This is a genomic window from Streptomyces sp. AHA2 (genome assembly GCF_036857595.1).
Taxonomy (GTDB): domain Bacteria; phylum Actinomycetota; class Actinomycetes; order Streptomycetales; family Streptomycetaceae; genus Streptomyces.
This window is the reverse complement of sequence record NZ_JAUQWJ010000017.1, coordinates 57,672-140,511: the sequence shown is the minus strand read 5'-3', so window position 1 is coordinate 140,511 and position 82,840 is coordinate 57,672. Positions and strand designations below refer to the sequence as shown.

General features: G+C 73.3%; 49 protein-coding genes and 2 pseudogenes (1 of these 51 running past the window's edge). 20 read left to right on the top strand and 31 right to left on the bottom strand.

Annotated elements, in window-relative coordinates; translation table 11 throughout:
• Positions 1–73: 73 nt before the first annotated feature.
• The 4 genes from Q5694_RS27335 to Q5694_RS27320 form a co-directional block, all read right to left on the bottom strand.
• A complete protein-coding gene (locus Q5694_RS27335) occupies positions 74–646 on the bottom strand; it encodes an acyltransferase (protein WP_333936045.1) in 573 nt (190 codons plus the stop codon).
• Positions 647–750: 104 nt separating this feature from the next.
• Positions 751–1,953: an FAD-dependent monooxygenase gene (locus Q5694_RS27330; protein WP_333936044.1), complete on the bottom strand. Its 1,203-nt coding sequence runs from the start codon at positions 1,951–1,953 to the stop codon at positions 751–753.
• 51 nt (positions 1,954–2,004) lie between these two features.
• On the bottom strand, positions 2,005–2,562 hold the full coding sequence (locus tag Q5694_RS27325; RefSeq protein WP_333936043.1) for a flavin reductase family protein: 558 nt from the start codon (positions 2,560–2,562) through the stop codon (positions 2,005–2,007).
• Positions 2,559–4,151, bottom strand: coding sequence for a 4-hydroxyphenylacetate 3-hydroxylase family protein (locus Q5694_RS27320; RefSeq protein WP_333936042.1), 1,593 nt, complete (start codon positions 4,149–4,151; stop codon positions 2,559–2,561). The genes Q5694_RS27325 and Q5694_RS27320 overlap by 4 nt, the downstream gene beginning before the upstream one ends.
• Before the next feature lie 258 nt (positions 4,152–4,409).
• On the opposite strand from Q5694_RS27320, the gene Q5694_RS27315 reads away from it, so the two are divergent.
• The 3 genes from Q5694_RS27315 to Q5694_RS27305 all read left to right on the top strand — a co-directional run bounded on the left by Q5694_RS27315 (position 4,410) and on the right by Q5694_RS27305 (position 7,456).
• Positions 4,410–5,870, top strand: a complete 1,461-nt coding sequence (locus Q5694_RS27315) for a class II 3-deoxy-7-phosphoheptulonate synthase (protein ID WP_333936041.1) — start codon at positions 4,410–4,412, stop codon at positions 5,868–5,870.
• A gap of 65 nt (positions 5,871–5,935) precedes the next feature.
• Positions 5,936–6,415, top strand: a complete 480-nt coding sequence (locus Q5694_RS27310) for a MaoC family dehydratase (protein ID WP_333936040.1) — start codon at positions 5,936–5,938, stop codon at positions 6,413–6,415.
• 309 nt (positions 6,416–6,724) lie between these two features.
• Entirely contained in the window at positions 6,725–7,456 is a 732-nt protein-coding gene (locus tag Q5694_RS27305) for a siderophore-interacting protein (protein WP_333936039.1), read from the top strand.
• A gap of 157 nt (positions 7,457–7,613) precedes the next feature.
• Here Q5694_RS27305 and Q5694_RS27300 read toward each other — a convergent pair whose 3' ends face one another.
• Positions 7,614–8,735, bottom strand: coding sequence for a 3-oxoacyl-ACP synthase III family protein (locus Q5694_RS27300; protein ID WP_333936038.1), 1,122 nt, complete (start codon positions 8,733–8,735; stop codon positions 7,614–7,616).
• The gene (locus Q5694_RS27295) at positions 8,705–9,475 is read right to left on the bottom strand and encodes a thioesterase II family protein (RefSeq protein WP_333936037.1); all 771 of its coding nucleotides are present in this window, start codon (positions 9,473–9,475) and stop codon (positions 8,705–8,707) included. The genes Q5694_RS27300 and Q5694_RS27295 overlap by 31 nt, the downstream gene beginning before the upstream one ends.
• Positions 9,476–9,688: 213 nt before the next feature.
• On the opposite strand from Q5694_RS27295, the gene ccrA reads away from it, so the two are divergent.
• Together ccrA and Q5694_RS27285 are read left to right on the top strand one after the other, a co-directional pair.
• Positions 9,689–11,038 (top strand): crotonyl-CoA carboxylase/reductase, encoded by a 1,350-nt coding sequence (gene ccrA, locus Q5694_RS27290; RefSeq protein WP_333936036.1) that lies wholly within the window; start codon positions 9,689–9,691, stop codon positions 11,036–11,038.
• Positions 11,035–12,807 carry a 3-hydroxyacyl-CoA dehydrogenase family protein gene (locus Q5694_RS27285; protein WP_333936035.1) on the top strand — a complete coding sequence of 591 codons (1,773 nt, stop codon included), beginning with the start codon at positions 11,035–11,037 and terminating at the stop codon, positions 12,805–12,807. The genes ccrA and Q5694_RS27285 overlap by 4 nt, the downstream gene beginning before the upstream one ends.
• Before the next feature lie 87 nt (positions 12,808–12,894).
• Here the strand turns inward: Q5694_RS27285 and Q5694_RS27280 are convergent, their stop codons facing one another.
• From Q5694_RS27280 to Q5694_RS27260, 5 genes are all read right to left on the bottom strand, one after another.
• Positions 12,895–14,790 (bottom strand): ABC transporter ATP-binding protein, encoded by a 1,896-nt coding sequence (locus tag Q5694_RS27280; RefSeq protein WP_333936034.1) that lies wholly within the window; start codon positions 14,788–14,790, stop codon positions 12,895–12,897.
• Positions 14,787–15,221 carry a lasso peptide biosynthesis B2 protein gene (locus tag Q5694_RS27275; protein ID WP_333936033.1) on the bottom strand — a complete coding sequence of 145 codons (435 nt, stop codon included), beginning with the start codon at positions 15,219–15,221 and terminating at the stop codon, positions 14,787–14,789. Before Q5694_RS27275 ends, Q5694_RS27280 begins: the two co-directional genes overlap by 4 nt.
• Positions 15,218–15,472 carry a lasso peptide biosynthesis PqqD family chaperone gene (locus Q5694_RS27270; protein WP_333936031.1) on the bottom strand — a complete coding sequence of 85 codons (255 nt, stop codon included), beginning with the start codon at positions 15,470–15,472 and terminating at the stop codon, positions 15,218–15,220. The genes Q5694_RS27275 and Q5694_RS27270 overlap by 4 nt, the downstream gene beginning before the upstream one ends.
• Before the next feature lie 82 nt (positions 15,473–15,554).
• Positions 15,555–17,393 carry a lasso peptide isopeptide bond-forming cyclase gene (locus Q5694_RS27265; RefSeq protein ID WP_333936029.1) on the bottom strand — a complete coding sequence of 613 codons (1,839 nt, stop codon included), beginning with the start codon at positions 17,391–17,393 and terminating at the stop codon, positions 15,555–15,557.
• Positions 17,394–17,419: 26 nt separating this feature from the next.
• Entirely contained in the window at positions 17,420–17,530 is a 111-nt protein-coding gene (locus Q5694_RS27260) for a keywimysin-related RiPP (RefSeq protein WP_107473153.1), read from the bottom strand.
• A gap of 579 nt (positions 17,531–18,109) precedes the next feature.
• On the opposite strand from Q5694_RS27260, the gene Q5694_RS27255 reads away from it, so the two are divergent.
• Positions 18,110–18,571 (top strand): SPW repeat protein, encoded by a 462-nt coding sequence (locus Q5694_RS27255; protein ID WP_333936053.1) that lies wholly within the window; start codon positions 18,110–18,112, stop codon positions 18,569–18,571.
• Positions 18,572–18,720: 149 nt separating this feature from the next.
• Here Q5694_RS27255 and Q5694_RS27250 read toward each other — a convergent pair whose 3' ends face one another.
• Both Q5694_RS27250 and Q5694_RS27245 read right to left on the bottom strand, forming a co-directional pair.
• Positions 18,721–19,095 (bottom strand): STAS domain-containing protein, encoded by a 375-nt coding sequence (locus tag Q5694_RS27250; RefSeq protein WP_333936028.1) that lies wholly within the window; start codon positions 19,093–19,095, stop codon positions 18,721–18,723.
• 31 nt (positions 19,096–19,126) lie between these two features.
• The gene (locus tag Q5694_RS27245; RefSeq protein WP_333936052.1) at positions 19,127–20,344 is read right to left on the bottom strand and encodes a PP2C family protein-serine/threonine phosphatase; all 1,218 of its coding nucleotides are present in this window, start codon (positions 20,342–20,344) and stop codon (positions 19,127–19,129) included.
• A 244-nt stretch (positions 20,345–20,588) separates the two neighbouring features.
• Here Q5694_RS27245 and Q5694_RS27240 point away from each other — a divergent pair, with 244 nt between their 5' ends.
• A complete protein-coding gene (locus tag Q5694_RS27240) occupies positions 20,589–21,164 on the top strand; it encodes a dihydrofolate reductase family protein (protein WP_333936027.1) in 576 nt (191 codons plus the stop codon).
• On the opposite strand, the gene Q5694_RS27235 is transcribed toward Q5694_RS27240, so the two are convergent.
• Positions 21,146–21,838: a helix-turn-helix domain-containing protein gene (locus Q5694_RS27235; protein ID WP_443040951.1), complete on the bottom strand. Its 693-nt coding sequence runs from the start codon at positions 21,836–21,838 to the stop codon at positions 21,146–21,148. The two genes, Q5694_RS27240 and Q5694_RS27235, sit on opposite strands and share 19 nt — an antisense overlap.
• Positions 21,839–21,956: 118 nt before the next feature.
• Positions 21,957–24,629 carry a SpoIIE family protein phosphatase gene (locus tag Q5694_RS27230; protein WP_333936025.1) on the bottom strand — a complete coding sequence of 891 codons (2,673 nt, stop codon included), beginning with the start codon at positions 24,627–24,629 and terminating at the stop codon, positions 21,957–21,959.
• 177 nt (positions 24,630–24,806) lie between these two features.
• Here Q5694_RS27230 and Q5694_RS27225 point away from each other — a divergent pair, with 177 nt between their 5' ends.
• Positions 24,807–25,934 carry a PP2C family protein-serine/threonine phosphatase gene (locus Q5694_RS27225; protein ID WP_443040948.1) on the top strand — a complete coding sequence of 376 codons (1,128 nt, stop codon included), beginning with the start codon at positions 24,807–24,809 and terminating at the stop codon, positions 25,932–25,934.
• Positions 25,935–25,979: 45 nt separating this feature from the next.
• On the opposite strand, the pseudogene Q5694_RS27220 reads toward Q5694_RS27225, so the two are convergent.
• Positions 25,980–27,131 (bottom strand): annotated as a pseudogene (locus Q5694_RS27220) (serpin family protein); the annotation flags it as partial.
• A gap of 463 nt (positions 27,132–27,594) precedes the next feature.
• Between Q5694_RS27220 and Q5694_RS27215 the strand changes: the two are divergent.
• The 3 genes and pseudogenes from Q5694_RS27215 to Q5694_RS27205 form a co-directional block, all read left to right on the top strand.
• Complete coding sequence (locus Q5694_RS27215) at positions 27,595–28,665, top strand: ABC transporter permease (protein ID WP_333936024.1); 1,071 nt, start codon at positions 27,595–27,597, stop codon at positions 28,663–28,665.
• 240 nt (positions 28,666–28,905) lie between these two features.
• Positions 28,906–29,061: a DUF6131 family protein gene (locus Q5694_RS27210; protein WP_333936023.1), complete on the top strand. Its 156-nt coding sequence runs from the start codon at positions 28,906–28,908 to the stop codon at positions 29,059–29,061.
• A 339-nt stretch (positions 29,062–29,400) separates the two neighbouring features.
• Positions 29,401–29,526, top strand: a pseudogene (locus tag Q5694_RS27205) (winged helix-turn-helix transcriptional regulator); the annotation flags it as partial.
• Positions 29,527–30,107: 581 nt separating this feature from the next.
• Here Q5694_RS27205 and Q5694_RS27200 read toward each other — a convergent pair.
• The 5 genes from Q5694_RS27200 to Q5694_RS27180 all read right to left on the bottom strand — a co-directional run bounded on the left by Q5694_RS27200 (position 30,108) and on the right by Q5694_RS27180 (position 35,204).
• Entirely contained in the window at positions 30,108–31,424 is a 1,317-nt protein-coding gene (locus Q5694_RS27200) for a PP2C family protein-serine/threonine phosphatase (protein ID WP_333936022.1), read from the bottom strand.
• Between the two features lie 201 nt (positions 31,425–31,625).
• Entirely contained in the window at positions 31,626–32,216 is a 591-nt protein-coding gene (locus Q5694_RS27195; protein ID WP_333936021.1) for a peptidase inhibitor family I36 protein, read from the bottom strand.
• Between the two features lie 166 nt (positions 32,217–32,382).
• Positions 32,383–33,033: a helix-turn-helix domain-containing protein gene (locus Q5694_RS27190; protein WP_443040947.1), complete on the bottom strand. Its 651-nt coding sequence runs from the start codon at positions 33,031–33,033 to the stop codon at positions 32,383–32,385.
• A gap of 567 nt (positions 33,034–33,600) precedes the next feature.
• Entirely contained in the window at positions 33,601–34,530 is a 930-nt protein-coding gene (locus Q5694_RS27185; RefSeq protein WP_333936020.1) for a PaaX family transcriptional regulator C-terminal domain-containing protein, read from the bottom strand.
• The gene (locus Q5694_RS27180; RefSeq protein WP_333936019.1) at positions 34,527–35,204 is read right to left on the bottom strand and encodes a GNAT family N-acetyltransferase; all 678 of its coding nucleotides are present in this window, start codon (positions 35,202–35,204) and stop codon (positions 34,527–34,529) included. Before Q5694_RS27180 ends, Q5694_RS27185 begins: the two co-directional genes overlap by 4 nt.
• A gap of 100 nt (positions 35,205–35,304) precedes the next feature.
• On the opposite strand from Q5694_RS27180, the gene Q5694_RS27175 reads away from it, so the two are divergent.
• The gene (locus Q5694_RS27175; RefSeq protein WP_333936018.1) at positions 35,305–36,369 is read left to right on the top strand and encodes an alpha/beta hydrolase family protein; all 1,065 of its coding nucleotides are present in this window, start codon (positions 35,305–35,307) and stop codon (positions 36,367–36,369) included.
• Positions 36,370–36,687: 318 nt separating this feature from the next.
• On the top strand, positions 36,688–37,497 hold the full coding sequence (locus Q5694_RS27170; protein WP_333936017.1) for a hypothetical protein: 810 nt from the start codon (positions 36,688–36,690) through the stop codon (positions 37,495–37,497).
• Positions 37,498–37,526: 29 nt separating this feature from the next.
• On the opposite strand, the gene Q5694_RS27165 is transcribed toward Q5694_RS27170, so the two are convergent.
• On the bottom strand, positions 37,527–38,405 hold the full coding sequence (locus Q5694_RS27165; RefSeq protein WP_333936016.1) for an SCO6745 family protein: 879 nt from the start codon (positions 38,403–38,405) through the stop codon (positions 37,527–37,529).
• A 300-nt stretch (positions 38,406–38,705) separates the two neighbouring features.
• On the opposite strand from Q5694_RS27165, the gene Q5694_RS27160 reads away from it, so the two are divergent.
• Both Q5694_RS27160 and Q5694_RS27155 read left to right on the top strand, forming a co-directional pair.
• The gene (locus tag Q5694_RS27160) at positions 38,706–39,041 is read left to right on the top strand and encodes an ArsR/SmtB family transcription factor (RefSeq protein ID WP_333936015.1); all 336 of its coding nucleotides are present in this window, start codon (positions 38,706–38,708) and stop codon (positions 39,039–39,041) included.
• Positions 39,042–39,043: 2 nt separating this feature from the next.
• Positions 39,044–39,766, top strand: coding sequence for a cation transporter (locus Q5694_RS27155; RefSeq protein ID WP_333936014.1), 723 nt, complete (start codon positions 39,044–39,046; stop codon positions 39,764–39,766).
• Positions 39,767–39,839: 73 nt separating this feature from the next.
• Here Q5694_RS27155 and Q5694_RS27150 read toward each other — a convergent pair whose 3' ends face one another.
• Positions 39,840–42,266 carry an excinuclease ABC subunit UvrA gene (locus tag Q5694_RS27150; protein ID WP_333936049.1) on the bottom strand — a complete coding sequence of 809 codons (2,427 nt, stop codon included), beginning with the start codon at positions 42,264–42,266 and terminating at the stop codon, positions 39,840–39,842.
• A 166-nt stretch (positions 42,267–42,432) separates the two neighbouring features.
• Here Q5694_RS27150 and Q5694_RS27145 point away from each other — a divergent pair, with 166 nt between their 5' ends.
• The gene (locus tag Q5694_RS27145; protein WP_443040950.1) at positions 42,433–43,209 is read left to right on the top strand and encodes a TioE family transcriptional regulator; all 777 of its coding nucleotides are present in this window, start codon (positions 42,433–42,435) and stop codon (positions 43,207–43,209) included.
• 387 nt (positions 43,210–43,596) lie between these two features.
• Here Q5694_RS27145 and Q5694_RS27140 read toward each other — a convergent pair whose 3' ends face one another.
• Positions 43,597–44,286, bottom strand: a complete 690-nt coding sequence (locus tag Q5694_RS27140) for a restriction endonuclease (protein WP_333936012.1) — start codon at positions 44,284–44,286, stop codon at positions 43,597–43,599.
• Positions 44,287–44,623: 337 nt separating this feature from the next.
• Here Q5694_RS27140 and Q5694_RS27135 point away from each other — a divergent pair, with 337 nt between their 5' ends.
• Complete coding sequence (locus Q5694_RS27135) at positions 44,624–45,829, top strand: cysteine desulfurase-like protein (RefSeq protein WP_333936011.1); 1,206 nt, start codon at positions 44,624–44,626, stop codon at positions 45,827–45,829.
• Between the two features lie 185 nt (positions 45,830–46,014).
• Here Q5694_RS27135 and Q5694_RS27130 read toward each other — a convergent pair whose 3' ends face one another.
• Together Q5694_RS27130 and Q5694_RS27125 are read right to left on the bottom strand one after the other, a co-directional pair.
• Positions 46,015–46,584 carry a hypothetical protein gene (locus tag Q5694_RS27130; protein ID WP_333936010.1) on the bottom strand — a complete coding sequence of 190 codons (570 nt, stop codon included), beginning with the start codon at positions 46,582–46,584 and terminating at the stop codon, positions 46,015–46,017.
• Between the two features lie 455 nt (positions 46,585–47,039).
• Positions 47,040–47,612 (bottom strand): hypothetical protein, encoded by a 573-nt coding sequence (locus Q5694_RS27125; protein WP_333936009.1) that lies wholly within the window; start codon positions 47,610–47,612, stop codon positions 47,040–47,042.
• A gap of 36 nt (positions 47,613–47,648) precedes the next feature.
• Here Q5694_RS27125 and Q5694_RS27120 point away from each other — a divergent pair, with 36 nt between their 5' ends.
• Together Q5694_RS27120 and Q5694_RS27115 are read left to right on the top strand one after the other, a co-directional pair.
• Positions 47,649–48,338, top strand: a complete 690-nt coding sequence (locus Q5694_RS27120; protein ID WP_333936007.1) for a response regulator transcription factor — start codon at positions 47,649–47,651, stop codon at positions 48,336–48,338.
• The gene (locus Q5694_RS27115) at positions 48,335–49,663 is read left to right on the top strand and encodes a sensor histidine kinase (protein WP_333936006.1); all 1,329 of its coding nucleotides are present in this window, start codon (positions 48,335–48,337) and stop codon (positions 49,661–49,663) included. The genes Q5694_RS27120 and Q5694_RS27115 overlap by 4 nt, the downstream gene beginning before the upstream one ends.
• A gap of 81 nt (positions 49,664–49,744) precedes the next feature.
• Here the strand turns inward: Q5694_RS27115 and Q5694_RS27110 are convergent, their stop codons facing one another.
• The gene (locus Q5694_RS27110) at positions 49,745–50,611 is read right to left on the bottom strand and encodes a CAP domain-containing protein (protein ID WP_333936005.1); all 867 of its coding nucleotides are present in this window, start codon (positions 50,609–50,611) and stop codon (positions 49,745–49,747) included.
• A 328-nt stretch (positions 50,612–50,939) separates the two neighbouring features.
• Between Q5694_RS27110 and Q5694_RS27105 the strand changes: the two genes are divergently transcribed.
• A complete protein-coding gene (locus Q5694_RS27105; protein WP_333936004.1) occupies positions 50,940–51,620 on the top strand; it encodes a hypothetical protein in 681 nt (226 codons plus the stop codon).
• 65 nt (positions 51,621–51,685) lie between these two features.
• Here Q5694_RS27105 and Q5694_RS27100 read toward each other — a convergent pair whose 3' ends face one another.
• The 4 genes from Q5694_RS27100 to Q5694_RS27085 form a co-directional block, all read right to left on the bottom strand.
• Entirely contained in the window at positions 51,686–52,198 is a 513-nt protein-coding gene (locus Q5694_RS27100; protein WP_333936003.1) for a GNAT family N-acetyltransferase, read from the bottom strand.
• A 107-nt stretch (positions 52,199–52,305) separates the two neighbouring features.
• Positions 52,306–52,509, bottom strand: coding sequence for an MbtH family protein (locus Q5694_RS27095; RefSeq protein ID WP_137304256.1), 204 nt, complete (start codon positions 52,507–52,509; stop codon positions 52,306–52,308).
• Between the two features lie 110 nt (positions 52,510–52,619).
• Positions 52,620–72,533, bottom strand: a complete 19,914-nt coding sequence (locus Q5694_RS27090; protein WP_333936002.1) for a non-ribosomal peptide synthase/polyketide synthase — start codon at positions 72,531–72,533, stop codon at positions 52,620–52,622.
• Positions 72,534–72,546: 13 nt separating this feature from the next.
• On the bottom strand, positions 72,547–82,840 hold the 3' portion of the coding sequence (locus Q5694_RS27085; RefSeq protein ID WP_333936001.1) for a non-ribosomal peptide synthetase. Its footprint extends 8,360 nt past the window's final position; the window shows 10,294 of its 18,654 coding nt (coding positions 8,361–18,654); its start codon lies off the right edge, out of view — the gene reads right to left on this strand; its stop codon occupies positions 72,547–72,549.

Here is an 82,840-nt window from a genome sequence, read left to right as displayed (position 1 = left end):
CCAGCGTCGCCACGAGTGCGGGACCGTGGGACTCCCCCGCGGTCAGCCAGCGCAACCTGCTCAACGGTGCTCCTCAGCGGGACCGGTACGCGTGCAGGGTGACGTGCTCGGGTTCTCCGGGCCGGGCGGGGGCTGACCTGGTGGCCCGCTCGGTGACGGCCTCACTCGCGTGCAGACCGGTGAGGCAGCGCTGGGCCAGCTTCTGGTACTGGGCCGTGCCGTTGCCCTTCCAGGTGACCTCGTCGGCGGTGAGCTCGCGCACGACCTTGGCCGGGCTGCCCGCCACCAGGTGCCGTTCCGGCACGTGGAAGCGGGACTTGACGAAGCTGCCGGCGCCCACGAACGCCTGCGTGCCCACCACGACACCGTCCATCAGTACCGACTTCATCCCGACGAGGCTGTCCCGGCCCACCCGGCAGCCGTGCAGCACACTGCCGTGCCCGACGTGGCCGTCCTCCTCGACGATCGTGTCGGCGCCCGGGAAGCAGTGCAGGACGCAACCGTCCTGGACGTTGGAGCCGGTCCGCAGTTCGATGTGCCCGAAGTCGCCCCGCAGGCTCGCGAGGGGGCCGACATAGCACCCTGGACCGATGTCGACCGAGCCGATCAGTACGGCGTCGGGGTGCACGAATGCCGTGGGGTGCACGACGGGAACGTTTCCTTCGAAGGAGTAGATCCTTGCCATGGTGTTTCTCACCGTTCGTCGATGGTCGTCGCGGTGGGGACCCGGCCGGTGTGCGGACCGGCGGTTCACGCCCGTGCCGGGGCCGAACGCAGGGAGCCGAGGGTGTCGTGCCCGTGGATCCAGGCGAGGTCGTCGGGCAGGGTGGCCAGCCTGATGTTGCGGGCGTCGGCCTCCGGCCCGTCGGGGAGCTGGAAGCAGCCGGCGTTCTTGCGGGAGCCCGTCTGGAGCAGCCGGGTGCGCGGTCGGCGCAGGCGCTCGTAGGCGCGCAGGGCCGGGGGCACACCTGCGGTGTCCGTGCGTGCCAGGAGGTGGGCGAGGACCACCGCGTCCTCCAGCGCCTGGTTGGCTCCTTGTCCGTGGTGAGGCAGCATCGCGTGCGCGGCGTCGCCCAGCAGCGTCACCCGGCCGGCGCTCCAGGTGCGCTGCGGCTCACGGTCGTACAGCGCCCAGCGGCCCGGGCGTTCGCAGGCACCGAGGACCTCGCTGACGAACGGGTGCCAGCCCTCGAAGGCGGACAGCAGCTCGGCCGCGTCGCCCTCCGTGGACCACGACTCGACGGTCCAGCCGTGATCGGGCACCACCGCCAGGAAGTTCAGCGCGCTGCCGTCGGCCACCGGGTAGGCGATGAAGTGGCGGCCCGGCCCGAGCCACAACCACAGGACGGGTTCGGCGAGTTCGGGCAGGTGCCGAAGCCGGTCCATCGGCACGAGGGCACGGTATCCGCTGGTGCCGGAGAACACGGCCTCGTCGGGGCCGAAGAGGCTGTGCCGCACGGCGGAGTGGATGCCGTCCGCTCCGACGACCGCGTCGGCTTCCACCTCGCTGCCGTCCTCGAAGCGGATCACGGCCGCGTCGGCCGTCGTCTCCACCTGGGTGCAGCGCGCGCCGAGCCGCACGTGCCGCGGGCCCAGTTCGGTGAGCAGGGCCTGCTGGAGGGCCGCGCGTTCCACGGTCCAGAAGGGGGCGCCGAAGCGTTCCTCGTACATGCCGGTCAGGCGGTGCGACACCATGGACCGGCCGGTCCGCCAGTGCCGGAAGTCGGCACGCACCGGCTGGGTGGCCGAGGCGGCCAGCCGTTGGGAGACGCCCAGTTCCCTGAGGGCCCGGTGTCCGTTCGCGCCGATCGCGATGCCCGCTCCCTGGTGGGCCAGTGTCCGCGCCTGCTCGTGGACGACCGCCTCGACGCCCTGCCGACGCAGTCCGAGGGCGAGGGCCAGACCGCCGATGCCACCGCCCACCACGGCCACGTACGGGTGTTTCCCCGACATGGGTCTTCCTCTCCTTCTCCTTGTCCGCCACCGCCGGACGGTGGCGGGTGCTCACGGCGCGGGTGCGACCTCGGTGAAGGTGCCGCGGTGGAAGACCAGCGGCTGGTGGTCCCGGTCGACGGCGCCCAGGACCTGTCCGACGACGAGGACGTGGTCGCCGAGTGTCTGGGTCAGGTGCAGGGCGCATTCGAGCGTTCCGGGGCCGTCCGGCAGGATGAGGCAACCGGTGTGCGGGCCGACGGCCCAGTCCGCGGCCTGCTCGACCGGGGGGCGCTGGGCCGCCGGCGTGGTGAGGACGTCGACCAGAGGGCGCGCCCGGCTGCCGAGGAACGACACGGCCCACTGGCCGGACGTGCGCACCCGCCGCAGGAAGGTGGAGTCGTCGCGCAGGTACATCGACACGAGCGGCGGGTCGAGGGAGACCGAGGTGAACGAGTTCACGGCGATGGCGTCGTGGCGCAGCCCTGATCGGGTCGCGAAACGGGTCGACACCGCGCACACGCCGGTCACGAACTGCCCGAGGACGCGCCGCAGATGGGCCTGGTCCGGCAGGACGGCGACCGCGGGCGGGGCGGCGGGACCGCCCCGAGCGGGGGTGCCGCTGCTCACTGCGCGGCCTCGACGGGAGCGGTCGTCCCGGTGCCCGGTGCGCCTGCGCCGATGACGGTGGTGTCCTTGGGGTTGATCAGGTCCGGGACCTTCCAGCCGTTCTCGTCGTACTCGGACAGGCACTGGTCGACCAGCAGCTTGTAGTCGTCGAACTTCCCTGAAGCCTGCTGCGCGTGGAGCGCCTCGAAGCGGATCTGCTCGTGGTTGCCCGCGTAGTTCATCTCGTACAGCTCCCAGCGCGCCCCGAACTCGGTGCCGACCGCGTCCCACGCCAGCTTCATCAGCTTCACCCGGTCGATCGCCTCCACGCCCAGGCCGCGGACGTACTTGTCGAGGTACGGGCGGGCCTCGGGGTCGGACCAGTCGAGGGCGTGGGAGTTGTTGTAGATCAGTGCGCTGCCGAGGTCGCGCAGGAAGATCTCGCGTACCTTGGGGAAGATCGACGAGGACAGGACGCGGAAGGCCAGTGCCGTCTCCCCGTTGGGGGTGACGGTGCCGTCGGGCCACTTGGTGGGGTTCTCGGCCATGGAGTCGACCAGGGCCCAGAACATGTTGCGGTAGGCCAGGACTTCTCCGAGCCGGCTCTGCACGCCGCGGAACTCCGACGTGCCCGTGGTCTCGAGGCACTTGGCGAGCAGCCCGGTCAGGAAGTCCATCTTGACCGCGAAGCGCACGCAGGCGTGGAACATGGCCCGGTAGAAGAAGCCGGACCCGTAGAAGAAGTTGTTGGCCTTGTCGACGTCGTAGCAGAAGACGTTCTCCCAGGGGATCAGCACCTGGTCGAAGACGAGGATTCCGTCGTTCTCGTCCAGGCGGCTGCTGAGGGGCTGGTCGAAGGGGCTGCTGACGGTGGCCGAGGCGAATTCGTACGACGGGCGGGAGATGATTCTCAGGCCGGGGCTGTTGGTCGGCACGATGAAGTACGCGGAGAACTCCTTGGCGCCCTTCGGTATGACCCCGTAGCTGCCGATGAAGATGTGCTGGGTGAGCGCCGCCCCGGTGCCGACGACCTTGGCTCCGGAGACCACGAGGCCGGCGTCGGTCTCCCGCTCCACCGTCAGCATCACGTCCTTGAGCTCGGTCAGCCCCCGGTTGCGGTCGATCGGCGGGTTGACGATGCCGTGGCCGATGAACAGCACGTTCTCCTGTGCGGTGCGGTACCACGCGGACGCGTTGTCCTCGAACGGCGCGTAGTGCTCCTTGTTGGAGCCCAGGGTGGACAGGAAAGCGGCCTTGAAGTCGGGGGTGCGACCCAGCCAGCCGTACGTCATGCGCGCCCACTCCTCCATGGCCCGGGCGGAGGCGCGCAGGTCGCCTGGGGTGTACGGGGCCTTGAAGTAGGGGTGGGTGAATCCGCCGTTACCGGTGTCGGTGGGGACCACCAGCCTGCTGTTGCGCTCGGGGTCGTGCAACGCGTCGAAGAGCCGGGCCACCATCCGGGAGTTGTTGCGGAAGGCCGCGTGAGTCGTGACGTCCTGCACCTTCTCGCCGTAGATCCTCACTTCCCGGCCGTCTCTGAGGCTCTCGAGGTACTCGTCCCCGGTCTGCGGACGGGACGCGGACCCGGACGGGCTGACGGTGCTGGTCATGCGGAATCACCTTTCGGGCGGGCGGCGTGGAGGGGTGTGCGGCGGACCGTGCCGGCCGTCACGTGCCGACGACCGGTTGCGCCTGCCGAAATGCTCCAGGAGTGCGCCCGGCCCCGACAGTCGGCCGCTGGGTCTAGTACCCGGGTAGTAGATCCGTCCTTCTAGCCACAACGACCCACTGCCGACGCCCGGTCGGCGCGTGTCAGGCTGCGCCCACCACACCCCCCTGCCCTCCCCTCGGAACAGAAGGCGTTGAGGTTGAGCGTGGAATACCTGGAAACGGACCAGAAGCCGGTCTCCGGACCCTCCGTCGAAGCGTGGCGGGCGCTGCCTGCCGCGCAACAGCCCCACTGGCCCGATCCCCCGGCGCTGCGGGCCGCTCTGTCGTCCCTGTCCGCCGCTCCGCCGCTGGTGTTCGGCAGGGAGTGCGACACCCTGCTCGACCGTCTCGGCGAAGTGGCCCTCGGCCGGGCGTTCCTGCTCCAGGGCGGCGACTGCGCGGAGACCTTGGACTCCGTCAGCGCGGAGTCGGTCCGCAACAAGCTGGAGGTCCTCCTCCAGATGGCCGCCGTGTTGACGTACGCGGCCGGCGTTCCGGTGGTCAAGGTGGGCCGCATCGCCGGTCAGTACGCCAAGCCCCGTTCCCGGCCCACCGAGACCCGCGACGGCGTGACCCTGCCCTCGTACCGGGGCGACGCCGTCAACGGGCTGGAGTTCACCGTCGAGGCCCGCACCCCCGACCCGGCCCGGCTCGGACGCGTGTACCACGCGTCCGCCGCGACGCTCAACCTGCTGCGCGCGTTCACCGCCGGCGGGCACGCGGACCTGCACCGGGTGCACGAGTGGAACCGCGACTTCGTGGCGCTGTCCGCCGCGGGACGCCGCTACGAGCGGCTGGCGGCCGAGATCGACGCGGCGCTCGCGTTCATCCGGGCCTGCGGCATGAGCACTTCCACCCTGCGCACCACCGAGGTGTTCGCCAGTCACGAGGCACTGCTGCTCGACTACGAGTCCGCCCTGGCACGCACGGACCCCGACACGGGACGGCGCTACGCCCTCTCCGGGCATCTGCTCTGGATCGGCGAGCGGACCCGCCAACTCGACGGCGCGCACGTGGCGTTCGCCGCGGGCGTCAGCAATCCACTCGGCGTCAAGCTGGGTCCCGACGCCGCCGTGGACGACGTCCTGTCCTTGGTGGACCGGCTCGATCCGCAGCGCACGCCGGGCCGGCTGACGTTCATCGCGCGGATGGGGCGGGGCCTGGTGCGTGACCGGCTGCCCGCCCTGGTGGAGGCCGTGCGCGCCGAGGGCGCCCGTGTGGTGTGGGTCTGCGATCCCATGCACGGCAACACGTTCACCGCGCCGAGCGGGCACAAGAGCCGGCGCTTCGAGGACGTCCTCGACGAGATCACGGGCTTCTTCGAGGTGCACCGGACGCTGGGCACGCATCCCGGCGGGGTGCACGTGGAGCTCACCGGCGAGGACGTCACGGAGTGCGTGGGCGGGAGCAACGCGGTCCTGTCCGACGACCTGCACCTGCGGTACGAGAGCGCGTGCGACCCCCGGCTGAACCGCGGCCAGTCGATGGACCTGGCCTTCCGGGTCGCCGAGTGGTTCAGCGCCGAGAAGCGCCGCCTCGGCCCGCCCCGCCCGGAGCCCGCCCCGGTCCGTTCGGCCGGGGCACGGACGGACGCGGCTCTTACGGCGTCCCTCCGCTGAGCGCCTTGCCCGATCCCGCGTGGTTCCCCGCCATCACCCAGACTCCCGGACGAAGGACCTCAACCGTGCGGCACTTCGAACACTTTCGCGTCGGCAGCACCTACGAGCTGGGGACCACCCGGCTCACCAGCGAGGACATCATCGGCTACGCCCGGACGTGGGACCCGATGCCCTTCCACGTGGATCCCGAAGCGGCGGCCCGCTCCTCCTTCGGCGGCCTGGTGGCCAGCGGCTGGCACACCGGCGCCGTGGTCATGGGCCAGTTCGTCCGTTCCCTGCTGGCCGACTCCGCCTGCCAGGGCTCCTACGGGATGGACGAGGTCCGCTTCCTGCGGCCGGTGCGCCCGGATGACGAACTGCACGGACGGGCCGTCGTGGAGGAGGCCGCACCGCATCCGCGGCGCCCGGAGACGGGCACGGTGCATTTCGTCGTCGAGGCGGACAACCAGCGGGGTGAGGCCGTGTACCGGATGCGTACGCGCCTTCTGTTCGGTCGCACGCGGAGCAGCGGCACTGCGCACGAGGAAGCGGACGCGCACCGCTGAGTACGCCCGACGGCCACCGACTCCCGTTTCCCTCCGGATTTCCCCCGGTCCGGAGGGAAACGGGTCGCCGTGCCGAGCACCGGACGCCCCCCCTTTGACTACACGCACCGTTGCGTCTAGTCTGCAGGGCATGCCACCCCGAGGCGACACCGACCACCTCGTCGCGGGGTCATCGGCACCGCGTGCGGCCGGGCGCCACACGTACGACAACCGCCGCCGCGGCTCGTCGAGCGCCCGGCCGCTGACCGTCCTCGGCCTGCCGGCAGCGTTTCCGGCAGGCAACCCCCGTCAGCTGAAGGGCTGTTCCGCATGTTCCGCACCCGCCGCGCCCGTTACACCGCCACGGTGGAGGCGGTTTCCCTGATCGCCCCGCGCATGGCCCGCATCACGCTGTCGGGGCCCGGGATGGCCGCCTTCCACTGCGACCAGCCGACGCAGTGGGTGAAGCTGTTCGTGACCGACCCCCTGGACGGACGGTCGGTGGGGCGTGCCTACACCGTGCGGCACCACTCCCCCAGCGAACCGCGGATCGACGTCGACGTGGTCCTGCACGGCAACGGCCCGGCCGCACGATGGGCCGAAGCCGCCCGGCCGGGCCAGGAGGTCTCCTTCGGCGGGCCGAAGGGGTCCTTCCGTCCCGTCCCCGACACCGGCTACTACCTCCTGGCAGGCGACGAGAGCGCTCAGCCCGCCATCCTCACCATCGTCGAGAGCCTGCCGTCCGGCCTGCGGGGAGCGGTCTACCTGGAAGTGGAGGGGCCCGAGGACGAGGTCGAGGTGGACCGCGCGGCCGGTCTGGACGTCGTATGGGTGCACCGGGGCGCCGGCCGTCCCAAGGGCGAGGCGCTGCGCGACGCCGTCCTCAAGGCAAGCGTCCCGGCCACGGGCGTCGCCGCGTGGGCGGCCGGCGAGTCCGGCGCCATCCGAGCCATCCGCCGCCACTTCACCGAGGCCCTCGGCCTGGACCGCGACCGCGCTTACGCGAAGGGCTACTGGAAGCGGGACGAGGCCGACCACCGCGACCCACTGGCCTCGGACTGAACGCTGTGGACGGCCGGCCTCCGGGGACGTTCCACAGGAACGACCACGCGCGTCGCGAGCGCTGCGCGTGCAAGCCGGTGGCGAGCCCTCTCAGGCCGGCCTGGTTCGACGGCGAGCGCTCCGGCCCTTCGGCCCGGGCGTGATCGCAACCCTCGGGTCAACGTCCCCAGCGCAGCAGCATCGTCCCCAGCGTCATCCCCCCGCCGAAACCGGCCAGCAGCACCAACTGGTCTGCTTCCAGCGGTCCGTGGCCCGCCCTCTCGTCCGCGCGGGCCGCGTGATCCAAGGCGAGCGGGATGGAAGCCGCACCGGTGTTGCCGTGCCGGTCCACCGGCAGATGCACGCGCGCCGCGGTGAGCCCCAGCAGATCGGTCACCGACCGCAGCATCTCCCCGTTGGCCTGGTGCGGCACGAAGTGGTCGACCTCGCCGGGCCGGACCGAGAACCGCTCCAGTGTCCCCGTGACCGCGGCCGGCAACTCCCGCTCGACGAACTCACGCACCGCACGGCCCTGCATCCGAAAGAAGTGCTCGCCGCGTGCCACGGATTTCTCCGTCGCCGGCTGCCTGCTCCCGCCCGCCTGCACCCCGATCAACGCGTGGAGCTGCCCGTCGGTGCGCATCGCCGTCCCGACCAGACCCCGGCCCTCGCCCACCGGCCCGATCACGACCGCACCGGCCCCGTCACCGAACAGCGGCGCCGTCCTGCGATCAGCCGGGTCGATGATCCGCGAATACACCTCCGCGCCGATCACCAACGCACAACGCCGTCGTCCACCGCTGTCATCGCCACCGCGGGACGCGGTGTTGCCTGTGCCGCTCTCACCGTTGCCGTCGCTGCTGTCGGCGGCCAGCAACCGGGCAGCGGTGTGCAGAGCGGCGACGAAGCCCGCGCACACGGCGTTGACGTCGAACGCCGCGGCCCCGAAAGCACCCAGCCTGTGCTGCACCAACGCGGCGGTCGCCGGCTGCGGATGGTCCGGCGTGGACGTCGCCACGACGATCCAGTCCAGTTCCTCGGCTCGCACCCCGGCATCGGCCAGCGCCCGGGCTCCCGCCCGGGCGGCCAGATCCGACGCCGCCTCGTGGTCGGCCGCGTAACGCCGTTCCACGATGCCGGTCTTGCGCTCGATCCATTCCGCGCTCACCCCGGCGAGCCGCCCCACCGCATCGTTGGTGACGACCCGCTCGGGCAGGTACGAGCCGGTGCCCCATACCCCGACGGTGCCCCGCCCCGGCGCATACACCGTCACGACACCACCGCCGAAGGCGCCGCACACCCCAGTTGCCGGCTCACGGTGGACAGCACTCGCTGCTGTTCCCCGACGAGGAAGAAGTGTCCGCCGGGCAGTACGTTCAGCTCGAAGGCGGACGTCGTGTGCGCCTGCCACGCGCGCACCTGGCCGGCCGTCGCCTTGGGATCACGGTCGCCGGTGAAGGCGGTGATGGGACAGGCGAGCGCCGGCCCGGGCCGGTAGCGGTAGCGGCGTACCGCACCGTAGTCGGCGCGCAGCGCGGGCAGGATCATCCGCAGCGTCTCCTGGTCCTCCAGCAGTTCCCGGCCTGTGCCGTCGAGCCGGGTTATCTCCGTCAGGACCTCCTGGTCGGTGACGGGCTGGTACTCCCCCGCGGTGTCCAGCGACGGCGCGCGGCGCCCGGAGACGAACAATCGCGACGGCCCCCGCCCGGCCGACTGCAGCCGGCGCGCCGCCTCGAAGCCGACGATCGCGCCCATGCTGTGCCCGAACAGGGCGTACGGCTTGTCCGTCCACGGCTCAAGGGCCTGCACGATCCGCTCGGCCAGGACGTCGAGATCGCCGATCGCATTCTCGCCGCGCCGGTCCTGACGTCCCGGGTACTGCACCGCCAGCACCTCGATCCGCGGGGACAGCGCACGCGCCACGGGGAAGTAGAAGCTCGCCGAACCGCCCGCGTGCGCCAGGCACACCAGCCGCACGGGCGCTCGGGGGGCGGGGAAGAAGTTCCTGAGCCACGGACTGTCACCGCGGTGTGCGGTCATGGGGTCTCCTCGCCGTCTTCCGGGCGTGCGTCACCGATGAAGGATGTGCCGCCCCCGCCCGCGTGCACCTCCCCTGACATCCCCCTGAACCACCCCCGCGGGAGCGGGCGGAAAGTCAGGGGGTGGTCCGGGGTGGTCCCGCACGACCGTGGGCCAGCACGCTGGCGGTGACGCAGCCGTTGTTCGCCGTGGCGAGAGGAATCGGAAGACACCGTGGACGAGATCATCCAAGCTGTGACCGGTGAAGCATCGCCGCACGACATCGCCGCGCTGCGCCTGCCCGAGTCCTACCGGGGCGCCGTGGTACGCCGCGAGGACACCGCCATGTTCGAGGGGCTGGCCTCCCGGGACAAGGACCCCCGCAAGTCACTGCACATCGAGCACGTGCCGGTACCCGAACCGGCCGCCGGTGAAGCACTCGTCGCGGTCATGGCCTCCTCGGTGAACTACAACACCGTCTGGTCCGCCATCTTCGAACCCGTTGCGACCTTCGGCTTCCTTCAGCGCTACGGCCGGCTGTCCGAGGACACCGCCCGGCACGACCTGCCGTACCACGTGATCGGCTCGGACCTGTCCGGCGTCGTACTGCGCACCGGCCCCGGCGTGAACCGGTGGAAGGTGGGCGACCGGGTGGTGGCCCACTGCCTGTCAGTGGAACTGGAATCGGCCGACGGCCACAACGACACGATGCTCGACCCCGAGCAGCGCATCTGGGGCTTCGAGACGAACTTCGGCGGCCTCGCCGAGATCGCCCTGGTGAAGTCCAACCAGCTGATGCCCAAGCCCGACCACCTGACCTGGGAGGAGGCCGCCGCTCCCGGCCTGGTCAACTCCACCGCCTACCGGCAGCTGGTCTCCCGCAACGGCGCCGGCATGAAGCAGGGCGACAACGTCCTGATCTGGGGCGCGAGCGGCGGACTGGGCTCCTACGCCACCCAGCTGGCCCTGGCCGGCGGCGCCAACCCGATCTGTGTCGTCTCCAGCGAGCAGAAGGCGGACATCTGCCGCTCGATGGGCGCCGAGGCGATCATCGACCGCACCGCCGAGGGCTACCGGTTCTGGAAGGACGAGAACACCCAGGACCCCAAGGAGTGGAAGCGCTTCGGCAAGCGCATCCGCGAACTCACCGGCGGCGAGGACGTCGACATCGTCTTCGAGCACCCCGGCCGCGAGACCTTCGGCGCGTCCGTCTACGTCACCCGCAAGGGCGGCACCATCACCACCTGCGCCTCGACCTCCGGCTACATCCACGAGTACGACAACCGCTACCTGTGGATGTCGCTCAAGCGCATCATCGGCTCCCACTTCGCCAACTACCGCGAGGCCTGGGAGGCCAACCGCCTCATCGCCAAGGGCAAGATCCACCCCACCCTGTCCAAGGTGTACTCCCTCGAGGACACCGGCCAGGCCGCCTACGACGTGCACCGCAACCTCCACCAGGGCAAGGTCGGCGTGCTGTGCCTCGCACCCCGAGAGGGTCTCGGCGTGAGCGATCCCGGGCTGCGAGCGCGCCACCTGACGGCCATCAACCGCTTCCGCCAGGACCAGGACCCCACCCCATGACCACACCCACACCCACCCCTGCGCCCACTTCCGCGCCCGCGCCGGTGATCGGCATCGTCGGCCTGGGCTCGATCGGTGAGGCCCTGCTGGGCGCGCTGCACACCGCCGGCCACCACGTCGTCGGCGTCGACACCGACCTCGACGTCCTCACCCGCCTGACACGGCGTCTCAAAGCGGCCGGCCCCACCGCCGTCCCCGGCCTCGAACCGGTCCTCTCCGACGACTACACCCTGCTGCGCGGAAGCGACCTGGTGGTCGAGGCCGTCCCCGAGGACTGGGACGTGAAGTGCGACGTGCTGGCCCGCATCCACGGCGTCTGCCCGCCCGGCACCCCCATGATCAGCACCACCGCCGGCCTCCCCCTGGCCCGGCTCGCCATCGCGTCGGGGCGCCCCGCCGACCTCGCCGCACTGCGCCTGTTCACCCCACCCACGGCCGGCGCCCCCGCCGAACCCGTGCACACCTCGCTGACCTCCCCCGGGGCCGCCCGCGCCGCACACCAGCTCCTGGAGGCTGCCCGGCTCACCGCGGTCCGGGTCGGCGCCCGGCCCGCCGCCGACGCCACCGCTCTCGTCCTCAACCTGCTCAACCGCGCCGCCGCGCTCTACGACACCGGATACGTCTCCCACCACGCCATCGACACCGCGATGCGCCTGGGCTGCGCCTTGCCCGCGGGTCCCCTGCAGACCCTCGACGCCATGGGCCTGGACACCGCCCACGCCTCCCTGACGGACCTGCACCGGCGCACCGGCGACCCTTCCCTCATCCCCGCACCCGTCCTCAGCCGCATGATCGACGGCGGCCACCTGGGCCGGAAAACCGGTCGCGGCTTCTACACGTACGACGACACCGCGACACCCCTGCCCGAGCACACCCCCACCCCCGACCCCGGCGCCGCCCGCGCCGTCCAGCAGGTCGGCGTCCTCGGCTCCGGCACCATGGCCCGCGGCATCGCCGAGGTCACCGCCACCGCCGGGCACCCCACCCTCCTGATCGCCCGCAGCGCCGACAAGGCCCAGGCCGCCCTGGGCGCCATCACCGACTCCCTCGTCCGCGCCGTACGCCGCGGCAGGATCACACCCGCCACCCGTGACCAGGCCCTGGCCGTCCTGCGCACCGGCACCGACGCCGCCGCGCTGTCCCACTGCGACCTGGTCATCGAAGCCGCCGCCGAAGACCCCCGCATCAAGCGAGACATCTTCACCGCACTCGGCCGGACCTGTGTCCCCGGCACGCTGCTGGCGACCACCACCTCCAGCTTGTCGGTCACCGACTGCGCCGAGGCCTCACGCCGCCCCGCCGACGTCATAGGCCTGCACTTCTTCAACCCGGCTCCCGCCATGCGGCTCGTAGAGGTCGCTCACACCGCTCACACCTCCCCCGCCGCCCTCGCGACAGCGCACGCCTTCTGCCATCGGCTCGGGAAGACACCCGTGCACTGCCCCGACCGGACCGGCTTCATCGTCAACAGCCTGCTCTTCGGCTACCTCGGCGCCGCCCTGGACCTCCTCGACCGCCCCGGCGCCGACGAGCACCTCATCGAGAACACCGACACCGCCGTCCAACAGGCGTACGGCTACCCCATGGGTCCCTTCAGCCTCCTGGACACCATCGGCCTCGACGTGAGTCTCGCCATCCAGCACCGCCTCCACGAGCACTCCCCCACCACCCACCAGCCCTCGAAGGCCCTCACCGAACTGGTCGCCGCCGGGCTGCTCGGCCGCAAGAACCGAGACGGCCTCCGCACCACCGCACACCCCACCCACTGACGGACGGTGCCCGTGCTCGTGGTGCGAACGGGGCGAGTGAGAGGCCGTTTCAGACGGTCGCTCCGGCCGAGCAGTGGCCCGACCCCGCTACAAGCCGGTCCGCGCGGTGCGGAGCGGGCCGGAGGCGGGACGCAGCATCTGCCCCGCCGCCAGCTCACGGTAGACGGGACTCCCGGCGAGCAGTTCCTCGTGGGTCCCGCAGGCGCTGGTGCGCCCCTGGTCCAGCACGACGATCTGGTCGGCGTGCTGCACGGTGGAGAGCCGGTGCGCGATCACCAGCAGGGCGCACTCCCGGGCCACGTCCGCCATCACGCGGGCGAGCGCGGTCTCGTTGATGGCGTCCAGATGGGACGTGGGCTCGTCCAGCAGCAGCAGCCGGGGGCGGGCCAGCAGGGCGCGGGCCAGGGCGACACGCTGACGCTCTCCGCCCGAGAGGGTGGTGCCGCGCTCGCCCAGCATGCCGGACAGGCCGCCGGGCAGCCGGCGTACGACGTCGTCGAGCCGGGCGAGCTCGACGACGCGTCGCACCTCGGCTTCGGTGGCGTCGGGCACGGCGTAGGTGATGTTGTCGCGGAGCGTTCCGTGGACGACGTGGGTGTTCTGGTCGACGACGGCGATCCGTGACCGGCACGCGGCGCGGGTCAGTTCGGTGGCGGGCCGCCCGTCGAAGAGGAGCGTCCCGGAGTCCGGTTCGTAGAACCTCGCCACCAGGGCGAAGACCGTGCTCTTGCCGGCGCCCGACCGGCCGACCAGAGCGGTCTGGCGGCGGTGCGGAACGGTGAGGGTCACGCCGCGCAGCACCGGCCGGCCGGGGTCGTAGCCGAAGGTGAGGTCCCGCAGGGCGAGTACGGGCTCCTCGCGGCGCGGTGCGGCCGGTGCGGCGGGCGTGCGCACCTGTCCGGTCGGCGCCCTCTCGGAAGCCCGGGGCCCGGCGGGTCCGGTGGGCTCGGCGGGCAGGGTCAGGGCCTGCTCGACGCGCGCGTAGGCGCCCATGCCCCGCTGGATCAGGCCGACCGCGCGGAAGACCGACGACAGGGGCAGGACGAGGTAGGAGGCGTAGAGCAGGAAGGCGACCAGGTCGCCGAGGGAGCCGGCGTGACCGCCGACGCGCAGGCCGCCGATCACCAGGACGATCAGGAACGAGCCCTGGACGGCGAGTTCGACGGCCGGGCTCATCACCGACGCCAGCCGTGCGGTCCTGACGCCCGCGCCGTAGGCCGCCTCGACCCGTTCGCCGATGCGCCCGGCCTCGCGCTCCTCGGCTCGGTGCACCCGCACCATCGGCAGGGCGCCCAGCGCGCGCTCCAGGTCGGCGGCGATCGCGCCGACGGCGGTCTGCATCCGCTCGGAGGCCGCCCGGATGCCCTTCAGCAGGGACGCCACGACCAGGGCCGCGACCGCGACCGTCGCCGCGACCAGGAGCAGCAGCAGGGCGTCCAGCCACAGCATCAGGGCGATCGCACCGGCCGCGACGAGCGCCCCGGTCACCAGGTCGACCAGGGCCTGGGAGACCACTTCCCGGAGCACGGTCGTGTCGACGGTCACCCGGGAGATCAGGTCGCCGGTGCGGTGCCGGTCGTACTCCCGCATCTCCAGTCGCAGCAGCCGCGCCACCAAGCCGTGCCGCAGCTGCCGTACGACGCCCTCGCCCATGCGCTCCAGGACGAAGCGCCCCACCGCGCCGGTCACCGCCTCGGTCACGAACAGACCGGCCAGCAGGAGCAGCAGGGGCCACGGCACCCGGCCGCCACCGCTGAGGTCCACGGCCTGTTTGGCGACGAGGGGCTGGGCCAGTCCCAGCGCGGAACCGGCCAGGGTCAGGGCGACGGCGACGGCGACGGCGGACCGGTGACCGGCGGTCAGCCCGTACAGGGTGCGGACGGCGGCCCGGGTGGAGCGGTCCGGCCCGGGCCCGGCCCGGTGGTCCTCCGCCGTGCCCGGCCCGGACCGGGCACGGTGTTCCTCCGCCGCGGGATCGCTCATCGGGCCGTGCGGCGGGCGGCGGGGACGGCGATGAGCCGGGCGAAGTAGTCGTCCGGTACGCCCTCGTCCACGGGACGGCCGTCCGCCTCGATCCAGGCGTGCGCGGTGAAGGGCGGGACGACGCGCACGCCGGTGCACCAGGTCGGCCAGGTGCCGCCGAGCCGACACAGCAGGGCGGCGCCCAGGGACCGCGGCAGGCAGCCCTTCGGGCCGGCGCAGCGCAGGCTGACCGCGCACAGGGCGTTCCGGGCGTTCCGGGCCTGTGCGGCGGTGGCCGGGGCTGCCCCGCGGCGCAGGACTGCGAGGACGGCCCGGATCCTGCGCGGGGGCAGCAGCGACAGCGCGAGGGCGGGAAGCAGCACCAGCCGGGCGGCCAGCCGCCGGGCGAACGGCACTCCGGTGGGACGCTCCAGGGCGCTGGGGGTCGTCATCGGACCAGTCCCGAGGCCCGCAGTTCCCGGACGAGGGCCGTGACGTCCTGTTCCGCGCGGGCCCGGTCGATGTCGAACCGCGCGACGAGCGCGTCGGCCGCCGCGGTCTCGTCGCCGCCCTCCAGGAGGGTGGTGACCACCAGGGTGGCGGTGGGGTTGAGTTCCCAGTAGTCGCCGCTGCGCTCGTCCAGCAGGACGGTGCCGTAGGCGGTCTCCGCGGTGGAGACGTCGGGGCCGAACCGCAATGCCATGGTGCGACTGCCTTTCTCCGGCGTGGCGTTCGTTCGCGTTCGTTTTCCGAGGGCCGCCCGGAGGGCGGTTCTCAGGGGGCCTTCAGAGGGCGGGGGTGCGGGACAGTCCGCGCAGCCAGACCTCGGCGGCGATGGTCGAGTACAGGATGGCGTCGCGCAGCCCGGGGGTGGCGGGGCGCCGGGCGAGGCGGCGCAGTGCGTCGCCGTCGACCAGGCCGAGTGCTTCGAGCCGGGAGTCCTCCCAGAGCGCGTGCAGGTCGGCGCGGTGTCTGCGCAGGCCTTCAGCGGCGTCCATGGAGGCGGCGGCCTTGTTGGTGCGCCGCAGGCACGTGTCGGGCACGAGGCCCCGCATGGCGGCGGTGAGCAGCGGCTTGTACCGCCAGGGCGAGACGCGTTCGCCCGGCCGGACGGCCAGGCACGCCTCGATGACCCGGTCGTCCAGGAACGGCGAGGCCATCGGCACCCCCGCCCGGGCGGCCATGCGGTCCCACTGGCGGATGATGCGGGTGCACGAGCGGATCTGCTCCAGATCGGCGTGCATCCCGCGGTCCGGGTGCAGCGGTGTGGCCGTCCCGGCCGCGTCGAGCAGTGCGCCGCGCACGGCCCGTTCGGCGTCGGGGGTGACCCAGTCGAAGAGGCGCGGGGGCATGCCCCAGCCGAGGCTGGTGGTGACGTTCGCCGAGCCGGGAGCGCGCAGCCGTCCCGCAGCGTCGGCCAGCCACCGGCCGTACGGGCGGGAGTCGGCCAGTGCCCTGACCGTGTCGCCCAGGGGCCACTGCCACAGGGCACGGAAACCGCGCAGCTGCCGCAGCGCGAACAGCGGCCGGGTGCGGGCCAGTCGGTGGTAGTACGCCTCGGAGCACCAGGCCACGTGATCGCCGCCGATGCCGGTCAGGTGCAGCCTGCTGCCCCGTTCGGCCATGGCCGGCAGATGGTGCAGGACCCGGGAGCGGTCCATGACGCCGATGGTGGGTTCGTCCAGCAGGTCGTCGATGGAGAGCAGGTTCTCGTACACCAGCGGCGAGGCGTCGGCGTCCCACACGACGTGTTCGACGTCCGGCAGGTGCTCGGCGGCCTGCTCGGCCCAGTACCGGTCGGTGTCGGCCGGGTCGCGCCCGGGCCAGGTGCTGGCCACCACGCGGGCCGCGGAGCGGTCGGCCAGGAAACAGAGCGAGGTCGAGTCCAGGCCGCCGGAGAGGTCGCAGCTGACCACGCCGCCCGCGCGGGTCCGGGCGTCGACGGCCGCGACGAGGGCCTCGCGGACCGCCGGGGCGCCCTCGGCGAGCGGGCGGACCGGCTCGGGCGGAGTCCACCAGCGCGCGTGCCGGGCGCTGCGCCCGTCCGCCCCGATGTACAGCGCGTCCTGCGGTGGCACGGCGGTGACCTCACGCCAGAGCGACGTCTCGGACAGGGGGTAGGGAGCGGGCCACAGCAGCCGCACCGCCAGCCGCTCCGCGTCCGGTTCGGCACCGAGTGCGTGGGCGAGCACGTCGGCGCGGGTGGCGGCCACCTGTACGTCGTCCACGGTGGCGTGGAAGACCAGCCGGAGCCCGGAGGCGGTGCCCTGCACCCGGAGCCGGCCGTCGAGGGCGGCGACCAGGTGGAAGCTTCCGGACAGGGAACGGGCCAGGGCGCCGACTTCGGTGAGATCGCGCAGCCGCTGCGCGTACCGGCGCAGTCGGGCGGCGTCGACCGGGCAGCAGCCGACGACGGCCAGGGAGGCGTGGCCGGCGTGCGCGGTGACGATCTCCTCGTCGGCCCACCGGCCGACCAGCCACGGCCGGCCCGAGGGGTGCGTCAGGGTTCGGGTCCCGGGGCGGGCGAAGGAGCGGGCCACGGCGGCCGCGTCCTCCCGGTCCGTGAAGACCGTGAAGTGCGCGTCGCCGCGGCCCGTCCCCGCACTCGCGTGCAGTTGCGTCATGACGTCGGATCGGCGACCGTCGCCCGTCAGTTCTTGCTGAGGATCAGCCGGTCGTTGCCGGAGCGCTGCAGGAGACCCGTCTTCTTGCGGAAGGTCCCGAGCCGGACGAGGGTCGGAGCTTCGTACGCCTTCTTCATGATCTCTCCTCAGGTGCGGTTGTACGACCGCTGAGGCGGCCGCAGCACCCAGCTATCCGCATGTCCGGCGTGCGGGACAAGACTGCGGGAGACCGTCAGATGATATGGAAAGTACGCACTGGTGTCGTGAGCCGCACCTCCCGGACCGGAATGCTGTCGACGTCGCACGGCGAAGGACCGGTCCGCCCCACGCACCTGCAGAAACGCTCCGACGTGCGCGCCGAAGCCGACGGGCGGACGGTGCCCGGCGAGCGGCGCCCGGTGGCCGGGGAAGGGAGCCTCCGGGCGCACGGGCTCGTGCGCGCGTGCTCCTGCCGCGCTTCCGGCCAAGCCCGCGCGACATGAGGGCCCCGGGCCGGACGCACTCCGATCCCATGGCCGCGCCCATGGGCTGGACCGGGGCAGGTGGGCTTGCCCGACCGAGATAATTGCCGCGAAAATGCGTAAAGGACGCATAAGGAGTCACTCGGCTGAGGCAGAGCATCACGGAGTCCCCGGACTGACGGGGCACACCCGTCAACCGCGGACCGAGCAGCAAGTGAGGTATCAGCCATGTCCACTTCCGCTTCCCGGCCGTCCATGGAGACGCACCCGGACCTCGTCGAAATGCGTGAGCGCCACGAGATGGCCGAACGTGCGACCAGCACGCCCCAGGGGCAGGCCGTGGGAACGCTGGCCTTCCTGACCGGCATCTACCTGGCCGCCTCCCCGTGGATCACCGGCTTCAACGGACTGTCGACGCTGGCCGTCACCAACCTGCTCGTCGGAATCGCCTACGCGCTGCTCATGAGCGGGGGCTTCGGCCGGGCCTACGAACGCACCCACAGCATGGCCTGGGGCGCCTGTGCCCTGGGCCTCTGGACGATCGTTGCGCCGTGGGTGGTGGCAGGCGACGTCAGCACCACCAAGACGATCGTCAACAACATCATCACGGGCGCGATCGCAGCCCTGCTGGCCCTTGCCGCCAGCGCCGCCACCCGCGCGGCCGAGAGCGGCAAAGCCCGATCAGGCATGACCGCACCGTCCACCCCGGGCAGCTGAGCCGGCCCGGCCCTGCGGGGGGCCGGATCGCCGAACACACCGCTCCTTCGGGCCCGCCTGTTACGGGCGGGCCCGAAGGAGCACGATCCGGCTGGTGCCCGACGCCGCCACGGCCGACGACGAAGCGCGCTGCCGAGGGTGGGGAGCGATCAGTCGGGCACGGCGTGCACGGTGGCGTAGCTGGGCAGGACCTGATCGGTGCCGGTGAGGGCCAGCATGGCGCGGACCCGTTCGCTGGGTGCGATCAGCGCCAGGCGGGCGCCGGTGGTCCTGGTCGTGCGGTAGGCCGCGATCAGGCTGGTCAGGCCGGTGGAGTCGATGAACTCCACGCGGGAGAGGTCCACCATCACCCGGTGGTCACCGTCGCGCAGCAGCGGCTGGAGGGTGTCGGAGAACTCCGGGGCGGTGTGCAGGTCGAGCGGGCCGACCGCCGTCAGGACGAAGCGGTCGGCGTCCAACGGGTCGACGTCGAGCCGGAGGGTGTGTGACTGGTCGTCGTGGGCCGGCCGCCGTTCACCGCTCATGATCGCCTCCTTCTCCGAGTCGGGGCGCGCTTCACGGGATCAGCTCGTGCTGGTGTCCGCCGCGCCACTCGGTGAGCAGCACGGTGGCATCGTCGTCGAGGGTTCCGTCACGGTGGTCCATGACGGCACCGATCAGTCGGCGCAGGGTCTCGTGCAGGGTGTGCCGGCCGGAGTGGTGACGCCGGACGAAGTCGACGAAGCGGTCCCGCCCGAACTCCCGTCCTTGCTCGTCGCGCGCTTCGACGATGCCGTCGGTGTAGAGCAGCAGGCGGTCGCCGGGCTGGAGTTGTTCGGTGGCCATCGTGATCGGCAGGCCGAGGTCGGCTCCCATGGGACCGGCCGGTGGGCAGGCCAGTTCGCTGGTCCAGCGGTTGTCGCGGATCAGGATGGGCAGGTGGTGACCGCGGTTGATCCAGGTCAGCCGGGCGCTCGACATGTCGAGGTCGGCCAGGACGGCGGTGACGTACCGGCTGTTGGCGAACTGCTCGAACAGGGTGCGCTCCACCTGGCGGCTGGTCTCGATCAACGACGCGCCTTGGCGGCGGGCGTTGCGGCAGGCGGCGACAGCGACGTTGGCGGTGATCCCGGCGGTGGTGTCGTGGCCCATGGCGTCGAAGACGCCCAGGTGCAGGGTGGTGCCGGACACCGCGTAGTCGAAGACGTCCCCGCCCACCTGGTAGGCCGGTTCCATGACCGCGCCCACGGTGACGGCGTGCCCGGCGTAGGCGGGTGGCGGGGTGAGGTTCCACTGCATCTCGGCGGCCACGTTCATCGGCTCGGTGCGCACCAGGCGCGCGTAGGAGTCGCTGAAGGACCGCTTGCTCAGCAGCAACAGGGCCGTCATGGACGCGAGGTCGCGCAGGGACTGGCGTGTGGCTTCGTCGCCGGTGTCGGTGTCGGCCCGCAGGACCCCGAGGCGCTCCACGCCGTCGGTGATGGCCACCCACCACCGCCGCCCACCGGAAGCACGGCCCCTGCCGGGCGGGTCCGGTTCGGGCAGCAGCTCCACGCGCTGGTAGGCCTGGCCGGGCAGGCTCCCCGCCACGGTGAGTTCCTGCCCGCCGTCGCCGGCAGCCTGTCCGTGGCCGGTGAGCCGGCGCAGCACGGTCTCCTGGATATCGACCACGAAGACCGCCACGTCGCGCATGCCCGCCGCGGCGGCATGCTCGGCGATCAGCTCCGGAAGTTCCTCCAGCGGGACCGTGTGACTGGCCTGCATCAGCCGCATCATCGACACCGCGCTACTCATCGTCACGAGCCCGGCCTCCTTATCCGCAGACCCACGGCAGGCCAACCCCTTGAGTACCCCCTCACCGCGCACAGACGCCCGGGACGGTCGAGCAGCGCCTTCGCCCGTGGGCGGGCGTGTCAGCACGTACCGAAACTTCGGTGCAGGTGCTCGTCGCCACCCGGTGTCGTTTCCGTCCAAGACGTCCGCCCCGGCGGCGACGTAGCGTGTGCCCAGAAGTTCAGCCCTTGGTGAGGAGAGACACATGCGCACGTTGGTCTACACCGGATTCATGTCGCTCGACGGCGTCCTGGACTCGCCGGGTGGGACCGAGGAGGGGCACCGCAGCGGCGGCTGGGTGGTGAAGGACCTGGAGTTCGTCCCGGAGGCCTGGTCGCTGAAGGCCGAGGAGCTCGCCGACACCACGGCGCTGATGTTCGGCCGTCGCAGCTACGAGGCCTTCGCGGCCGTCTGGCCCGCCTCGGAGGACCATGCCTCCTACAAGGATCTGCCCAAGTACGTGGTGTCGAGCACGCTGCCGGACGACGCCCTCGTCGACGGGTGGGGGCCGTCGACCATCCTGCGCACGACGGAGGACGTCGCCGAGCTCAAGGAGAGCGAGGGCGGCTCCGTCTACATCCACGGCAGCGCCGAACTGGCGCGGCGGCTGTCGGAGGCCGGCCTGATCGACCAGTACAACCTGCTGGTCTTCCCCGTCCTGCTCGGCGCCGGCAAGAGCCTGTTCCACCGAGCCGACCAGGACAAGCAGATGTTGTCGCTGCGGGAGTCGGAGAGCTACTCCAACGGGATCCTGAAGCTGATCTACGACGTCAAGCGCTGACCCAGGTCGAGTGCGATGGCGCCCCCCGTGCCCTCACGCAACTGTCCGGCGGTGCGCCCGACGTAGGTGCGCAGGGCCCGGGCGAGGTGCGGCTCGTCGAAGTAGTCGAGCTTGGCGACGACGTCGGCGGCCGTGTCACCGGCCGCCAGCACCTCCGCCGCCGTACGGGCCCGCTCGATCTGCCGTACCGCACCGCGTGTCAGACCGGTGGCGGCCCGGAAGCGGCGCTCCACCGTCCGTCCCGACACCGCCGGTTCGCGGCCCCGCAGAACCTCGGCGACGAGCGGGTCACGCACCACGGTCCCGGCCTCGACCAGCCGTTCCACCAGGATCTCGGCGTCGTCGGCGCGCGGGATCTGCCGGCGGGCGCCGTCCAGCCGGAAGGTCCGGCGTGTGGTGTCGGGGAGCTCCACACCACCGTCCACCAGCTCCGGTGCGGGCAGTGCGCGCAGCGAGGTTCCCACCGCGAACTCGATGCCGGTGAAGGCAGCGCCTTGCGGGACGGGGGCCGTGCTCGTCCGGGTCTCGGGGCCGGTGACAGCCGCGTGGAACCGGCCGTCCTGCTCCCAGAACACCAGGCCCCAGCGCACACCGGCGACGGACGTCATCGTCGTGACCTGCTCGCTGGTGCAGGTCCATACGCTGTCGACCCACGGTGAGTCCGACCGGCGCATGTCGAAGCGCAGATCCACACCGGCAGAATACGCGGGCGAGAGCCCGGGCGTCGGGCGGTGAGCGCCGGCCGGACGGAAGCGTCCGCCCCGCGCGGGACGCGGTGTCCGGACGCCGGATCTAGGGCAGGGCCTGTTCGGCCCAGATGACCTTGCCCTGCGGCGTGTACCGGGTGCCCCAGCGCTCGGCCATCTGCGACACGAGGAACAGGCCCCGGCCGCCCTCGTCCGTCGTCGCCGCGTGGCGCAGATGCGGTGACGTGCTGCTGCCGTCCGCCACCTCGCAGATCAGCGCACGGTCACGGATCAGCCGCACGTGGATCGGCTCGGAACCGTAGCGGATGGCGTTGGTGATGAGCTCGCTCAGGACGAGTTCCATGGTGAAGCAGAAGTCCGACAGGCCCCACTCGTCGAGCCGTCGGGACACGGCGTCGCGCATGCCCGCGACGGCGGCGGGGTCCGCAGGTACGTCCCAGTCGGCCACCCGATCGGGCGGCAGTCGCCGCGTGCGGGCGACGAGCAGGGCGACGTCGTCCTTCGGACGCTCGGGAAGCACCGCGTCCAGCACGTCCTGGCAGGTCTGCTCGGGTGGCCGGCCGGGGTGACCGGTGAGTGCCTCGCGCAACAGCTCGAGACCCACGTCCAGGTCGCGCCTGCGGTCCTCGATGAGACCGTCCGTGTACAGGACGAGCTGGGTTCCCTCGGCGAGGCGGACCTCCGCCGTCCGGAACGGCATGCCCCCGAGTCCCAGGGGCGGTCCGGCGGGCACGTCCGGGAAATCGACGGTGCCGTCGGGCCGGACCAGGGCGGGCGCCAGATGCCCCGCCCGCGCCATGACGCACTGGCGCGTCACGGGGTCGTAGATCCCGTAGAGGCAGGTGGCGCCGACGACACCCGCCGCGCTCTCCGTCGTCTCCCGCTGGTCGATGCTCCCCACCAGGTCGTCGAGATGGTTCAGCAACTCGTCGGGGGGCAGGTCGAGCGCGGAGAAGTTGTGCACGGCGGTACGCAGCCGTCCCATCGTGGCGGCGGCGTGGAGGCCGTGGCCGACCACGTCACCGACGGCCAGCGCCACCCGGCTGCCCGGCATGGGAATCACGTCGAACCAGTCCCCGCCCACCCCCGACTGGGCGGGAATGTAGCGGAAGGCGATCTCGAGCGCGTTCTGCTCGGGCATCGCCTGCGGCAGCAGGCTGCGCTGGAGGGTGACCGCCAGGGCGTGCTCGCGCGTGTAGCGGCGGGCGTTGTCGATGCTGATGGCGGCCCGGGCCACCAGCTCCTCCGCCAGTGACACGTCCTCCTCGGTGAAACGCTCATGCTGCTGCGCGCGCCAGAAAGTGGCCATGCCGAGCACGACGCCGCGGGCCTGGATCGGCGCGGTGATGAGGGAATGGATGCCGTAGTCGATGATCGCCCGGGCTCGCTCGGGATCCTGCAGGCGCCAGCCTGTGGCGGTCGCCAGATCGCTCACCAGCTGGGAGCGGCCGCTGCCGTAGCCACGTGCCTGTGGCGTCGAGGGCTGGTAGTCGAAAAGCCGGCCCTGTTCGGTGAGCGGATGGTCCTCCGCGATGCCGGACACGGCCGCACGTCGCATCTCCGTCCCCGTGGGGGCCGGCTCCTCGCCGTGCAGCACGGCGTCGGCCAGGTCCACGGTGACGAAGTCCGCGAAACGGGGGATCAGGACCCGCGCCAGTTCGTCGGCGGTGCGCAGCACGTCCAGGGTGGTGCCGATGCGCAGTCCGGCGTCGTACAGCAGCCTGAGCCGCTCACGTGCCACCTCCGCTCTGCCCGTCACCGCCTGGAGCTCGGTGGAGTCGCGCAGCGTCACCACCGTTTCCCTGGGGCGTCCTCCCCCGCGCCCCGTGGGCCGCTGGTTGACCGCGATGAGTCGTTCTCCCGCGAGGTGCACCTCGTCGGACGCCTCACGCCCGGAAGCGAGCAGCGCCTTCATGCCGGGGTCGAGGCCCGGCAGGTCCGAGACGAGTCGCCCCTCGATGTCCGGGGGAAGCTCCAGCAGTCGTCTGGCCTCGTCGTTCGCGAGCATCAGCCGCCCGTCGGCAGCCACGATCAGCACGCCTTCCCGAACCGAGTGGAGCACGGTGTCGTGGTGCTCGTACATCAGGGCCATCTCGTTCGGCGCGAGGCTGTGCGTCTGCCGTCGCAGCCGTCTGCCGACCAGGGCCGTCACGCCGGCCGACAGCACGAGCGCTCCGGCCCCCGCACCCAGGATGATCGGCAGTTGCCGGTGCAATTGCCTTTCGACGTTCTTGACCTTCATGCCGGCCGAGACGAGGCCCACCACCTGCCCGTCTGCGTCCTCGACCGGAACCGTGGCCTGCACCTCACGGCCGAGCGGGCCGTCGACGCTCTCCACGTGGAGTCTGCCGTCCAGCGACGGCCCGATCTCGCCGACGAAGCGCTTGCCGATCCGGTCCGGCAAGGGATGGGTGTAGCGAATCCCCGATGTGTCCATCACCACGATGAAGTCGACGTCGGCGGCCCGGCGCGCCGCCTCGGTGAGCGGCTGAAGGATCCTGGTGGGATCCGGCGTCCGCAGGGCCGCCACGACGCCGGGCGAGTGCGCGAACGTCTGCGCCACTGCCGTCGAGCGGCGCCTGGCCTCGGCGCCGGCCTCCCGCTCCGACTGCAGGATGAGCGCGAGGACCCCACAGGCCACGAGCAGGACGACGAGAGCCACCTGGAAGACCAGCACCTGACCGGCTACTGTCCGCACGCTCTTCGCGATGTGACGCTTGACCGACAGGTTGCGCAAACGGGCGAAAGGACTCGCCATGTGACCTTCCTTTGTAGCACTGGTGATCCCGAGCGGCCAGGCGCGTCCGATCCCGCTCGACCGCCCTCACGCGCTCGTGAGGCCGCACATCGCAGGGATCCACGGTCTCGCACCCGGAGTGTTCGCCGTGGATTCCCAGCCGCATCTTGCGTCCGATATGCCGGATAAGATACGTATGTGATCATGTCTGGACGGCCGTGGCGCCGTCGCCCGGCCTACAGCGGCCGATGGGAAGCTGCCCGGTTGTCGCCCGTGGTCCTGACGCTTCTCGTCGCCGGCCTGGCCTTCTCCACACCGAGGGAGATCGCGTTCAGCCGCCTTCTGCCCGCCGCGCCCGCCCTGGCGGCGGCGATGTGGCCCGTGCTCCCCACGCTCTTCCTCGGGGCGGTCTGCCTGCTGCTCATGATCGTTCTCAGCTTCTTCCACACCGATCTGGGGACGCCGTACACGTCGGCCGCGATCATCGCGGTCACCCTGGCGGCCGCGTACGGCAGCCACATACGGCTCCAGCGGGAGGAGACGCTGTTCCAGGTGCGGCTCGTCGCCGACGCGGCGCAGAAAGTACTGCTGCGCCCGCTGCCGCGCCGGATCGGGAACATCGAGATCGAGTCGCTGTATCTGGCAGCCCAGGAACAGGCGCGGATCGGCGGTGACTTCTACGAGGCGGTCGGTACACCGCACGGGGTCCGCCTCCTCATCGGCGACGTACGGGGCAAGGGTCTGTCCGCTGTCGGAGCGGCCGCGGCGGTGATCGGCTGCTTCAGGGAGGCCGCCTACGACGAACCGGATCTGAAGGGCATCGTCCGCCGGCTGGAGACCACCGTCACGCGCCACAGCGCGGCATTCGCCGTCCATGACCAGCCCGAGCACTTCGCCACCGCGATCCTGGCCGAGATCCCGCCCGGCGGCGGCCGGCTACGACTGCTCAACTGCGGGCATCCCCCGCCGCTGATCGCGTATGCCGGGGGCGTCCGGGTCCTCGAGCCGACCGTCCCCTCCCCGCCCCTCAACCTCGCAGCGCTGGTCGGCGCGTGCTACCGGGTCGACGTCGTCACCCTCGCCCCGGGTGAGGAGTTGCTGCTCTACACGGACGGCGTGTCGGAGACCCGGGACAGCACGGGCCGCTTCTTCCCGTTGCCGGAGTGGATGGGAAGGCAGAGCACGGAACATCCCCGTCAGCTGCTGGACCGGTTGCACCTGGATCTGCTCCGGCACAGCGGCGGGAGGCTCGACGACGACATCGCTGCCCTCGCGCTGAGACCCCTCACGGCGCGCCAACGAGGGGTCGCCGACACGCAGGGATGAGTCGTCGTCCCGGTCATGCTCCGGCAACGGCAACGGGTCCGTGACCCAGCCCGCAGTCAGCACGAGCCGGGTGTGGCGATGCAGGGCGAGGAAGCCGAAGGGCCGGTCGAAGGCGGCGCTGATGTGAGTGGTGACGTACCGGAGGTCGGGCCGGCCCCCGCCGACCGCGCCGAACGCGGTCACCGCGGCGGCCTCGAAGCCCGACGCGTTGAACCTCGCCCTCGTGTGCTGCTCGGCCGACCCGATGGCGAGCGGGAAGTCGCTGATGCCGGGGAAGTGGGCGTGCGAGGTGTCCCGTGCCGCCGTGAGCCCGAACAACCGGTGCAGCTTCAGCAGATCGTGGCGCGCGTGCATGTCGTACGCGGCGGTCGTCACCTCCAGCGACGGCGGCTCGGGCCGCGTGCAGCGCACCTTCTCCACCGACAGGCCGGGGCCCACGTGCCCGTAGGGCAGCCGCGGCCCCGGCGCGACCGCGTACCGGCCGGCGAGAATGTCCAGTCCGCCTTCGAGCACCTGCCTCGGCTTCATGGTCTCTTCACCGAGCAGGAGGTGTACGTCCAGGGCGTTGTTCCCCAGCACCTTCAGCTCGGTGATGTGTCCGTCGGGTGTGTCCGCCACCCCGACCCGGTCCAGCACGGCGCTGGAACGCCGCAGCCCCAGCCGCGCCCTGGTGGCCCAGGGCTCGTGGGCCGTCTCCAGTTCCACCTCGTCGAAAGGGGTCAGCCATCGCGTACGCGTGGCCAGCGCGCTCGCCAGCACCATCTGCGTGTCCTCGGCCAGCGTGACCGGCATGCGGCCGATCAGCCCGCCGGTCCGCTTCGCCGTCCAGGCGTCCAGGGCCTGGCGGTCGGTCACGGCGTCCCCGGTGAGCACCCCGTGGGCGTCGGCCGGCAGGCCCGCCTCCCACTGCTCCGTCAGCTCCAGCGTGCGCGCCGTCCACAGCCCCAGGGCTGTGTGCAGCCCTCGCATGACACTCATCGCGGCGTGCAACTCGCGCGCGGCGAGCCTCGCCTGCCCGGCGGGAAGCCCCAGAGCCTCCGCCAGTTCGGCCCGCGCCTGGCCGCCGGCCCCGTCGGCCAGGTGGGCCAGCAGCGGCCACACCGCGGCCGCCGAGAACACCGTGCCGCCCTCCGAGACACCCGCCCACCGCGCGGTCAGCCCGTTCACCGCGCGGACCGTCTTCGTCGCGATTCCCATCCCACCCCCATCGTCGACGCGCCCACGATCGGCTCCGGCCCTGCTCGCGCTCAGCCTCGGCGGCCCGCCCCGCACGGCCGCAGCGCGCCGGGGGCCGCCGGCCGATCGGCCGTCCGCACCGAGGCACGGGTGCGGGTCGCGGTCCTCGACGAGGCTGCGACCGGCATGTGCCGAGCCGACCCTAGCGCGGAGGGAGGAAACGCTTGAAGCGAGCCCGGATCACGACGTGACGCCTTCCCTCGCGTCCCGCCGACGCGGGCATGTTCCGCCGGCGGATTTCACCCGACCGACCAGGGTGTTGGTGATCGAAGAGCTGCGCCCGCCGCGTGACCATGAAGCCGTTTCCTGCGTGGCTCGTCGCCGGGCACCTCGTCGAACGGGCGCTGGTGCCGTGCTGAACTGAGCGGCCGGCCCGCGCACGTGAGCCGGCGAACAGGTTCCGCACGATCAAGGACAGACGCACATGCATGACAACCCCGAGGTGGCCGGTGACGGCCGGGAGGCATCCCCCGGCTCCGGGGGCCGCTGGTCCCGTTTCCGCGGGACGCCGTGGTGGCCGGCAACGGTGCTCGTGTTCATCCTGGCCGCGGCGGCCGGACTGTTCGCCTGGTCGTACACCTACGCCATGGCCAGTCCGACCCCGCACCAGCTCCCGACCGCCGTCGTCGGGCCCTACCAGGAGGAGCAGGGCCGGGCGTTCCTGGCGGGGCTGGGCAAGGCACTCAACTCCTCGATGCGCACCCGTGCCTACGACTCGCGGGAGGCAGCCCTGGAAGCCGTCGAGGAGCAGCGGGTCTTCGCCGTGTTCGAACTGCGCGACGACGGGCGGCACGTACTGCTGGACGTGTCGTCGGCCTCCGGCGCCTCGGTGGCGGAACTGCTGGAACAGGCGGCGCCCGCGGTGGGGCGGGCGACCGGGGTGTCGGTGTCCGTCCGGGACGTCAACCCCCTCCAGGAGGGCGACCCGCGGGGTCTGGCCATCTTCTACATCTCTCTCGCCGCGGTGATCATCGGTTTCGTCGGTGCGATCCAGCTCAGCGTGCACGCCCGGCCGCTCACCCCGCTGGAGCGGATCGCCTTCACCGCCGCGTACGCCCTGCTGGGCGGCTTCGCCATCGCGGCGGCCGTGGACTGGCTGCTCGGCGCGCTCGACCTGCCGTTCGTGGAGTCGTGGCTGATCCTGGCGCTCACCATGTTCGCCAGCGGCATGACCTTCACCATGTTCAACACTCTGGTGGGCCGCTGGGCGATGCTCCCGACCTGGGGCGTGATGGTCCTGCTGGGCAACCCCTCCTCGGGCGGCGCTGTCTCGTGGCCCCTGCTGCCGTCCGCGCTCGGCGTCATCGGGCGGTGGCTGCCGCCCGGCGCCTCGGTCAACGCCCAGCACACGGCGGTGTACTTCGCCCGGCACCAGCACGCCTTCCCGTTCCTGGTGCTGACCGGCTGGGCGGTGGTCTCCTGCGCGGTGTTCTGGACCTGGCGGCACCGCCACCCGGGCGGACGCGAACGGCAGCCGGCCGACGCCCCGGCCTGACGAACACCGGGGCGCGCGGCCGAGCGGCGGTCTCGTCGAGTCGGGGCTGCCGGAACCGCGCCGGCCCACCTCGTGGCGTTCGGACGTGCTGCGCTCCGCCGATCTCCACCTGCACTCCTGACGGGCGGCGGGGGCGGCCCGTCTCGGCCTGCGGGGAGAATTCCACACGCCGTCTGCACTTCCCCATCCCGGGGTTGCGGTTCACAGTGGAAGCAGCACTACTTCCCACCGGAGGCGGTCATGCTCCTCCTCGGCATCATCCTGCTGATCGTCGGCTTCGTCACCGGCATATCGGTTCTGTGGACGATCGGAATCATCCTCGCGGTCGTCGGCGCGATCCTGTGGATCATGGGTTCCATGGGACACGCGGTAGCCGGCCGCCGACACTACTGGTGACCGCCCGGCAGACGGGCTGCATCGACGGCGGCGGTGCGCCGCACACGGGCTTGCGTCCGTCCGCGTGCCGGACCTGCACGTCCACACGACGCGGGCCCTGCCCGACGGGCAACAGCCGCTGCGTACGTCTCGCGGGCGGCACCTTCCTCACACCTTCGCGAGAGCCAGTGGCGCACGAGCAAAGGTCCGGGGCGACAGCCACGGCCACCGAGGCGGGCCGTCACCGCCACCACGCCGCACGGTCAGGCCTGCACTGACGAGTACGAGCCGTGCTCGGACCGTCAGTCGCTGCCAGATCCGTGTACTGCTGCCCCGTCGTAGGCGGCGCGAGCCTCGGCGATGGCTGACACCGAAGCGCTGAGGGACGAGGCCTGCCCGGTCACCGAGGTGCTCGACCGTGTGGCCGGCACATGGGGCAGAGGGATCCTGATCGCTGCCGCGCACGGCCCGGTCCGCTCCACCGAACCACTTCCTCGCTGATCGGACTGGTGGGCTGGGCCGAGCGTCACCGGTCTTCTCCCTCGGTTGACGGCGTGTGACGGCAGCCATCCTCGGCAACTCGCTGCTCGGCGGAAGGAGGCACTTTCCTGTCACGCAGTCACACCCGCCCACCCCGTGCCCGGTCCGGGCCAGGCCCTGGTGGCCGTCTCCCACGCCTCGTTGCACTACGGCGACCTCAACGACGCCCGCTCGGGACGGGATGGCGTGGGCGCGGTGCTCGGTTCGGACGCCGCCGGAGTGGTCGTCCGGGCCGCAGCCGACGGGGCTCGTCGTCGAGGGAGAAGTCAGCGTGGACTTGGCGGTCCTCGCCGACCTGGCCGCTGCGGGGCACCTCACCGTCGAGATCGGCCGGCAAGGGTCCTGGGACCGCTTCGACGAGGCCGCGACGGCACTCCGTGAGCGCCGCGTGGCCGGAAAGGCGGTCCTCGCGGCGGCACCCGGTGATCCGCACACCCCCCTGTGCCTTCTCAGCAGGCCTGGGCCCGGGCCGCCCGCCCCTCACCTGGCCGGGGTGCGCCGAAGGCCTCGGCTGGAGCGCCCACCGGTCAGGGCTTCCGGGGCCGATGTGGTGGGGCGGGCGTTCGGGCCACGAGGAGGGCGATGTCGTCGGTGTGGTCCATGGCCATGCCGGCGAGGAGTTCGTCGCAGAACGTGTCGAGGTCCTCGCGGGCGAGAGCGGCGGCGTGTTGTCGCAGCCGGGTCATACCGTGGGTGAGGTCCTCGCCGCGGCGTTCGATGAGCCCGTCGGTGTACATGAGCAGAGTGGACCGGGCAGGCAGCGTCTCGGTCGCGTGGTGGCGCGGGAGATCGGGGTCGACGCCCAGGAGGAGGCCGCGTCCGCCTCTGAGGTAGTGGGTGTCGCCCTCGTGGGTGACCAGCAAGGGCGGCGGATGCCCGGCGCTGGAGTAGGTGATCGTCCATGCCCCGTCGTCCTCGTGGTCGAGAAGGGCGTACAGGCAGGTGGCCGTGGCCTGCGGATAGAGCGCCTGGTGCGCGAGGTCCAGGCGCCGCAGGATCTGGCCGGGGGGTTCCTGGCGGTCGCAGCCGATGCCGCGCAGCATGTTGCGCAGCTGACTCATGGTGATCGCCGCGCGCAGATCGTGTCCCGTGACGTCCCCCATGATCATGGTGGTGCTTCCGTTGGGCAGGGGGAAGCTGTCGTACCAGTCGCCGCCCACTTCGGCGGTGGCCGCGGCAGGCGCGTACCGGGCGGCCATCTGCAACGGGCCGCTTCTGGGGAGGGTCGGCAGGAGAGAGCGCTGGAGCCGTTCGGCGATGTGCTGGGTCTCGCGGTGCAGCCGGGCATTGTCCACGCCCAGAGCGATGCGGTGGGTCAGGTCCTCGACCATGGCCAGATCGTCGTCCGTGAGGGGTGCGCGGTCGGCGGAGCGGCCGATGGTCAGGGCGCCGAGCACCTGCCGGCGGGCGCGCACCGGGGCCACCACCGCGGTGTCCGTGCCCAGCTGCTGGAACAGCTCGAGCTGACGGGCGTGCAACGGGTCGGCGGCCTTGTCGGGGCCGGGGATGTCGGCGGCGGTCAGCAGCAGGGGCCCGGCGCCGACGAGGGCGCGCGCGAGCGGACCGACCGGATCATCCGGAATGCCGGGCAGCAGCCCCGTCAGACCGCCGACCGGCAGTATGTCGGGATTGCGGTGCACGACGCTGATCCTGCGCGGGCGACCGTCGTCGTCGAGCAGGTCGACCGCGCACCAGTCGGCCAGCTGAGGCACCAGGATCCGGCACACCCGCCGCACGGCTGCGTGCGAATCGAGCGTGCTGGTCATGGCGGTGGTGGTCTCCGCCAGAAGAGTCAACCGGTCCAGCGCCCGCTGGACCACCTGGTCCACCTCGAAATCCTTCATACCCCCTCTTTTCCCGCCAGGCGCGGTAGCAACGGTCGGAGAGGAACGCCTTCTCCGCTCGCCTTGCGGCGTACCGGTGCGTACCGCCGCAGGAGCCGACACCGGTGTGCTCGTCGGGGGGGGGCGTGAGCACGGCCCCGCCCCACGCCGCGACGATCGCGACGCGGGGCGGGCGGGAAACCGGAGCCGCCAGGACGTGACCTAGCAGGGCCTCACGTACCAGACGGGCCCCCAGTCACCGCGGGCGTCGGAGGAGTACGCGCCGGGCGTGGTGTAGATGAGCGTCTTGCTCTTGTTGTACATGCGCGCACGCGTCCCCGTGGACTGGTTGTTGATCCACGATCCGCCGCTGTTCCAGCCGTCGGGGATCTCGTGCAGGGCGCACGACGACCGGTTCCACTGGTCGCCGGTGAAGTTGGCACCCTTGTAGCCGCAGAAGTTGTAGTACGGACAGCTCGCTGCGGCCGTGGCGGGGGAATCGCCGTTCGGCTCGCCGTTCAGATCGCGCACGTACTTTTCGCCCGGGACGGTCAGCGTCACCGAACCGCCCTCGACGGCGATCTTGTTAACGGCGATCTGCCGGCCGCCGGACTCGGCGATGAACGCGTCGACCTTCTGCTGGAGGCGACTGATCTGCCGGGCGCTGAGCCCGTCGCGGACTGCTTCGGCGCGGGACGCCGCCGCGCCGTTCGCCGACTCGCCGCGATCCGAGGCGAAGGCCGGTGCAGCGATTCCGGCGGCGCCCAGGAGAGCCGTCCCCGCGGCCACCGCGATGTGGGTACGCAAACGCATGCCTGCCACTTCCTTTCGACGTGGGCCTGGTGGACCGGTCGTGAAGCGTGGCCACCGGGCTCGGACTGACGACCACACCCTGGCCGTCGCACGCCGGGACGGTCTTGAAGAAATTCGCACCGGGACCGAATGCGCGTGCTCCGCGCTGCTTCTGGCTCGAAAGGACTCACGAGGCCAGAACGGCACTCGTGACCTGCCCCGGTACCCGGTCGGCGATCTCCGAGCCCGCGTCGTCCACGCCTCGGATGTGGAGGAACTGACGGGGCGTGCAGCCGATCATCGCCTTGAACTCCCGCGCGAAATGAGCCTGGTCGCTGTACCGGCATGCCGCCGCTGCTTGTGACGGCGTATGGGATCGCGTGATGAGCCGCAACGCTCTGCGCAGGCGCAGGACCCGGGCCGCCCCCTTCGGGGTGAGCCCTGTCTGCTCACGGAAGCGGTGCTCGAACTGCCGCCAGCTCCATCCGGTTTGCCTGGCGAGCTGCTTGATGGGCAGCGCCCCGGAGGACCGGACGAGTTCCCGCCACGCGTAGCGCACGCGCGGCGAGGAGGGCGGCCCCGCCTGACGCCACTGCTCGAGTACGGTGTCCAGACAGGTGAAGCGCTCGGCCCAGTCGACACTGGCCTCCAGCTGTTCGACGAGGAGCTCGGAGCGGTGCCCGAGCAGTTCCGCGGGGTCGGTGAAACGCTCCGCGAGATTCCACATCGGTGTCCCGAACAGGGAGAACGCGGCCCAAGGGGCCAGGATGATCTCAAGGCCGTGCAGCTTTCCGCCGTGTCGGCCGAACGTGGCCCGGGTACTCAGGCCGGAGATCACAGAACGGCGTGTGACGGTCGGACCGGCGGGGTCCGTGGCGTCGGTGAGCGTCAGGGGATGATCGAAGGTGAGTACCAACGTCACGACGCCGTCCGGGACTTCGAGCCTGGCACGAGGGCGGTCGAGGTCCAGCCGGAATCCTCGGTACCTCTGCACACCGGGGCGCAGTCGGGCATGGGGCAGAGCACAGGCCGTCTCCCACCGCCCCTGCGAACAGCGCGCTTGATACATGTTGTCCCCTGCCTCACACATCATGGCGCAGCGAGCGTGTGCCAGAAGGACCATGATCGGACGAGTCGCCGCGCGTCATCGTCGTCGAACGATTCCACGGACGGGGCCGTTCGCGTGAGGCGGGAACCACGCATCCTTCGCAGCACCGCTCACCCGCCCGTCTCCTGAGCGCCTGCATGTCCCTGATCCCCACCGGGGCTCGATCGCTTCAAGATCGTTTCCCGCCAGACCGTCGGCGGCGACGTGCCGGCACCGCTGCTCGGCACGGATGTCGCGGTCACCCGAGAGGCGTCCGTTCAGCGCGGCTGACGCTGATGCCCCGGGTCACCGGAGTCCTCAGGCTGTCTCAGCCGGTTCGCCGAAGGTGTCGCCGTAGAGCCGGAACAGGCGCAGCCCGGCCGGCCCGTCGGTGCCGGTGCCGCGCAGGCGTCGCCAGCAGTCGGCGGTGAGACGGCGCGCCAGGGCGCCGGGCCACGGCTTCGGCAGCAGTTCCGGGGGGAGCAGCGGGTCGGGCGCCATGGCCGCGGTGAACTCGGTGGCGAGTTCGACGGCCATGGCCAGCCGCCCCGCCGTGACGGGCCCGTCGTTCCCGGCCCCCTGCGGCGCACCCAGCTCGGTCAGGCAGTGCCGCGCAAGAGCGGTGAGCCGTTCGTAGCGGGTGGCGATCTCCGGCAGGGGCCACAGTCCGGCGGCCAGGGCGGCAGGGTCGGTGAGCGTGCCGACGCGGAGGTCGGTGCTGGTGAGGAAGGTGAGGGAGTCCAGGACACCCAGGTGGCGGGCGTGGGCCTCGACGATGTCGGCTACCGGGTTGGCGGTGACGTAGAGGCCGCCCTGGAGGGGGGCCGCGCCGAGGTGGAGAAGGGCGTCACGCAGGGCGTCCCGGGTGGTGCGACGGGCTTCGGGGACGGCGAAGGCGAACAGGTGCCAGACGCCGTCCCAGGGGGCGTGCCCGGCGTCCTGCCGGTAGGCATGGCGCACGTACTCCGCGTCCGGCGCGAGGGCACCGGCCGGGTCGGCGACGGCCCGCAGCACGGCCTTGCGCCCGCGGCCGTCCTGGGTGAACCGGCCGTCGGCAACGAGGCGTTTGACGCACAGGCGCACCTGTTGGTCGGACATGCCCAGCAGGCTCGCGACGCCGTACAACTCGGCGGCGTCGACGGTGCCGTCCTCCCGCACCAGGGCGTGCACGAGGAGCCGGGTGGGTACCTCCGGCCGGGGAGGCCGCTCCGCACGGGTACCGCTGACCGTGGCGCCGGGGCCCGTCATCGCACACCCCCGTCGGTCCGGTCCGCCTCGGTGACGGGGCGGTACATGGTCGTCACGGCACCGAACCCCATCAGGCGGCGCAGGTAGGGCGTCTGCTCGGTGTGCCGGGCGACGAAGCCGTGCCGTTCGTACAGGGCCCGGGCACGGGGGTTGGTGTCGATGACGTCCAAACGGATGCGGCGGCAGCCGTTCTCGGCCGCGACGGTGGCGACCTGCTTGAGCAGCAGGCTGCCGATCCCGCCGCCCCGGTGGTGTGCGTCCACCGCGATGCCGTCCATGACGAGTTCCTCCTTCTGGGGAGTGCGCTCGAACAGGGCGAGGACGGCGAGCCGGGGCAGGCCCCCGAAGAGGCCGTAGGTGGACAGGACGTCCGGTACGTCGCCGCCGGTCAGCGCGCGTCCGCCGAGCCGGTAGCCCGCCACGCCGATCACCTTTCCGTCCGCCAGGGCGGTCACGCCCCGGTCGTGGTTGAGGTGCGCGGCGATGAAGGCCCGCCCCGTTTCCGGGGGGTTGAGGGCAGGACCGAGTTTACGGCCGAACGCCTCCCAGTACAGCGCCGCCACCTCGCTCTCGGTCCCCTCCGGCACACCTCGTCGGCATGTGACGGCCCTGGGCGGCCGGTCGCCCGCCGGCAGGCCCTCCGTCGTGCGGCCTTGCGGGTTCCTGGGGTCCATGCTTCTGCTCCTCCCGCCGATTCCGGTCACCGTGCACTATCGAGTCTAGTACGTTCATTCTCAACACGAACGTTCTTCGGACGATAGATAGGAGGGTCCAGTGTCAGGACGACGCAGGACAGTACGCGCGGGGCGCGGGCGGCGGTGGCTGCTGTGGACCGTGGTGGGTGCCGTACTGGTGGCCGGTGGTCTCGGCGGGATCGTGGTGTGGCAGAACACCTACGCCCTCCGAGAGGAACGCGTGGTGCTGCGGCACCACGGTCACCGGCTGGAGGGGGTACTGGCCCGCCCGCCCGCAGGGAAGGGACCGTTCGGGCTGGTGGTCTTCGTCCACGGGGACGGGCCCGTGGACGCGACCCACGACACCTTCTACCGGCCCTTGTGGGAGTCGTTCGCGCGGGCGGGTTACGCCTCGCTGTCGTTCAGCAAACCGGGGGTGGCCGGATCGGGGGGCGACTGGCTCGACCAGAGCATGGACGAGCGTGCCGATGAGACACTCGCCGCGGTCGCCTGGGCCCGGAAGCGTCCCGGGATCGACGGCCGGCGCATCGGTCTGTGGGGAGCGAGCCAGGCCGGCTGGGTACTGCCGAAGGTCGCCGCGCGGGACCGGCGCATACGGTTCGTCATCGCCGTCTCCCCGGCCGTCAACTGGCTGCGGCAGGGCCGCTACAACCTGCTCGCCGAACTCCGCCGGGAAGGCGCGGACCAACGGCGCGTCGAGACGGCGCTGCGCCGCCGCGAGACGACCGTGCGCCTGCTCAGGCGGGGCGCGTCCTACGAGGAGTACCGCGCGGCGGTCGGTGACACGGGCGACATCACACCCGGCCGGTGGCGGTTCATCGCGGAGAACCACACCTCCGACGCGGTCGCCGACCTGCGCGCCATGAGGGGAACCGCCGTCCTGCTCGTGCTGGCCGGCCACGACGTGAACGTGGACGTCAATGAGACGCGGACCGTGTACCGCAGGGTCCTTCCCGCCTCCACGCTGAGCGTCGAGCACTACCCCGACGCCACGCACTCGCTGGTGGACCACGACACCGAACGCTCGTCGCTGCGGCTGACCGCGACCGCCGTGTTCGCACCACGGAAGCTGTACGCGGCCGGCTTCCTCGACCGTCAGGCCCGTTTCCTGCGGGAGACCGGCGCGAGGGAGGCAGCGGAGTGAACGTCACGGGGCCGGCCGCCACGCCCGTCCCGACCTCCGGCCACGTCCTTCGCCGGTCCGCGACCCCCGGCGTCGAGGACCAGGGCCGCCAGGCCGCCTCCCCCTTCTACGAGGCAGCCATCGCCCACGCCTGGATACGCATCCCCGTATACCCGTTTGCCCTGGTCGTGCTGTCGAGGGGGACAGACCCTGCCAGAGTGTCAATGACCTCGACCGCGGGTGACGCGCAGGCTGCGCCCGTTTTCCTCGGCGGGCAACCTCTGCGCAGAGAAGCCGGAGCCGTCCGATGGCGGTCTGCACTCAGGAAAGGCGGCCTCAATGGATCTGGAAGTGCATTTCCAGCGTATTACCGTGAGTAAGATCTCCGATCCCGGCAGCAACGCGGAGGTCGAGTTCACACTCGCTGCGAACGGCCGGACGCAGAAGTTCGTGGACAACGATCTGCCCATCGGGGTCACTCCCATCAACCGCACCTTTCTGGTGCGCGTCCCGCCCACAGCCACCCTGACCATCGCCGTCGGAGGGGTGGAGAAGGACGTCAGCAGCGCTGACGATGCGCTTCCCGGCTTCGTTCGACGCTTCGATGCGGGGGAGAACTTCGGCTTGGGCGTGCACTCCGTTCCGGCGAGCAACCCCCACATGACCTACCTCATGGACTTCGAAGTTCGGCCGGCCCCCGGGCTGCTCACCTCTCTCACCGGTACCGCAACCCTGACCACCACGGACGACCGCGCCCGCGGCCCCTTCACCACCCCCGTCACCGTGGAGCTGTTCTTCAACGAGCCGCGCACCGAAGTCAGCATCAGCTCCATTCCTCCCGTCACGGTGCAGACCGGCAGCGGCCCGGTGACCGTCACCCACACGGGAGGGGGCACCGGCACCTTCGACAAGAGCGCCGGAACCATGCGATTGCCAGCCGGTCTCCACTTCGACCTCCCGTTCCCTGCCAGTGACTCGGACCTGGCGCTCGCGCTGACGACGGGAAGGGCCGGAGGCCTCATCGGAACACCGCTGAACACCACCACCGGCGGCATCCGGCTCGTCGGCGCCGCCACCTTCACGGGCGGCACACTCGCCGGGAAGACGGGCACGCTCGCCATCGACGGCGAACTGACAGAACTTCCGTGAGTGACGGGTGACGTGAGTCGAGGTCACGGTCATCCGGCGGAGCGCCACGTACCGTCCGTGAGACCGACAGGGTTGGCGGTCGGCACGATGCCGGAGTCCAGGACCCGTCGGGCGAGGGGTTCGAGCAGGTGGGCGAGGCGGGCGGTGCCCTCGGTGCCCAGGGCCCGCCACGGCGCAGCCGCCGCGACGTCCGTGTCCGTCTCCATCCGCTCGTGGGCGGCCGCTCCGGCCGCCGTGAGGCGCCCCTCCTCGTCGATCCAGCCGCGCCCGCGCAGCTCGGCCTGCGCCGCCCGCCAGGCCTCGATGTCCCACCGACGGATGCGTCGCTGGAACTCGGCGTCGGTCTCCCCCGTCGCGCTCTTGAGCACCAGCGCCTCAACCGGCCCCAGGCCGCGGCCGACCAGCACGGCGACATGGCCGTCGCCACGGTGCTCGCGCAAGGTGGTCGTGGCCTGCCAGAGCCGGACGTGGGGCTGAGCCGGCCGTGGCAGGGCCTGGTTGGCCGCGCCGAGCACCCGACCCGCCGTGTCCGCGGCGCGGGCGGCCTCCCAGGCGAGGTCGGCGGCTTCGGCCAGCTCGGCGGAGTCGACGACGTCGGGACCGTGGAGGCTTCTCATCGCGGCGTCCACGGCTCGTTCGCGTGCCTCGATCACCCGCTGCGGCCCGGCCAGAGACCAGGCGTCGGGCAAGGCACTCGTGGCCCGGTCGGGGTGGAACACGTAGAAGCAACTCGTGACGACGGAGGCGGGAACAGGCCCGAGAGGCGCCGCGCGCAGGGCGAAGTAGCCCATCCAGTAGCCGCGCATCCCGAGACCGTCCATGGCTTCGCGCACCTCGGGGGCGAAGTAGACCAGCTGGTGGACCGGTTCATACCTCTCCCACATCACCCGTGCGACGTTGTCCCTCACTGCGTCGTCCTCCCGGCCCGTCGTGCTCGGCTGCGGCGCGCCGAGAGGCAGCATCCATCATGACGGTCGTCATAACAACCCTTCCTTCACCACCACGTGCGTGCAGTCGGTCTGCCTGGGATGGTCCGACGCCATCAGGTGGCGTCCTGCCGATCACGCATCGGGCCGGACGAGTCCTTCCGCACTCAGCTCCTGGAACTGCTGAAACCGGGGCACGGCCCGCTGACGTGCATACGTCACTTGGCGGGGGACCATTGATACACGATTCCCTGAATTCAGGATATCTTGTACTGTCCTGGTGTGCTGACTGTTGCTTCCGACATCGAGGTGCTGGTCCGGTTCGGCCGCGCGCTGGCCGATCCGATCCGCTGCCGCATCCTGCTCGCCCTCCGCGACGCCCCCGCCTACCCGGCCGACCTCGCCGACGTGCTCGGCGTCTCGCGGACCCGCCTGTCGAACCATCTGGCGTGCCTGCGCGACTGCGGTCTGGTGATCACCGTCCCGGACGGGCGCCGCACCCGTTACGAACTCGCCGACGAACGCCTCGGCCATGCCCTGGACGACCTGCGCACCGCCGTGGTGGCCGTCGAGACCGACCGCACCTGTGTGGACGCCGCCGACAAGGGGTGCTGCTGACCATGACCGCAGAGATCTCCCTGTCCCTCGGGCCGTCCCCGGCCCGCCGCGAAGCGCTCGCCACGCGCATACGCCTGCTGGTCGCCGCCACCATCACCTACAACGTGATCGAGGCCGTCGTCGCCCTCACCGCCGGCACCCTCGCCTCGTCCACCGCGCTGATCGGCTTCGGTCTCGACTCCGTCATCGAGGTCTCCTCCGCCGCAGCGGTCGCCTGGCAGTTCTCCGCCGCCGACCCCGCCGTACGCGAAGCACGCGAGCAGCGCACGCTGCGGATCATCGCCGTCTCGTTCTTCGTGCTCGCCGCCTATGTCACCGTCGACGCCGTCCGCGCGCTCACCGGCACCGGCGAGGCCGACCGATCCGTCCCGGGCATCGTCATCGCCGCCCTGTCGCTGGCGATCATGCCCTTCCTCTCCTATGCCCAGCGCAGGGCCGGCCGCGAACTCGGTTCCGCGAGCGCGGTCGCCGACTCCAGGCAGACCCTGCTGTGCACCTACCTGTCCGCCGTGCTCCTGGCCGGCCTGGTCCTCCATGCCACCCTCGGCTGGTCCTGGGCCGACCCCATCGCCGCCCTGGTCATCGCCGCCATCGCTGTCAAGGAAGGCCGTGACGCCTGGCGGGGCAAGGGCTGCTGTGCACCGTCCGCCGCCGCCGCGACGCCGGCAGCGGGGCCCGGGGCCGATGGGTGCGGCTGCCGCCCCGGCTGCGACTGCTGCGACTGACCAGCCCATAGGCACGCCTCAAGGGCCGCGGCACAGGCACGCACCACTGTCGGTGTCACCAGCGAAGCAGCCCTCATGACGACCGGGCCCGTGATCGCTCCGCGGAGTGATTGCGGGGCGCGGAGGCGCTGACGTACTGGGCGAGGTGCTCGCCCGTGAGGGTGGAGCGGGCTGCGACGAGATCGGCGGGGGTGCCTTCGAAGACGACCCGGCCGCCGTCGTGCCCGGCGCCGGGACCGAGGTCGATGATCCAGTCGGCGTGCGCCATGACCGCCTGGTGGTGCTCCACGACGATGACCGTCCTGCCGGAGTCCACCAACCGGTCGAGCAGGGCGAGCAGTTGCTCGACGTCGGCCAGGTGCAGGCCGCTGGTCGGCTCGTCGAGGATGTAGACGCTGCCCGCCGAGCCCAGGTGGCCGGCGAGCTTGAGCCGTTGCCGCTCGCCGCCGGAGAGTGTGGTGAGCGGCTGGCCGAGGGTGAGGTACCCCAGCCCGACCTCGGCGAGCCGGTCGAGGACGGTGCACGCGGCCGGCGTCCGTGCCGCACCGCTGCGGAAGAACTCGGCGGCCTCGGCCACCGGCATGGCGAACACCTCGCTGATGTCCCGGCCGCCGACCCGGTACCGGAGCACCGCGGGCTGGAACCGCTTGCCCCCGCAGTCCTCGCAGATCGTGGCCACACCCGCCATGATCGCCAGGTCGGTGAAGATGACACCCGCCCCCTTGCAGGTGGCGCAGGCGCCCTCCGAGTTCGGACTGAACAGGGCGGGCTTGACCCCGTTGGCCTTGGCGAACGTCTTGCGGATGGGGTCGAGCAGTCCGGTGTACGTGGCGGGGTTGCTGCGCCGGGAGCCCTTGACGGGCGACTGGTCCACCGTGACGACACCCTCCCGGCCCGCCACCGAGCCGTGGATCAGGGAGCTCTTCCCGGAGCCCGCGACGCCGGTGACCACGGTCAGCACGCCGAGCGGGATGTCCACGTCGAAGTTGCGCAGGTTGTGGGTGCCGGCACCGCGCACCTCCAGTAGACCGGACCGCTCGCGCACGGACGGCTTCAGCGCAGCCCGGTCGTCCAGGTGCCGTCCGGTGACGGTGCCGCTGGCGCGCAGCCCTTCGACGGTGCCCTCGAAGACCAGCTCCCCGCCCCTGGTGCCGGCGAGCGGCCCCAGGTCGACGACGTGGTCGGCGATCGCGATCGTCTCCGGCTTGTGTTCCACGACCAGCACGGTGTTGCCCTTGTCGCGCAGCCGCAGCAGCAGGTCGTTCATCCGCTGGATGTCGTGCGGGTGCAGGCCGACGGTGGGTTCGTCGAAGACGTAGGTGACGTCGGTGAGCGCGGAGCCCAAGTGGCGCACCATCTTGACCCGTTGGGCCTCACCGCCCGAGAGCGTGCCGGAGGGCCGGTCGAGCGAGAGGTACCCCAGGCCGATCCGGACGAACGAGTCGAGGGTCTGGCCGAGGACCGCGAGCAGTGTGGTGACCGACGGGTCGGTCAGACCGCGGATCCAGGATGCGAGGTCGCTGATCTGCATGGCGCAGGCGTCGGCGATACTGAGGCCGTCGATCTTCGCGGACCGGGCGGTCTCGCTGAGCCGGGTGCCGTCGCACTCGGGACAGGCGGAGAACGTCACCGCCCGGTCGACGAAGGCGCGGATGTGCGGCTGGAGCGTCTCCCTGTCCTTGGACAGGAACGACTTGCGCACCCGCGCGAGGAGGCCCTCGTAGGTGGTGTTGATGCCCTTCATCTTGACCTTGACCGGGTCCCGGTGCAGGAAGTCGTGCCGTTCCTGCTCCGTGTAGTCGCGGATCGGCTTGTGCGGGTCGAGGAAGCCGGATGCGGCGAACGACTGCACCACCCAGCCGTCGGGTTTCCAGCCGGGCACGATGATCGCCCCGTCGGCGAGGGACTTGGAGTCGTCGAACAGCCGGGTGGGCTCGATGTCCGAGACGGTGCCGATGCCTTGGCACCGAGGGCACATGCCGCCGACGACGCTGAAGCCCTTCTCGATCGTCTTGCCGTTCACCACCAGGACACCCGACCCGTCGGCCGAGGCGATGTTGAAGGCGAACGCCTTCTGCGAGCCGATGCGGGGCTCGGCGAGCCGGCTGAAGAGGATGCGCAGCAGTGTGCCGGCGTCGGTGGCGGTGCCGACCGTGGAGCGCAGGCTGGTGCCCATCGGCTGCTGGTCGACCAGGATGGCGGTGGTCAACCCGTCGAGCGCGTCGACCTCCGGCCGTGCCAGGGCGGGCATGAAGCCCTGGACGAAGGCGCTGTAGGTCTCGTTGATCAGCCGTTGTGATTCCGCGGCGATCGTGTCGAACACCAAGGAGCTCTTGCCCGAACCGGAGACTCCGGTGAACACGGTCAGACGCCGTTTGGGTATCTCCACGTACACGTTCTTGAGGTTGTTCTCACGTGCTCCGTGCACACGGATCGTGTCATGGCTGTCGGCGGCGCACAGCGCTGCGGGCTGGGTGCCCGTCTGCGGGCCGGCCGTCATGGTGTCGCTCCCGGCGGCCGGACGCGGCACTCCTTCGTCAGGTGACGGGATGACGAGGTTCTGAACGTCCCGATTCATGACCTCCAGCGTATCCCTGCAAACTCGGTTGAGACTTGGGGCGAAGATGCCGGGTGGAATTCGGGTAAAGTCTCAAACTGTGAAGTACCTGCGCCCACATGATCTGGCCCGTGAGCACGGCATCTCCACCCAGGCGGTCCGCAACTACGAGCGGGACGGGGCCATTCCGCCCGCCCGGCGCACACCGTCCGGCTACCGCAGCTACACCGAGGTCCACGCGGCGGCCCTGCGCGCCTATCTGGCACTCGTCCGGGCCTACGGCTACGCCACGGGCGGCGAGATCATGCGGTCGCTCAACGCCGGCGACCTCGACGCCGCACTGACCTCCGTCGACCGCGGCCACGCCCAACTGCTGCGCGACCGGGAGACGCTGGACGCCGTGGGGCGGGCGGTGGAGCACCTCACCCGCGACACCGGCGGCACCGGCGGCACCGAACGCTTTGCCGCCGCCGGCGAGCCGCTCAGCATCGGCGAACTCGCGCGCCGCCTGGGGGTGACGGCGGCGACCCTGCGGAACTGGGAGGCGGTGGGCATCCTCTCCCCCGCCCGGGAGCCGGTCACCGGCCACCGCTCGTTCGACGCGACGGATGTGCGCGACGCCGAGCTGACCCATCTCCTGCGCCGCGGTGGCTACCCGTTGGAGAACATCCGCACGGTGGTCCGGCAGATCCGCACGGCCGGCGGCACGGAGGCCCTGTCCGCCGCGCTCGACGACTGGCGGCGACGGCTCACGGCCCGCGGTGTGTCCATGCTCGATGCGGCGACCCGCCTCGGCGGGTACGTGGCCCTCCTGGACATCGCTCCGGCCGGACCGCGCACGGCTGACGGAGCCGCTTCCGCGCCGGGATCGTCGACGACTGCCTGAGCCCTCACGGTTCTGCGGTCCCGGCGCCGGCACCGACGGCGCCGCCGTGAGCATCGGGCCGACGAGCCGGCGAGGCCGCTTCCCGCCCCGCCCGGGAGCGCAGGCTTGTGCGTGGCCCGGTCGGGCAGGGATCCGGGCGGCTGACGGTACGCCGGAAGCGCGGCGCATGCGGAAGAACCGGACGAGGAAGACGACCGCGCACACGAGGTAGGCGGTGGCCTGGAGCACGCCGGTCCGCAACCGGGCAGGGACGGACGCAGCGCGGACGAGGGTGCGGGTACGGTCATGGCGGGAACCCCCCACGGGCGGTGCGGAACGGCCCACGGAAGATCACGGGGCCGGTGCACGATACGCCGACCGACCGGGGCCCGTGCCATGACCACGGTGTCAGGCGGAGGAGCGCCGCCCGGTACCACCGCCGCTGCCGCTCAGCGGGATCAGCGTCTCGAGACGGGCGCCTCTGACCCAGGCACCCAGCAGGTCGCGGTTCAGGGCCACGATGTCCTGGCGCAGCGCCAGGCCCAGCGCCGCCTTCGTGAACGTGCGGCAGGTGGTGACGAACAGGGCCACGTCCGCGCCGTGTTCCGGGCGGGCGGTACCGACGAACTTCTGCATGTCCTGGGACGACACGCTCCGCTGCGGCGCGTACTTCTTGCACTGGACGACCAGCCTGCGGCCGTCGGCGAGGTAGCCGACGACGTCGGCGCCCAGGTCACCGCTCCTGCCGCTGACGACGACCCTCGTGCAACCGTCCCGCCGACACAGCTGCGCGATGTACGTCTCGAACTCCTGCCACGACAGGGCGTCGACCTCGGCCATGGACGACTCACGTGCCCGGGCCTCCTCCTGTGCCCGCCACGCGCGATCCTCACCGACCGCGTGACGGTGCGCCCGCAGCACGGCCCAGCCGGCCCCGCCCGACACGGCGGAGGCGAGGACGGCGACCAGGAGCGGCCACACCGTCGACCAGTTCACGGCGGTCCACACCGCCACGGCCGAGGCGGCTACCGCGCCCCAGCCCTGCACACGCCTGCGCGTCCGCTTCGTCAGGCGCCGGCCCCGTCGACGTACCGCCATCACTCCCCCGCTGACCGGCCACCCATCCACCAGGCGGCAGAAACGCCCCCCGGTCTTCTTGTGTAGCGGCGCCTCAGTGACGGCGGGGCACATTGCCGACGAATGGCACGAAGTGATCGCACTTGGCCGGATCCCGGCCGGCGGATCAGCCGTGTACGTGGGCGATGGCGTGCCGGTGCTCCGGGCGGCGAGCCTGCGGACGATCGCCGCCGGCCGGACCCGCCGCGGTCTGGGAAACGGTCCCGGGACCTTGACCGCCGTCGACGTGACCTCGCTTCGGTTCGGCCGATGAGGTTGACTCGTGCCTCCGGCCCGGACCACCACAGGAGCCACCACATTGACGTACGACATCGCCGCCCTGCGCTCCCGCTTCCCCGCCCTGGCCGCCGGTACGGTCCACTTCGACGGACCCGGGGGCACCCAGACGCCGCAGCCGGTCATCGACGCGATCGGCGACGCACTGGCGCGGCCCCTGTCCAACCGCGGCCCGTACTCGCTGGGCGAGCGCAACGCGGAGGCCGTCGTCACCGGTGCGCGCCGGGCCGTGGCCGACCTCCTGGGCGCGGACCCGGCAGGGATCGTCTTCGGGCGCAGCGCCACCCAGCTCACCTACGACCTCGCCCGGACCCTGGCCGCCTCCTGGACGCCCGGCGACGAGGTCGTCGTCACCCGGCTCGACCACGACGCCAACATCCGCCCGTGGGTGCAGGCCGCTCAGCGGGCCGGCGCCACCGTGCGCTGGGCCGGATTCGACCCCGCCACCGGTGAGTTGACGGCCGACGACATCCGCACGGTCCTGTCCGGACGCACCCGCCTCGTCGCCGTCACCGCCGCCTCCAACCTGATCGGCACCCGGCCGCCGGTGGCCGAGATCTGCCGCCTGGCCCACGAGGCCGGGGCACTCGCCCATGTCGACGGCGTCCACTACACCGCGCACACGCTGGTCGACCTGCCGGCTCTGGGCGCGGACTTCTTCGTCTGCTCCCCGTACAAGTTCCTCGGTCCCCACCACGGCGTCCTGGCCGCCCGGCCCGCACTGCTGGAGACCCTGCACCCCGACAAACTGCTGCCCGCCAGCGACGCGGTTCCCGAACGCTTCGAACTGGGCACCCTGCCTTACGAGTTGCTAGCCGGCACCCGTGCCGCCGTCGACTTCCTGGCCGGCCTGGATCCGGACTGCGCGGGCACCCGGCGCGAACGGCTGTCCGCCTCCTTCGCCGCGCTCGAGATCCATGAGAACACCCTGCGCACCCGGCTCGACGAGCATCTCGCCGCGTTCCCCGGCATCACCGTCCACTCCCGGGCCGCCGACCGCACCCCCACCCTGCTGCTGACCTTCGAGCACCACGACACCGCCGACGCCTACCGCTTCCTCGCCGCCCGCGGCATCCACGCCCCCTCCAGCCACTTCTACGCCATCGAGACCTCCCGCCACCTGGGCCTGGGCGACACCGGCGGCCTGCGCATCGGACTCGCTCCCTACAACAGTGCGCAGGACGTCGACCGACTGCTGGCGGCGCTGGCCGAGTTCCTGGAGGCGTGAGCAGGAAGTAGCGGACGGACCTGCCTCCGGCAGGCCCCGACGTCGTGACGCGCCTCGTCCGGCGCCCGTTCGTCGCGCCGTTCCCGGTCCGCGATCATCAGGCCGACGCCTCGGTCCAGCAGGGTGGGGAAACCGCTGGTGTGCGGGGCCCCAGGAGGAGCCCCGCACACCTGCGCACGACGTGTTCAGCGTGCCCGCTCGTCGGCGCCCGGGTCCCCGACACGTTTGACCCGCAGGTCGAAGGCGAACGCCTCATCGCAGGTGAGGCGCATCTGTCGGTCCAGCACGTCGACGGTCACCTCGGCAGCCAGCGGCGTGCGCCAGCCTTTGGTCACCACCTCGCCCCAGGGTTCCGGGTGCACTTCCCGCACCCGCACGCGCGGGCCGGACGCCTCGTACGAGCCCTGCACGCGGGCGATCCGCTGCTCCGCCCCGTCCTCCTCCAACTCGCTGTACGCCACGTGGCCGGAGATGGCGCCCCGGTCGAACAGACCGCGCTCGACGGGTCCGCCTCCCCCGTACTGCGTCCCGTCGGCTTCGACCGACAGGCTGACGTGGGTACCGAAGGCGGAGTTCTCGTACAGTTCGAGCGACACCTGCGTGCCGTCTCGCTCCGCCTGGCACACCACGGCGTGCCCCCTTTCCCGGGTCACGCCGAGCGACTCCTCCCGGTCGTCCGCGACTGCTGCGGGCGCCGCCGTCAGCAGTGTCGCCGCGAGCACACCGGTCATCGCCGCCCGTTTCCCCATCTGCATGCTGCACTCCCAACGTCGTGTGCGGGTGATACGTGCAGTTGGACTCGCAGAGGGCGGGTGAGGATGTAGGCGATCACCGACCTTGTTGCGGCGCCCGCAGCGCATCTGTCAGGGCTGGTGCGCATGCCCCCCGTGCAGGAGCAACCGCCGCGGTATGCCTCTACTGGGCGTCATCACAGTCCTCCCTCGCACCAGGAGCTGATCGGTCCTGCTTTCAAGGCGGAACCGGTCGGACTTTCCGCCGCGGCCTGCCACGGCATGCAGCTTCGAGAACGGCGTCGTCATCGCCTTGTGTGCCGGACCCGCCGACTGGAACGACGAGCAGCTGGGCGACGTGATGCGCACGGCCCGGTGGCGCAGCGAGAAGTTCGTGGAACAGGCGGGTTCAGGCGCCGCTGCCCACCGTCGTGGCGGGACTCGGCAGCCGGTGAGGGTCCTGCCGGCGCCTGCGCGCATCACCAGGACACCTCACGGACGTTCGCCCCGCTCTGCGGTCGAGTCGTGGCGGTGATCTCCGAGCGGTGGCGGCTCGCCGAGAACGTCACCGTCAGCGTCTGCGCTCCGGCCCGGCTGGTACTCACGGTGAACCCCCGGTTCGGCACGGCGGAGATCAGGCACACCGCGTCGTCGCCGAACCGCACGGTGGCCTTGCCGCCCTCGGACGGCACCGTGTAGACACCGGCGCCGCCGTCCTCGCAGCCCGAGCCGCCGACGCCGGCAGGCGCCTTTGGGGCGGTGGTGCGGGCGGTCGGTGTGGGCGTGGGCGTCGGGCTGGGGCCGGGCGCCGCTGCACTGCTCCGGGAGGGCGGGCTGGGCCTGCGACCGGACGCCGACGGGCTCGGGGAGGGCTTGGCGGTGGCGGAGGGGCTGTGCCGCGGGGACTCGACGGGCTCACTCGGCGCCGACTGGGCGACCGGCGCGGTCGGCCGGGTGGACCCCACCACGAAGTGGACGGTGAGGATGACAGCCGTGACACTGGCTGCCGTGCAGACGAGCCATATGATCAGGTAGCGCAGGAGGCGGGACACGACACCATAGTGACGGACCGGCTAACGTGCCTGCTCATGGCCTGCGTACTTGTCGTCGAGGACGACCCCGTCATCCGGGCTGCGTTGATCGAGGTGCTGACCGGGCACGGCTATGCGGTCAGGACCACCCACCAGGGTTTCGAGGCGCTGCGCGAGATCACCCGGACCCCGCCGGACATCGTGGTGCTGGATCTGGGCCTGCCCGACCTCGACGGTCTCGACGTGCTGCGCATGATCCGGGGAATCTCCCGCGTGCCGGTCCTGGTCGCCACCGCCCGCGACGACGAGGGCGAGATCATCCGGCTGCTCAACGCGGGGGCCGACGACTACCTGGTCAAGCCGTTCTCCGGCGGCCAGCTCGCGGCCCGGCTCGCTGCCGTGCTGCGGCGGTCCGTGCCCGCCGGGGTGGAGGCGGCCCGGCGCCCCGTCCTCCAGGTGGCGGACCTGCGTATCGACCCGACCGCGCGCACCGCGCACCTGGCCGGCCAAGAACTCCCCCTGACGCGACGTGAGTTCGACCTCCTCGCCTACCTCGCCGCCCACGCCGACCAGGTCGTGACCCGGCAGCGGATACTCGCCGAGGTGTGGCAACAGCCGTACGTCGAGGACCAGACGGTCGATGTGCACCTGTCCGCGCTCCGCCGCAAGATGGGTGAGACGGCCCGAAAGCCCAGGTACCTGCGTACCGTTCGCGGTCTGGGCATCAAGTTGGTCAGCTCGCCGTGAGACGCGCCCTCGCCGGGATCGCCCTGGCCGTCACCTCGATGGTGGCCCTGTCCTTCCTCATCCCCCTCGCCCTCCTCGTGCGCGAACAGGCACGGGACCGGGCCACGACGGCCGCCGAGCAGCGGGCGGCCGCACTGTCTCCGGTGCTCGCCCTCACCACCCGGCGCGCCGACGTGCAGCAGGCCGTCTCCGAACTCGGCTCGTCCGACCAGCTCGTGGTCCGTCTGCCCGACGGCGGCTTCGTCGGTAGGCCGCACGCGCCCCGGGCCGCGCTCGACCGGGCCGTGCGGGGGCGCGAGACGCTGGCCGTGGACACCGCCGGCGGCTGGGTCTATCTCCAGCCCGTCGTCCTGCAGGGTGACCGGGTCGCGGTCGTGGAGTCCTTCGTACCCGCCGCGGACCTCACCCGGGGCGTGGCTGCGTCCTGGGGCGTCATGGCGCTGCTCGCGCTGGGGCTGGTCGGCGGCTCGGTCCTCGTCGCGGACCGGCTCGGCGCCCGCGTCGTCCGGTCCTCGCGCAGCCTCAAGCGCGCCTCCCTGGCCCTCGGCTCCGGCGACCTGGACGTTCGTGTGGAACCGGACGGCCCGCCCGAACTGCAGGAGGCGGGCGCGGCGTTCAACACGATGGCCGACCGGGTCCTCGACCTGCTCGCCGTCGAACGCGAACTGGTCGCCGATCTCTCGCACCGCCTGCGCACCCCGCTGACCGCCCTCTACCTGGAGGCCGACCGGATGGGGTCGACGCCCAGTGCACGGCGGGTGGCCGAGGCGGCCGGCCAGTTGGAGAGCGAACTGGACGCGATCATCGCCGCGGCCCGTACACCGCTGGCGTCGGCGCAGCCGGCCCGTGCGGCGGCAGGCGGGGCGAAACCGTGCGACGTCGCCGAGGTGGTCGCCGTGCGGCTGGACTTCTGGTCGGTCCTCGCCACCCAGCAAGGGCGGCCGTACGAGCGCTCCCTCACCCCGCGTCCCGCGCCCGTCGCCTTCCCCGAGGACGACCTCGCGGCCGTCGTCGACGCACTGATCGGCAACGTCTTCCGGCACACCCCGGAGGGCACCGCCTTCGCCGTGCGCGTGGAGCGGGCGGACCGGCACGTGTTCCTGACGGTCGACGACGCGGGACCGGGCGTGGCGGACCCCGAGGCAGCGCTCACGCGGGGTGTGAGCGTGGGTGGTTCCACGGGGCTGGGCCTGGACATCGTGGCGCGGGCGGCTCGCGCGGCGGACGGTGAACTGACCATCACCCGCGCGCCGCTGGGCGGCGCGCGGGTGCGGGTGTCGTTGGCGCTGTCGGAGGCGGGCGGCGCCGCGAGCGCGGGGCGGTGAGCGGCGCACGGCGCCGCGGCCGGTGCGCGACGAACGGCGTCAGCGGCGCACGGCGTCGCGGCCGGTGCGCGACGAACGGCGTCAGCGGCCGGCGCCGAAGTTCTGCGTCCACCAGGGACCGCCGTCGCCGAAGTGGACGCCCACGCCCAGCTCCTTGAAGGAGCAGTTGAGTATGTTCGCGCGGTGGCCGGGGCTGTTCATCCAGGACTTCATGACGGCGGCGGCGTCCGCCTGACCGCGCGCTATGTTCTCGCCCAGGGTCGACCACTGGTAGCCCGCGGCCTCCACCCGGGTCGTCATCGTCGAACCGTCGGGGCCCGTGTGCGACATCACGCCGCTGCGGGCCATGACGTCGCTGTAGTCGTCGGCCGCCCGAGTGAGCCGGTCGTTCGCGGTGACGGGCGAGCAACCTGCCGCCCCCCGCTCCTTGTTGACCAGCGCGAGAACCTGGGCCTCGGGGCCCCCGGCCCCGGTGCCCGACCCGGAACCGGATCCGGCGCCGCCCGGCCCCGTGCCGCCGGTACCGCTCGCCGGCCCGCCGCCGCTGCTGCTCTTCGCGGCCGTCCCCGCTGGTGCCTTCGGCGCGGGCCCGGTCGTCCGCCGCGGGCGAGGGGTGGGGCTCGCCGACCGCTTCTTCTTCTCCTTCGGCTCGGCGCTCGGCGAGGCGCTCGCCTTCGCGCTCGCGCCGGCCGGACTCGCGCTCGCCGAACCGGAGGCGAGGGGCGCCGCGCCGGCGGTTGCGTCCTCGGCACCCGGCGCCTCACCGGTGCTGTTCGCGACCACCCGGTCCGATGCGCCACCGCCCTCGCCACCGGCCACGGCCACCGTGATCCCGACGCCCGCGATCGCGGCGACGGCCCCGATGGCCAGTGCGGGACCGCGTGCCTTCAGCCCCTTGCGGGGGCGGGCGTGGAAGCGGGACGGGCGAGCGGCTCGGCGGGAACCCATGCAGGACACCTCGGTCTGTCGGTCGGCTGACTCGGCCCCCCGTGTCCGGTGGCCACGATCGCGGCCACCGGACCTGTGGGGGGTGTTCGAGAGCCTAGGACCCGTCGGGGGCGGGAACCGCTGTGCGAAGGTCATCTTCAAGAAGCCTTAAGACAGCCACAAGAGTCCCCTGAGGAACCGACGCCCTCCCCGTCCCTGCCCCTTTACGGTCACCGATTCGCAACAGACGGAGCCGAGCGGGATCGAACGAGGCGAGGGTGGCTGAAAATGAACCCCGAAGCCTCTGCGGCTACCCGGTAGCCGCCGCCATCGCAACGGGGGACACATCGTGCTGCTCACACACCGCTCCGGACCGGTCGCGGTCCGGACGCTCACCCTGGCCGTCTGCCTGGCCGGGGTCGTCGCACTCGCCGGCTGCTCCCCGGACTCGGACTCACCGGACTCGGGCAGCAAGGACCGAGCCCCGTCCGTCACTTCCCCACCGGCTGGGAGCAAGCAGGCCACCGCCGGGACCTCGTCGTCCCCGCCGGCGGTGCCCGCCGGGAAGGGCTCGTCGCCGCAGGACGGCAAGGTGTCCGCCTCCCCGGTACCGGTGGGGACGCCCGCAGCGCCGTCTGCCGGCTCGACGGCTTCCGCGGGCGCCGGCGGGGAGGATGACGGTTGCGACCACAAGATGCCGATCTCACCGGACGAGATCGCCGTGTACCGCTACACACCCGAGGGCGGGTCGCTGAGTCTGATCGTCCGGCACGGCAACTGGGGCTGCGGCACCCCGGATTCCGACGGCGCGCCGTTCGAGCCGGTCGGCAAGGAGACCTACCTGCCCATGAGTGACGCGGCGTACGTCACCGTCACCGATCCGATCGTGGCAAGCACCGAGAACCAGCCCATCAGCGTGCAGAAGTTCATCGACTGGCTGGAGGCGCATCCCGACAGCGGCCTGGTCTTCCGCTACCACCTCGGCTCCGACGGGGCCGTCGACCGACTGGAACAGGTCTTCACCCCCTGACCGGGCGCGGCCGTGCAGCGGCCCTTGGCGCGTTCTCCCGGAAGGCCAGGAGCGGCCGGTCCGGGTCAGTCCCGATCCGTCGTGGAGATCACCACCATCTTGGTCACCTTCCCGTCGTCGCCGACCACGTCGCGCACGTGCCGGAAGCCCAGGCGGCGGCACATCTCCAGGCTGGCGGTGTTGTCGGCGCCCACCATGCCGTAGGCCTCCTTCAGACCGAGGCCGTCCGCAGCGTGGCGCAGCAGGCCGCGGACCGCTTCCGTGCCCAGGCCCCGGCCCCAGTACGGCGGAGCCAGTGCGGCGATCAGTTCGTGTCCGTCGACGTTGCCGGTCTTCTTCACCTCCGCGTGCCCGACGAACCGCCCGCCCTGCCAGATCCCCCAGACGTCGAACATCCGCTGGGGGTAGACGTCGGTGAGGATGGCGCGGAAGAGCGTGCGGATGTCCGGCTCGGGCACGCGTTCCTGGCCCATCCAGCGGCAGACCTCCTCGTCGCGCAGGAGCTCCACGAAGTGGTCCTCGTCTTCGGGTCGGTAGGGGCGGAAGGTAAGTCGTTCGGTGTGCAGGACCGGTGTCATGGGGGGGCTCCCTGAGAAGTACGGGCAGGGCGGGCGGGGACCGGGCCGGGGCGCGTCCTGACGAGGCGCGCCCCGGCCCGGTCCCGCGTGGCTCCACGCGGGCGCGGTCAGGCCTCGGCGTTCTCCATGCGCTCACGCAGGCTGCGCGGGCGCATGTCGGTCCAGACCTCGTCGACGTAGGCGGAGCACTCGGCCTCGGTGCCCTCCTTGCCGACGGGCTGCCAGCCGGCGGGCACCTCGATGTCGGCGGGCCAGAGCGAGTACTGGTCCTCGTCGTTGCGCAGCACCTGGTAACGGGTGTTCTCGTCCATGTCTGTCGGTCTCGCTCTCCGGGGTCGTGGCGGGTTCGTGACGGGTGGGTGGTGCGGAACGGGCCGGTCGTGCGGTGCCGGCGGTGGGGCGCGGCCCACGGGGCGGGGCGTCACCGGCGCTCGCGGGCGTGGTGGGCGATGTGACGCAGGGCGTGGGCGAAGTCCTCGGCGACCCGGCGCACGGTGTCGGTGGCGTGCAGGGCCGGCCGGTGGTGCCAGGTGAAGGACAGTCGGCCGCGCTGGACCGCGCCGACGATCTCCAGCGGGTGTGAGCCGCTGTCGCGCGGGTCGTGGTGGCGGCCGAACGAGCCGTGTTCGGCGCGGACGAGGCCGTCGCCGGGCATCTCCGGGCGGGCGTCCCACTGTCCGAGGTAGTTGAAGACGACCTGTCCGTGCGCGGCGCGACCGAGGCGTTCGCGCACCTCGGGCGGGCCGAAGGTGCGCAGCGCGCCGAAGCCCAGGCCGTTGCCGGGTACGGCGCGCAGCTGGCGGCGTACCGACTTCACCAGGGTCCGCCAGTCGCGGCCGGGACCGAGATCGGCGGGTTCGGGGATCTGGAGGGCGACGGGGTGGACGGTGGTGAACCAGCCGACCGTGCGTGTCAGATCGACGTCGTCGAGGACGTCCTCACGGCCGTGTCCCTCCAGGTCCAGGCGGACCTCCTCGCGGCCGGTCCAGCGGGCCAGGGCGAGGGCGAGTGCGGTGAGCAGCACGTCGTTGACGCGGGTGCGGTAGGCGGTGGGCGCGGCGCGCAGCAGCGCCTCGGTGTCCGCTTCGTCCAGTTCGACGGTGAGCGCGTCGACGGCGCCCGTGTCGGGCCGGGCCGGTGTCTCGGCCGGGAGCGGTTCGGCGTTCACCGCCCTTTCCCAGTAGGGCAGTTCGTGGTCGAGGGCGCCGGCGGCGACGTGGGCGGCGAGGCCTCGGGCCCAGTCGCGGAACGAGGTGGTGCGTTCGCCCAGCGACACGGGTCCGCCCTGGGCGGCCTGCCGGTAGGCGGCCTCCAGGTCGTCGCGCAGGATGCGCCAGGAGACGGCGTCCACGACCAGGTGGTGGGCGACCAGGAGGAGGAAGTCGGGCCGGTCTGCGGCGCCGGTGAACAGGGCGGCCCGCAGCAGCGGCCCGCGTGCGAGGTCGAAGCCGGTGTGCAGGTCGTCCGCGGCCTTCTCCATCGCCGCGTCGGCGTCGGTGGGGGTCAGTCCGCCGAGGTCGTGGCGGGTCAGGAGCCCGTCACGGTCGGTGTCGGCCGCCGGCGGGTTGTACTGGCGCCAGCCGTCCCGGTCCGCGGTGAAGCGCATGCGCAGGGCGTCGTGGTGGTCGAGCAGCGCGTTGAGGGCCGTTTCCAGGGCGGTGATGTCCGGGCCGGGGCCGAGTTCCACCAGCAGGGACTGGTTGAAATGAGCGTGGTCGGCGCGCGGGCTGGTCAGGAACCATTCCTGGATGGGGGTGAGCGGGACCTCTCCGCTCACCGCTTCGTCCCCGGCGTGCCGGGGCGCGGCGGTGACCACGCCGGCCAGTTCGCCGAGCGTCTGGTGGGTGAACAGGTCACGGGTCGTCAGGTGCAGTCCGTCGCGCCGCAGCCGTGAGACGACCTGCATGCTGAGGATCGAGTCACCGCCCAGGTGGAAGAAGTTGTCGTGCGCCCCGACCTCGGCCACGCCGAGGACGTCGGCCCAGATGCGGGCGATGCGGCGTTCGGTGTCGGTGCGCGGTGGCGTGTGCGGTCCGGTGGCGGTGTGGGTGGGCCCGGGTTCGGGAAGCGCGCTGCGGTCGGTCTTGCCGTTCGGGGTGAGCGGCAGCCGTGCCAGCGGCACGAACGCCGAGGGGATCATGTGCGGCGGGAGCAACCCCGCGAGGTGGTCCCGCAGTTCGGGCACCGGCAGTGCCTCCGGGCTCGTGTCCGCGGGGACGACGTGGGCGACCAGCCGGGCGCCGGAGCGGCCGTCGGGGTCGCTGCCGCCGCCGCGTACGGTGACCACCGCGTCGCGCACCAGCGGGCTGTCGCGCAGTGCGCTCTCGATCTCTCCGGGTTCGATGCGGAAGCCGCGCAGTTTGACCTGGGCGTCGGCGCGTCCGGCGAAGCGCAGTTCGCCGCTCGCGTCCCAGCGGGCGAGGTCGCCGGTGCGGTACATGCGCTCCCCGGGGGCGCCGAACGGGTCGGCGACGAAGCGGGAGGCGGTCAGGCCGGGCCGGTCGAGGTAGCCGCGGGCCAGTCCCGGTCCGGACACGTAGAGGTCGCCGGTGACGCCGGGCGGGACGGGGCGCAGCGCGGAGTCGAGGACGTGGACGCGGGTGGCACCGGCCGGGCGTCCGATGGGCGGGGCGCCCGTGCCCGGGGTGAGCGGGCCCGTCCAGGTGGCGACGACGGTGGCCTCGGTCGGACCGTACGAGTTGATCATCCGCCGGCCGGGGGCCCAGCGTTCGACGAGGTGGGCGGGGCAGGTCTCGGCGCCGACGATGAGGGTGCGCAGCTCCGGCAGGGTGTCGGCCAGCTCCGGATCGACCGTCGCGAGGGCGGCGGGCGGGATCAGGGTGTGGCTGACCCGCCGTTCGGCGAGGGCCTGGGCGAGGCGCTCGCCGACGAGGGGCCCTTCCTCCCCGGTGAGGAGGGTGGCGCCGCTGAGCAGCGACACGCACAGCTCCAGGACCGAGGCGTCGAAGCTGGGGGAGGCGAACTGCAGGACGCGGTCTCCGGGGCCCGCGTCGTAGCGGTCGGCGGCCGCCGCGGCGAAGGCGGCGAGGCCGCGGTGCGTGACCGTGACGCCCTTCGGGGTGCCGGTGGAGCCGGACGTGTAGATCACGTACGCGGGGTGGTCCACGGTCAGCGGGGCCGTGCGGTCGGCGTCCGTGGGCGCGGTGTCCGGGCCGTCCGCGTGCCATACGGCGGCGGGGTCGTCGAGGACGAGCCGGGCGCCGGCGTCGCGCAGCATGAACTCCCGGCGCTGCTGCGGGTAGTCCGGGTCGACGGGCAGGAACGCGCCGCCGGCCTTGGTCACGGCGAGCTGTGCCACGACCGTCTCGGCACTGCGGGGCAGGGCCAGCGCCACGATCCGCTCGGGTCCCACGTCCTGGGCGATGAGGCGGTGCGCCAGCCGGTTGGCGACGCGATCGACCTGCGCGTACGTCAGCTCCCGGCCGTCGGCGTCGGCCAGGGCCACGGCGTCGGGGGTGTGGGCGGCCTGTCGTTCGAACAGCTCGGGCAGGGTCGCCGCCGGGACCGGCCGGGCGGTGCCGCGTCCCTGGTCGAGCACGGCCTTGAGGGTCTCGTCCGTGGCGAGGGGCAGGGCGCCCAGGGGCCGGTCGGGGTCGTCGGCGACGGCCGTCAGCAGGGTGCCGAGCTGGTCGGCCATGCGTTCGGCGGTGACCGCGTCGAACAGGTCGGTGTTGTAGGTGAGCACTCCGTGCAGCTCGCCCGTGCCGGTCTCGGCGAACTCCAGGGTGAGGTCGAACGCGGCGTGCCGCAGCTCGGTGTCGACGTCGGTGACCTCGAGCCCGGGCAGGTCGAGGGCGGCGGCCGGAGCGTTCTGGAGGACCACCATGACCTGGAACAGCGGGGTGCGGCTGGTGTCGCGGACCGGCTGCACCTCGTCCACCACCTGCTCGAACGGCGCCTCCTGGTGGGCGAAGGCGTCCAGGACGGTCTCGCGGACCTCGCCGAGGAACTCGGGGAAGGGGCGGTCGGGTTCGACGCGCGAGCGCAGCACGAGGGTGTTGACGAAGAACCCGACGAGGTGCTGGACCTCGGCGCGGTCGCGGCCCGAGGTGACCGTGCCCACGGTGATGTCCTCCCCGCCCGTCAGGCGGGCCAGGTAGGCCTGGGCTGTGGCGACCAGCGTGGTGAACAGGGTGGCCTGCCGGTCGCGGCCCACCCGGGCGAGGCGGCGGGTCGTGTCGCGGGGCAGGGCGAGCCGTACGGAGGCGCCGTGGTGGGTGCGCACCGCCGGGCGGGGCCGGTCGGTGGGCAGATCCAGCGTCTCCAGCCCGGCCAGGTGCTCCTTCCAGTACGCGAGGTGGTCGCCGGTGCCGCACCCGCGCTGCCAGTGGGCGTAGTCGGCGTACTGCACCGGCAGCGGCGGCAACGCACCTTTCTCGGTACCGAGTTCGGCGCGGTAGAAGTGGGCGAGGTCGCCGGTGAGCACGCCGGTGGACCAGCCGTCGGTGACGATGTGGTGCAGGGTCAACGTCAGGATGTGCTCGTCGTCCGCGAACCTGATCAGCCCGGTGTGCAGGAGCGGGCCCTGCCGCAGGTCGAAGGTGCGGGCGCGTTCGGCGTCCAGCAGGTTCGCGAGCCGGGCGTCGCGTTCGCTGCCCGAGAGCGCCGACAGGTCGTGCAGGGTCAGCGGCACGTCGGCGGCCGGGTGGACGATCTGCACGCCGTGGCCGTCGACCGCGTCGAAGGTGGTGCGCAGCGCTTCGTGCCGCTCGACCAGGGCCCGCAGGGCCCCGGTGAGTGCGGGTACGTCGAGCCGGCCGCGCAGCCGCAGGGCCAGCGCGGTGACGTACTCGCCGCTGCCCGGCGCGAACTCTTCCAGGAACCACAGCCGTTGCTGGGCGTACGACATGGGGGCGGGCGTGTCGCGGGTGACCGGGACGATCCCGGCGGGCGCGGTGTCGCCGGGGCGTTCCTCGGTCAGCAGGGCGGCGAGAGCCTCGGGGGTCGGGTGGGTGAACACCGCACGCGGGGACAGCTCGGTGGCGAACGCCTCGGACAGGCGGACGGCCAGCCGGATGCTGAGGATGGAGTCACCGCCCAGCTGGAAGAAGTCGTCCCGCACGCCGGGGTGCGGCACGGAGAGGACGTCGGCGAAGATCTCCACCGTGCGGCGCTCGGCGTCGGTGCGCGGTTCGGCCGGCGTGTCCGGGGATGCGCCGGTCACGGGCTCGGGTGCGGGAAGCGCCGCCCGGTCGACCTTGCCGTTGCGGCTGAGCGGCAGCGCGGGCAGGACGACGAACGCGGACGGCACGAGGTAGTCCGGCAGGGAGCGCCGGGCGAACTCCCGCACGGCCGCGACGTCGTCGGTGCCGACCACGTAGGCCACCAGGCGGCGACTGCCGGGCCGGTCCTCGCGGGCCAGCACCGTCACGTCGGTGACGCCGGGGTGCGCCGCCAGGACCGCCTCGACCTCGCCGGGTTCGACGCGGAAGCCGCGGATCTTCACCTGGTCGTCGGCGCGGCCCAGGAACTCCACGGTGCCGTCGGGGCGGCGGCGGGCCAGGTCGCCGGTGCGGTACATGCGGCTGCCGGGCGGGCCGGCCGGGTCGGCCAGGAAGCGGGCCGCGGTGTCGCCGGGGCGGCCCAGGTAGCCGCGGGCGACGCCCTCGCCGGCGAGGTACAACTCACCCGAGCAGCCCGGCGGTACGGGCCGCAGCCGGCCGTCGAGGACATGGACGCGCATGTCGTCGAGCGGGTGGCCGATGGGCACGGTGTCGGGGACCGCTGTCGCGTCGCTGAGGGCGAACGACGTCGCGAACGTCGTCGTCTCGGTGGGGCCGTAGCCGTCCACGACGGTCAGGCCGGGGCAGGCGGCCAGGACACGGCGTACGGCCGCGGAGGGCACGACGTCACCGCCGGTCCACACCTGGCGCAGACCGGTGAAGCAGTCCGGTGCGTCCTGTGCCAGCAGCCGGAAGAGCCCGGCGGTCAGCCACAGCGCGCTCAGTCCGGTGTCGCGGACCAGGTGCCGCAGCAGCGCGGCGTCCAGCGGCCGCGCGGGTGCCACGACGACACAGCCGCCGGTGAGCAGCGGCGCCCACACCTCGAAGGTGGCGGCGTCGAAGGCCACCGGGGAGTGCAGCAGCACCCGTTCGCACACACCGCCGGTGAAGCGGCTGTCGGTGGCGAGGGCGGCCACGTCGCGGTGGCGTACGGCGACCGGCTTGGGTTCGCCCGTGGACCCGGAGGTGAACATCACGTACGCGAGCCGGTCGGGGTCCGCCGGTGCGGCGACCGGCGCGCCCGGCACGGGGGCGCGTGCGGCGGTGACGTCCGCGGCGGTCAGCCGGGCCGTGGCGCCCGCGCGTTCGATCAGCGCGCGGCGCCGGTCCTCGGGGGCGCGGGCGTCCACGGGCACGTAGGCGCCGCCCGCCTTGAGGACGGCGAGCTGGGCGACGACGAGTGCGGCGCCGCGGTCCATCAGAAGGGCCACCCGGTCCTCGGCCCGCAGTCCGTCGGCGAGGATCCGGGAGGCCACCGCGTCGGACCAGGCGTCGAGCTGACGGTAGGTCAGCTCCGTGTCGCCGTCGCGCAGCGCGGGCGCCTCGGGGGCACGGCGGGCCTGCTCGGCGAACAGGTCGACGGGGCTGCCCGGCACCGCCCGGCGGGCTGCGGTGTTCCACCGCTGGAGCAGGGCGTGGTCGTCCTCGGTCAGCGCCTCCGGGCCGGTGACGTCGGCGTCCGTCTCCAGGCCGTCGGCGAGGGCGCGCAGGACGACCGTGAGGCGGTCGGCGAGGCGGTCGGCGGTGTCCGCGTCGAACAGGGCGGCGTCGTAGGCGAGGTCGATGCCGAGCCGGTCGCCGAGGTGGGCGCGCAGGCACAGCGGGAAGGTGGGCGCGTCCTCGGCGCGCACCTCCTCGACCCGCACGCCCGTGCGGGCCGTTGCGGACTCGTCGACGGGGTAGTTCTCGAACACCACCATGCTGTCGAACAGCGCCTCGCCGGCCGGGGTCTCGCTCAGCGCCTGGATGCGGGGCAGGGCGAGGAAGTCGAAGCGCCGGGTGTCGCTCTGGCGCTCCTGCACCTCGCGCAGCCAGGACGCCGCTCCCCCGCCCGCGACGCGGACGCGGGTGGGCACGGTGTTGATGAACATGCCGATCATGGACTCCACGCCGGGCAGTTCGGCGGGGCGTCCGGAGACGGTGGTGCCGAACACGACGTCGTCGCGGCCGCTGTGGCGGGCCAGCAGCAACGCCCAGGCGCCTTCCACCACGGTGTTCACGGTGAGCCCGGACCGGGCGGCGCTCCGCCGCAGCCGGGCCGACAGGTCCTCGTCCAGCCGCCGGCTCGTGAGGGCGGCGGCGCGGGCGCGGTGCTCCTCGGCCGGCGTGCGGTCGTAGGGCAGCGGGGTGCGGTCCGTGAACCCGGCGAGGGTCTCGGCCCAGTGGGCCTCGGCGGCGGTCTCGTCCTGGTCGTGGAGCCAGCGCAGGAAGTCGGCGAACGGGCGCCTGACCGGTGCGGGGGCGGCTCGGCCTCCGGTGAGGGCGGCGTAGCGCTCGCAGACCTCGGTGAGGAGCTGTCCGGTGCTCCAGCCGTCCAGGATCAGGTGGTGGGAGGACCACAGCAGCAGGATCTCGTCGCCGGGCAGCGCGGCCAGGGTGATGCGGGTCAGCGGCGCGGTGGTGAGGTCCATGCCCGCCGCCCGGTCGGCGGCCAGCAGTTCCTCGGTGGCCGCCGTGCGCTCCTCTGGCGTGAGGCCTCGCCAGTCCAGGTGGGTGACGGGCAGCTCCACCCGTCGGTGCACGACCTGCACGGGATGCGGCAGGCCCTGCCAGTGGACGCTGGTGCGCAGGGCTTCGGTGCGGTCGGCGACCTGCTGCCAGGCGGCGGCGAAGCCCCGCGGGTCGCTCACCCCGCACAGGCGGACGGCCACGCGGTCCGCGTAGGCGCCCGCCGTGTCGACCAGTCCGTGGAAGAGCATGCCGGCCTGCAGCGGTGTCAGCGGCAGCACGTCGGCCACGTGCCGGCCGTCGCCCACGAGGCGGTCCAGCTCCGTCTGGCCGAGCCCGGCCAGCGGGAAGTCCGACGGGGTGCGTCCGCCCGCGTCCGGACGGGCGCAGTGGGCCGCGATCTCGCGCAGCGCCGCGCACATCTGCTCGGCGAGCGCGCGGACGGTGGACTCGTCGTAGACGGCCGGCGGATAGGTCCAGCCGAGTTCGAGCCGGCCGTTCTGCACCACGCCGGTGATGTCCAGCAGGTAGGGGCGGGGGGCGTCGGGGTCGGTGTCGGAGCCGGCCGGGGGCAGGGCGGCGCCGTACAGGCCGCTGCCGCCGCCGTCGGCGTCCCACCGGCCGTGGTAGTTGAAGCCGATCTGGGGCGCCGGGGCGGCGGCCAGGGGGCTGTCGGGGAGCAGGTGGCGCAGCGCGCCGTGGCTCAGCCCGTGCAGGGGCACCGCGCGCAGTTGCTCTTTGACCGAGCGCAGGGTGTCGTGCCAGCCGGCGTCGGGGGCGACGGTCAGCGCTAGGGGGAACTCGGCGGTGAACCAGCCGACGGTCCGGGACAGGTCCAGGTCGTCGAAGAGGTCCTCGCGGCCGTGGCCCTCCACGCCGACGAGTACGCTCTCGCGCCCGCACCAGCGGGCCAGGGTGCGGCCGAGGGCGCTGAGCAGGACGTCGTTGACCTGGGTGCGGTAGACCTCCGGGACCTGGCGCAGCAGGGCCTCGGTGGTCTCCGGCTCCAGTTCCACGGTGACCGTGGCGGCGGTGCCGTGGGTGTTGGGGCCGGGCCGGCCGGCGGGCAGGTCGGCGGGGGCCTGCGCGGTGCGCCGCCAGTGGCCGAGGTCGCCGTCCAGGGCGCCGGAGCGCGTGTGGGCCTCCAGCCGGGCCGCCCAGTGGCCGTACGCGGTGGTGGCCGGGGGCAGCTCGACGGGGTGTCCGGCGGCGGCCTGCCGGTGGGCGGTCTCCAGATCGGCCAGCATGATCCGCCAGGAGACGCCGTCGACGGCCAAGTGGTGGACGGTGAACAGCAGGTGGGCGGGGAGGTGCGGGCCGCGGTCGAGAACCAGGACGCGGGCCGTCCGGCCTTCGGTGGGGTCGAGGGCGGCGCGGGCCTCGTCCGCGAGGCGGGCCGTCTCGGCCTCCAGGGCGAGGCCGTCCAGGCCGGTCAGGTCGTGGTGGGTGACGATGCCGTCCGCGGGAGCGGGCAGGACCTCCTGGCGCCAGCCGTCCTCGGTGCGGCGGAAGCGGGTGCGCAGCGCAGGGTGGTGGCGTACGAGGGCGTCCACGGCGGTGCGCAGGGCCGGCAGGTCTGTTCCGGGGGCCAGTTCGAGGCGCTGCGACATGGTGAAGCGCAGCGGATCGCCGGGACGGCGGCCGTCGAGGTACCAGCGCTGGATGGGCGTGAGCGGTGCCTCTGTCGGGGCGGTCGTGTCGGCGGTGACCGGCGCCGACTCGGTGACGCGCAGGGCCAGTTCGGCGACGGTCTGGTGGCGGAAGACGTCCTTGGTGGTCAGCGCGAGCCCGGCCTGGCGGGCCCGGGAGACGATCTGGATGCTGAGGATCGAGTCGCCGCCGAGCGCGAAGAAGTTGTCGCGCGCGCCCACCCGTTCGACGCGCAGGACGTCGGCCCAGATGGCGGCCAACGTCTGCTCGGTGCCGGGGCGGGGAGCCACGTGGGCGGCGGTGGTGTCGGGTTGCGCGGGCGGGGCGGGCAGGGCGCGCCGGTCGGTCTTGCCGCTGGTGGTGCGCGGGATCCGGGTGAGCGGGACGAACGCCGCCGGAACCATGTGGTCCGGCAGGGTGCGGCGCAGCGCGAGGCGCAGCTCGTCGGCGGTGGGGGCGGTGTCCCCGGCGGGCAACAGGTACGCCACGAGCATCAGCCGGCCCGCGTGCTCGCGTGCCGTGACGACGGCGTCGGCCACGTCCGGGTGGGCGAGCAGCGCGGCCTCGACCTCGCCGGGCTCGATGCGGAACCCGCGGATCTTGATCTGTTCGTCGGCGCGGCCCAGGAACTCCAGCACGCCGTGCTCGTCGCGGCGGGCGCGGTCGCCGGTGCGGTACATGCGCTCCCCCGGCGCGCCGAACGGGTCGGCGAGGAACCGTCCGGCGGTCAGGCCGGGGCGGCCCAGGTAGCCGCGGGCGACCTGCGCGCCGGCGAGGTACAGCTCGCCGGGCGTGCCGGGCGGCACGGGACGCAGGGCGCCGTCGAGGACGTAGGCGCGCAGGTTCGCGCCGGGCCGTCCGATGACCGGCCGGTCGGGGCGGTCGGTGACGCGCCCGTAGGTGGCGTCGACGGTGCACTCGGTGGGGCCGTACATGTTGTAGGCGGTGACGCCGAGTTCGGCGGCGGCGCACAGCTCGCGCCAGGTGTCGGGGCCGGTCGCCTCGCCGCCGACGAGCAGGACGCGGGGGTGGTGGTGCCCGGGTGCGAGGAGCCCGGCGGTGAGGAGTTCGCGCAGGAAGGACGGGGTGACGTTGACCAGGTCCAGGCGTCGTTCGGTGATCTGCGCGCAGAACGCCTCGGGGTCCAGGCGCACGTCGTCGTCGACGAGGTGGACCTCCTGGCCGAGGGCGAGCAGCAGCGGCCCCTCCCAGGAGGTGTCGAAGGAGAACGAGGCGCTGAGCGCGGCGCGCAGCCGCTCTCCGTCCGCGGTGTGCGGGGCGACGAGCCCTTCGCGGTGGTCGTGGCAGAGGTTGACCAGGTGGCGGTGTTCCACGACGACGCCCTTGGGGCGGCCGGTGGAGCCGGAGGTGTAGACGATGTAGGCGGCGTGGTCCGGGCGGAGCGGGGCCGGGCGGTCGCGGTCGGTGGGATCGTGGGCGGGCAGCCGGTCCCACGGGGTGTCGCGCAGCGCGTCGGCGGTGAGGACGGTGTGCGGGGCGGCGTCCGCGAGGAGCCCGGCGGCGCGTTCGGCGGGCAGGCCGGGGTCGAGGTAGAGCAGGGTGCCGCCGGTCTTGGCGACGGCGAGGACCGCGACCATCAGCTCGGAGGTGCGCGGCAGCCGGACGGCGACCACCCGCTCGGGGCCGGCGCCCAGGGCCAGCAGGTGGTGGGCGAGCCGGTTCGCGCGCTCGTTCAGGGCGGCGAAGTCGAGGGTGGCGTCCCGGGCCACCAGCGCGGTGGCGTGCGGGGTGCGGGCGGCCTGCGCCTCGAACAGGGCGGGGAAGGTGGTGTCCGGGACGGTCAGGTGCGCTCCCTGCCCGTCGTGCAGCACCCGCCGCCGTTCCTCGGTGGTCATCAGCTCCAGCGCCCGCACGTCGCGGTCCGGGTCCCGCACCGCCGCCTCCAGCAGCAGCCGCAGGCGGGCGGCCAGGCCGCGGACGGTGTCCTCGTCGAACAGGCCGGTGTCGTACTCCAGGTGGCCGGTGACGCCGCCGTCGCCCTCGACGAAGTCGAAGGCCAGGTCGAAGGTGGCGTGCCGGACCGGCGGCAGGACCGGTTCGGCCTCCAGGCCCGGCAGCGCGGGCGCCTCGGCACCCAGGTTGTGCAGGGCGACCATGACCTGGAACAGGGGGGTGCGGCTGGTGTCCCGTTCGGGCTGGAGGGCGTCCACCAGCCGCTCGAAGGGCACGTCCTGGTGGGCGAACGCGTCCAGGACGGTGCCGCGCACCCGCTCCAGCAGCGCGCGGAACGACGTGCCGGGCCGGACCTCGTTGCGCAGCACCAGGGTGTTGACGAACATGCCGATGACGTCGTGCAGTTCGGGCCGCTCCCGGCCCGCGGTGACGGTGCCGACGGCGAAGTCGTCCTGGTCGGCCCAGCGGGACAGCAGAACCGTGCACGCGGTCAGCAGGGTCATGTAGAGGGTGGCGTCGGCCTCCCGGCCCCGCTCGCGCAGCCGGCCGGTCAGCTCGGCGGGCAGGGTGAAGGTCACGAGCGCGCCGTCGCGGGTGCGTACGGCGGGGCGCGGCCGGTCCGTCGGCAGCTCCAGCGGCGGGACGCCTTCCAGCTTCTCGCGCCAGTGGGCGAGTTGCCGTTCGACCTGGCCGGTGCGGGCGCGCTGCCAGGCGGCGTGGTCGGCGTACCGGACGGGCAGCGCCGGGAGTTCGGGGCGGCGGCCTTCGCGGGCGGCGGCGTACAGCTCGCCCAGGTCCCGGCCGAGGACGCCGAGCGACCAGCCGTCGGTGACGATGTGGTGGACGGCGAGGGCCAGGACGTGCTCGCCGTCCGCCGTGCGGGCGAGACGGGCGCGCAGCAGCGGCCCGGCCGCCAGATCGAAGGGCGCGGCGGCCTCGCGCTCCAGCAGCTCCTCCAGCGCGGCGCGCGGGTCGGGGGCGGCGGTGAGGTCGTCCACCGTGAGGGCGGCCGGGTGCGGTGGGTGCACCACCTGCCGGGGTTGTCCGTCCTGTTCGGTGAAGGTGGTGCGCAGGGCCTCGTGGCGGGCGACGAGACCGTCCAGGGCGGTGCGCAGGGCCCGCTCGTCGAGAGCGCCGCGCAGGCGCAGCACGGACAGCGTCGTGTACTCGGTGCTGCCGGGCTCGAACCGGTCGAGGAACCACAGGCGTTGCTGGGCGTACGACAGCGGAGCCGGGGTGTCCGGGGCGGTCACCGGGATCGCGTCGGCGGGCGGGGCGGAGACGGCGGCGGCCGGTTCGCCCAGTTCGGCGGCGAGTGCGGACACCGTGCTGTGGGTGAACAGCAGCCGCGGGGAGACGTCGGGCCCGAACGCGGCACGCAGCCGGGCGGTGACGCGGACGGCGAGGATGGAGTCGCCGCCGAGCGCGAAGAAGTCGTCCCCCGCGTGCACCTCGTCGACCCCGAGCACGTCCGACCAGGCCGCGGCGACGGCCCGTTCGGCGGGGGTGCGGGGTGCGGTCCGGCCCGTGTCGGCGGCGTAGCCGTCCGCCGTGGGGGCGGGCAGGGCGCGCCGGTCGAGTTTGCCGTTGACCGTGAGCGGGAGGGCGTCCATCGGCACGTAGGCGGCGGGCACCATGTGGGCGGGCAGCAGCCGCTCCAGGTGGGCGCGCAGCTCGGCCGCCGGGGGTGTCGCACCGCCGGTGCCGACGACGTGCGCCACCAGCCGGCGGGTGCCGGAGGCGTCCTCGAACACGCCGACGGCGGCTTCGGCCACACCGGGGTGGGCGTGCAGGGCGGCCTCGATTTCACCGGGCTCGATGCGGTAGCCGCGGATCTTCACCTGGGCGTCCGCGCGGCCCAGGTACTCCAGGGTGCCGTCGGGCCGCCACTTCGCCCGGTCGCCGGTGCGGTACATGCGGGTGCCGGCCGGGCCGAACGGGTCGGCGAGGAACCGGGTGGCGGTCAGGCCGGGGCGGCCCAGGTAGCCGCGGGCCAGGCCCTCCCCCGCCACGTACAGTTCGCCGGTCGCGCCCGAGGGCAGGGGTGCCAGGTCCGCGTCGAGCACGTAGACCCGCAGGTCGGGTATGCCGGCGCCGATGGGGCTGGCGGGGCCGTGCGCGGCGGTGGCGGGGTCGAGCGGGGCGTGGGTGACGTGCACGGTGGTCTCGGTGATGCCGTACATGTTCACCAGGCGCGGCGCGTCCGCCGGGTGGCGGGCCCACCAGTCGGCGAGCCGGCCGACGTCGAGGGCCTCGCCGCCGAAGATGACGGTGCGCAGGGCGAGGCGGGCACCGGTCTCGGGGTGCTCGGCGTCGGCGCGGACGAGCGGGTAGAAGGCGGACGGCGTCTGGTTGAGGACGGTGACCCCTTCCTCGGCCAGCAGCCGCAGGAAGTCCTCCGGGGAGCGGGCGGTCTCGTCGGGCACGACGACGAGCCGGCCGCCGTGCAGCAGCGGGCCCCACAGCTCCCACACGGAGAAGTCGAACGCGTAGGAGTGGAACAGCGTCCACACGTCGTCCGGGCCGAAGGCGAACCAGGGGCGGGTGCGGGTGAACAGCCGCACCACGTTGGCGTGCGGGATCACCACGCCCTTGGGGCGGCCGGTGGAGCCGGAGGTGTAGATGGCGTAGGCGGGGCTCTCCGGCAGGGGGCGGCGGGCCGGGGCGGGTCCGCCGGCCGGGCGCCGGGCGAGGTCGGCCTCCTCGTCCGGGGCGTCGAGGAGGACGACGGGCACAGCGGTGCCGTCGACGCGGGCCGCGGTGTCGCGGGTGGTCACCAGGGTGACCGGGGTGGCGTCGGTGAGGAGGTGGGTGATGCGTTCGGCGGGCGAGTTCGGGTCGATGGGCAGGTAGGCCGCGCCGGTCTTCAGCACGGCCAGGATCGCGACGACCTGGTCGGTGGAGCGGGGCAGGGCGAGGGCGACGAACCGCTCGGGTCCGGCGCCGAGTTCGGCCAGCCGGTGGGCGAGGCGGCCGGCGCGGGCGTCGAGGGTCGCGTAGTCCAGGTGCTCGGCGCCGCAGGTGACGGCGGTGTTGCCGGGGGTGCGGGCGGCCTGCGCCTCGAACAGGTCGACCAGGGTCTCGGCGGGCCGGCCGGACTCGGTGCCGTTCCAGTCGGTGAGGATGCGCTGCCGCTCCCCGGCCGTCGTCCAGGCCAGGGCGCGCAGCGGCCGGTCGGTGCCGTCGGCCAGCCCGGTGAGGAGCAGGCACAGCCGGCCGGCGAGCGCGCGGACGGTCTCCGGGTCGAACAGGTCCGGGTCGTAGGCCAGGTCGAAGCCGAGGCATTCGCCGTGGTAGGCGCGCAGGACCAGCGGGTAGTTGGTGGCGTCGCGGGAGGTCACCTCCGCCAGGCGGATTCCGGATCCGGCGGTGCGGGCCTCGTCGAAGGGGTAGTTCTCGAAGGCGACCATGCTGTGGAAGAGCGGGCTGCCGGACGGCACGTCGCTGAGCTGGGTCAGCTCGGCGAGCGAGGCGGCCGCGAACCGTCTCGACTCGGCCTGGGCGTCCTGCAGTTCGCGCAGCCAGTCCCCGGCGGGACGCGTGGCGTCCACGCGGACGCGGGTGGGGACGGTGTTGATGAACATGCCGACCATCGACTCGGCGCCGGGCAGGTCGTCGGGCCGCCCGGAGACGGTGGTGCCGAACAGCACGTCGTCCTGGGCGGCGTAGCGGGACAGCAGCAGCGCCCAGGCGCCCTGGACGACCGTGTTGAGGGTGAGTCCGGCGTCGCGGGCGGTGCGTGCGAGGCGGGCCGACGCCTCCGCGTCCAGGCCGTCCGTGTGCACCCCGGCGGAGCGGGCCCGGTGGGCCTCGCGCAGGGGGCGGTCGGTGGGCAGCGGGGTGGGTTCGGCGAAGCCGGCCAGGACGCCCTGCCAGTGGGCGCGGGTGGCGTCGGGGTCCTGGTCGGCGAGCCAGCGCACGTAGTCGCCGAAGGGGCGGCGCAGCGGCGGGCGAAATTCGGTGCCCGCGGTGAGCGCCGCGTACTCCTCGCACACCTCGGTCAGCACCTGGGCCAGGCTCCAGCCGTCCAGGATCAGGTGGTGGGACGTCCACAGCAGGTGCAGCCGGGTGTCGGGCAGCCGGACCAGGGTGAGCCGCATCAGCGGCGCGGCGGCGAGGTCGATGCCCCGCGCGAGGTCGTCGGCGCGCAGCCGGGCCAGGCGCTCGGCGCGTTCCGCCTCGTCCAGGTCGCGCCAGTCGAGGTGGGTGACCGGCACCCGTACGTCGCGGCGCACGACCTGGAGGGGCACGGGGACGTCCTCCCAGACCACGCAGGCGCGCAGGGCCGGGGTGCGGTCGGTGACGTGCTGCCAGGCGGCGGCGAGGGCGTGCGGGTCGGTGACGCCCTCCAGCAGCAGGCCCGCCTGGTCGACGTAGACGTCGTCGGGGCCGCCGACCAGCCGGTGGAAGAGCATGCCCTCCTGCAGGGGGGTGAGCGGCAGGACGTCCTCCACGTTCCGGCCGTCGCCGACGAGGCGGTCCAGGCGCTCCTGGTGGAGGCGGGCCAGCGGGAAGTCGGAAGGGGTGCGGCCGCCCGCGCCGGGGCGGGCGCAGTGCTCGGTGATCGCGGCGAGCGCGTCGGTCATGCCGTCGGCGAGGGCGCGCACGGTGGCCTCGTCGTGCACCTGGTCGCTGTAGTGCCAGGTGAGGTGCAGTTCGCCGTCGGAGACCACGGCGGAGACGTCCAGCAGGTGGTCCAGCGGCGCGTCGGGGGCGATGTCGCGGCCGGGGGCCTGGCCCGCCGGGGCGAAGCCGCCGCCGTCGGCGGCCTCCCACTGGCCGTGGTAGTTGAAGCTGATCTGCGGCAGCGGCACGTCCCGCAGGGCGCGGGCGGCCGGGTCGGGCGAGCCGAGTCGGGCCAGCGCCTCGTGGCTCAGGCCGTGCCGGGGCACGGACCGCAGCCGCTCCTTCACCGCCTTCAGGGTGGCGCCCCAGTCGGGCGCCCCGGGGGGTCCGGCGGGCGCGAGGGTGACGGGGTACTGGGCGGTGAACCAGCCCACCGTGCGGGACAGGTCCAGCGTGTCGTCCTCGCGGCCGTGGCCCTCCAGCAGGACGGTCACCCGCTCGGCGCCCGTCCAGTCGGCGAGGACCCGGCTCAGCGCGCCGAGCAGCACGTCGTTGACCTGGGTGCGGTAGACGGCGGGCACCCGGCGCAGCAGTGCCTCGGTGGTGGCGCGGTCCACGCAGGTGCCGAGGGTGCGGACCGATCCGGCCAGCGGGGTGCCCGGGCGGTCCACGGGCAGCGGGGTGCGGGGCTCGGCGGCCTCGGCCGTCCAGTGCGGCAGGTCGGCGTCGAGGTCGCCGTCGCGCACCCGGCGGGCGAGGTGCGCGGCCCAGTCGGTGAACGGCGTGGCGACGGGCTCCAGCCGGACCGCCTGTCCCCCGGCCGCCTGCCGGTAGGCCTCGGCGAGGTCGGCGAGCAGGATGCGCCAGGAGACGCTGTCCACCGCCAAGTGGTGTGCCGTGACGAAGAGTTGGGGTCGCTCGCCGGTGCGGGTGAACAGGGCGGCGCGCAGCAGGGCGCCGGTTGCCGGGTCGAGTGCGGCGCGGGCGGCCTCGGCGGCCCGTTCGCGCTCGGCCGCCGGGTCGGCGGCGCCGGAGAGGTCGTACCGGGTGAGCAGCCCGGTGGCCGGGCCCTCGCCGGGGTGCTGGCGCCAGGCGTCCCCCGAGCGGGCGAAGCGGGTGCGCAGCGCCGGGTGGTGGGCGGCCAGCGCCTCCAGGGCCCGCTCCAGGGCGGGCTCGTCCAGGTCGTGCGGCAGGTCCAGCAGCATCGACATGGTGAAGTGCCGCAGCGGGCCGTGGGTGGCGAAGAACCACTCCTGCACGGGGGTCAGCGGCGCCGGCCCCTCCTCGGCGGGGAGCCGGAGCGCGGGCACCCGCTCGGTGCGCACGGAGGCGGCGGCGGCGAGGTCGGCGACGGTCTGGTGGCGGAAGACGTCCCGCGAGGTCAGGTGCAGTCCGGCCGCGCGGGCGCGGGAGACGGCCTGGATGCTGAGGATGGAGTCGCCGCCCAGCTCGAAGAAGTTGTCCGTCACGCCGACCCGGCGCGCGCCCAGCACCTCGGCCCAGATGCGGGCGAGGGTCTCCTCCTCGGGGCTGCGCGGGGCGACGAACTCCCGTTCCCGCTCGGCGCCTTCGAGGTCGGGGGCGGGCAGGGCCCGCCGGTCGACCTTGCCGCTGACGGTCATCGGCAGGGCGTCGAGCACGGTGTAGGAGGACGGCACCATGTGGTCGGGCAGCACCTGCCGCAGGGCCGTCCGCACCTCGCCCGGGGCGGGCGGCGCGTCGGGGTCGGCGGGGACGAGGTAGGCGGCGAGCCGGACGTGGCCGTGCGGATCGGTGACGGCGACGACCGCGGCGGCGGCGACCTCGGGCAGGTCGGTCAGGGCCGCCTCCACCTCGCCGGGCTCGATGCGGTGGCCGCGCACCTTGACCTGGTCGTCGGCCCGACCCAGGTAGTCCAGGCGTCCGTCGGCGCTCCAGCGGGCCAGGTCGCCGGTGCGGTACATGCGGGTGCCGGGCGGGCCGAACGGGTCCGGCAGGAACCGCGCGGCCGTCAGTCCCGGCCGCCCGTTGTAGCCGCGTGCCAGTTGGACACCGGCCAGGTACAGCTCGCCGCCGACGCCGGGCGGCACGGGGCGGAGCCGGTCGTCGAGGACGTAGGCGCGCACGTTGGGCAGCGGCCGGCCCACGGTCGGCCGGCCGTCGCCCTCGATCCGGCAGGCGAGTGCGTCGACGGTGCACTCGGTGGGCCCGTAGAAGTTGTACGCGGCCACGTCCCGCCGGGCGGCCAGCTCCCGCCACAGGGCGGGGCCGACGGCCTCGCCGCCGAGCATGAGGACGCGCGGGGTGTGACGCGGGTCGGTGAGCAGGCCGGCGGGCAGCAGCTGGCGCAGGTAGGTGGGGGTGAGGTCGAGGAAGTCGATGCGGTGCTCGACCACGTACTCGACCAGCGCGGCGGCGTCCAGCCGGGTCGACTCGTCGACCAGGTGCAGCGGGTGGCCGTCGGCCATCAGCAGCACGCCCTCCAGCGAGGTGTCGAAGGAGAACGACGCGGTGAGCGCCACGCGCAGCGGCCCGCCGCCGGCCTCGGCGACGAAGCCCTCGCGGTGGCCCGCGAGGAGGTTGGCAGCGGACCGGTGCGTCACGGCGACGCCCTTGGGGCGGCCGGTGGAGCCGGACGTGTAGATGACGTAGGCGGTGGTGTCGGGGTGCGGCGGCACCAGCGTGCCGCCGGGGGTGTCGCCGGCCTCGCGCAGCGCGGCCTCGTCGAGGACGAGCGCGGGGCGCGCGTCGTCCAGCAGGAACCGGACCCGGTCCTCGGGCAGCGCCGGGTCCAGGGGCAGGTAACCGGCGCCGGCCTTCCAGACGGCGAGGATCGCCACGATCATGTCGGCGGTGCGCGGCAGTCGCAGGGCGACCAGGCGCTCGGGTCCGGCTCCCCGCGCCACCAGGTGGCGGGCCAGGCGGTCGGCGTCGGCGTCGAGCGTCGCATAGTCCAGGCGTAGGTCACCGGCGACGAGGGCGGTGGCGTGCGGGGTGCGGGCCGCCTGCCGGGCGAACAGCTCGGGCAGGGTCTCCTCGGGCACCGGGCGCGCGGTGGCGTTCCAGTCCCGCGTCACCTGCCGCTCCTGCTCGGGCGAGAGCAGGGGCAGGGCGCCGAGCGGCCGGTCGGGCTCGGTGGCGGCGCCCTCCAGCGTGCGCAGCAGCTGGTCCGCCATGCGCTCGGCGGTGGCCGCGTCGAACAGGTCGGTGCGGTACTCCAGCAGCCCGGTCAGCCCGTCCCCGTCGGGCACGAACTCCACGCTCAGGTCGAACGTGGCGGCCCGCCGCGGCACGGCGACCGGGGAGGCGGTCAGGCCGTGCGGGTCGGGTGCGGCGGGCGGCGCCGGGTGCAGCAGGACCATCACGTCGAACAGGGGGTTGCGGCCCGCCTCGCGGGTCGCGCCGACGGCCTCGACCAGCCGCTCGAACGGTGTGTCGCCGTGGGCGAAGGCGTCGTTGACGGTGTCCGCGGCGGCGGTGAGCAGCTCCCGGAAGGAGCCGCTGGTCTCGACGCGGGTGCGCAGCGCGACGGTGTTGACGAAGAACCCGACGGCCCGCTCCAGGTCGGTGCGGCCGCGCCCTGGGGTGAGCGAGCCGACGGTGATGTCGTCCTGACCGGACCAGCGGGCCAGCAGGGCCTGGCAGGCGGCGACCAGCGCGGTGAACAGGGTGGTGTGCCGGTCGGCCGCGAGCTGCCTCAGCCGGGCCGTGGTGGCGGCGGGAACGGTGAAGGTGTGCACCGCGCCCGCACCCGACTCCTCGCCGCGGCGCGGCCGGTCCAGCGGCAGTTCGGGGGCGACCGCGCCGGACAGTCTCTCCTTCCAGTGCGCCAGGTGGCGTTCCAGCCGGGCGCCGGAGAGCTGCTCGCGCTGCCAGACGGCGAAGTCCGGGTACTGCGTGGCCACCGGCGCGAGGCCGGGCCGCGTGCCCTGGGCGAGGGTGTCGTAGGCGGTGCACAGTTCGTCCAGCACGACGCCCATGGACCAGCCGTCGGTGACGATGTGGTGCGCCGTCAGCAGCAGGACGTGCGTGTCGGGCGCCTCCCGCAGCAGCAGGGCGCGCAGCAGCGGTCCCGTCTCCAGGTCGAAGGGCCGCTCGTACTCGGCCAGCAGGGCCGCTTCCGGGTCGGCCCCCGCCTCGCCCGTGAGGTCCCGCACGGGCAGCGGCAGCGGCGCGGCGGGGCGCACGGTCTGCGCCGGGGTGCCGTCGTGCTCCTCGAACGTGGTGCGCAGCGCCTCGTGCCGCGCCACCACGTGCTCCAGTGCGGCGGCCAGGGCGGTGTGGTCGAGGGCGCCGGTCAGGCGCAGCGCCACGGCGCTGTTGTAGCGCGGGTCGCCGGGGCGCAGCCGGTCCAGGAACCACAGGCGCTGCTGGGCGAAGGACAGCGGCAGCGGCCGGGTGCGGTCGGCGCGCGGGATGGCCTGCCGGGCGGTGCCGGGTGCGCCCGCGGCGGCCCGTCCGGCCAGCCGGCGGCGGAGTGCTTCCTGGAGGTCCTGCGGGAGGGCCTCGGCACGGTTTCGCTTCGAAGACGTCATGGTCGTCCGGTCCTCACCGTTCTTCGTGGTCGCTGTCGCCGCGTGCGGCGTCTTCGAGTTCGCTCAGCACCTGTTCCTCCACCAGGTCCGCCAGGGCGGCGACGGTGCGGCCCACCAGGACGTCGCGGGGCGTGAGGTGCACGCCGAAGGCGTCGTTGGCGCGGGAGGTGATCAGCAGGGCGCGCAGGGAGTCGCCGCCCAGGGCGAAGAAGTCGTCCTCCGCGCCCACGGTGGTCTCCAGGGCCTCCTCCCACAGGGCGGCGACGGCCTCCTCGGTGGGTGTGCGGGGCGGTACGTACCCGGCGTCCGGCTGCCGCGTCGCCGGGCCGGGGGCGGGCAGCGCGGCCCGGTCGGTCTTGCCGTTCTCCGTCAGCGGGAAGCGGTCCATGACCACGAACGCCGAGGGCACCATCGGGCCGGGCAGGGTGCGGGCGGCCAGCGCCCGCAGGTCGGCGCCGGTGGGCGGTTCGGCGCCGGGGGCGACGAGCACGTGGGCCACCAGGCGCGGCAGCCCCGGTTCGTCCTCCCGCACGCTCACCACGGCGTCCAGGACGGCCGGGTGGCGCACCAGGGTGGCCTCCACCTCGCCGGCCTCGATGCGGTGGCCGCGCAGCTTGAGCTGGTGGTCGGTGCGGCCCAGGTAGTGCAGTTCGCCGCGGGTGTCGCGGCGCACGAGGTCACCGGTGCGGTACATGCGGGCGCCGGGCGGCCCGAACGGGTCGGCGGTGAAGCGGGTCGCGGTCAGGCCGGGGCGGCCCAGGTAGCCGCGGGCCAGGGCCGGTCCGGCGAGCCACAGTTCGCCGGGCACGCCGTCGGGGACGGGGCGCAGGCGATCGTCGAGGACGTAGGCGGCGGTGGCGGGCAGGGCGCGGCCGATGGGCGGTGCGGCGCCGTCCGGTTCCAGCGGATCGGACCAGGTGGCGACGACGGTGGCCTCGGTGGGCCCGTAGGAGTTGACCATGCGGTGGTGCGGTGCCCACCGGGCGACCAGTTCGGCCCGGCAGGCGTCCGCGCCGACGATCAGGGTGTGCAGGTCGGGCAGGGTGCCGGGGGTGTCCGGCGGGAGGGTGGCGAGCGCGGCGGGCGGCAGCAGGGTGTGCGTGATGCGCGCGCCGCGCAGGACGCCGGCCAGTTCGGCGCCGAGCAGCGGGCCCTGCGGGGGTACGACGAGTGCCGCGCCGTGCGGCAGGGACATGCACAGCTCCAGTACCGAGGCGTCGAAGCTGGGCGTGGCGAAGGCCAGCACGCGGTCCCCGGCGCTCACCTGGTAGTGCGCGGCCTCGGCGGCGGCGAACGCGGCCAGTCCCCGGTGGGTGACGACGACCCCCTTGGGGGTGCCGGTGGAGCCGGAGGTGTAGATGACGTACGCCGGGTCGTCGAGGTGCAGCGGGCGGACGCGGTCGGTGTCGGCGGGCCGGTGGCCGGGCGTGCCGCCGGGCGGCGCGGCGAGCAGGCCGGCGACCTCCTCGGCGGTCAGCGTGACGGCGGGCCGCGCGTCGCGCAGCATCAGCGCGACCCGCTCGGCCGGGTAGCCGGGGTCCACCGGGAGGAACGCGGCGCCCGCCTTGGCCACGGCGAGCTGGGCGAGGACCATGTCCGCCGAGCGCGGCAGGACCAGCGCGACGATGTCGCCGGGCCCCGCACCGCGAGCGATCAGCCGGTGGGCGAGCAGGTTGGCCCGGGCCTCCGTCTCGGCGAAGGTGAGGGTCGGCTCCCCCGCGTCCAGGGCGAGTCGGTCGGGCCACCGGTCGACGGCGGCCTCGATCAGGGCGGGCAGCGTCGCCGGGGGCGGTGGCGCCAGGTGCGGGCGGGCGGGTCCGTGCAGCAGCCGGTGGCGTTCGGCGGGCGGCAGCACGTCCACCCCGTGCAGCGGCGTCTCGTCACCGGACGCGGCCAGGTCGGTCAGGGCGTGCATGAGCCGCGCGGCCAGTGCCCCGGCCGTGGTCTCCTCGAAGTACCGCGGGTCGTAGCCGAGTTCCACGCTCAGCTCGTCGCCGGGCGAAATCACCACGGTGAGCGGGTAGTTGGTCGCCTCGCGGGCGTCCAGGCCGCGCAGGCGCACGCCGTGCGCACCGGCGGTGGCGTCGCCGACCGGGTAGTTCTCGAACACCAGCAGGCTGTCGAACAGGGGTGTGCCGGGGGGCAGTTCGCTCCACTGGTGGAGGTCCGTCAGCGGCACGTGGTCGAAGCGCCGGTCCTCGGCGCGGGCGGCCTGCAGCTCCCGCAGCCAGGCGGTGCACGGCGTGGCCTCGTCCACCGTGACCCGCGCGGGCAGGGTGGTGATGAACAGGCCGGTGATGGTGTCCGCGCCCGGCAGGTCGGCGGGCCGGCCGGAGACGGTGGTGCCGAAGCACACCTCCCGCTCGCCGCCGAAGCGCGCCAGCAGCAGCGCCCAGGCGCCCTGCACCAAAGTGTTGAGGGTGAGCCGGTGCCGGCGGGCGAAGTCCGTCAGCCGCGCGGTGCCCGCCGCGTCGAGCCGCTGCGACAGCCAGGTGCCCGACCGGGCGGCGGCGCCCGGGGCGGGCCGGCGGTCGTACGGCAGCGGGGTCGGCGCCGTGTACCCGGCGAGGGCGGACTTCCAGTGCTCCTCGGCGGCCGCGGTGTCCCGGCCGGCCAGCCAGGCGGCGTAGTCCGCGAAGGGCCGCCGCCGCGGCAGCCGCGGCTCGGTCCCTGCGGCGAGCGCGGCGTGCGCCTGAAGGACGTCCGACAGCACGTGGAAGACGCTCCAGCCGTCCAGCAGCACGTGGTGGAAGGTCCACACCACGCGCACCTGGTCCGGGCCGAGCCGGATCAGGGTGACGCGCAGCAGCGGGGGGCGGTGCAGGTCGATGCCGCGGGCGCGGTCCTCGTCGAGCAGCCGCTTCAGCGCGCCCTCCCGCCGCGCCGGGTCGAGGTCGCTCCAGTCGAGCCGGGTGACGGGCAGGGGGACGTGGCGGTGCACGGTCTGCAGCGGCGCCTGCACCCCGGTCAGGGCGACGGCGCTGCGCAGCACGGGCGTGGCGTCCACGACGTGCTGCCAGGCGTCCGCCAGCAGTGCGGGCTCGCGCACGCCGTCGGCGACGAAGGTGATCTGCTCGACGTACAGGCCCTCGCCGGGCTCGTCCATGCCGTGCACGACCATGCCGGTCTGGGTGGGGGTCAGCGGGTAGACGTCCGTCACGTCCTGCCCGTCGCCGACGAGCCGGTCGACGGCGGCCTGGTCCAGTGCGGCCAGCGGGAAGTCGGACGGGGTGCGGCCGCCCGCGCCGGGCTCGGCGCAGTGCCGGACGATGCGGCGCAGTTCCCCGGCCGTCTCCTCGGCGAGGCGGGCGACGGTGTCCCGCCGGTGCGCCGCGCGGGAGTACGACCAGGTGAACTCGAGCCGCTTGTCGGTGACCCGGCCGAGCACGTCGATGAGGTGGGGCCGGTCCGCCGAGCGGTCCATGCCGCCGGTCAGGCCCTCGTGGGGCGCGCGCAGCAGTCCGTCCCCGGTGGCGCTCCAGTCCTGCTGCCCGAGGTAGTTGAAGCCCACCTGCGGCAGGTCGGGCAGTTCGGGTCCCGCCGGGTGCAGGTGCCGCAGCGCGCCGTAGCCCACTCCCCCGCGCGGTACGGCCCGCAGGTTCTCCTTGACGGCCTTGAGCGCGGTGCCGAGGTCCGCGTCGCGGGGCACGTCGAGGCCCACGGGGAACATGGTGGTGAACCAGCCGACGGTGCGGGAGAGGTCGACCCCGTCGAAGAGGTCTTCGCGGCCGTGGCCCTCCAGGGCGACCACCACCCGGTCCTGTCCGGTCCAGCGGGCGAGGACCCGGCCGAGCGCGCACAGCAGGACGTCGTTGACGCGCGTGCGGTAGGCCTCGGGGACCTCCTTCAGCAGGCGCTCGGTCTCCTCGGCGTCGAGGCTCACCGTCACGGTCTCCTCGTCGGCGGCGGTGTTGCCGCCGGGGAGGTCGGTCGGCAGGGCCGTCGGGTGCAGGGCGCTCCAGTGGGTGACCTCGTCGTCGAAGCCGCCGTCGGCGGTGTGCGCGGCCAGGCGCCGGGCCCAGTCGCGGAAGGAGGTGGTCTTCGCGCCCAGGTCGGGGGTCTCGCCGGCGCGCAGCGCCCGGTGGGCGGTGGCGAGGTCTTCGAGGATGACCCGCCAGGACACCGCGTCGACGACCAGGTGGTGGGCGGCCAGCAGCAGGACGGGCGGCCGGTCGCCGTCCCGGTGGCACAGGGCGGCCTTCAGCAGCGGCCCGCGCGCCAGGTCGAACCCCGCGCACAGTCCGGCGGCGACGGCGGCCGGGTCCCCGGGCGCGTGCACCTCCAGGTGCGGCTCGGTGCCGGGCGGTGTGCCGAGCTGCCTCCATCGGCCCTCACCGGCCGGTTCGTAGCGCATGCGCAGCGCGTCGTGCTGCTCCAGCACCGTGGCGAGGGCGGCGCGCAGCAGTGTCTCCTCGGTGTCGGGCGCCACCTCGAAGGAAACCGCCTGCGTGAAGCGGGCCGGATCACCGGTGAGGGTGTCGAACAGCCAGTGCTGCACGGGCGTGAGGGGGACGTCCCCGACGACCGGGCCCTGGTCGGCCACGACGGTGGCGGGACCGGCCGGTGACTCGTCGACCGCAGCGGCGAGTTCGGCGACCGTCTGGTACTGGAACAGGTGCCGGGGTGTGAGGGCCAGTCCGGCCCGGCGGGCCGCGGAGACGATCTGGATGCCGAGGATGGAGTCGCCGCCGAGCGCGAAGTAGTTGTCGGTCGCGCCCACTTCGGGCACGCCCAGCACCTCGGCCCAGATCCCGGCGAGGGCCCGCTCGGTGGCGGTGCTCGGCGGCCGGGTGTCCTGCGGGGTGACGGCAGCGGACCACTCCGGTTCCGGCAGGGCGCGCCGGTCCAGCTTGCCGGTGGCGCCCAGCGGCAGCCGCTCCAGGGGCACCACGGCCGCCGGGACCAGGTGGTCGGGCAGGGTCCCGGCGAGGAACGCCCGCAGTTCGGCCGGCGCCGGGAGGTCGCCGCCGCGCGGCACCGCGTAGCCGACGAGGCGCTTGTGGCCGTCGTGTTCGACGACACGGGCGGCGGCCGCGGCGACCTGCGGGTGCCGGGCCAGCGCGGCCTCCAGCTCGCCGAGTTCGATGCGGAAGCCGCGCACCTTCACCTGGTCGTCGGTGCGGCCCAGGTACAGCAGGTCGCCGTCGGCGGTCCAGCGGACCAGGTCGCCGGTGCGGTACATGCGGCCGCCGGGCGGGCCGAAGGGGTCGGCGAGGAAGCGGCCGGCGGTCAGGCCGGGCCGGTTCAGGTAGCCGCGGGCCACCCCCGTTCCGGCGAGGTACAGCTCACCGGGCGCCCCGACGGGCACCGGCCGCATGCGGGCGTCGAGGACGTAGGCGCGGGCTCCGCCGACGGGCCGGCCGATGGGCGGGACCCGGTCGGGGTCGGCCGGGTCGCAGGTGAAGGCGGTGGCGTAGACGGTGGCCTCGGTGGGGCCGTAGATGTTCATCACGCGGCAGCCGGGGATCGCCGCGCGCACCTGCTGGACGGCGTGGGCGGGCAGGGCCTCGCCGGCCAGGACGACGGTGTCGGCGCCGACGTGCACGGTGTCCTCGGCCAGCAGCCTGCCGAGGGCGGAGGGCACGGCGCTGAGCAGGCCCGCCCGCCAGGGCTCGGGCCGCTCGGCGAGGGCCAGCAGGTCGCGGACGACCTCCACCCGGCCGCCCGCCAGCAGCGGCGAGAAGATCTCGAACACCGACACGTCGAAGTTGAGCGAGGTGGAGGCCACCACGTGGGCGAGCCCGCGGCCGGTGAACTCGGCGGCGGCCCAGTCGGTCAGCGCCACCACCGAGGCGTGCGGGACGACGACGCCCTTGGGCCGGCCGGTGGAGCCGGAGGTGTGGATGACGTAGGCGGGGTGGTCCGGCAGCAGCCGGGCCCGCCGCTCGTCGTCGCCGACGGGCGCGGCGGACGCGGCGGCCAGCCGGGCGGCGCAGGCCGGGTCGTCCAGGGCGATCCGCGCGTACGGGCCGTCCGGCAGCCGCGCGGAGGTCTCCGCGCAGGTGATCACCGCGTCGGGGTGTACGTCCTCGAAGAGGAACGCGATGCGCTCCGCCGGGTATCCGGGGTCGACGGGCAGGTAGGCGGCGCCGCTCTTGAGGACCGCCAGAAGTGCCACGATCAGGTCGGCGGTGCGGGGCAGGGCCAGGGCGACGAACCGCTCGGGTCCGGCCCCGGCCTCGATCAGCAGGCGGGCGAGCCGGTTGGCGCGCTCGTCGAGCTGCCGGTACGTGAGGTGGTCGCCGCCGGCGCTGACGGCGGGCGCGTCGGGGGTGCGGGCGGCCTGGGCCGCGAACGCGTCCGGCAGCGTACGCCGCGGGAGCGGCGCGCCCGGTCCGGCGAGGCGGTCCAGCAGGCGGCGTCCGGCGGCCGGTTCGAGCGGGGCCAGGTCGGCCAGGCTGCGGTCGGCGCCGGCGGCGACCTGCGTCAGGAGGGTGCGCAGGCTCGCGCCGATCCCCTCGACGGTGGCCGCGTCGAAGGCGGCGGGGTCGTAGTCGAGGCTGACGGTGACGTCGTCGCCGGGGGCGACGACCACGCTGAGCGGGTAGCTGGTCGGCTCGACGTCGCGTTCCTGCTCGACGGCGAGTCCGTGCCGGGCCAGGGCGCCCGCGTCGAACGGGTAGTTCTCGAAGACGACGATGCTGTCGAACAGGCCGGTGCCGCCGGGCACCTCGCTCCACGACTGCAACTGGGCGAGGGACACGAAGTCGTGGCGGCGCGACTCCGACTGGGCGGCCTGCAGCTCGCGCAGCCACTCCAGCAGGGGGCGCCGCCGGTCGACGCGCAGCCGGGTGGGCAGGGTGTTGATGAACAGCCCCACCATGGAGGTCACGCCGGGCAGTTCGGCCGGGCGGCCGGACACGGTCGTGCCGAAGACGACGTCGTCGCCGCCGCCGTAGTGGTGCAGCAGCAGCCCCCAGGCGCCCTGGAGCACCGTGTTGACGGTCAGCCCGGCCCGCTGGGCGGTGTCCCTCAGCCGCGCCGACACCTCCGTGCCGAGAGTCACCCGCACCGTGCCCGAGGAGGACGCGCGGTGGGCGTCGGCGGGGCGCCGGTCGCGGGGCAGTTCGGTGGGCACGGCGAATCCGGCGAGGGTGTCGCGCCAGTGCTGTTCCGCCCGGGCGGTGTCCTGGCCGGCCAGCCACTCCAGGTAGCGGGCGAAGGGGGCCCGGCCGGGCACCTGCGGACGGCGGCCGGCGGTCCGGGCCGCGTACCGTTCGCACACCTCGTCGAAGACCTGGGCCGCGCTCCAGCCGTCGAGGAGCACGTGGTGGAACGTCCACACCATGCGCACCCGGTCCGGTGCCAGCCGGATCAGCGCCAGCCGCATCAGCGGGGCCGCGCCGAGGTCGATCCCTGCTTCGCGGTCCGCGTCGAGCAGGGCTTCCGTCTCGCGCGCGCACCGCTCGGCGCTCCACCCGGTCCAGTCGTGGTGGGTGACCGGCACGGCGGCCCGCCGCTGCACCACCTGGAGGGGTTCGGCCGTCTCCTGCCACACCAGGCGGGTGCGCAGGACGGCGTTGGCGTCCGCCGTGTCCTGCCACGCCCCGGCGAGGGCGTGCGGGTCGGTGACGCCGTGCAGGACGACCTGCACCTGGTTGACGTAGGTGCGGCCGCGGGGGTCCATGAGGCTGTGGAACAGCATGCCCGCCTGCATCGGGGTCAGCGGGTACACGTCCTCGACGCCGCGGCCGTCACCCACGACCCGGTCCACGGCCGCCTGGTCGAGCCGGGCCAGCGGGAAGTCCGACGGCGTGCGGCCGCCGGCCTGCGGGGAGGCGCAGTGCGCGACGATCTCCTCCAGGGAGCGCAGCATGCCCTCGGCGAGGGAGGCGACGGTCTCCTCGCGGTGGCGGCCGCCGCTGTAGTGCCAGGTGATCTCCAGCTCGTCGTCCTCGACGCGGGCCACCACGTCCAGCAGGTGCGGACGCGGCGCCCCGGGGTCCTCCGCGCCGTCCAGGCCGCCGGGAACGGCCCGGACCAGCTCGGCGTCGGCGGCGGACCAGTCGAACCGGCCCAGGTAGTTGAAGCTGATGCCGGGCATCGGCGCGGCGGCGAGCCGTTCGTCGTCCGCGAGGTGGCGCAGGGCGCCGTAGCCGATCCCCCGGTCGGGCACCGCCCTCAGCTGTTCCTTCACGGCCTTCAGCGCGGCGCCCCAGTCCCCTTCGGGCAGGTCGAGGGCTACGGGGAAGAGGCTGGTGAACCAGCCGACCGTGCGGGACAGGTCGACGTCGTCGAAGTGCCGGTCCTCACGGCCGTGGCCCTCCAGGCCCACGGCGACGGTGCGGCGGCCGGTCCAGTCGGCCAGGACGCGGCCGAGGGCGGTCAGCAGGACGTCGTCGACGCGGGTGCGGTACACGCCGGGGACCTTGCGCAGGAGCTCCTCGGTGCGCTGCCGGTCGAGACGTACGGTGACGGCGCGCAGGTCGGCGACCGTGTTGCCGCCGTCGAGGTCCACCGGCAGCGGTTCGGCGCAGTGCCGCGAGACGTCGGCCCAGTGGGCGCGCTGCCCGGCGAGGTCCGCCTCGCCGGTGCGGGCGGTGAGCCGCCGCACCCACTCCCGCACGGACGTGGTGCGCTGCGGCAGCCGGACCGGCTCGCCGGCCCGGGCCTGCCGGTAGGCGGTCTCCAGGTCCTCCAGCAGGACGCGCCAGGAGACGCCGTCGACGATCAGGTGATGGGCCGTCAGTAGCAGGCGCGGCGGCCGGCCGCCGCCGGTGAAGAGGCGGGCGGCGATCAGCGGCCCGGTGTCCAGCCGGAAGCCGGTGTGCGCCTCGTGGGAGAGGCGGGTCTCGTCCTGCGCGGCGGCTTGGGCGTCCCGGCCGCCCAGGTCGTGCACCCGCAGCAGTTCCGGAACGTCGGTGTCCGTGGCGGTGTACGACTGGTGCCAGGTGCCGTCCGCTGCGCGGGTGAAGCGGGCGCGCAGGGCGTCGTGGTGGGTCCACAGCGCGGCCAGGGCGGCGCGCAGCGCGCCGGGGTCGGCGTCCTCGGGCGTCTGGACGACCACCGACTGGTTGAAGTACTCCGGACGCGGGAGCCCGGCGTCGAGGAACCAGTGCTGGATCGGCGTGAGAGCGACCTCCCCCGACACCGGCCCGGTGCCCGCCACGGTCGCGGCGGCCCCGGTCGACGCGGCGGCCAGGTCGGCGAGCACGGGGTGGCGGAACAGGTCCCTCGGGGTGAGCGCCAGCCCGGCGGTGCGGGCGCGGGAGACGACCTGGATGCTGACGATCGAGTCGCCGCCCAGCATGAAGAAGTGGTCGTCGAGGCCCACCCGTTCCACGCCCAGCAGTTCGGTCCAGATGCCGGCGAGCACCCGTTCGGCCTCGGTGCGCGGCGCGCGGTGGGCGGTGTCGGCCGCGGCCGACCACTCGGGTTCGGGCAGCCGGCGCCGGTCGACCTTGCCGTTCGTGGTCAGGGGCAGCTCGGGCAGGGTGACGAAGGCGGCCGGGACCATGTAGTCGGGCAGTTCCGCGGCGACGTGGTCACGCAGCCCGGCCGCCTGCGGCACGTCCGCCCCGGGGGCCGGCACCAGGTGTGCGATCAGGCGTTTGCGTCCCTCGTGCCGGGACACCGACACCACCGCCTCGGCGATCGCCGGGTGGGCGGTGAGCCGAGCCTCGATCTCGGCGGGCTCGACGCGGAAACCGCGGATCTTGATCTGGTCGTCGGCGCGTCCCACGAAGTGCAGTTCGCCGTCGGCGCTCCAGCGCACGATGTCCCCGGTGCGGTACATCCGTCCGCCGGGCGGCCCGTAGGGGTCGGCCAGGTAGCGGGCGGCGGTGGCGCCGGGGCGTCCGGCGTACCCACGCGCCAGTCCGGCGCCGGCGAGGTACAGCTCTCCCGGCACTCCGGGTGGTTGCGGCTGGAGCGCGCCGTCAAGGACGTAGACGCGGGTGTCGTCGAGGGGGCGGCCGATGGGGAGTGTCGCGGGCAGCGCGTCACCGGCGCGGAAGGGCCGGCGGGTGGCGAAGGTGGTGGTCTCCGTCGGGCCGTACACGTCGACGACGGTGAGGCCGGGGCAGGCGTCCAGCACGCGCCGTACGGCGGCGCCGGGCACGGCCTCGCCGCCGGTCCACACCTCCCGGGCGCCGCGCAGGCAGGCGGGGTCCTCCTGGGCGAACAGGCGGAACAGGCCGATCGTCAGGAACAGGCAGCTCACTCCCTGTTCCGTGATCACGTGGCGGACGGCGGCGGCGTCCAGGTCGCCCGGCGGGGCGAGGACGGCCGTGCCGCCGCGCAGCAGCGGCACCCACAGCTCATAGGTGGAGGCGTCGAAGGCGTGCGGCGAGTGCACGAGGACGCGG

Excerpts from the sequence above, each read along its gene's own strand:
- Q5694_RS27330 (WP_333936044.1), bottom strand. The coding sequence starts at position 1,953 with ATGTCGGGGAAACACCCGTACGTGGCCGTGGTGGGCGGTGGCATCGGC.
- Q5694_RS27185 (WP_333936020.1), bottom strand. The coding sequence starts at position 34,530 with ATGACGGGCCCCGGCGCCACGGTCAGCGGTACCCGTGCGGAGCGGCCT.
- Q5694_RS27155 (WP_333936014.1), top strand. The coding sequence starts at position 39,044 with ATGACCGCAGAGATCTCCCTGTCCCTCGGGCCGTCCCCGGCCCGCCGC.
- Q5694_RS27240 (WP_333936027.1), top strand. The coding sequence starts at position 20,589 with ATGCGCACGTTGGTCTACACCGGATTCATGTCGCTCGACGGCGTCCTG.
- Q5694_RS27285 (WP_333936035.1), top strand. The coding sequence starts at position 11,035 with ATGACCACACCCACACCCACCCCTGCGCCCACTTCCGCGCCCGCGCCG.
- Q5694_RS27265 (WP_333936029.1), bottom strand. The coding sequence starts at position 17,393 with ATGACGCAACTGCACGCGAGTGCGGGGACGGGCCGCGGCGACGCGCAC.
- Q5694_RS27090 (WP_333936002.1), bottom strand. The coding sequence starts at position 72,533 with ATGACGTCTTCGAAGCGAAACCGTGCCGAGGCCCTCCCGCAGGACCTC.
- Q5694_RS27260 (WP_107473153.1), bottom strand. The coding sequence starts at position 17,530 with ATGAAGAAGGCGTACGAAGCTCCGACCCTCGTCCGGCTCGGGACCTTC.
- Q5694_RS27120 (WP_333936007.1), top strand. The coding sequence starts at position 47,649 with ATGGCCTGCGTACTTGTCGTCGAGGACGACCCCGTCATCCGGGCTGCG.
- Q5694_RS27215 (WP_333936024.1), top strand. The coding sequence starts at position 27,595 with ATGCATGACAACCCCGAGGTGGCCGGTGACGGCCGGGAGGCATCCCCC.
- Q5694_RS27110 (WP_333936005.1), bottom strand. The coding sequence starts at position 50,611 with ATGGGTTCCCGCCGAGCCGCTCGCCCGTCCCGCTTCCACGCCCGCCCC.
- Q5694_RS27100 (WP_333936003.1), bottom strand. The coding sequence starts at position 52,198 with ATGACACCGGTCCTGCACACCGAACGACTTACCTTCCGCCCCTACCGA.
- Q5694_RS27235 (WP_443040951.1), bottom strand. The coding sequence starts at position 21,838 with ATGCGCCGGTCGGACTCACCGTGGGTCGACAGCGTATGGACCTGCACC.
- Q5694_RS27320 (WP_333936042.1), bottom strand. The coding sequence starts at position 4,151 with ATGACCAGCACCGTCAGCCCGTCCGGGTCCGCGTCCCGTCCGCAGACC.
- Q5694_RS27295 (WP_333936037.1), bottom strand. The coding sequence starts at position 9,475 with ATGACCGCACACCGCGGTGACAGTCCGTGGCTCAGGAACTTCTTCCCC.
- Q5694_RS27250 (WP_333936028.1), bottom strand. The coding sequence starts at position 19,095 with ATGAGCGGTGAACGGCGGCCGGCCCACGACGACCAGTCACACACCCTC.
- Q5694_RS27280 (WP_333936034.1), bottom strand. The coding sequence starts at position 14,790 with ATGAGCGATCCCGCGGCGGAGGAACACCGTGCCCGGTCCGGGCCGGGC.
- Q5694_RS27200 (WP_333936022.1), bottom strand. The coding sequence starts at position 31,424 with ATGAAGGATTTCGAGGTGGACCAGGTGGTCCAGCGGGCGCTGGACCGG.
- Q5694_RS27245 (WP_333936052.1), bottom strand. The coding sequence starts at position 20,344 with ATGAGTAGCGCGGTGTCGATGATGCGGCTGATGCAGGCCAGTCACACG.
- Q5694_RS27275 (WP_333936033.1), bottom strand. The coding sequence starts at position 15,221 with ATGACGACCCCCAGCGCCCTGGAGCGTCCCACCGGAGTGCCGTTCGCC.
- Q5694_RS27230 (WP_333936025.1), bottom strand. The coding sequence starts at position 24,629 with ATGGCGAGTCCTTTCGCCCGTTTGCGCAACCTGTCGGTCAAGCGTCAC.
- Q5694_RS27130 (WP_333936010.1), bottom strand. The coding sequence starts at position 46,584 with ATGCAGATGGGGAAACGGGCGGCGATGACCGGTGTGCTCGCGGCGACA.
- Q5694_RS27180 (WP_333936019.1), bottom strand. The coding sequence starts at position 35,204 with ATGGACCCCAGGAACCCGCAAGGCCGCACGACGGAGGGCCTGCCGGCG.
- Q5694_RS27270 (WP_333936031.1), bottom strand. The coding sequence starts at position 15,472 with ATGGCATTGCGGTTCGGCCCCGACGTCTCCACCGCGGAGACCGCCTAC.
- Q5694_RS27150 (WP_333936049.1), bottom strand. The coding sequence starts at position 42,266 with ATGACGGCCGGCCCGCAGACGGGCACCCAGCCCGCAGCGCTGTGCGCC.
- Q5694_RS27095 (WP_137304256.1), bottom strand. The coding sequence starts at position 52,509 with ATGGACGAGAACACCCGTTACCAGGTGCTGCGCAACGACGAGGACCAG.
- Q5694_RS27195 (WP_333936021.1), bottom strand. The coding sequence starts at position 32,216 with ATGCGTTTGCGTACCCACATCGCGGTGGCCGCGGGGACGGCTCTCCTG.
- Q5694_RS27170 (WP_333936017.1), top strand. The coding sequence starts at position 36,688 with ATGGATCTGGAAGTGCATTTCCAGCGTATTACCGTGAGTAAGATCTCC.
- Q5694_RS27140 (WP_333936012.1), bottom strand. The coding sequence starts at position 44,286 with ATGGCGGTACGTCGACGGGGCCGGCGCCTGACGAAGCGGACGCGCAGG.
- Q5694_RS27305 (WP_333936039.1), top strand. The coding sequence starts at position 6,725 with ATGTTCCGCACCCGCCGCGCCCGTTACACCGCCACGGTGGAGGCGGTT.
- Q5694_RS27210 (WP_333936023.1), top strand. The coding sequence starts at position 28,906 with ATGCTCCTCCTCGGCATCATCCTGCTGATCGTCGGCTTCGTCACCGGC.
- Q5694_RS27255 (WP_333936053.1), top strand. The coding sequence starts at position 18,110 with ATGGAGACGCACCCGGACCTCGTCGAAATGCGTGAGCGCCACGAGATG.